Source organism: Verrucomicrobiia bacterium, from assembly GCA_019634625.1.
GTDB lineage: Bacteria > Verrucomicrobiota > Verrucomicrobiia > Limisphaerales > CAIMTB01 > CAIMTB01.
Genome location: JAHCBA010000022.1, coordinates 1 through 107,175, shown reverse-complemented (window position 1 = coordinate 107,175; position 107,175 = coordinate 1). Strand labels below are relative to the sequence as shown.

At 66.0% G+C, this 107,175-nt stretch carries 90 protein-coding genes and 1 CRISPR repeat array; of the genes, 35 read left to right on the top strand and 55 right to left on the bottom strand.

All coding sequences use genetic code 11. From position 1 onward, the window contains the following. Positions 1–117 precede the first annotated feature (117 nt). Together KF833_14295 and KF833_14290 are read right to left on the bottom strand one after the other, a co-directional pair. Complete coding sequence (locus KF833_14295) at positions 118–1,737, bottom strand: class I SAM-dependent methyltransferase (GenBank protein ID MBX3746474.1); 1,620 nt, start codon at positions 1,735–1,737, stop codon at positions 118–120. 246 nt (positions 1,738–1,983) lie between these two features. Beyond that, entirely contained in the window at positions 1,984–2,331 is a 348-nt protein-coding gene (locus tag KF833_14290; GenBank protein ID MBX3746473.1) for a hypothetical protein, read from the bottom strand. Positions 2,332–2,442: 111 nt separating this feature from the next. Between KF833_14290 and KF833_14285 the strand changes: the two genes are divergently transcribed. Both KF833_14285 and KF833_14280 read left to right on the top strand, forming a co-directional pair. Next, positions 2,443–3,504, top strand: coding sequence for a hypothetical protein (locus KF833_14285; GenBank protein ID MBX3746472.1), 1,062 nt, complete (start codon positions 2,443–2,445; stop codon positions 3,502–3,504). Positions 3,505–3,539: 35 nt separating this feature from the next. Then, positions 3,540–5,042: a hypothetical protein gene (locus KF833_14280; protein ID MBX3746471.1), complete on the top strand. Its 1,503-nt coding sequence runs from the start codon at positions 3,540–3,542 to the stop codon at positions 5,040–5,042. A 91-nt stretch (positions 5,043–5,133) separates the two neighbouring features. On the opposite strand, the gene KF833_14275 is transcribed toward KF833_14280, so the two are convergent. Next, positions 5,134–8,034 (bottom strand): DUF4394 domain-containing protein, encoded by a 2,901-nt coding sequence (locus KF833_14275; GenBank protein ID MBX3746470.1) that lies wholly within the window; start codon positions 8,032–8,034, stop codon positions 5,134–5,136. A 459-nt stretch (positions 8,035–8,493) separates the two neighbouring features. Here KF833_14275 and KF833_14270 point away from each other — a divergent pair, with 459 nt between their 5' ends. After that, the gene (locus KF833_14270; protein MBX3746469.1) at positions 8,494–9,930 is read left to right on the top strand and encodes a hypothetical protein; all 1,437 of its coding nucleotides are present in this window, start codon (positions 8,494–8,496) and stop codon (positions 9,928–9,930) included. On the opposite strand, the gene KF833_14265 is transcribed toward KF833_14270, so the two are convergent. The 10 genes from KF833_14265 to yajC form a co-directional block, all read right to left on the bottom strand. Beyond that, the gene (locus tag KF833_14265; GenBank protein MBX3746468.1) at positions 9,881–10,498 is read right to left on the bottom strand and encodes a cupin domain-containing protein; all 618 of its coding nucleotides are present in this window, start codon (positions 10,496–10,498) and stop codon (positions 9,881–9,883) included. The two genes, KF833_14270 and KF833_14265, sit on opposite strands and share 50 nt — an antisense overlap. Further along, positions 10,495–11,124, bottom strand: coding sequence for a sigma-70 family RNA polymerase sigma factor (locus KF833_14260; GenBank protein ID MBX3746467.1), 630 nt, complete (start codon positions 11,122–11,124; stop codon positions 10,495–10,497). The genes KF833_14265 and KF833_14260 overlap by 4 nt, the downstream gene beginning before the upstream one ends. A 63-nt stretch (positions 11,125–11,187) precedes the next feature. Next, positions 11,188–12,537, bottom strand: a complete 1,350-nt coding sequence (locus KF833_14255) for a hypothetical protein (GenBank protein MBX3746466.1) — start codon at positions 12,535–12,537, stop codon at positions 11,188–11,190. Beyond that, positions 12,534–13,691: a hypothetical protein gene (locus tag KF833_14250; protein ID MBX3746465.1), complete on the bottom strand. Its 1,158-nt coding sequence runs from the start codon at positions 13,689–13,691 to the stop codon at positions 12,534–12,536. The genes KF833_14255 and KF833_14250 overlap by 4 nt, the downstream gene beginning before the upstream one ends. A 125-nt stretch (positions 13,692–13,816) precedes the next feature. Further along, on the bottom strand, positions 13,817–15,931 hold the full coding sequence (locus tag KF833_14245) for a M56 family metallopeptidase (GenBank protein MBX3746464.1): 2,115 nt from the start codon (positions 15,929–15,931) through the stop codon (positions 13,817–13,819). Then, positions 15,928–16,323 (bottom strand): BlaI/MecI/CopY family transcriptional regulator, encoded by a 396-nt coding sequence (locus tag KF833_14240; protein ID MBX3746463.1) that lies wholly within the window; start codon positions 16,321–16,323, stop codon positions 15,928–15,930. The genes KF833_14245 and KF833_14240 overlap by 4 nt, the downstream gene beginning before the upstream one ends. Positions 16,324–16,418: 95 nt before the next feature. Then, complete coding sequence (dnaE, locus tag KF833_14235) at positions 16,419–20,045, bottom strand: DNA polymerase III subunit alpha (protein ID MBX3746462.1); 3,627 nt, start codon at positions 20,043–20,045, stop codon at positions 16,419–16,421. Between the two features lie 244 nt (positions 20,046–20,289). Beyond that, positions 20,290–22,023 (bottom strand): single-stranded-DNA-specific exonuclease RecJ, encoded by a 1,734-nt coding sequence (recJ, locus tag KF833_14230; protein MBX3746461.1) that lies wholly within the window; start codon positions 22,021–22,023, stop codon positions 20,290–20,292. 548 nt (positions 22,024–22,571) lie between these two features. After that, positions 22,572–25,103 (bottom strand): protein translocase subunit SecD, encoded by a 2,532-nt coding sequence (gene secD, locus KF833_14225; GenBank protein ID MBX3746460.1) that lies wholly within the window; start codon positions 25,101–25,103, stop codon positions 22,572–22,574. 13 nt (positions 25,104–25,116) lie between these two features. Then, positions 25,117–25,455: a preprotein translocase subunit YajC gene (gene yajC / locus KF833_14220; GenBank protein ID MBX3746459.1), complete on the bottom strand. Its 339-nt coding sequence runs from the start codon at positions 25,453–25,455 to the stop codon at positions 25,117–25,119. Positions 25,456–25,604: 149 nt separating this feature from the next. Between yajC and KF833_14215 the strand changes: the two genes are divergently transcribed. The 4 genes from KF833_14215 to KF833_14200 all read left to right on the top strand — a co-directional run bounded on the left by KF833_14215 (position 25,605) and on the right by KF833_14200 (position 28,608). After that, positions 25,605–26,564, top strand: a complete 960-nt coding sequence (locus tag KF833_14215) for an NAD(P)-dependent oxidoreductase (protein ID MBX3746458.1) — start codon at positions 25,605–25,607, stop codon at positions 26,562–26,564. A gap of 123 nt (positions 26,565–26,687) precedes the next feature. After that, complete coding sequence (locus tag KF833_14210; protein MBX3746457.1) at positions 26,688–27,452, top strand: hypothetical protein; 765 nt, start codon at positions 26,688–26,690, stop codon at positions 27,450–27,452. Continuing rightward, complete coding sequence (locus KF833_14205; GenBank protein MBX3746456.1) at positions 27,433–27,615, top strand: hypothetical protein; 183 nt, start codon at positions 27,433–27,435, stop codon at positions 27,613–27,615. The genes KF833_14210 and KF833_14205 overlap by 20 nt, the downstream gene beginning before the upstream one ends. A 54-nt stretch (positions 27,616–27,669) precedes the next feature. Beyond that, positions 27,670–28,608 (top strand): ROK family protein, encoded by a 939-nt coding sequence (locus KF833_14200; protein ID MBX3746455.1) that lies wholly within the window; start codon positions 27,670–27,672, stop codon positions 28,606–28,608. Positions 28,609–28,635: 27 nt separating this feature from the next. On the opposite strand, the gene KF833_14195 is transcribed toward KF833_14200, so the two are convergent. The 3 genes from KF833_14195 to KF833_14185 are packed head-to-tail and all read right to left on the bottom strand — an operon-like array spanning position 28,636 to position 30,221. Next, entirely contained in the window at positions 28,636–28,827 is a 192-nt protein-coding gene (locus tag KF833_14195) for a hypothetical protein (protein MBX3746454.1), read from the bottom strand. Next, the gene (locus KF833_14190) at positions 28,827–29,345 is read right to left on the bottom strand and encodes a hypothetical protein (protein MBX3746453.1); all 519 of its coding nucleotides are present in this window, start codon (positions 29,343–29,345) and stop codon (positions 28,827–28,829) included. The genes KF833_14195 and KF833_14190 overlap by 1 nt, the downstream gene beginning before the upstream one ends. 30 nt (positions 29,346–29,375) lie before the next feature. Further along, complete coding sequence (locus KF833_14185) at positions 29,376–30,221, bottom strand: SPFH domain-containing protein (GenBank protein ID MBX3746452.1); 846 nt, start codon at positions 30,219–30,221, stop codon at positions 29,376–29,378. Positions 30,222–30,515: 294 nt separating this feature from the next. Here KF833_14185 and KF833_14180 point away from each other — a divergent pair, with 294 nt between their 5' ends. Further along, the gene (locus KF833_14180) at positions 30,516–30,839 is read left to right on the top strand and encodes a hypothetical protein (protein ID MBX3746451.1); all 324 of its coding nucleotides are present in this window, start codon (positions 30,516–30,518) and stop codon (positions 30,837–30,839) included. A gap of 338 nt (positions 30,840–31,177) precedes the next feature. On the opposite strand, the gene KF833_14175 is transcribed toward KF833_14180, so the two are convergent. From KF833_14175 to rpsL, 33 genes are all read right to left on the bottom strand, one after another. Continuing rightward, complete coding sequence (locus tag KF833_14175; GenBank protein MBX3746450.1) at positions 31,178–32,587, bottom strand: MFS transporter; 1,410 nt, start codon at positions 32,585–32,587, stop codon at positions 31,178–31,180. Between the two features lie 139 nt (positions 32,588–32,726). After that, positions 32,727–33,269, bottom strand: coding sequence for a 50S ribosomal protein L17 (locus KF833_14170; GenBank protein ID MBX3746449.1), 543 nt, complete (start codon positions 33,267–33,269; stop codon positions 32,727–32,729). A gap of 3 nt (positions 33,270–33,272) precedes the next feature. Continuing rightward, the gene (locus KF833_14165) at positions 33,273–34,286 is read right to left on the bottom strand and encodes a DNA-directed RNA polymerase subunit alpha (protein ID MBX3746448.1); all 1,014 of its coding nucleotides are present in this window, start codon (positions 34,284–34,286) and stop codon (positions 33,273–33,275) included. Positions 34,287–34,401: 115 nt separating this feature from the next. Continuing rightward, positions 34,402–35,010 (bottom strand): 30S ribosomal protein S4, encoded by a 609-nt coding sequence (gene rpsD, locus KF833_14160; GenBank protein MBX3746447.1) that lies wholly within the window; start codon positions 35,008–35,010, stop codon positions 34,402–34,404. A 27-nt stretch (positions 35,011–35,037) separates the two neighbouring features. After that, positions 35,038–35,640, bottom strand: coding sequence for a 30S ribosomal protein S11 (gene rpsK, locus KF833_14155; protein MBX3746446.1), 603 nt, complete (start codon positions 35,638–35,640; stop codon positions 35,038–35,040). Between the two features lie 18 nt (positions 35,641–35,658). Further along, entirely contained in the window at positions 35,659–36,054 is a 396-nt protein-coding gene (gene rpsM, locus KF833_14150) for a 30S ribosomal protein S13 (protein MBX3746445.1), read from the bottom strand. 7 nt (positions 36,055–36,061) lie between these two features. Then, a complete protein-coding gene (gene rpmJ / locus KF833_14145) occupies positions 36,062–36,175 on the bottom strand; it encodes a 50S ribosomal protein L36 (GenBank protein ID MBX3746444.1) in 114 nt (37 codons plus the stop codon). A 6-nt stretch (positions 36,176–36,181) separates the two neighbouring features. Further along, positions 36,182–36,400, bottom strand: coding sequence for a translation initiation factor IF-1 (gene infA / locus KF833_14140; GenBank protein ID MBX3746443.1), 219 nt, complete (start codon positions 36,398–36,400; stop codon positions 36,182–36,184). Next, positions 36,379–37,140 carry a type I methionyl aminopeptidase gene (gene map / locus KF833_14135; GenBank protein MBX3746442.1) on the bottom strand — a complete coding sequence of 254 codons (762 nt, stop codon included), beginning with the start codon at positions 37,138–37,140 and terminating at the stop codon, positions 36,379–36,381. Before map ends, infA begins: the two co-directional genes overlap by 22 nt. Positions 37,141–37,204: 64 nt before the next feature. Next, a complete protein-coding gene (gene secY, locus KF833_14130) occupies positions 37,205–38,584 on the bottom strand; it encodes a preprotein translocase subunit SecY (GenBank protein ID MBX3746441.1) in 1,380 nt (459 codons plus the stop codon). Positions 38,585–38,604: 20 nt separating this feature from the next. Further along, positions 38,605–39,075, bottom strand: coding sequence for a 50S ribosomal protein L15 (rplO, locus tag KF833_14125; protein MBX3746440.1), 471 nt, complete (start codon positions 39,073–39,075; stop codon positions 38,605–38,607). 10 nt (positions 39,076–39,085) lie between these two features. Then, positions 39,086–39,772, bottom strand: a complete 687-nt coding sequence (rpsE, locus tag KF833_14120; GenBank protein MBX3746439.1) for a 30S ribosomal protein S5 — start codon at positions 39,770–39,772, stop codon at positions 39,086–39,088. 16 nt (positions 39,773–39,788) lie between these two features. Beyond that, a complete protein-coding gene (gene rplR, locus KF833_14115) occupies positions 39,789–40,154 on the bottom strand; it encodes a 50S ribosomal protein L18 (GenBank protein ID MBX3746438.1) in 366 nt (121 codons plus the stop codon). A 47-nt stretch (positions 40,155–40,201) separates the two neighbouring features. Next, complete coding sequence (gene rplF, locus KF833_14110; protein ID MBX3746437.1) at positions 40,202–40,738, bottom strand: 50S ribosomal protein L6; 537 nt, start codon at positions 40,736–40,738, stop codon at positions 40,202–40,204. A gap of 21 nt (positions 40,739–40,759) precedes the next feature. Next, on the bottom strand, positions 40,760–41,146 hold the full coding sequence (gene rpsH, locus KF833_14105) for a 30S ribosomal protein S8 (protein MBX3746436.1): 387 nt from the start codon (positions 41,144–41,146) through the stop codon (positions 40,760–40,762). A 7-nt stretch (positions 41,147–41,153) separates the two neighbouring features. After that, positions 41,154–41,423: a 30S ribosomal protein S14 gene (gene rpsN, locus KF833_14100; GenBank protein MBX3746435.1), complete on the bottom strand. Its 270-nt coding sequence runs from the start codon at positions 41,421–41,423 to the stop codon at positions 41,154–41,156. Positions 41,424–41,453: 30 nt separating this feature from the next. Continuing rightward, complete coding sequence (gene rplE / locus KF833_14095; protein ID MBX3746434.1) at positions 41,454–41,996, bottom strand: 50S ribosomal protein L5; 543 nt, start codon at positions 41,994–41,996, stop codon at positions 41,454–41,456. A 9-nt stretch (positions 41,997–42,005) separates the two neighbouring features. After that, complete coding sequence (locus tag KF833_14090) at positions 42,006–42,284, bottom strand: 50S ribosomal protein L24 (GenBank protein ID MBX3746433.1); 279 nt, start codon at positions 42,282–42,284, stop codon at positions 42,006–42,008. Positions 42,285–42,287: 3 nt separating this feature from the next. Beyond that, positions 42,288–42,653, bottom strand: coding sequence for a 50S ribosomal protein L14 (gene rplN, locus KF833_14085; protein MBX3746432.1), 366 nt, complete (start codon positions 42,651–42,653; stop codon positions 42,288–42,290). A gap of 12 nt (positions 42,654–42,665) precedes the next feature. Further along, positions 42,666–42,974, bottom strand: coding sequence for a 30S ribosomal protein S17 (rpsQ, locus tag KF833_14080; GenBank protein MBX3746431.1), 309 nt, complete (start codon positions 42,972–42,974; stop codon positions 42,666–42,668). Beyond that, positions 42,971–43,180 carry a 50S ribosomal protein L29 gene (gene rpmC / locus KF833_14075; protein ID MBX3746430.1) on the bottom strand — a complete coding sequence of 70 codons (210 nt, stop codon included), beginning with the start codon at positions 43,178–43,180 and terminating at the stop codon, positions 42,971–42,973. The genes rpsQ and rpmC overlap by 4 nt, the downstream gene beginning before the upstream one ends. A gap of 12 nt (positions 43,181–43,192) precedes the next feature. Beyond that, a complete protein-coding gene (gene rplP, locus KF833_14070; GenBank protein ID MBX3746429.1) occupies positions 43,193–43,612 on the bottom strand; it encodes a 50S ribosomal protein L16 in 420 nt (139 codons plus the stop codon). Between the two features lie 45 nt (positions 43,613–43,657). Further along, entirely contained in the window at positions 43,658–44,338 is a 681-nt protein-coding gene (rpsC, locus tag KF833_14065) for a 30S ribosomal protein S3 (GenBank protein MBX3746428.1), read from the bottom strand. 8 nt (positions 44,339–44,346) lie between these two features. Next, positions 44,347–44,679, bottom strand: a complete 333-nt coding sequence (rplV, locus tag KF833_14060; GenBank protein MBX3746427.1) for a 50S ribosomal protein L22 — start codon at positions 44,677–44,679, stop codon at positions 44,347–44,349. A gap of 2 nt (positions 44,680–44,681) precedes the next feature. After that, positions 44,682–44,963, bottom strand: a complete 282-nt coding sequence (rpsS, locus tag KF833_14055) for a 30S ribosomal protein S19 (protein ID MBX3746426.1) — start codon at positions 44,961–44,963, stop codon at positions 44,682–44,684. A gap of 23 nt (positions 44,964–44,986) precedes the next feature. Beyond that, a complete protein-coding gene (gene rplB, locus KF833_14050; GenBank protein MBX3746425.1) occupies positions 44,987–45,841 on the bottom strand; it encodes a 50S ribosomal protein L2 in 855 nt (284 codons plus the stop codon). Positions 45,842–45,846: 5 nt separating this feature from the next. Beyond that, positions 45,847–46,128 carry a 50S ribosomal protein L23 gene (gene rplW / locus KF833_14045; GenBank protein ID MBX3746424.1) on the bottom strand — a complete coding sequence of 94 codons (282 nt, stop codon included), beginning with the start codon at positions 46,126–46,128 and terminating at the stop codon, positions 45,847–45,849. Then, positions 46,125–46,760 carry a 50S ribosomal protein L4 gene (gene rplD, locus KF833_14040; protein MBX3746423.1) on the bottom strand — a complete coding sequence of 212 codons (636 nt, stop codon included), beginning with the start codon at positions 46,758–46,760 and terminating at the stop codon, positions 46,125–46,127. The genes rplW and rplD overlap by 4 nt, the downstream gene beginning before the upstream one ends. A 39-nt stretch (positions 46,761–46,799) precedes the next feature. Next, positions 46,800–47,444 carry a 50S ribosomal protein L3 gene (rplC, locus tag KF833_14035; GenBank protein MBX3746422.1) on the bottom strand — a complete coding sequence of 215 codons (645 nt, stop codon included), beginning with the start codon at positions 47,442–47,444 and terminating at the stop codon, positions 46,800–46,802. A 5-nt stretch (positions 47,445–47,449) separates the two neighbouring features. After that, positions 47,450–47,758: a 30S ribosomal protein S10 gene (gene rpsJ, locus KF833_14030; protein MBX3746421.1), complete on the bottom strand. Its 309-nt coding sequence runs from the start codon at positions 47,756–47,758 to the stop codon at positions 47,450–47,452. Between the two features lie 17 nt (positions 47,759–47,775). Further along, positions 47,776–49,956, bottom strand: a complete 2,181-nt coding sequence (gene fusA / locus KF833_14025; GenBank protein ID MBX3746420.1) for an elongation factor G — start codon at positions 49,954–49,956, stop codon at positions 47,776–47,778. Between the two features lie 52 nt (positions 49,957–50,008). Next, positions 50,009–50,482, bottom strand: a complete 474-nt coding sequence (gene rpsG, locus KF833_14020; GenBank protein MBX3746419.1) for a 30S ribosomal protein S7 — start codon at positions 50,480–50,482, stop codon at positions 50,009–50,011. A 47-nt stretch (positions 50,483–50,529) separates the two neighbouring features. After that, positions 50,530–50,934, bottom strand: coding sequence for a 30S ribosomal protein S12 (rpsL, locus tag KF833_14015; protein MBX3746418.1), 405 nt, complete (start codon positions 50,932–50,934; stop codon positions 50,530–50,532). Positions 50,935–51,168: 234 nt separating this feature from the next. Here rpsL and KF833_14010 point away from each other — a divergent pair, with 234 nt between their 5' ends. From KF833_14010 to KF833_14000, 3 genes are all read left to right on the top strand, one after another. Further along, positions 51,169–52,089 carry a complex I NDUFA9 subunit family protein gene (locus tag KF833_14010; protein ID MBX3746417.1) on the top strand — a complete coding sequence of 307 codons (921 nt, stop codon included), beginning with the start codon at positions 51,169–51,171 and terminating at the stop codon, positions 52,087–52,089. Between the two features lie 82 nt (positions 52,090–52,171). After that, complete coding sequence (locus tag KF833_14005; GenBank protein MBX3746416.1) at positions 52,172–53,515, top strand: MFS transporter; 1,344 nt, start codon at positions 52,172–52,174, stop codon at positions 53,513–53,515. A 65-nt stretch (positions 53,516–53,580) separates the two neighbouring features. Continuing rightward, positions 53,581–54,468, top strand: a complete 888-nt coding sequence (locus KF833_14000) for an endonuclease/exonuclease/phosphatase family protein (GenBank protein ID MBX3746415.1) — start codon at positions 53,581–53,583, stop codon at positions 54,466–54,468. On the opposite strand, the gene KF833_13995 is transcribed toward KF833_14000, so the two are convergent. Continuing rightward, entirely contained in the window at positions 54,428–55,636 is a 1,209-nt protein-coding gene (locus KF833_13995; GenBank protein MBX3746414.1) for a VCBS repeat-containing protein, read from the bottom strand. The genes KF833_14000 and KF833_13995 overlap by 41 nt on opposite strands. A gap of 358 nt (positions 55,637–55,994) precedes the next feature. Here KF833_13995 and nadC point away from each other — a divergent pair, with 358 nt between their 5' ends. The 10 genes from nadC to KF833_13945 all read left to right on the top strand — a co-directional run bounded on the left by nadC (position 55,995) and on the right by KF833_13945 (position 74,236). Further along, entirely contained in the window at positions 55,995–56,849 is an 855-nt protein-coding gene (gene nadC / locus KF833_13990; GenBank protein MBX3746413.1) for a carboxylating nicotinate-nucleotide diphosphorylase, read from the top strand. Beyond that, a complete protein-coding gene (locus KF833_13985) occupies positions 56,846–57,820 on the top strand; it encodes a biotin--[acetyl-CoA-carboxylase] ligase (protein ID MBX3746412.1) in 975 nt (324 codons plus the stop codon). Before nadC ends, KF833_13985 begins: the two co-directional genes overlap by 4 nt. A 7-nt stretch (positions 57,821–57,827) precedes the next feature. Then, a complete protein-coding gene (locus tag KF833_13980) occupies positions 57,828–58,631 on the top strand; it encodes a type III pantothenate kinase (protein MBX3746411.1) in 804 nt (267 codons plus the stop codon). Between the two features lie 324 nt (positions 58,632–58,955). Then, the gene (locus tag KF833_13975) at positions 58,956–61,037 is read left to right on the top strand and encodes a protein kinase (protein MBX3746410.1); all 2,082 of its coding nucleotides are present in this window, start codon (positions 58,956–58,958) and stop codon (positions 61,035–61,037) included. A gap of 72 nt (positions 61,038–61,109) precedes the next feature. Further along, positions 61,110–61,835 (top strand): sigma-70 family RNA polymerase sigma factor, encoded by a 726-nt coding sequence (locus tag KF833_13970; protein MBX3746409.1) that lies wholly within the window; start codon positions 61,110–61,112, stop codon positions 61,833–61,835. 735 nt (positions 61,836–62,570) lie between these two features. After that, positions 62,571–67,781 carry a DUF1549 domain-containing protein gene (locus KF833_13965; GenBank protein ID MBX3746408.1) on the top strand — a complete coding sequence of 1,737 codons (5,211 nt, stop codon included), beginning with the start codon at positions 62,571–62,573 and terminating at the stop codon, positions 67,779–67,781. Positions 67,782–67,812: 31 nt separating this feature from the next. Continuing rightward, positions 67,813–69,282, top strand: coding sequence for a DUF1501 domain-containing protein (locus KF833_13960; protein MBX3746407.1), 1,470 nt, complete (start codon positions 67,813–67,815; stop codon positions 69,280–69,282). A 162-nt stretch (positions 69,283–69,444) separates the two neighbouring features. Beyond that, a complete protein-coding gene (locus KF833_13955) occupies positions 69,445–69,882 on the top strand; it encodes a sigma-70 family RNA polymerase sigma factor (protein MBX3746406.1) in 438 nt (145 codons plus the stop codon). A 49-nt stretch (positions 69,883–69,931) separates the two neighbouring features. Further along, complete coding sequence (locus KF833_13950) at positions 69,932–70,201, top strand: hypothetical protein (GenBank protein ID MBX3746405.1); 270 nt, start codon at positions 69,932–69,934, stop codon at positions 70,199–70,201. Between the two features lie 3 nt (positions 70,202–70,204). Next, positions 70,205–74,236, top strand: a complete 4,032-nt coding sequence (locus tag KF833_13945; GenBank protein MBX3746404.1) for a DUF2723 domain-containing protein — start codon at positions 70,205–70,207, stop codon at positions 74,234–74,236. Between the two features lie 245 nt (positions 74,237–74,481). Here the strand turns inward: KF833_13945 and KF833_13940 are convergent, their stop codons facing one another. The 5 genes from KF833_13940 to KF833_13920 form a co-directional block, all read right to left on the bottom strand. Further along, positions 74,482–75,024: an NAD(P)H-dependent oxidoreductase gene (locus tag KF833_13940; GenBank protein MBX3746403.1), complete on the bottom strand. Its 543-nt coding sequence runs from the start codon at positions 75,022–75,024 to the stop codon at positions 74,482–74,484. A 1,300-nt stretch (positions 75,025–76,324) separates the two neighbouring features. Beyond that, positions 76,325–77,449 (bottom strand): PQQ-binding-like beta-propeller repeat protein, encoded by a 1,125-nt coding sequence (locus tag KF833_13935; GenBank protein ID MBX3746402.1) that lies wholly within the window; start codon positions 77,447–77,449, stop codon positions 76,325–76,327. Then, complete coding sequence (locus tag KF833_13930; protein ID MBX3746401.1) at positions 77,439–78,143, bottom strand: type II secretion system protein; 705 nt, start codon at positions 78,141–78,143, stop codon at positions 77,439–77,441. The genes KF833_13935 and KF833_13930 overlap by 11 nt, the downstream gene beginning before the upstream one ends. A gap of 12 nt (positions 78,144–78,155) precedes the next feature. After that, the gene (locus tag KF833_13925; protein ID MBX3746400.1) at positions 78,156–81,770 is read right to left on the bottom strand and encodes a hypothetical protein; all 3,615 of its coding nucleotides are present in this window, start codon (positions 81,768–81,770) and stop codon (positions 78,156–78,158) included. Between the two features lie 122 nt (positions 81,771–81,892). Next, entirely contained in the window at positions 81,893–85,483 is a 3,591-nt protein-coding gene (locus KF833_13920; GenBank protein ID MBX3746399.1) for a mechanosensitive ion channel, read from the bottom strand. A gap of 354 nt (positions 85,484–85,837) precedes the next feature. Here KF833_13920 and KF833_13915 point away from each other — a divergent pair, with 354 nt between their 5' ends. The 14 genes from KF833_13915 to cas2 all read left to right on the top strand — a co-directional run bounded on the left by KF833_13915 (position 85,838) and on the right by cas2 (position 101,406). Further along, a complete protein-coding gene (locus KF833_13915; GenBank protein ID MBX3746398.1) occupies positions 85,838–87,076 on the top strand; it encodes a TIGR02584 family CRISPR-associated protein in 1,239 nt (412 codons plus the stop codon). A gap of 11 nt (positions 87,077–87,087) precedes the next feature. Continuing rightward, entirely contained in the window at positions 87,088–89,889 is a 2,802-nt protein-coding gene (gene cas10, locus KF833_13910) for a type III-B CRISPR-associated protein Cas10/Cmr2 (protein ID MBX3746397.1), read from the top strand. A gap of 22 nt (positions 89,890–89,911) precedes the next feature. After that, complete coding sequence (locus KF833_13905) at positions 89,912–91,390, top strand: hypothetical protein (protein MBX3746396.1); 1,479 nt, start codon at positions 89,912–89,914, stop codon at positions 91,388–91,390. 51 nt (positions 91,391–91,441) lie between these two features. Next, on the top strand, positions 91,442–92,311 hold the full coding sequence (gene cmr4, locus KF833_13900; protein ID MBX3746395.1) for a type III-B CRISPR module RAMP protein Cmr4: 870 nt from the start codon (positions 91,442–91,444) through the stop codon (positions 92,309–92,311). A gap of 14 nt (positions 92,312–92,325) precedes the next feature. Further along, positions 92,326–92,730: a hypothetical protein gene (locus KF833_13895; GenBank protein ID MBX3746394.1), complete on the top strand. Its 405-nt coding sequence runs from the start codon at positions 92,326–92,328 to the stop codon at positions 92,728–92,730. Next, positions 92,720–94,051: a type III-B CRISPR module RAMP protein Cmr6 gene (cmr6, locus tag KF833_13890; protein ID MBX3746393.1), complete on the top strand. Its 1,332-nt coding sequence runs from the start codon at positions 92,720–92,722 to the stop codon at positions 94,049–94,051. The genes KF833_13895 and cmr6 overlap by 11 nt, the downstream gene beginning before the upstream one ends. Positions 94,052–94,054: 3 nt before the next feature. Next, positions 94,055–94,852 (top strand): type III-B CRISPR module RAMP protein Cmr1, encoded by a 798-nt coding sequence (cmr1, locus tag KF833_13885; protein MBX3746392.1) that lies wholly within the window; start codon positions 94,055–94,057, stop codon positions 94,850–94,852. Positions 94,853–94,961: 109 nt separating this feature from the next. Further along, a complete protein-coding gene (locus KF833_13880; protein MBX3746391.1) occupies positions 94,962–96,203 on the top strand; it encodes a DUF1887 family protein in 1,242 nt (413 codons plus the stop codon). Positions 96,204–96,275: 72 nt separating this feature from the next. Continuing rightward, positions 96,276–96,614, top strand: a complete 339-nt coding sequence (locus KF833_13875; GenBank protein ID MBX3746390.1) for a Smr/MutS family protein — start codon at positions 96,276–96,278, stop codon at positions 96,612–96,614. Further along, positions 96,611–97,414 (top strand): four helix bundle suffix domain-containing protein, encoded by an 804-nt coding sequence (locus KF833_13870; GenBank protein ID MBX3746389.1) that lies wholly within the window; start codon positions 96,611–96,613, stop codon positions 97,412–97,414. Before KF833_13875 ends, KF833_13870 begins: the two co-directional genes overlap by 4 nt. 403 nt (positions 97,415–97,817) lie before the next feature. Next, on the top strand, positions 97,818–99,035 hold the full coding sequence (locus KF833_13865) for a DUF1887 family protein (GenBank protein ID MBX3746388.1): 1,218 nt from the start codon (positions 97,818–97,820) through the stop codon (positions 99,033–99,035). An 86-nt stretch (positions 99,036–99,121) separates the two neighbouring features. Beyond that, positions 99,122–99,952, top strand: a complete 831-nt coding sequence (locus KF833_13860) for an HNH endonuclease (GenBank protein ID MBX3746387.1) — start codon at positions 99,122–99,124, stop codon at positions 99,950–99,952. Between the two features lie 14 nt (positions 99,953–99,966). Beyond that, positions 99,967–101,058, top strand: coding sequence for a CRISPR-associated endonuclease Cas1 (cas1, locus tag KF833_13855; GenBank protein MBX3746386.1), 1,092 nt, complete (start codon positions 99,967–99,969; stop codon positions 101,056–101,058). Between the two features lie 72 nt (positions 101,059–101,130). Further along, positions 101,131–101,406, top strand: coding sequence for a CRISPR-associated endonuclease Cas2 (cas2, locus tag KF833_13850; protein MBX3746385.1), 276 nt, complete (start codon positions 101,131–101,133; stop codon positions 101,404–101,406). A 236-nt stretch (positions 101,407–101,642) separates the two neighbouring features. Then, positions 101,643–107,156: direct repeats of the CRISPR family, unit length 37 nt; unit sequence GTCCCTCACGGACAAACCGCCGAAAGGCATTGGTGAC. Positions 107,157–107,175 lie beyond the last annotated feature (19 nt).

Below are 107,175 nucleotides of genomic sequence, written 5' to 3'. Positions count from 1 at the left end.
GGCAATGGGGTCAAATCATTACAATTTGACAATGACTCCAGTGCAGCGTCCCGGCCCCGGCAGAATCCGATGGCATCGCCCCTAAGGCAGCCCCAGGCATCCACTCTTGTACCGCCCTCAACGACTTGATCCCACCCGTATCCAAAGCGTCTTCAGGTGCCCGGGTTCCTCCCTCGTGATGGGCATGTCCGGGGGCTGCGGCACATACAATTCCCGGTCCGCAGGCCGCCCCGCCCCCGCCAACCCGTCCCGCACCATCCCCACAAACCGTTCCGGATCGAGCCGCGCTGCGTTGGTCGAGGCGAACAACACCCCGCCCTCCCCAAGCACCGCCGAGGCCGCCGTCACCAACCCCGCGTAGTCCGACTCCGCCCGGAACACGCCACGCTCCCGCGACTGCGAAAACGTCGGCGGATCGAGCAGGACGACATCGAACCTCCGCCCCTTCCGCGCCAGGCGCCTGAACCAGTCCATGGCGTCCCCGCACAGAAACTCGTGCTCGGAAGGGTCCATGCCGTTGGCCGCAAAGTTCCGCCGCCCCCAGTCGAGGGCCCGTCGCGACAGATCCAGACTCGCCGTCCGCGCCCCTCCCGCCGCGGCTGCCACCGAGAACCCGCAGGTGTAGGCAAAGACGTTCAGCACCGACCGGCCCTCCCATCCACCCGCGCAAACCGGGAAATCCGGCCCCACCCAGTTCACCCGCAACCGCCGCCGGTTATCCCGCTGGTCGAGAAACAAACCCGCCGAGTAACCGGCCGACAGATCCATCAGGAAGGTCAGGCCGTTTTCCCGGATCGGAAACGCCCCGGCGACCGGCTCGCCCCACCACAGGACGGGCGCGACTTCGGAGGGTGTCGTCCCTCGCACGTGCCGCTGCAGCCAACGCCGGTACACGCCACGGGCGCCCGCCTTCCGTGCCCGTTCCAGGAGCCATCCGGGTGGCGCGGCCTCCTGCCCTTCCGCCACGCTGGCCAGCCAGAAGTCTCCCAACCGATCCACAAACCAGCCCGGCCGCCCGTCGGCCGCCCCATGCACCACCCGCCACGCATCGGTCATTCCCGGCTCGATCAACGCCCGTCGCAAGGCCACGGCCGGCGCTTCCCCAAAGTCCGTCTCGTCCTGGAACATCAACCCCTCGCCCGTCTCCGGATGCTTCAGCCCCAGCCGGCTTGCATGCAGGCAAAGTCGGAAATGATCGGTTCCGCCGTGCGGCACGTCCCCGAGGATCGGGACCCCGTGTTCCGCCGCGTGCAACCGGATCTGGTGCGTCCGCCCGGTCAGGGGTTCCGCCCGCAACCACCACCGCCCCCCGGCCTCCCTCGTCACCTGAAACCGCGTCCGCGCCTCCAATCCCTCTCCCGCCCGCGGGCTGCTCTCGAATCCATCCGACCCCTTCCGAATCCAGGAATGGGACTCGAACGCTTCGCGCGCCGGGCGTCGATCCGTGACCAGCGTGTACTCCTTGGAGATCGCCCGACCCGCAAACTGCCGCGTCAAATCCCCCGCCGCCCGACGTGTCTTGGGAAACACCAGCAATCCCGAGGTCTCCTTGTCGAGTCGCTGGACGATCGCCAACCCCTCCCAACGCGCCGCCCGACGCCGCAGCCAATCGTACAACCCCTCCCCCGCATACGGCCCCGGCGCGTGGGTGTTCATCCCCGGCGGCTTGGACACCACCAGCAGATGTTCGTCCTCGAAGATGACCAGGGGCGGTGAAACGTCGTCGTGTCTCGGCATCGAAGGGGAACCCATCAGGCGGCAGGTCCAACCCCTGCCCCAAAACTCACTCCCTGCCAGTACCGTCGCGGCTCCTCGTACCGGCGCATGGGAATGCTCACCTCCGGGTCACCCTCGACAAGCCAGGTCAGCCGTCCCACTCCGCCCCAGAAACCCGGGATTCGCGAAGTCAGGCGACGGCAGCTTGGGATCAGGCTGCCATCGCCTGGGCGGATCGCCGCGGCCGCGTTCCGCGCTGACTGCTCCTCAGCGCTTCAACGGTCCCGGGCCCACTTTGGGCAGCTTTGGCATGGGAATCTTCGGAAGTTTCGGAAGCTTCGGCGCCACCTTGGGAAGCTTCGGAACAATCTTGGGCAGCTTGGGTCCGACCTTGGGCAGCTTCGGAAGCTTCGGCGCCACCTTGGGCACCTTCGGCAACTTCGGCAGTTTCGGCGCCACCTTCGGCAGCTTGGGAAGCTTCGGAACCACCTTGGGCAGTTTCGGCGCGAGCTTCGGCGGGAGCTTCGGAAGCGTCTTGGGCAGATTCTTCGGAAGCAGTTTCGGGGTGAGCTTCGGCAGATTCGGCCGAGCAGGAGTGCGTTTTGTCGCAGGCATGTTATTTGAGTTCTTGAATGTTGGGGATTCCTCCCCTCCGGGCTGCGGATGCTTCTCTATGGAGCGGAAGTGTTGGAGTCAAAGGCATTCTGTCACAGACTCGCGTCCAGCATGTCACGGCGCACCGTTTCCCCCGCGGAACTCGATGGCGCCAGACACCGCGCCGTCCTCCGCGGCCTCGACTATCTCGGTCGCATCGCCTGTCACCCGCGACGCCTTCCCACCTTCGGCAGCGGACTTCTCTACTGCTGTGCCTTCATGGCCTCGACCGCGGCGCATCCCGAGGTCCGACGGCGCGCCCGCACCCTCGCGCGCCGTGGCTGGCTCGCCTGGCGTCACCTCTGGACACCCTTCGCTCCGCCCGACTCGGCCGACGAAGTCGCCGAACTGGTCCATGGTCACTGCGCCGCCCAACGACTCGGTCTTCGCTTTCCCCGGCGCCGCGCCTGGCTGCGCGAACACGCCACCCGTTTTCAACCCGCCGACTTCCTCGGCTGGGACCCGCTCGAGGGCCCACCCCCGCGAACCCTCCGGCTCCCCTGCGACTGCGGCTGGATCGATCCCGGCTCGTCCTCGCGCTGTCGCAATCCGAGTTGCCTCCAACCCCGCGCCCGCCAGGGACCCCACCGCACCTGGTGCCTCGCCCTTACCGCCACCTACTGTGGCGAACGCCTCGACGTTCCCCTCGGCCGGCGCTACGCCGATGTCCTCGCCTGGCTTCCGCACCTCCCCGACTATCCATCCCCTTCGCGCGGCGTCGTCCCCTTCTACGAGGCCGCCTATACCGTCACCCACATCGTGTACACCCTGAACGACTACGGCCGGTACCAGCTCGATCCCCGCTGGCTGCCCCGCGAATATCGCTTCCTCGCCGACCACCTCGAGGACGCCATCGCCCTGGAAGACGACGATCTGCTCGGGGAGTTTCTCGACACCCTGCGCGCCTTCGGCATCCCCAACGAGCACCCGGCCATCCACTTCGCCATGCGCCACCTCCTCGATCGCCAGAACTCCGACGGAAGCTGGGGTCCCACCGAAAACGGGCACGACTATCACCGGTTCCACACCACCTGGGCGGTCCTCGACGGCCTCCGCGACTTCGCCTGGCAGGGCAGCGGAATCGCATTCCCCAGACTGCTCCCCCGCCTCCGCCAATGGGCACGCGCCGCGTGAACCCGGCCCTCCCTCCTCCCGCCGCCCCAACGCCCATGCCCCCCGAACCGCCCGCCCTTCGCCCGTTCCACCGCTACCCCGCCAAGGCCCGCCTCCAGCGCCGCATCGCCTCCGACGCCGCAGCCTGCCATCACTGCCTCGGCGGCACCTGCTGCACCAGCGAGGATCCCATCGGGCTCACCCCCTTCGATGTCCTGCGCCTCAGCGCCTTCCTCGACCTCTCCCCGGGCGGGTTCCTGCTTCACTTCACCCAGGACCGCTTCGCCGACGACGACGATCCGGCGTACCGCCAACCGTGGCGCCACGACCCCGACAGCAGCGTGGTCACCTGGCTGCGGCGTCGCGCCAATTCCCGGCACAGTCCCTGCCTGTTTCTCCGGTACGTCCACGATGACGACGCCACCCCGCGCCGGGTCTGCTCCGTGCATCCCGCCCGTCCGCTCGCCTGCCGCGAATACTACCACGACACCTGCAAGACCCGCTGGACCGGCGAACTGGCCGCCCTGCAGGCCCAGGGCTTCGAGTGGATCCGCGACGGACGTGTCGAATCCGCCCGCGCCCGACGGGAACTGGACCGCGCCGAACAGAACCTCGCCCGCTCACCCGGCTCGGCTCCCGCCCTCCTCGCCCGCGCCTTCTGGCTGGAACTCTGGCGCGCCCTCCACCCCGACGCCTGCAATGTCGAGGGCGCCGCAAACTTTCCCCTCCACGACTGGCAGGATCCCCTCCCCGGGAAACTCAACCGCCTTCTCTCCCGACGTCACCTTCGCCGCGAGGAACGCTACGGCCCCGTCCCCTGCGGCGATCAGCTCCAGCCCTATCACGCCGGCACCGGCTTTGCCGGCTCGCCCGAACGTGCCCGCCTTCTGCGCCTCGCCGCCAACCCCCCGCGCACCCGGTTCTTCACCCAGGGCGACTATCCCCTGTTCGTCGCCCACCGCGACTGGCTTCCCGAAGCCGCCCCCCCGCCCGCCTTTCCCCGCCTGTCTCCCCTCCGCCTGCGCCAGGCCGTCGCCGATCAAGCCCCGCTGCCCCTCTTCCCCCGTCATCGAAACCCCGCCCTTCGCGCCGTGACCCGTCGGGACGCCGGTCTCGCCCTCCTGCGCGGCCTCGATTACCTCGCCCGCTTTGCCGGATACCTCCGCACCCTCGGAACGCTCCTCGAACTCGCCCCGCCCGGACACCTTGAAGCCTGGCTCCGTGTCGCCACCCAGCACTGGCGCCGCCACTCCCCCCTTGCCGCGCGTCATCCCGCCCTCGAACCCATCATCGCCTGGACCCGCTCCCAACCCGCCTGCCGCCCCTCCGCCCGCGCCGCCCGCCACGCCCTCCGCTCCCACCGATCCGTTTCTCCCGCCGCCGTCCACCGATGGATCATCACCCAGGAACCCGACGGTGGCTGGGGCACCCGACCTTCCGGTCCCGGCATCCCAGCCACCCAGGGCGAATACTTCGAGGGCGTCCTCTGGCAAAGCCTCGTCGCCATCGATCAACTCGCCGCCGCTCTCCGCATTCCACACCCTCGATCCACCCCATGAACCCCCACCCTGGCGCCAGTCCCGGGCAAAGGCCCTGACTGTCCACCGGAATGCATGGTGCCGGCACCCGGCGCCCGCCCCCCAGACCGTCTCACTCCGACACGATCTGCCCGCGAATCTCGCCTCCCGGATGTGCGACCGTGTGCACGTTGAGGTACAGGTCGCCTCGTTCCAGGGCCGCCCGATGCTCCGGCAGCAGCATCACCGCCCCCGTGAAGATTCCCGTGCTGCGGAAGGCACCGCGGTGGAACGGCTGCAGATCGAAAAGGACACCCGCCACCGCACTGGCGGACGCCGGCCCATGGATGTGCGCCGCCACCGCGTCGCCGGACAACCCGACATACCCGATCCGGAAGGCGAGACGATCTCCCGTGAGCGTGAAGCTGGCGAACCCGCGAGCCGGGGTATCCACCGGGTCCGGTCGTTCCGCCGCCCCGTTCAACACCGCCATGTACGGACGGCCCAACGGAACCGAACGAAGTTGTCCCCGCAGTTCACCCGCCGGATGGGCCGCGGTGTGGAGGTTCACATAGATCCGCCCGTCCCCCAGAATTCCAAGCTGGTCGGGAGTCAGGTCGATGGCCCCGCCCAACACTCCGGAAGACCCGAATGCGCCCCCGTTGAACGGTTCCAGATCGACCAGCACTCCGGCCGTCCCCGAGGCCTCCGCGGCCCCGTGGAAATGAGCTGCCACCGCCGGGCCCGTGAGCCCGTGATAGAGAATGTCGAAGGTCAGCCGGTTCCCGGACAGCGCGAGATGCCCGAACCCGAGCGCCGGGGTCAAGACCGGCTCGGGCCGCTCCGCTTCGCCGCTCAGGATCACCTCGAACCTTGAAGGCAGGACCGTTCCACGGATCTCGCCGCCGGGATGATTCGCTGTGTGGACGTTGATGTAGGTGCGGCCTCCCAGCAGCGCCGCCTGGATCTCGGCGTTGATCGTCACGTTGCCATCAAACCGGCCCTCCGCCCCAAAGTCTCCCTGGTGTAGCGGCGCAAGATCGATCAGCACCCCGGCAGTTCCCCCGGAATCCGACGGTCCGTGCAGATGTGCCGCCACCGCGGGTCCGCTGAGGCCCTGGTAGCTGACATCAATCGACAAGGTCCGGCCCATCAACCGCAGCGTGCCCGTGCCTGTCGCCAGGTTCAGAACCGGTTCCGGTCGCTCGGCGGCGCCACTCATCATGACCGTCATGGGCACCTCGGATTCCCCCGCGAGATCGGCGATGCGGAAATATCCCGACGGCCCCTCAAAACCCAGACCAACGGCTCGCGTCGCCGTCGTGGCCACCGTGCAGAACGGATCTTCAACCCGGTCCGCCCGCAGCACCGCAAATGGCCCGACGCCGCCATCCCATCGAACCTCCGAATTCACGCCGGCCATCGCAACCGGAGGCGTCATCCGGACAGGCATCGGAATCGCCAGGTCCAGCACGTTGCCGGGCAGGGTTCGGATCCAATGCGGAACCCCCGTGTCCACATCGATCCGGTACAGGCCGCGCTCCCCGCCCACGTCCAGAATCGCCAGCGCCAGATCCTCTTTCGTACCAATGTCCAACGCCGCCACGTCGCCAATCTCCAGCCCGAGGGATTTCGGTTCAATCAACGTGCCGTCGTTGGGCGGATTGACCCGGAACAGGCTGGCGGTGGAGGCGTCGAGGGCAAACTGGCGAGTGCCCCCGGCACCCCCGCCGCCAGGAAGACCGGAACCGTTGTTCGAGTAGGCGGTCGCCACCACCCGCGGTGCCCCGATACCCGTACCGTTCATCGCACCATCCACATTCACCACCGCCCCCTCCGCGCCGAACACCAGCCGGTAATTCTGTCCCGACCCGGTGATGATCCGCAGGGCGTTGATGCCATTCAGCGCGGCCGGGTTGAAATCCATGTCCACGGAACCCTCCACCGTGAGGGCCGCCCCGCTCAACGGAATGGCTGTCGCCACACCCGATCCGACCTCCACCTCATACAGCCGCCCCAGCCCCCCCTCGTCCACTGTCAACAAGTGCAACCCCGCGGTGAAGGGCCTGAAATCGATGGCCCTCGGTGTCTCACCCTGTCCCAGCCCCGACAGCATCGCGCCCGCCGTTGTTCCCTCGTTCCCCGTGGTGAACGACACCAGGGAACCGTCTGCATCAAGCCCATAGACCAACGTGTACGGCACCTCCGCCGGCATCGCCGCCGAAAGGTCCACGAGGTTTGCCGGAAGCCCTCGCAGCCGCGACGCCCGCCCCGTCTCCAGGTCAATCTCGTACAGTCCGCGTTCGCCCATGACCTCAAGCACGGCGAGCGCCCGGTCGGAACCCGTGACAATGTCGAGCCCGCCCACCGTCTCGAACTCGATGCCCAACGGCTTCGGCTCGGTCATGGTCCCGTCATTGGGCGGGTTCACGCGGTACAGCAGGTTGTTGGCTGCATCCAGGGCGTACTGGCGCGTACCTCCAACCCCGCCCCCGCCCGGACGCCCCGAGCGGTTGTTCGAATAGGCGGTCGCTATGACCTGGAGTATCCCGCCTTCCGGCAGGTTGAACCTCCCGTCCACGTTCACCGTCGCCCCGTCGGCACCGAACACCAATCGGTAGTTCAGCCCCTCCGACGTGACCACGCGAAGGGCGTTCGCGCCGTTCAAGGCCGCCGGGTTGAAATCCATGTCCACCGACCCCGGGATCGACAGCGGCGCCCCGGTCAAAGGGACCGGCACCCGCCCGCCCGATGCCGGATCCACCGCATAGAGGCGTCCCATCGCCTCTTCATCCCGGCTCAACCCGTACAGCAGGCCATCCAGCGGCCGGAAGTCGAGGGCCACAAGGGCCTCGCCTTCGGGCCATGGTTCAGGCGCCGGAACTGGGATCGGTTCGCCTCCTGACGTTCCGAACCGGACGATCTCCCCGCGGTCCGTCAGGCCATACAGGATCGGTTGCGCAGGAAGACTGCCGGGAAGGGCCAGGGAAATCCCAAGGGCCAGGATGATGCGTAGATGGTAGTACGGCTTCATAGGGTTTGATTGCCAGCCGGAGATACGTGGCCCACCGGAAAACGGATGCGCGGATTCTTCAAAAGCCGTGACCGGGCGGAAGGACGGTTGAGGTTTGCAGCCCGTAACCATAGTAAGTCAGACACATCATTGTTTACTATTGTTGACCCAGCCTCCCTGCCCGGTACCCCCCAAGTAATCCCCTTCGGCCCGCCAGGGACGACCGAATCACCGATCGTCAACAATAATATGTCAGGTTCTTTGTAGCATTTGGGTCAACTGTACTTTGACCGTCTCATTGTTTTCAACGATTCGGTAAGCGATCTCCGGCGTCGGGCCAACGCCCAAGTCGAATGCCCTCTTCACGCCTCCGCGTCTCCGCGTGTGATTCCATTGCATGTTACGGCCAAGGATTCGGGCGGCGGTTGATCCCGCCGGTTGGGGATTGCCGCCCGTGTTCGGCCCCCAACACCATCAGGCATGGTCACACCCGAGGCCAGCGACCCCGAGGAGAACGCCCGCCTCCGCGCGTACCCGCTGCTGCAAGCCCTCCTGAACCGCCGCTCCCGACGCTTCGGCGCCGGCATGATCATGCCCGCCGGACCCCTCGCCTACCAAAGCCGGTTCCCACCCGTGCCGCTCACCGGGAACGAGGAGTCCTTCCTCGCCTTCGCCGCCGCCGGCATCACCGGGTATGCCATGGCCGACCTCTGCTACGCCCCCGGTGAAGGCGGCAATATCATGTCCGGACTGGTCGGTCGCACCATCGCCTCCGGCGACGGCATCCAGTCGGTGTCCATCGCCGTGACCAACGACCAGGGCACCTGGCTGGTGCGGCGCCCCCGCGAACTTCCATCCGGGGAGATCCCGGACCTGATCGCCATGGCCCGCGAGGGCCGCTGGCTCGACGCGTACCAGCGCCTCCGCGTGGAACTGAAATCCTCCCGCAGCGCCCCTCCCATCGACCCCCTCTATAACCTCAATGTGAATCGATGGGCGGCCCACGCCCCGGGCGGCACCGTGTTCATCCCCATCAACGACCTCACCCTCCTATATCTCAACGGACTGCTCGATGTCCTCAATGAGTCCACCGGCGCCTTCCTCGTCGATGAACGGGCCGGATTCCGCCCCGCCGGTCTGGCCCGCTTCGCCCGCAGCCGGGGGGGCCACCTCGAAGACAATCCCGCCCGTGGACGCATCGCCACCATCCGGCATGTGGAAGCCATGGTCGCCGAATTCGCAGCCGTCGAGCAGGGCATGATGATGCAGAACCTGGCCCTCGCCTGCGAGGCGCTCGGCCTTGGCGGTCACCCGAACTTCGCCAATCACGAGAGCGCCTGGTTCGAAGCCCTCGGGTTCCGCATGGGGACCCTCCCGGCCTCCCGCTACCTGGCCATGGGCCGCCTGGTCGGAACCCTCGTGCGATGGTTGGGCAGGGACACTCCGGTGTCCTGGCCGCTCGGACTCGATCACCTTGGCCAGCCTCTCCTGCAACCCTTCTGCCCGCCCTCCTACCCCTCCATGCGCCAGGCCGTCGAAGCGGTGGTCGCTCTCAAATCCGGTCCCGGCGGCAGCTTCGATCCGCACTCCCCCCGCAACGCGTGGCAAAACCCCGCCCAGGTCGGCCGCTCAATACCTCCCATCTCCGAAGCCGCCATCGAGGCCACCGTCGCCTACGCCGACTACATCCTGCAACGCTACGGCCGCTTCCCCGCCTTCCTGGCCCCCTACCGCACCGTGACGGCCTTCCAAGCCGTCCACCTCGACGCAGAGTTCTACGACTGCTTCTACCACCCCGAGGCGCTCGGCGAAACCCAGCGCGCCGACTTCGCCCGCTGGCAGGCCGCCACCCCTCCCCTCCGCCCTCTCACGCCGGCACACCCTGCTGCTGCGCCATCAGATCCTCGATCGAAATGACCGCCAGGATTGTACAGCCCGCCTCCGACCGGTTGACCCGGTGCCACGTCCCGGCATCCGCCTGGTGAAAGTCCCCCGGACCCAGCCGCCGCTCCCCGATGGACAGATCCCCGGACAGGACGAAAACCTGCTCGGCGTGAAGGTGCCGATGCGGCGGGTATTGGGCCCCGGGATCCAGCTTCCCAAGCACCACCGCATATCCCCGCTCCTTAACCAGGGAGAGCAGCTTCACCCGGGCGCCCGGCACCGGCAGCGCCTGCCAGCCGTCCTCCTCGGATCCCATCACAAAATGCAGCCCGTCAGAATCCGGCACCGGTGGAACCGCCGCGGCAACAGGGGCCCGCGACCGCACCGCTCCCAAAACCCGCTCTCGAAGCCCGGCCGGCGGATCGGCGACGGGCGCGCAGGCCAACGCCACCCGTGCCGCGACCTCCCGAAATCGCCGCAACTCTTCCTTCGCCTCGAACTCGCCGGAGGCCAGCCGCGCCTCGAAAACCCGCCGCTCCTCCCCGTCGAGGGCACCGGCCGCATGCAACGCGGCCAACGTTTCAAGTTCCTCGGTGCTCATGCCATCTCCGGGGCCATCGATTCCGTGTCCAGCGTGCCGCGCTCCAGCCGTGCACGCAATTGCAACATCCCCCGCCGGATCCGTGCCTTCACCGTCCCCAGCGGGAGCTGAAGCTGCGAGGCAATCTCGGTCTGCGTGTATCCGGATAGGAATGCCAGTTCGATCGGCGCCCGCTGCTCCGCAGGGAGATCATCAAGAGCCCGGCGCAACAGCGCCGCCTCCTCCCGCTCGCCCAGGGCCCGGCTCCCCGTCTCTACGGTCACCGCCGCAGGGGCATCGCCCCGCGCCTCGTAGGCCTCGGCCAGCCGACGACGGCGATCGTTCGCCCGCAACCGGTCGATCGCCTTGTTCCTCGTCAATACCACCGCCCACGTCAGCGGCTTGCCGCAGCCGGCGTCGTACTGGCCCGCCGTGTCCCAAATCCGCAGGAACACCTCCTGCAACACCTCTTCCGCCGTGATCGGATCGCGCACCACATGAAGCGCCACGGAATACAGCGGCCGCGCAAACCGGTCGTACAACCGCGCAAACGCAGCCTCATCCCGTTCCCCCACCCGCCGCAGCAACCCCACGTCCTCGGCCACTCCGGAATCGGAGGCGTTCGGTCGATCCGCAGACGGCACCATGGGGCGCCTCTCATCCCCAATCCCCACACATCGTGTCAAAGCATTTCCCGAGCCGATGCCCGCTCACCTCAATCCCATCATCCCCGCCACGTCCAGCCGTGCCCAGTAGTCCTCCTGACCCGGACCGCCCCGGCCGCGATTCCCCGCCCTCGCCGGGATCGTGAACGGCGCGGAGTACACGCGGCCCTCGAACTCGATCCGCGCCTCTCCGGTCAACCCTTCCCCGACCTCGCCCGAGTAGAAGTTCACGGCCGCCTCGACCCGCCGAACGTCCACCGGCACCTCGAACTCGATGAACTCGTATTCGCGGTCCGGCGATGACCGGTGATCCTTGTAATGGTATCCCGCCCCGCTCCGGGGTTCCGAGAAGGACAGTGTCGTGCCTTCCGCATCCGGCCGGGCGTACAGGTCCAGATCGACGTCTCCGTGCCATCGGATCCCGATCTTCATCGGGCCCAAGACCGACACCGGCGCCCCGGCGCTCCCGGCCGGTCCGAGATCCCGCATCAGCCAGTCCACCGCCATCACCTCCCGCCGTCCGCGCCGCATGGCAACCACCGTCCGGCTGTCGTCGAGCGCCTCCTCCAGGGACACGTCGTCCCCCGCCGCATCCTCACGCCGGAACGCGGCGAAGACCGCCGGCAGATCTCCCGCGCACAATCCCCATCGCCCGCCCCGCCCGGCGACATACAACCGCCAGAACCGGCGCACCCGGTCCTCATGCACCCCATCCCGCCAGGGCGTCCCGAAGTACGCCATGTGGACCGTCACCTCCCGCAGCGGGTCGCCCGATTCCGCCCGCCCGAACACACTCCGCTCCCGCGTGGCGACCAGATGCCCGTCCGTCGGGTACAACCCGTCCGCCATCGCGAACGCCGGCTCGCGCTCATCGAGGTACAACGGGTTTCCCAGGACCAGCACTCGACCCGCCCGCTCCCGATCGCCCCGGTCGGCGGCGACGAATTCGAGGAACTGCGGCAACCGCACGGCACCCGTCCCGGCAACCCCGGCCACCCTTGGCATCGGAGCTTCCTCCGCAAGGAAGGCCTTCAGCGTCCGAAGCTCCCCCTGAAAACGAACCGCCCGTGCCTTGGCGCTCATGGAGGCCCGCGTGTTCGGCACTTCCATCACCGCAATCGTCCTGACCCGGTACGCATCGATGAGGCGCAGGACGCCCCCCGGCGGCACGCCCTCCAGCGCGAACCCCACCACCTGTCGATACACGGCATCCTTGTCCGCCCGATCCAGGAACGGCGAGATGCCAATCACCTGCCACGCCGCTCCCCGCGCTTCCCCGGTCCCCCCGCCCGGCGACGAGGCAGCGGATGCCACGGTGCCGGGAGTCCCAGCGCCCGACGCCGCGACCGCAACCCAGGCCACCGCCATGATCCAACCCACGATGACACCCTTCATCCAACCCCCTCGCGCCGGAAGGTTCGCCCGCCATTCTCCCCATCCACCGGCACCAGCGACGGCGCCTCAACCCCGTCGTTCACCTCCGCCAGCCGGTTCCGCAAATCCTCCGCAATCCGTTCCAGGGCGAGCCGCTGCCGATGACCCCGGTCCTCCCGCAACGCCACCTCGCGTTGAAAGAGCGCCCGGGCGTAGGCCACAAAGGCGGTCATCTGGTTCTCCAACCGCACCTCGCTCCCCCGCGCCTCGGCCACCGCCAACCGCTCCCGCCCCACCCGTTCATCCAGACGCGCGCGTTCCGCGTCGAGCGGACCAAACAACGGATTGGCCGCCATCCGCACCGGCCGGTGCCGCGCGTACAACTGCGTCATGTACATCCCCAGCACCGCCGACAAACACACCTCCGCAACCGCCTGCGCCGCCACCAGGATCATGTCCAGGGTCTTCGCCCCGCCCCCGCCCAGTGCGACGATCCCGTCCCCCGCCCCATCCTCATCATAGACCCGCAGCGATCCGATGATCTCGTCGGTGCTCTTCGACAGCGACGGGTACACGCTCGCGTAGGCACCGACCCAGACGAACACCGCCAGAACGCCCGCCGCCAGGCAGGCCCACAGGTAGGCGGCCCGCCGCCGGCCCTCGCCCAGGAAATCCCAGCCCACCTTGACCGCCAGCGCACCCACCGGCAGCAGAGCCGCCCACAGATAGGCCCGGAACGGATTCTCAACGAAGGTGGCAATCCCCGACTCGATGAGGTTGAACGACACGTTCATCACCCCAAAGGTCAGAAGGAACACGATCCCCACCGCCGCCGCCGCAAACATCCCCGCATCCCAGGCATTCCAGGGGGCATTGGGCCGCACATCGGGCCCCGCGTCGCCCTCCACCGGCAGGTTCTCCCGCTGATCCTGAATCGCCTCCAGACTGGCCCGCCACCGCGCTTCGAGATCCGTCAGGCGGTCCTCCGCCAGCCGTCGCTCCTGCCGCACCCTCTCGATCTCGCCGCCGTGACGGTGCAGAAACAGCGCCCGATGAAACGTCTCGACCTCCTCGACCCCGGCGCCGCCGCTGTTCTCGGCCGCCATCCGGATGAACTCGAGGTGAATCGCCGAATCGATCCGGGACGGTTCAGCGGCAATGGAAAGTGGATTCATGGCAAGGCTGCCAATCCCGCGCGCCGCATCCGGCCGTTCCCAACACGGCGCGCGGGATTGGGTTGATGATGGATCAGTCCTCCGGGACAACCTCCGGGACGGTCAGCACACACGGGCCCGTCTGGCTACCAGGCGACCCATTCGGATGGCATCGGCGTTGGTGCCGGCGTCGGTGTCGGCCAGGGGTTGGGCCGGGGCTTGACCTCGGAGCGGTCCCCTTCCCCGTCCGCGTCCTCATCCGCCCTGCCCTTCGACGCCTCCCGATCCAACGCCTCCAACTGGCGGTCGAGCTGTTCCATCTGCCGGCCCAGCGCTTCCCGCTGCTGCCGCAACGCCCGCCGCTGCTGCTCCAGTTGACGGCGTTGCGCATCCACCCCCCGGCGGTCGCGCTGCAACTCGGCCTGCACCCGGGCAAGCTCCCGCTGCGCCACCCGCTCCGCCTCCTTCACCTCCCGGGCCACCCGCGCCTCGACCTCCCGAACCTCGCGCTGCACCTGTTGCAGGATCTCCTCATGGACCTCGGGCTTCCAGGTGAAGGCCACGCCCGCACGGGCCGGAATCTTGAGTTCCCGATGGAACTGGATCTCCGGACGAACGCCCGGTCGGACCTTGAACTCCGGAGCTTCGTCGAGCTGCAGGTCCACGGCGATGTCCACCCCGTCCCCCTTCCCCACCAGCAACCGGCTCCTGGAACGGTCCGGCCCGCCTTCCGTTGGTCGCCCCACCAGCGTCTCCACCAACCGCTCCAGTTGCTCCAACCGCCGCTCCAGGGTCACAGAAGCGTCCGGGGATGCGGCGACCCGCACCGGCGGCTCCACGGGCGCAGGCGGCGCAGGAGTTGGAGCAGGCGGTGCCGTCGGCGCAGGCGGCACAGGGGCGACCGGTGGGACTTCCGCAACCGGAGCCGTCAGCGTTCGCGCACTCCTTGTCCCCCGCTCGGGACCCGCATCCGCGGACTGGGCGCTCGTGCGACCAACGGGCACCGGGTCCTTCTCCTTCGCTTCACCCGAGGCCAGCGCGGAAGCCGACGCCGATGCCGGCGCCTGGGCCAATGCCAGTCGCGGGCCAAGCGTAAGCCCCGCCACCGCCACCGCCATCGCGGCGGCTCCCACAACTCCCGCCCGGCCACGAGACAGCCGGGGGGACCGATCACGTTTCACATCGAGTATCATGTGGATCCTTTCCTTGAGTTGACTGGGTTTTCTCCATGCCGCCGGCGCCACCGCCCAGCGGCGGCTCACCGACCGGCGAGCACAATCGGTCAGCAGCAACGCGTACTCCCGGGGGGCCCGGGTCGCGCTCAGCACGTGGTCATCGCAGGCAATCTCGCGATCCACCGAAAGGCGTCGCGACAGCCACAGCAGGCCCGGATGAAAGAAATAGACGGCCGCCAGCGCCTGCTGGACGAGATTGGTCCAGTCGTCCCACCGCTCCAGATGCGCCCGCTCGTGCCGCAGCAACCGCCCGACGTCGGGCGTCGCCTCGTGCGCCATCCCCGCCGGCAACAACACCGCCGGTCGCCATAGTCCCGCGGCCATCGGCACCTCCACCTCTTCAGAACAACGCACCACCACGCCGCGCCGGGAACTCGCCTCCTCCCCCATCGCATCGAACATCCGCTGGACGGCCTCGGAGACCGGCACCGCACGACGCTTCAGCCGGACCAGCGCCAACCATTGCAGCGCCAGGCGCCCAAGCCCAACCCCCGCGCCAGCCACCCAGACGCCGACCACCCCTTCGCCCCAACCGGTCGGCAGCCGCACACTCCAGGTCCTCGGTTCCCGTTCACGTCCCGGCGCCCCGACGGCCTCCGTGACGCCTTCAGACGCCAGCCCTGTCTCCCGCCGCGCCGCTCCGAAGCCTCCCTCGCGCCGAACCCGCGCATCGCGCTCCCACGCCGGGGTCCCGTCGCTCTCGCTCATGACCCTCCGTGGAGCGGTGCCGGCAACACTCCCCATGAGGACGTCGGGGACGACCCCACCCGGGTTCACCGCGGCCGCAGGCATCCGGCGCGTTCCCATCGCCGCACCTGAATACTCCGCCAGGACAAGGTGCGCCGCCGGCAGCAGCGCCACCACCAGCAGTGCGGCAAACCCCACGGTGTGGCGCGTGGTCGCGTTGATGCCGCGCCGCCAGCGCCACGCCAGCGCAAGCACGCCGGTCACAATGAGTCCCTGGTAATACCCCGTCCCCAAGGCCTCCAGCACCCGGTGACACAGCGCTGCCCAATCAGGATTCATGACGGATCCTCCGGCGAAAGCTCGTCGCGAATGCGCCGCTGGATCTCGTCGAGTTCCTCCGGTCGCAACTGCTCGTCCCGCAGGAAGCTCAGCACCAGCTCGCCCGGCGATCCGGCGAAGAACTTCGTCAGCACCTGCCGCACCGCCTTCCGTGCCGCGGTCTGCCGGTCGATCTTCGGCGTGAACACATGGGCCCTCCCCTCCTTCCGGCAGGACAGATACCCCTTGTCCCGGAGGATCCCCATCATGGTCAGCACCGTCGTGTAGGCCGAGCCGTCCTTCCCCTCCAGCTCCTCGGCCACCTCCGCGACCGTCGCCGATCCCCGCCGCCACAGCACCTCCATGATCCGGTGCTCCCCGTCCGTCAGTGTCCGCGATTTCTTCCGTGCCATCTTTTGCCTCCCGTGTCGTTCTGGATCTATTAAGGAATTAGTAGATCGAAGAACACCACACGGGCCGGCCCGCGTCAACTAAGGATTTAGTAGAATCATCCGCCCCTCGATCCGCCGCCGTTCTCCCATCGTCGCCGCGCCCGATCCGGCAGCGTCGGGTCGGCCTTCGGACGGTATCCCCCCGCGCCCACCAGGTGCTCGAGCGCCTGCGCCAGCTCGTGCGACGGCGCCACCCGGTAGCGGTCGTTCGCCTCCACAAACGCCACTGCCCCGTCCGGACGTTGGAAACACAGGTACACCGGGCAGCCGCCCGGATGGGCCACGATCAGATCGCGCACGGCAAGAAGCTGGGCCGGGGTGGTGTCGGCGGTCCGCAGGCGCAGATGCACCTGGCGCGTGAGCCGTCTCGGAACCTCCTCCAGCGGATAGATCTCCTGGGGAAAGATTTTCGGACGGTCCTCGCCGGCATTCACCTCGCCCACCACGAACAGGCATCGCCCGGCCACCAGGAGATCGCGGAACTGGTCGTACGCCTCGTTGAGACAGAGCAACTGGACCGTTCCCTTCAGGTCCTCGAGGGTCGCCAGGGCGTACGGTTTGCCCGTCTTCTTCGAGAACCCTTGCTGAACCGCCGCCACGATTCCGCCAAGGCGCGTGATCGCCCGGTTGGTCAGTTCCCCCAACCGGGCCGTGTCGGTCATGCCATACACCTCGATGAGGGACCGGTACGGATCGAGCGGATGGCCGGTCACGTAGAAGCCCAGCAACTCCTTCTCCGCCGCCAACCGCTCGGCGGCCGGCCATTCGGGCAGGGCCTGGACCGGCGTGGGCGCCACCGCGGCAGGGGCTTCGAGCAGTCCAAACAGCGACGCCTGCCCCCGCTGCCGGTCCTGCGCCGTCTCCTGCCCGCGCGCCACCGCCCGGTCGATCTGCGCAAACCACCCCGCCCGCGTCCCCCCAAGCGAATCGCACGCCCCGCACCGCACCAGCGCCTCGAGCGTCTTCCGGGTCACCGCCCGCAGATCCACACGCTCGCACAGATCGAACAGCGACGTGAACGGGGCGCCCGCCTGCCGCGCCTGCAGGATGTGCTGCACCGCCACCTCCCCCACCCCCTTGATCGCCGCCATGCCAAACCGGATCGCCAGCCCGTCGCCGCCCGTCTCCGGGGCGAAGTGAACCTCCGAGGCGTTCACGTCGGGAGGCCGGATGGCAATGCCCATCGAACCCGCCTCGGCCACGTACTCGGCAAGCTTCTCCGTGTCCGCCATGTCGTTCGTCATCATGGCGCAGAGGAACTCGACCGGATGGTTGGCCTTGAGATACGCGGTCTGGTAGGCGACCAGGGCGTACGCGGCGGCGTGCGACTTGTTGAAGCCGTACCCGGCGAACTTCTCGAGCACATCGAACACCCGGTTGGCCTGGGACGCCGGGATCCCATGGGTCCGCGATGCGCCCTCCACAAACGTGGCCCGCTGCTTGGCCATCTCCTCCGGCTTCTTCTTGCCCATCGCCCGCCGCAGCAGATCCGCCCCCCCCAGCGTGTAGCCCGCCAGAATCTGCGCCGCCTGCATCACCTGCTCCTGGTAGATCAGAATCCCGTACGTCTCCCGGCTGATCTCCTCCAGCAGCGGATGCACATACTCCACCGCCGCCCGCCCATGCCGCCGCTCGATGAACTCGGGGATCAGATCCATCGGTCCCGGACGGTACAGCGCCACCAGCGCCGTGATGTGCTCGACCGACGCGATCTGAAACCGGCGGCACAATTCCCGCATCCCCCCGGATTCCAGCTGGAACACCCCCAGAGTCTGCGCCCGGTTGAGCAGCTCGTACGTCCGCGCATCGTCCAGCGGGATCCGCTCGATGTCGATCTCGAGACCTTGAGTCTTCCGCACCATCTCGCACGTGTTGCGCAGGACGGTCAGGGTCTTGAGCCCCAGGAAATCCATCTTCAACAACCCAAGGTCCCCCACGGGCCCCATGGCGTACTGCGTGACGATCGCCCCGTCCTCGTCGGTCTTGAGCGGCAGCAACTGGACCAGCGGCTGGTCCGCGATCACCACCCCGGCGGCATGCACCGAGACATTGCGGGTGAGGTCCTCGAGCACCAGCGCGTAATCCACCAGCTCGCGCGTCTGTGGCTCGTTCTCGTAGGCCGCCTTGAAGTCCGGCGCCTTCGCCAGCGACGCCTCAATCCCGATCCCCAATTCGTTGGGGATCATCTTGGTCAGCCGGTCGGTCTCCCCAAACCCCATCCCCAACGCCCGCCCCACATCCCGGATCACCGACTTCGCCCCCATCGTCCCAAAGGTGATGATCTGCGCGACGTTGTCCTTGCCGTACTTCCCCCGCACGTACTCGATCACCTCCCCCCGCTGGTCATCCGCAAAGTCGATGTCGATGTCCGGCGGATTGATCCGCTCCGGATTCAGAAACCGCTCGAACAGCAGCCCGTACCGGATCGGATCGACGTTGGCGATCTCAAGCAGATAGGTGACCAGCGAACCGGCTGCCGAACCGCGCGCCACGCACGATATCCCCTTGCTCCTCCCGTGCCGCACGAAGTCGGCGACGATGAGGAAGTAGCTGACGAACCCCGTCTTCTCGATCACCGACAGCTCGAGTTCCAGCCGCTGGAGCAGGGCGGCGACGGCACCCTGGACCGCCTCCGGCGCCGTCCCACCCTCCGAGGCGCCGTCGGGAAGACCGGGCAGACGCGCAGGGTCCTCGACGTGCTCGATGACGAATGCAGCGCCCTCGGCCCGCGCATGGATCCCGTACCGCCGATGGAGCCCCTCCGCCAGCAGCTGCCGCAGCATCCCTTCCCTCGTGAAGCCCTCGGGCGGCTCGACATTGGGGTAGTGCAGCCGGTTGAACTCGATCTCGAGTCCGCATTGCTCGGCCACATGGCAGGTGTTCAACACCGCTTCCGGCACCTCGGCGAACAACGCCTTCATCTCCTCCGCCGACCGCAGATAAAACTGCTCCGGCTGATACCGCATCCGCTTCGGGTCGTCGCGATGGGTCTGCGTCCCGATGCAGATGAGCAGGTCATGCGCCTGCCAGTGCTCGCGCGCCACGTAGTGGACATCGTTGGTCGCCACCAGCCGCAACCCGTACTCCCGCGCCCACGGAATCAGGTGCCGGTTCACCCTGGCCTGCTCGGGTATGCCGTGGTTCTGCAGTTCGAGATGGAAGTTCTCCGGCCCGAATACCTGCTTGAACCAGTCGATCCGGGCGCGGGCCTGATCGATCTGATCCTGGAGAATGAGCGACGGAATCTCGCTGGCCAGGCAGCCGGACATCACGATCAGTCCCTCGTGGTGCTGCTCGAGAAGTTCCAGATCGATCCGCGGCTTGTAGTAGTACCCCTCGAGATGCGCCGCCGTCACCAGCTTCACCAGGTTCCGATACCCCGTCTCGTCCTTCGCCAGGAGGCCCAGGTGGTGATACACGTCCCGGCCGCCGTTCCCGGACTTCTTCTCCAGCCGGCTCCCCGGCGCCACATAGACTTCGCAACCCAGGATCGGCTTGATCCCCGCCTTGCGCGCCGCCTGGTAAAAGTCGATCGCCCCGTACAACACCCCGTGGTCCGTCAGGGCCAGCGCCGTGAACTTCAACTCGACCGCCCGCTGCATCAGCCGGTCCAACCGGCACGCCCCGTCGAGCAGCGAGTATTCCGAATGCACATGGAGATGAACGAAGTCCGCATGGGACATGCCGACCATCCTCCCCGACCCGCATTACCCCGTGCAAGCGACCGCGCCCCAAGGTTGTTCACAGCCGCGCATCCCGAAGTCGTGGGTGAGGAGTCCGCGAGTCCTCAACCCATCGCTCCACACCGTTGCGGCCTCGTGGAACTCGGCCCTCCGATTTCACACCCTCGCTTCACTTCGGAGGGACGATCTCCGCGAGTCCCCATCCCATCGCTCCCCCCCTCTGCGGCCTCGTGGCACCCGGCGCTCAGGCGCGCTGCCCGTTCTTCGCCGCCGGACGCCAGTCCAACACCTTGAGCTGGACGCTCCGCCGATGGTTGAACTCGTGGATGTGCGCCACGCACGCCAGGTCGAACGGTTCGGTCGGAACCGGGCGATCCCCCGCTCCGTACCAGATGGCCTCGCGGGTCAGTCGGCCGTCCGTGACCCAGAACTTGGCGTGCTGACGCTCCTTCCCGACCCGTTGCGGCGGACGATCGTGCCGTGCGCCCTGGACGATGAGTTGCACCGCCGGATTCCCCTGGCCGTTCGGACGCAGTTGATCGAGATCCAACACCTGCTCTTCCGTGACCTGCCCCAGGGGCACCGCCGCATCGAGCCGAAGAGGCGGACGCAACTGCTCCGGACGAAGCCGGTCCCGGGCCAGTTGATTGAGGCGGTCCCGGAGCATCGCGAGGTTCTCCGGCGCAAGGCTGAGGCCCGCGGCCATGGCATGGCCGCCATGGCGTAGAAGCAGATCGTCGCAATCGCGCAGCGCCGCCGCCAGATCGAACCCCTCGATGCTCCGTCCCGATCCCCGCCAGCACTCCCCATCCCCACCCATGATAATCGTCGGTCGGTAAAATCGCTGCAGCACCCGCGACGCCACGATCCCCACCACCCCGATGTGCCACGGCATCGCGCCCTCGACGATCACGTAGTCCGATTGCGGATCGAACCGCGCATCGAGTTCGCCGAGCACCTTGTCGGCCATCGCCTTCTCGATCTGCTGCCGCTGCCGGTTCCGGGCGTCCAGACTGCGCGCCAACCGCGTCGCCGTGCCGTAGTCGTCGGTCAACAGCAGATCCAACGCCTCGCACGCATCCTCCAACCGGCCCGCCGCGTTGAGGCGCGGCGACAGCAGAAAACCCACCTCGTAACTGCCAATGGTCGAGGTGATCTGCGCCACCTCGCACAGCGCTTGCAGCCCGGGACGCTGGGTCTGGTTCAGACGCTCCAGTCCCGCCCTCACCAAAATACGGTTCTCGGCCCGCAACGGAACCAGGTCGGCAATCGTCCCCAGCGCCACCAGGTCGAGCAGGGTCTTCAGATCGAAGGTCACCGCCTCGGGCATACCCCGCTCCCGACCCCGCTTGACCAACGCGTGAGCCAGCTTGAACGAGAGCCCCACCGACGAAAGCTCAACCCCGTGCGCGCCGTCGCCGCCCAATCGCGGATTGACTAGCGCCACCGCCACCGGCGGCGGATCGGCGATCTGGTGATGATCGAAAACCAGCACGTCGATCCCCCGCTCGGCCAGGCTGCGGATGGTCTCCGTGGCCGTCGATCCGCAGTCCACCGCCACCATCAGGGTGGCACGGTTCTGGTGAAGACAGTTCTCCACGCCGTCCGCGCTCAACCCGTACCCCTCGTCCATCCGCTTGGGAACGAACCGCGCCACCCGCCAGCCCAGCGTCTCCAGCACCTCCGCCAAGAGTGCCGTCGCCGTCACCCCGTCCACGTCGTAGTCGCCGTAAATCACCAGCGACTCCCCTGCCTCGCGCGCCGCCCAAAGCCGGTCCACCGCCGCCGCCATGTTGGGAAGCAGAAATGGATCCTGAAGATCGCGCAGGCGCGGTCCAAGAAATGCCTGGGCACGCTCCGTCGAGCCAAAGTCGCGGTTGATCAGGCACTGACCCAGCAACGGCGTGATGCCCAGCTCCCGTGCGAGGTGCGCGGCCTCCTCGGGACGGGGTGGTGCGAGGAGCCAGCGATGCTTCATGTTGCCTGCCCGGGAGGCGGGCCGGCTAACCTCCCTTCACGCCAACTCATCCCCACCGAAGCCCCAATGCCGCGCCCAGGGCTGGCACCCGCCACCCCCGACGCCCGCACGATATCCCGCTTCGTTTCAGCCATGCCAGGAAGCCTCTCCTCTCGAATACCTGCCAGAACCATCAACAACCCCACCTTGAGGGGGAAGCTGACCTCATCGCCCCGGCCAACACGAAGTAAAACCAACGGGAACTGGAAATGGCAAACACCTTCGCGGCGAACATGATGCCTTCCACCCCCGCTTCACTCCGAAGCGACGAGCTCCGCGAGTCCCCTTCCCATCGCTCCACTTCCCCTGCGGCCCCGCAGGGCTCAACCCTCCCATCTCACCCCCCTCACTTCACTCCGAAGGGACGAGCTCCGCGAGTCCTCATCCCATCCCTCCACTCCCCTGCGGCCTCGCAGAGCTCAGCCCTCCGATCTCACCCCTTCGCTTCACTCCGGAGGGACGATCTCCGCGAGTCCTCATCCCATCACTCCGCTCCCTTCCCACCCATTTCACGCCCGGGCCGGCTGCTGCACCTGCGGCCCCGTGCTGCTTTGCACCGGCCCGATCACCGGTCGCTGCCCCTTGTGCCACCACAGCACGATCGTCCCCGCAATAAAGATGGTCGAATACGTCCCCGTGATGATGCCCACCAGGAAGGTGAACGCGAAGTCGTTGATCACACCGCCCCCGAACAGATACAGCGCCGCCGTCGCCAGCAACGTCGTCCCGGAAGTAATCAAGGTCCGCCGCAACGTCTGGTTCAGCGCCAGGTTCATCAGGTCCCGGAAACTGCCGCGGATCCCCAACCGCAGATCCTCCCGGATCCGGTCGAATATCACGATGGTGTCGTTGATGGAAAACCCGATGATGGTCAGGACCGCCGCCACCATCGGTGCACTCAATTGCCGGTCCGTCAGGAAGAACCATCCCATCGTCATCAGGACGTCGTGGATCACCGCCACCACCGCCGCCACCGAGAAGCTGAACTCGTACCGGAAGGCCACGTACAGCAGGATCCCAAACAGCGCGAGCAGCACCGACTTCAACGCCGAAAGCAGAATCTCCCGACCCACCGCCGGCCCCTTCCGGTCCACATCCTCCAAAGTCAGCCCCGCCTCCGGAAACGCCCCGGGCAGCGTCTGCATCACCAGATCGCCCTGCTCAAACGGCACCACAATCTGGATGGTGTCCAACCCGCCCGCCGGACTCGACTTGGGAAGAATCTGGGCCTCGGTCACCCCCGCCTGCGTCAGCGCCGCCCGCACAGCGGCCGTCGGCACCGCCTGCCGATAGCTGTAGGTGATCGCGTCGCCCCCGATGAAATCGACGCCCATCACGGCCTTGCCCCGATAGAATCCATACCCCACTCCAACCAGGATCAGGGCCCAGGAAAGCACAAAGGCCGGCTTGGCGAACCGCAGAAAGTCAATCCGCGTCTCCCCGATGACCGTCATCATCTTCAGCTTGGTCAACCACCCCTTCTGCAGGCAGAAATCGAAGATCAAACGCGTCACCACCAGCGCCGTGAACATGCTCACGCAAATCCCGATGGTGAGCGTCACACCAAAGCCCTTCACCGGCCCCGTCCCCATCCAGATCATGATCAACGCCGCAATCAGCGTGGTCAGGTTGGTGTCGAAAATGGTCCAGAACGCCTTGTCATAACCTGCCGACAGACTGCCCTTGAGCGACTTCCCCGCCATTCGCTCCTCCCGGATCCGCTCGAAGATCAGCACGTTGGCATCCACCGCCATGCCCGCCGTCAGCACCACCGCCGCAATCCCCGGCAACGTCATCGTCGCCTCGATGCCACACATCACCCCGAACAGAATGAAGATGTTCAACATCAGGGCGATGTTCGCCACCGCCCCGGCGAACAGGTAGTAAACCAGCATGAAACCCACCACCAGGATCGCCGCGATCAAGGTCGCCCGAATCCCGCTCTCGATCGAATCCGCCCCAAGCGTCGCCGCCACCAGGTTGTACTGGATGATGTCCACCGGCGCCTCCAGCGGGTTCATCAGCACATTCGCCAGCTCGTACGCCTCCTTGATGTCGAAATTGCCCGTAATCACCCCGCGTCCCCCGGGTATCTCCCCCAGAATCCGCGGCGCCGAATACAGCTCCCCGTCCAGCACGATCGCCAGATAGAAATACTGCGTGCCCCCCGGGCCGCCCGGCCGCGGACTGTACTCCCGCGTGATGTCCGCAAAAATCCGCGCCCCCTCGGTGTTCAACTCAAACTCGATCTTCGGCTCCCCCGTCAACGGATCCGGCACCGGGTCCGCACGCGTCACATAATGCCCCGTCAGCCCCCGCTCCGCATTCCTCCGCACCAGCAGCGGGGTCACCGACACCTGGCCCGTCCGCCGGTCCGTCCGCGTTTCGTGCAGCACTTCGTACCCGGGCGGCACCAACCCCTCCTGAAGCAGCCGGTCGCTCTCGGGATGGACAATGCAGAACTTCAAAAAGGCCGCCCGCTCGATCGTGGCCTTCACATCGTCAATCTGCGCCTGGGTCAGACCCGGCATCTGGATCTCGATGCGGTCCACCCCGGCCTTCTGAATCGTCGGCTCCGCCACCCCGAAGCGGTCCACCCGCTTCCGCAAAATCTCCACCGCCTGGTCCAGTGCCCGATCCCGCGAACCAGGCTCCTTCAGCTCGTTGGTCCGCATCTGCACCATGAAGGACATCCCGCCCTGCAGATCGAGCCCCAGACGGATCTTGCCCAGCGAATTGCGCTGCAGCCGGTTCAAAATCACCCGGTTCGTCTCGCCCCCGGCCGGAATCTCCACCCTCGGGAAATAACGCTCCAGACTGTTGGTCCCCGCCGCCGTCAGCAGATTCTCGAAGGACGCCCCGCCCTGCGCCTCCAGCGTTCGCGCCTGCTCCAGGATCGACCGGAACACCGGATCCTGCGTGTTCTCCGCCTCCCGCTCGAATTGCTCGAGCAGGCTTCGCCCTTTCGGCGGGTACATCTCGTACGCCGACCACAACAACACCACGACGACAGCCGTCAGCCAAAAAAACGGATTCTTCATGCGGCAGAGAAAATCAGGCCTTGCGCTCGGTGATCTCCTGCACCGCGCTCTTCAGGATCTCCAGCTTGGTCTCGTCCGACCGGACGGTCACATGATGGTCCCGGATGCTCACCACCACCCCGACAATCCCGCCACTGGTGATCACCTTGTCCCCCGGCTTGAGCGCCTTCAGCAGCAACCCGTGCTGCTTCGCCTTCCGCTGCTGCGGCAGGATCAACACCAGGTACATCACCACGAAAAGCAGGATGATCGGCACCAGGCTCACCCACCCCGGAGCCGTGCTCTCCGTCCCCGCGGGCGGCGCCGGAGGCGCAAACCCTATCAAGACCGATGCCAGTAAGTCCGTCGTCATATGACCCAAAATAGAACGGCAAAAGTGCGGGATGGCCCTGACCGTGGCAAGCTCAACGTGGACCTCAACAAACGCCGGCCCCCGACTCAGTTCCGGCTGGCATCCCATCCCGGGGTCCGTACCCTCCCCCCGCAACCAGCATCACACCTATGGCAGAACGCATTGGATTCGTCGGGGTCGGCCGGATGGGCGCCAACATGGCCCGGCGCCTCAAGGACTGCGGTTACCCGGTCACCGCCGTGTACGACGTCAACCGCAAGGCCGCCGAGGAACTGGCCCGGGAACTGGACGCCGAACCCTGCACCAAACTGTCCGAGGTCACCGCCGCAGCCGACATCGTCTTCACCGTGGTCACCAACGACAAGGCCATGGAGGCCATCTTCAAGGGACGCCGCGATAACCTCCTCCAGGGCGCGCGAGGCCGGACCTTCATCAACTGCGCCACCCTCTCCCCGAAGATCCATCGCGACCTCGAAAAACTCGCCGCCAAGGCCGGCGCCGCCACCGTCGAGGCCTGCATGGCCTCCAGCATCCCCCAGGCCCGCGACGGCTCCCTCTACCTCATGTGCGGCGGCCAACCCGCCGTCTATGCCAAAGTCGAACCCGTCCTCCGCCACCTCAGCAACAACGGTCAGTCCCTCCGGTTCATCGGGGCCTCCGGCACCGCCGCCGAGGTGAAGGCCCTGGTCAACATGGTCATGAACATCAATACCGCCGGCCTCGCCGAAGGACTCGCCTTGGGCGACGCCCTGGGCCTCGACCTCGCCACCCTCCGCGAGGTCTTTTCCCAGACAGGCGCCAATTCCCGCGTCCTCCAAACCGATGGCGAAGACATGCAGAACCGCGACCATGCCTGCTTCTTCTCCGCCGAACACGCCGCCAAGGACTCCGGAATCGCCCTCGCCCTCGGCAAATCGAAGAAACTCAACCTCCCTCTCGCCGCCGCCACCACCGCGCAGTTCCAACGCATGGTCAAGGAGGGGCTCGGCCATCTCGACAAGTCCGGCATCGCCGAACTCACCTTCAAGGGCCGCCACAAAGCCAGGGCAAAGGCCAGACCCAAGGCCCCATCCAAGGCCAAACCCGCCCCCAAACCGCGCCGCAAGTAGCCGATGACTGGATTCCAAATGTCTCCCAAATGTCGGCTCTCGCCGCCTCGGCAATTGACACCCAACGCCCCGCGCCCCTAGCCTTCCCCGTCTCAATCACAGGTAATCCCAGGACGACGTCGCATGCTACGCATTTTCCTTATCCTGTCGCTGGCCGTCGCGCTGGCAGGTGTCGTGGTCTCCTTCGTGCTCAAGGACAAGGCCCAGGTCCTGTCCGAACAGCGCGATACCTTTCGCGATGAGCGCGACCGCGCCGTCGCCGCGGAGACCCGCGCCCGCGACTCGGAACGTCAGGCCCGCGAAGCCGAAAAGTCCGCCAAGGACGAACTCGAACTCGTTCAGCAGGAACTGACGGTCACCACCACCCGCCTCAACGAAACCGACGGCCTCCTGGCCCGCCGTTCCCAGGAACTCCAGGAGACCATCGTCTCCCGCGATACCGCCCAACGCCGTCTCTCCCGCTGGGAAGCCCTCGGGATCGAACCCGAACAAATCGCCAACCTCCAGTCCCGTACCGAACGTCTGGCGGCCGAGCGCGACGCCTTCGCCGCGGAAAAGCAGGTCATGGGTCGCGAAATCGCCCGCCTCAGCGAGGAACTCGACCTCTACCGCGGCAAAATCACCGAGGTCCAGATGCCGGATGTCCGTGGCCTCGTCACGGCCGTCGATGGCAACTACCAGTTCGTCGTGCTCGATCGCGGGGCCGAGGACGGCCTCAAACGCAATGGCAAGATGATCATCACCCGCGGCGAAACCCTCGTCGCCAAGGCTCAATTGGTCCGCGTCGAAGCCCGCTCCGCCGTCGCCAACCTGATGCCCGATTGGGTTCAGGATCAGGTCCAGGCCGGTGACCAGGTCATGACCAGCTATGAAGCCCTTCCCCGGTAATCGTCCCCATCGTCCATTCGCCGCCCTCCTCGCCCTCCTCGCCGCCGCCTGGTTCCTCGCCGGCTGTGCCACCAACGAGGAACGTCTCTCCGAGCGTCCCTGGAATACCCCGCGCAGTTGGGAAACCGGCCTCCCCACCGGCATGACCGAGGAGCGACGCTAGCTCCAGCCCGGCCCTCCACCGGCTCCCCGTCGGAGTCCACCTCGGACGCCCCCGATGGACCCCGCCCCCAACCTCCTCGGCCTCGAGATCGGCGGCACCAAACTCCAGTTGGTCGCCGGTCGCCCGGACGGCACCGTCTGCCATCGCTGGCGTCATACGGTCGATCCCGGTGCCGGTGCGGATGGCATCCGCCAACGTATCCTCGACTGGCTCCCAGGGATCCGCGCCACCGTCGATCCCCGCGCCCTCGGAGTCGGCTTCGGCGGCCCCGTCGATTCCCGGACCGGCTGGATCGCCCGCTCCCACCAGGTCGCCGGCTGGTCCGACGTCCCCCTCGCCGCCTGGCTCCACGAACACACCGGAATCCCCGTCGTCGTCGAAAACGACGCCAATGTCGCCGCGCTCGCCGAAGCCCGCCTCGGCAATGGGCGCGGCGCCGATCCCGTGTTCTACGTGACCCTTGGCAGCGGCGTGGGCGGCGGTCTCGTGCTGGGCGGTCGCATCCACCACGGCGCCCCCCCCGGCGAATCTGAAATCGGCCACGTCCGCCTCGACAAGGCCGGCACCCGCGTCGAGGACCGCTGTTCCGGCTGGGCCGTCGATCGCCGCATCCGTGAAGCCATCGCCCTCCATCCCGGAAGCCCCCTCGCTCAACTCGCCGCCAACAGCCCCGGCGGCGAATCCCGCTTCCTTGCCGCCGCCCTCCAGCACGAGGATCCCCTCGCCCACGCCATCCTCAGTGAACTGGCGGACAACCTCGCCTTTGCCCTTTCCCACGTCGTCCACCTCGTCCATCCGGAACGAATCATCCTCGGCGGCGGCCTCGCCCTGGTCGGCGAACCCCTCCGCCATGCCGTCACCGTGGCCCTCACTCCCCACCTGATGGAGGTATTCCGGCCCGGGCCGCCTCTCTTCCTCGCCGCCCTGAGCGAGGACGCCGTCCCGGCCGGTGCCCTCCTCCTCGCCGCCGAACTCGTCAGGCCCTCACCCTGACCCTGACCCCGCTGCCCAGCCGGGCTGTCACTCGGCGCTTTCCCCGGGCGCCCCCGCACCCTTCGCCGCGTCCCCCTTCCGCCGGCGGACGGCCTCCCGCAGCAGGAACTCGATCTGGCCGTTGACGGAACGCAGATCCTCCTGCGCCCACGCCTCGATCTCCGACCACAAGCGCGGATCCATCCGCAGCAGAAACGCCTTGCGCGGTTCGGAACCCATCAGGGTCGCCCCTCCCCGCGCCCCCGGCGCCGATTCAGATCGTTCACGAACCGCCGCGGGTTCTCCGGCGACACGACCACGATCCCCTTGGGCCCACGTAAAACCACCGCATCCCCGGGATGGGTCACAAAGGCCCGGAACGACCCCAGTCGCCGGCTTCGAAACCAACCGTGCATCGCGAAAAGCCCGTCGTTGCCCATCGTCTTCCACGCCCCCCGGCACGCCTCCGGATCCACCTCGGCCGATTCGATCGCCTCGAACGGTATCCGGTTGGTCCACAGCACCCGCCGAATCCGCACCCCATCCCTCCCAATCTCGAACCCCCGGATCGAAAACAGCGCCGTCCCCCCCACAATCCCCAGCATCAAAGCCGTCACCAGCCACACCACCCACCGCTCTTCCGGCCGGTTCACCAGCAGGGCGATCCCCACCGTCACCCCCCCGCACAGCAGGAGAACCAGCACCGTGATCACCCGGATCCGGCGTCCCCACACCGCCGCGTATTGCCTCTCACTCATGGGTTCCTCCCGGCCCGGTGGGCTCAAGGCTCAATGATACAGGGTCCCCGTGTTGATCACCGGACTCACCTCGGCCTCCGCGCACAGCACCACCAGCAGATTGCTGACCATCGACGCCTTCCGTTCCGGATCGAACTCGATCACCTGCTTCTCCTTCAACTGGTGCAGCGCCATCTCCACCATCGTCACCGCCCCCTGCACGATCTTCGCCCGCGCCGCGATCACCGCCTCCGCCTGCTGCCGCCGCAGCATCGCCTGCGCAATCTCGGGCGCATACGCAAGATGCGTGATCCGCGCCTCCTCCACCCAGACCCCCGCCCGCACCAACCGCTCCTGCAATTCCCGCGTCAACGCCTCCGCCACCTCCACGCCCCCGCTCCGCAACGTCAATTCGTCCTCCTCCCCCTGATCATACGCATACGCCGATGCCAGGTGCCGCACCGCCGACTCGCTCTGCACCTCGATGTAGTGCTCGTAGTCGTCCACATCGAACACCGCCTGCGCCGTGTCCGACACCCTCCAGACCACCACCGCCGCGATCTCGATCGGGTTCCCCCGCTTGTCATTCACCTTCAACCGCTCCCCGTTCAGGTTCCGCATCCGGAGGGAGATCTTCTTCTTCGTGAAGAACGGGTTCGTCCAGTGAAACCCGCTGCGCCGCACCGTCCCCCGGTACGCCCCAAACAGGATCAGCACCCGCGCCTCGTTCGGCTGCAGCGTGAAAAACCCCGCCCATCCCACAAACACCGCGACCAGCAGCAGCAGCCCCGACACCAGCCAGAGGGCCGCTGCCCCCCCGCTCACCGACATCGTCTGCGCCGCCCGCACCAGCAGGAAGGCCACCACCCCCTTCAGAAGCAACACTCCCCCCAGCATCGGCCAGCCCGACATCGCCCACCCCAACTGCTCCCGGTTCGAAGACGCCCCCGCCGCGCCCGCACTCGCACTCGCATCCACACCCTGACTCTCGCTCACGCTGACATTGGGTTTCATTGATTGCCTTTGGATACTTAAGTGATATCATAATGGAACCACCCGAGTCAAGGAATCGTTTCCCGTCTTTTTCCCATCCCCAAGGTCCCGCGACTCCAGAGCGAGTCGTTCCCGTTCCAGGCCATACGCCACCGCCAACCACAGCCTCCGGATGGCCCGCGGCATGAGCACGCAGGCATGAACGTGCAAGCCCGTCCATCCGCAAGCCTCACCCAGGGTCTCCACGAAGCCCTGGCGATCCGCGTCATCCACGAAGATCGGCTCACGCCGGTCGCCGCGATTCCTGACGTGATAGATCGCGCCGGGATGTTACAGCGGCAGGTATTCCACGCGGTTGGCGAACGTTTCGATGTCGCCGACTTTGGCCAGTATCTCCAGATCCTCGATGGCCCGCCCAATCGTGATGCGAAGCTGGTGGGCAAAGATGACACCACCGAAGGGTTCGCCAATACGCTGCCGTCGCGTCGCCTCGGTCAGCAGATCGTCATCCTGGCTGAATAACACCCGGCGCAACGCCGTGGCCCGGTTCAACAGGGCTGCGTCCTCCAACTCCGTGGTGCCGTCAATATGTGCCGTCAACACGTCCACGCCCCGGAGAATCTGTCCATGCGTGATCGCTGCGGGCACATCTACGTCCATGTAGAGACCGGCGCTCACGCCAGCTTGCCCATCTCACGCAGGCGCTTCCGGATGGGTGAATCGCCGGCTTGTGCACGCCGACGCTCCAGCTCGTGTGCGCTTCTCTGAATGTGAGCGTCCATCTCATGCAAGAGTAACAGGGTCAGTTCTTGATAATGGCTACCCTTGATGGGTCTTCCGCCGCCGATACAGCAGGTTCGTCAGGATTTCGCCCCGGGCGGGCCTGCCGGCTCGTCCTCAGGCAGCGGCACCCCCTTGGTCTCGGGAAGAAACGGCACCACCGCCAATCCCACCAGAAACACCAGGCTCATCCAGGCGCAGGCATTCCGAAAGGCGTCCAGCTTCTGGTCCAGTGTCTCGGCGTCCGATGCCAGCCAGGCGGTCAGCTTCCCCATGAACAGCGGTCCGGCCGCGGCCACGAACCGTCCGACATTGTAACAAAAGCTCGTCCCCGTGCTGCGCAGGCTGACGGGGAAGAGTTCCGGCAGCACGATCGCGAATCCCGCGAACAGCGAGAGCTGGAAGAAACCCATCATCGGCACCATCCAGAAGATGTCGCTGCGCTCATTCAGAAACTGGAACACCAGGATGGTGCTCCCCATCGCACAAAGGTACCCGACCGCAAATACCGGCCGTCGCCCGAACCGGCTGGCCGCCCAGGTGAACGCGAGCATCCCAAAGAATGATCCCGTGTTCTGAATGACCATGTTGATCCCTGTCCACATGGTCCGATACCCAGGGATCTGCTCCGGCGGGATGCCCTCCGAGGCCAGCGCCCGCCCCATTACGTCATTGATCAGCTCCGGACTGAAGAACCCGATGCCCCACAAGCCCACCACCGCGGACACGCAGAGCAGCATCCCCAGGATCGCGTTCTTCCGCCATCGGGGATGCCCCAGCAGCGCCCGGTACGACCCGAACTGAACCCCCATCGCCTTGCCGGCCGCCCTCGCCTGGACCCACTTCTCCGGTTCCTTCAGCTTCAACATGATGAACACCGTCAGGAACGCCGGCAGGGCTCCAATCACGAACAGCGCCCGCCAGGAACTTCCCGGCTCGATCCGCGATGTCTCCAGCCACCCCACCACCACCGCAATCAATCCCGCCGTGATGTTCCCCACCGCAGACAGCGATTGCAGCAGACCCAGCGCGTTCGGACGGGCCCGGTCCGGCAACGAATCCGCCACCAGCGCCACCGACAACCCGAATACGCCACCCACCCCCAACCCCGTCACAAACCGGTAGATCGCGAAATCGACGAACCCCACCGAAAACGCGGACAACCCCGTGCACAACGAATAGAGCAGCACCGTGATGGCCAGCGTCCTCGCCCGCCCGATCCGGTCGCCCACCGCCCCGAAAATCAGCCCCCCCATCGCCCAGCCCGCCACGAAGATCGAGGTCGAAATCCCTCCCAGTTCCTTCAGGCGCGACGGATCCGTCCCCTCGGGCATCAGGGCGGCCAGTGCCGCCGGACGTGCGAGCACAAAGATCTGCTGATCCAGGCAGTCGAACATCCACGCCAGGCTGGCGATGGTGAAAACAAACCAATGGTAGCGTGTCAGCGATCGCCACCACGGGCCCGGCACTGTCGGTGAGGTCGGGGTCATGGAACGACAAGGTCAGTACGGACATCCCGCCACGAAACCAAGCCCCAATTCCCCGCTCCGTCGAAAAAGCCGAAGGGGCGCCCGGCTCCCGCGCCAGACGCCCCTCCGTGAAATCCAATGACTGTCCGCAGACTGTCCGTCAGGCCTTCCCCGCCTGGGCAGCATCCCCTTTGCCCTCGGCCGATGGAGTTCCCTGCGTCGCCGCGAGATCGACCCACTCCAGAATCGCCGTCTGGGCCGCATCGCCCCGGCGCCGGTGCGCCAGCTTCACGATCCGGGTGTATCCCCCCTGACGATCCTTGAAGGCCGGCGCGATCTTGTCGAAAAGGATGTGCACGACGTCCTCGTTCTCCCGCCACTTCAGCCGGCGATCCCGGCTGCGGAACAGGGTTCGCGCATGCTGGTGCAACCGCGCCGCCACCAGGCGCCGGCAGTGAACGTTTTCTGCCAGGCTGCGCGCCTTGGCCTTCTCGTCGGCCACCGCCTCCGCCGCCGCCGTGGCCGCATTGCCGAGCTTGCCGAGGGTGAGCATGCGTTCGGCCACGCGCTGCGCCGCCTTCGCCTTCGCCAGTGTCGTGGTGATCCGACGGTGCTTGATCAGGCTGCTGACCATGTTGGCCAGCATCATGTTCCGGTGTTCCGATGTCCGCCCCAGCTTGGCGGTCTTCTTGAGGTGACGCATGGCCTATTCGAGGATGGGTTCCTCCTTGGGCGCTTCCAGCAAGGAGGGATCAATGTTCATTCCGAGGGACAAGCCCAGCGCCGTCAGCTTGTCCTTGATCTCGTTCAGCGACTTCTTGCCGAAGTTCCGGTACTTCAACATCTCGCTTTCCGTCTTCATGGCCAGTTGGCCCACCGTCGTGATGTTCGCGTTGTTCAGGCAGTTCGCCGCCCGGACCGACAACTCGATCTCGTTCACCGACATCTGGAGAAGCCGCTTGAAGCGCTCCCGCTCCTCGTCCTCCTTGCCCCGTTCCTCCTCGAACTGCACCGCGTTCTCATCGTAATTGTAGAACGACTCGAGGTGCTTCTTGAGGATCGAGCTGGACTGCAACAGCGCGTCCTGCGGCGTGACCCGCCCGTCTGTCCAGATCTCCAGTACAAGCTTGTCGTAGTCCGTGCGCTGCCCCACCCGCGCCGCCTCGACGTTATACCGCACCCGCACCACGGGGGAGAAAATGGAATCGATGGCGATCACCCCGATCGGCTGGTCGGGTCGCTTGTTCTCGTCGGCCGGACAGAATCCGCGCCCGACCTTCACCTCCAGCTCCATCTCCAGCTTCTTCTTCTTGTCCAGTGTGCAGATGAGCTGCTTCGGGTTCACGACATCCAGCTTGTCCGTCTTCTCGATGTCGCCCGCCGTCACCGCACCATCCTTGTTCACCGACAGCCGCAGCAACTGCGTGTCCCGGGAATGGTGCCGGAACTTGACCTTCTTCAGGTTGAGAACGATCTCGGTCACGTCCTCCACCACCCCATCCACCGTGGTGAACTCGTGCATCGCCCCGTCCACCTTGAAAGAGGTGACAGCCGCGCCATCGAGGGAGGACAACAGCACCCGCCGCAGGCTGTTTCCGATCGTGTACCCGTATCCGGTCTCGAACGGCTCGGCCGTAAACTTTCCGTAGGTTTCCGTTGCGGTGGACTCGTCCTTCACCAACCGCTTCGGCATTTCAAACCGACCTAGTCTGACTGGCATGATTTCCTCCTGGCAAATGTAACCTGCCTCCCGCCGCCACTCCCAAGACACCGGTAGGCCATATATTCGCCACCAGACCGGTCCGAACCCGGACCCGCCTGGTTCTCTGTTGGGGTTAGCGGGAGTAAAACTCGACCACGGCCTGCTCGTTGGCGATCGGCTGGATCTCTTCCCGGGACGGCATCCGGACCACCGTGCCGCGCAGACCGTCCTTGTTCAAGGACAGCCACTCCGGAACCGGCCGGCTGGTGGACAACTCGAGGCCCCGCATGGCCAGTTGTCGCGACGCCGCAACGCCCCGGACCTCGATGGTGTCGTTGGGCTTCATCATGTACGAAGCCACATCCACCTTGCGCCCGTTCACCTTGACGTGCCCGTGGGAAATCATCTGCCGCGCCGCAGCCCGCGTCGCCCCGAACCCGAGCGAATACACCACGCTGTCCAGCCGGCTCTCCAGCAGTTGGAGCATCTGCTCGCCCGTGACCCCACGGCGCCGCAGCGCCGTCTGGTACACCCGGCGGAACTGCCGCTCCTGAAGTCCGTAGTAATAACGCAACTTCTGCTTCTCAATCAGTCCCAAGGCGTAATCCGTCACCTTGCGACGCATCTTCGGCCCGTGCTGGCCGGGCGGATAGTTGCGCTTCTCCAGGGACTTGGCGTACCCGAAGATCGGGACGCCCAAACGGCGGCTGATGCGGACCCGCGGACCTGTATAACGTGCCATGCGATTGCTCTCCTGCGGTTCTTGAAATTAAACCCGCCGCTTCTTGCGCGGACGGCAGCCATTATGCGGGATCGGGGTGTCGTCGCGGATCGCACTGATCTCCAGACCGATCGCCTGCAACGCCCGGATCGCCGACTCGCGACCCGAACCCGGTCCCTTAACCCGGACTTCGATCTCCTTCAGCCCGTGGGCCATCGCCTGCCGGGCCGCGTCCTGGGCCACCTGCTGGGCAGCGAACGCGGTGCTCTTGCGGGAACCCTTGAAGCCCACCCTTCCGGCACATGACCACCCAATCACGTTGCCCTGCATGTCGGTGATGGACACCTGGGTGTTGTTGAAGGTCGCCAGCACGTGCGCCACCCCCACCACCACATTCTTGGAGCCCTTGGCCTTGATGATCTTCTTGGGGGCGACATCCGTCCCCATGATCTCCGCTGCCGTCGGTGCCACGGCCGCCACAGGCCCAACGGGTGCCGCGCCCGCATCTCCCGCGGCTGGCGCCTCGGCCGCCTTCTTGGTCTTGGTCGCCTTCGGTGCCGCGCCTTCCGGGGCGGCGGCCTTCTCAGGCACGTTGCTCCCCTCGGCCACGGGAGCCGGGGGTGTGGGTGTGGGGGAAGTTTCCTCAGCCATGACAGGACAGATTCGAGATTAGTGGATGCCGGATTTCGCCTTGGGATTGCGCTGCACGCCGACCGTCTTCCGCGGCCCCTTGCGCGTCCGCGCATTGGTCTGGGTCCGCTGCCCTCGCACCGGCAGTCCGCGCAGATGCCGGATTCCCCGATAACACTTGATCGCCTGCAAGCGCTTCAGGTTCAGGCCAATCTCCCGGCGCAGATCGCCTTCGATGACGTACTTGCCATCCTGGATGGCATGCACGATCTGCGACAGCTGCTGCTCGGTCAGTTCCTTCGCCCTCAACCCGATCGGGATGTTGGCCCGCTCCAACACCTCGAGGGCGTTTTTCGGACCGAGTCCGTACACGTAGCGGAGCGCGATTTCGATGCGCTTGTCCCCTGGGATTTCGACACCAATGATGCGTGGCATGGGAAGATCAGCCTTGGCGCTGTTTGTGGCGCGGGTTGGTACAAATGACGCGGATCACGCCCTTGCGGCGGATCACCTTGCAATTCTCACACAGTTTTTTGACCGAGGCCCGGACTTTCATGGCGACTCACTTCTGTCGGTATGTGATACACCCCCTCGACAAATCGTAGGGGGACATTTCCACCACCACCCGGTCTCCGGGCAGAATGCGGATGAAATTCAGCCGCATCCGGCCCGATAGATGGGCCAGGATGCGATGGCCGTTGGGCACGGCCACCTGAAACGTCGTATTTGGCAGCACTTCCACAACGGTCCCTTCCACTTTTATGGCGTCGTCTCGCGACACGTCAGCACTTCAGCCTCTCCGTCCGTCACCAGCACGGTGTGCTCGAAATGGGCGGAGAGTGTGCCATCCACCGTCACCACAGTCCAGCCGTCATTCAGCACGCGAACCTCCCGCCCCCCCGCGTTCACCATCGGTTCGATCGCAATCGTCATCCCCGGCCTCAACCGCGGCGACCGTCGTCCCGGCTCCACAAAATTCGGCACTTGGGGTTCCTCATGCACGCTCCTGCCCACACCGTGGCCAACAAACTCCCGGACCACGCTGAAACCCGCATCCTCCACCACCGACTGCACCGCCTTCGATATGTCGGCGACCAGGTTCTTCCCGCGTGCCTGCCGAATCCCTTCCATCAACGCCTGCCGCGTCACATCCAGCAGCCTCTGGGCCGCCGGATCGCAGCCTCCCACCGGAAACGTGGCCGCGGTGTCCCCCACAAACCCCCGGTGGAACACCCCGACGTCCACGCTCACGATGTCTCCGAACTCAAGCCTTCGGGCGCCGGCCACCCCGTGCACCACTTCGTTGTTCACCGAAATGCAGGTGTGCCGGGGGAACTTCCGATACCCCAGAAAGGCACTCCTCGCCCCCCGCGCCTTGATCCGTTCCGCCGCCAGGGTGTCCAGCTCTTCCGTGCTCATTCCCGGCCTCAAGGCCTCGCCCAACTCCTCAAGCACCTCTTGCGCAATCCGGCAGGCCTCGCGTATTCCCGCCACTTCGGTCGCCGTTTTGATCATCGCCATGCCAGTGCTTCGTCGGTGGAACGTCGGATCTTCATCCCCGGCCTCCCACCTGTCCCATGCACGCTCACAACCGCCCCCGAACCCGTCCCTTCTTGAGGAACCCGTCGTAGTGGCGCATCAGCAGGAACGACTCCAACTGCCGAAGTGTATCCAGAAGGACACCCACCGTGATCAGGATGCTGGTGCCGCCGAAGAAACTCGCCACTTCGAACGGCACACCCATCATCCGGTTGAGGATCACCGGGAAAATGGCGATGGCTGCGAGAAACAGCGCTCCCGCCAGCGTGATGCGACTCATTGTCCAGTGCAGGAAGTCGCTGGTGGCCTGTCCTGGCCGCACCCCCGGGATGTAGCCCCCGTACTTCTTCAGGTCATCGGCGATCTGGATCTCGTTGAAGATCGTGGCGACCCAGAAGTAGGCGAAAAAGATGATCATGGCCGCCTCGATCATCAGGTACAGAGGCCGACCGTAGCCGATCGATATGGCCAGCGTGTTCAGGAAGCTCAACTGGTCGAAGCGGGAACCGAGCGTCCTTAACAATTGTTCGGGGAACATCAGGATGGCCTGGGCGAAGATGATCGGCATCACCCCCGCGGCGTTGACCCGCAGCGGCATGAACGAGCTTCCTCCCGGCACCACCTTGCGTCCCACCGATCGCTGGGCGTACTGGACGGGGATCTTTCGCTGCGCCTGGGTCACGGCAATGACCGCCGCCACCACCGCCACCACCAGCAGCAGCAGGGCGATGGCATGGAAGATGTTCTTGGGCTCGGCCCCGGCCGGCGGAAAGAACATGTAATACACACCCCGGATCGCCTGCGGGATGCTCGACAGGATGCCGATCGTGATGACCAGCGACACCCCATTGCCAATGCCGCGCTCGGTGATCTGTTCCCCCAGCCAAACCAGCAGCATGGTTCCCGCCGTCAGCAGAAAGACCGTCTGAATCCGGTACCACCAAATCGGCTCCATGATCACCAGGGGCTGGGTGAAATTGGAGAACAGGGATGTCGGATTCTCCCAGCCCAGCGCCATCGCAAACCCCTGCCCCAGGCACAGCACCAAGGTCAGATAGCGGCTGTACTGAACGATCTTGGTACGCCCCCCTTCTTCGCGGGATAGCTTGCTGAGACTCGGCACCACCGCCCCGAGCAGCTGCATGATGATGGTGGCACTGATGTAGGGCATGATGCCCAACGCACCCAGCGCGCACCGCTCCAAGGCCCCTCCGGTGAACAGGCTGTACATGCCCACCAGCGACTGCGTTCCGCTGGACTGCTGCGTGTCCCGCAGGAACTCCGTCAACGCTCCGGCATCGAGGCCCGGAAGCGGAATCACGGCGATGACCCGGCACACGGCCAGGATCGCCAGCGTGAAGATCAGCCGCGACTTCAACTCCGGAACCCGGAGGCAGTTCGCGAGTGTGGAGAGGATCTTGGACAGCATGCCGGCCTTCAAAGAATTCAGGCCCGCGCCGTCGCAGCCCGCCGCTCGATCACATGACATTCCCCGCCCGCGGCCTCAATCTTGGCCTTGGCCGAGGCACTGAATGCATGGGCATGCACCACCAGCCGGCGGTCCAATTCCCCATTCCCCAGCACCTTGATCCCGTCCGCCTTCCCGTCTGCCAGGCCGGCCCCGCGAATCGCCTTCTCGTCCACGACCGACCCAGCGTCAAACCGGCTCAGGGCCGAAACATTCACCGGCAGATATTCCGTCCGGTGCCTCGCATTATTAAAGCCCCGCTTCGGAAGGCGCCGGATCAAGGGCATCTGCCCGCCTTCGAAGCCGATCCTCAGGGAACCGCCGGAACGGGCCGTCTGACCCTTCCCACCGCGCCCGGAGGTCTTGCCGCTCCCGCTCGATTCGCCGTGTCCGATCCGCTTCGCCCGGGTTCGGGCCCCGGGTCGGTTTTTCAGTGTGTGCAGTCGCATGGGGGATAAATCAGGGGGTCACTGCCACCGCAGGGCGTGGAGCGAGGACGATCCCGCGCGCCCGGAAAATTTCATCGCGCGACCGGAGACGCTGCAGGGCAGCCAGGGTCGCCTTGGCCACGTTGGCCGCATTCTTCGAGCCCAGGGACTTGCTCAAGACGTTGCGCACGCCGGCCGCATCCAGCACCGCCCGCACCGTCTTGCCGGCGATCACTCCGGTACCCTCGCTCGCCGGTCGCAGCAGCACTTCCGCGCCATCGAACCGGGACAGGACCTCATGCGGAATGGTCATCGAAGCCAACGCCACCGGAGACATGTTCCTGCGGGCCACCGCGCCGCCCTTCTTGATCGCCTCAGCCACCTCGCCCGCCTTCCCCAGGCCGAGGCCGACACGCCCGTTGCGGTCGCCCACCACCACCAGGGCGCTGAAGCTGAACCGACGGCCACCCTTGACCACCTTGGCCGAGCGATTGATGTAAATCACCTTTTCAAGGAGGTCGTTCCCATCCCGATCGTCATTCCCGCCCTCGCCCGGTCGCGGCCGGCGTCCCCGGGGCTGGCGGCTCCCGCGACCCGCCGACGGACGATTGTCACCCGGGCGATTGTCCGGACGCGATCCTCCCATCCCGCCCATCCCTCCTGTCCGTCCCTCCGGCGCCTGCGCGGGTGAACTCACTGCCTGTTCAGAATCAGCCATAGCCTTTTGCGTAACGTCAGAATTCCAGTCCCGCCTCCCGGGCCGCGTCGGCGAGCGCCTTGACCTTGCCGTGATACTTCGCCGCGCCACGGTCGAACACGACCTTTTTCAAGCCCTTCCCCATCGCCTGCTGGGCCGCGAGGGTACCCAGACGCCGGGCCGAATCCACATTCGCCTTCCACAGCGCCTCCCCGCCCAAATCCTTTGCCTGGGTTGAAATCGCCGCCAAGGTCGAACCGACGCCGTCGTCGATGAACTGCACGTAGATGTGCTGTCCGGTGAACTTGACACTCATCCGCGGCCGCTCGGGGGTGCCATGCACCTTGTTCCGCACCCGCATCCGCCGGAACCGGGCCAATCGTTGCTTCTGTTGAATGTTCATTCGGGAACGAAGGAGTTGAATCGGGCCGCATCGACCGGCCCGCAGAATTACTGAACTGTCTTGCCCTCCTTGCGACGAACCGCTTCGCCGGCGTATCGCACGCCCTTGCCCTTGTACGGCTCCGGAGGGTAGTAGGACCGGATCTCGGCCGCCACACGTCCCACCACCTGGCGGTCCGGTCCCTCAACCCGGATCCTGGTGTTGTCCTCGACCGTCACCTTGATCTGGTCCGGGATCGGGTAATTGATCGGGTGCGAGTAACCCAGGCTGAGATTCAACAGTTTTCCCTGAACCGCCGCCTTGAATCCCACGCCCTGGATTTCGAGCTGCTTGGTGAACCCCTCGGCCACTCCCGTGACCATGTTCTGCAGGATCGCCCGGCTCAGGCCATGAAAGGCCTTCGACTTCGGCGTGTCGTCAGGGCGCAGCACATGGATGCTGCCGTCCCGCAATTCAATCGCCGTTCGGCCCGGAAGATTGAACTCGAGCCGGCCCTTGGGACCTTCCATCTTCACTTGGCGCTCCGCGACCTGGACCTTGACCTGGCCCGGCACGGCGATCGGTGTCTTTCCCACTCGCGACATAACAGCGGCTTCCTTCTTCGCTTACCAAATCGAACACAGCAGTTCGCCACCGAGCTTCCGGCGCCGGGCCTCCCGATCGGTGACCACGCCCCCGGACGTGGACACCACAAGGATTCCGAGACCGCCCCGGACCTTAGGGATGTCATCGCAGCCCGCGTACACGCGGCGGCCTGGCGAACTGACCCGGCGCACGCCCTCGATGACGCTGCGACGGCCGTCGTAGCGCAACTTCAGACGCAACAGCTTCTTCTGGGTTCCCTCGACCGCCACCTCGGACAGGTAGCCCTCCTGCATCAGCACCCTGGAGATGGACTCCTTCAGGCGGGAATGAGGCACCACAAGGTTGGGGTGTTTTGCCTGAACCGCGTTATTGATGCGGCACAGCAGATCGGAAATCGGATCGCTCAACATAAGCCTACCAGCTTGCCTTGGTGACACCGGGAATCAGGCCCGACAGCGCCATCTCCCGGAAGGTGATACGGGAGACCTGAAACTTCCTGAGATAGGCCCGTCGCCGCCCGCTGACCCGGCAACGATTCGTGAGGCGCACCGGACTGGCCGACCGGGGAAGCTTCGCCAGGCCGGCGTAATCCCCCTTCGCCTTCAGTTCGGCCCTCTTCGCGGCGTACTTCGCCACCAGCGCCCTCTTGCGCAGATCCCGTTGTGTCCAAGATGTCTTCGCCATACTCAGTAAATCGGTTCGATCCTGCTCCCGTCAGCGGTCCGCGAACGGCATTCCCATCAGCTTCAACAGTTCCCGTGCGTCGTCGTCCGTCTCCGCCGACGTCACGATCGTGATGTCCATACCCTGATGACGCTTGATCTTGTCCAGGTCAATCTCGGGAAAAATGGTCTGATCGGCAACACCCAGGGTGTAGTTTCCGCGCCCGTCGAAATGCCGCGGATTGAGGCCTCGAAAATCGCGGATACGCGGCAGGGCCGTGGCCACCAGGCGGTCGAAGAACTCGTACATCCGGTCCCGCCGCAGCGTCACACGACACCCGATGGGCTGGCCTTTGCGCAACTTGAAGTTGGCCACGCTCTTCTTGGCCTTGTTCACCACCGGCTTCTGCCCGCTGATGGTGGTCAGGTCCTTGGTGGCGTCATCCATGGCGACTTTCTCAAGCGAGGCCGAGACACCCATGTTCACCACGATCTTCTCCATGCGCGGCACCTGGTGGATGTTCTTGAACCGCCCGTTCCCGATCAGGGCCGGACGGACCTCGTTGACGTACTTCTGATAAAGCCGTGAATTCATCGAAGACCCTTATGCGTTGCCGGAGTCGGAGGAGCGCCGGGCCGCCCGCTCATCGTATCGGCTGGCCAGCATCACGTTGGACACATGGACCGATCCTTCCCTGGGAATGATGCCGCCGTTGGGATGCTGTTGGGACTTGCGCACGTGCCGCTTCACCATCTGCACGCCCTCCACCACCACGCGCTGCTTCTTGCCGAGCAACGCCAGCACCTTGCCGCGCTTGCCGCGCTCGGATCCGGCGATGACCACCACCTCATCGCCCCTCTTCACATGGAACTTCAGAGTCATGACTCAAACCACCTCGGGGGCCAGGGAAATGATCTTCATGAACTTCTTCTCCCGCAGCTCGCGCGCCACCGGCCCAAAGATGCGCGTGCCCCGCGGGTTGTTTTCCTTGTCGATGATCACCACCGCGTTGGAATCGAAGCGCAGGTAGGAGCCGTCGTTCCGGCGAATGGCCTTGCGCGAACGCACCACCACGGCATTGACCACCTCGCTCTTCTTCACGGTTCCGTCCGGTGTGGCCTCCTTGATGTGGACCTTCACCACATCGCCAACCCGGGCATACCGCTGGTTTCGCCCGAGCACCCCGATGCATGCCGCCCTTCTCGCACCGGAGTTGTCGGCCACGTCGAATATGGATCGTACCTGAAACATCGTTTAGTCCTCCTAGGCCTGAGGCGCCACGACGGCGTCCTTCACCGCTCCCCCGCGGGCCGCTTGAACCACCTCCACCAGGGTCCATCGCTTCAGCCGGGACAGCGGCCGGCTCTCCCGAATCCGCACGGTGTCCCCCGCCGAGGCGATCTCCTTCTCGTCGTGGGCGTAGTGCTTCGTGTAGCGCGTCACGATCTTCTTGAAGCGCGGGTGCGCGACCCGCCGCTCGACCCGGACCACGATGGTCTTGGCCATCTTGTCGGAGATAACCTCTCCGACACGCTCCTTGTGCAAACGCCTGGGTTGGATGGATTCCGTCATGGGGCAGGGGTCTCGGCTTGCTTGCGGCGCTGGGTCAGAGCGGTTTCCACCCGCGCGATCTCCTTGCGCAAGGTGCGCAGGCGGGCGGGCTTCTCCAGTTGGGCGCTCGCCTTCTGCAAGCGCAGATTGAACAGCTCACGGCGCAGGTCGTTCGACCGGGCGCTGAGCTCGGGCACCGTCAGGTCCTTCAGCTCCGAAAATTTCATCGTCGTCTCCAATCAGGTCAGATGGTGCCGCGACACGAACCGGGTGCGAATGCACAGCTTGTTGGCCGCCAGACGCATGGCCTCCCGTGCCACCGCCTCCGGAACGCCTTCCACTTCAAACAGGATGGTCGCCGGCTTGATCACCGCCACCCAGCCTTCCACGCCGCCCTTTCCGGTACCCATTCGCACCTCAAGCGGCTTCTTGGTGAAGGACTTGTCGGGAAACACTCTTATCCACAACTTCCCGCGGCGCTTCATCTGGCGGGTGATCGCAATGCGCGCCGCCTCGATCTGCTTGGCATCCAGCCAGCAGCGTTCCATGGACTGCAGCCCGTACTCGCCGAAGGCCACCGAATTGCATCGCGTGGCCATGCCCGCGCGGTTTCCGCGGTGCATTTTCCGGTATTTCACCCGTGCGGGCATCAACGCCATAAGCCTGTCGTCTCCTGAAAATCGTTTTGCCGAACCATTCTCGCACTATTCCGCGCCGCTTGCCGCCAGGGGCGCCGCCACAGGAGGCCGTGCCTTCTCCGGTTTGCGCTCGCCGCGGCACACCCAGCATTTCACACCCAGCTTGCCGTACACCGTGTTGGCTTCGGCAAACCCGTAATCGATGTTGGCTCGAAGGGTGTGAAGCGGCACCCGACCTTGATGGTACGTCTCCACCCTGGCCAGCTCGGATCCCCCAAGGCGTCCTGCGCACCGCAATTTGATCCCTTCGGCCCCCATATCCATGGCAAACTGGATCGCCTTCTTCATCGCACGACGGAAGGAGATCCGGCGCTCGAGCTGCAACGCGACGTTCTCGGCGACCAGTTGTGCGTCGATTTCAGGCTGCTTCACCTCCTGGATCTCGACATACACATCCTTCCCGGTCATCCGGTTGAGGTCTTCCTTGATCTTGTCGATCTCGGCGCCCTTGCGACCGATCACCACCCCCGGCCGTGCCGTGAAGATGGTGATCCGGCACCGGTTGGCGGCCCGCTCGATCGCGATCCTCGGCACCGACGCCGTTTCGAGACGCCGCTTCAACAGCTTCCGAATCTCGGCATCCTCCACCAGCAAACGCCCAAATTCCTTCTTCCCGGCAAACCACTTGGATTGCCATTCCTTCGTCACCGCGACCCGCAGGCCGATTGGATTGGTCTTCTGCCCCATAGTCGGTCCTATTCGTCACTCAGCACGATTGTCACGTTGCAGCTCCGCTTCCGAATGGGGCCGGCCGAGCCGCGCGCCTTGGGAGTGAACCGCTTCAAGGTGCGCCCTGTCCCCGTCATCGCCGCCTTCACTTTCAAAGCCTCCACCTTGAGTTCCTTGTTGTGTTCGGCATTGGCCATCGCCGATTTCAGCGTCTTGGCCACCCAGTAGGCAGACTTGCGCGGGGTTGCCAGCAACACGGCGTGCGCCTGCGCCGCATTCATCCCGTGGATCTGCCGGGTCGCCTCGCGCATTTTCTGTGCGGACATCCGGATGTTTCGAGTGATCGCTTTGACTTCCATGGCTACTTGGCCTCGGCCTTGGCGGTGTGTGCGCCGTGTTTCTTGAAGGTCCGGGTGAGGGAGAACTCCCCGAGCCGGTGCCCCACCATGTTCTCCGTGATGAACACCGCGTTGAACACGCGGCCGTTGTGAACCTGAACGGTGTGCCCGACGAAATCGGGCGTGATCATCGACCGCCTCGACCACGTCTTGATCGGCTTTTTGGAGCCGGTGGCGTTCATTTTCCGCACCTTCTCGAGGAGCGGGAGGTCCACAAACGGACCCTTCTTGATGGAGCGTCCCATGGTCTATCCAGAACGGTTTTTCGTTACTTCAACTTCGGCTGGCGCCCGTCACGGCGCACGACAATGAATCGGTCCGACGGCTTGGTCTTCTTGCGGGTCTTGAAACCCTTGGCCAGCACACCCCAGGGCGAGGTCAGTTGCTGCCAGCCACCACCGCCCTTGGACTTTCCCTGGCCTCCGCCGTTGGGATGGTCCACCGGATTGCGAGCCACCCCGCGGGTGATGGGACGGCGCCCCAACCACCGCGCCCGGCCTGCTTTCCCGAGAATGATGTTTTCATGCTCAAGATTGCCGACCTGGCCGATGGTCGCCATGCAGGTCTCGTTGATCCGCCGGATCTCGCCGGAGGGCAGTCGCAACTGGGCGAATCCGCCGTCCTTGGACATGACCGTGGCCGCCCCGCCTGCTGCTCGGACAATCTGGCCACCGCGCCCCGGAGTCAGCTCCACCGCGTGCACGGACATTCCGGCCGGCACATTCTTGAGGGGCAGACAGTTGCCCACCTCCACCGGCGCATCGGCCCCGTTACGGACCTTTTGCCCGACCTGCAGGCCGTTGGGCGCGAGGATATACCGCTTCTCCCCGTCTGCGTACTTGAGCAGCGCGATCCGCGCCGAACGGCAGGGGTCATATTCAATTCCCACCACCTCGGCGTCCATTCCCAACTTGCGCCGTTTGAAATCAATCAGGCGGATCTTCTGCTTGTGCCCGCCTCCAATCCCGCGCGCTGTCACCCGCCCATGCACATTGCGGCCTCCGGTCTTCTTCCGGATCACCACAAGGGACTTCTCAGGCTTGCTCTTGGTGATCTCCGCAAAGGAGGAGACCGTGTAGAACCGCCGCGAGGGCGTCAGAGGTCTGTATGTTTTGACCGGCATAGCCTTTACGTCAGTTGAATCTTGTCACCCTCCTTGAGGGTCACGATGGCCTTCTTCCAATGCGGGTCGCGTCCCGCCGAGGCAGTCCGCTGGCGCCGCAGTTTGCCGCGCACATTCAGCGTGTTGACCCGCACCACCTTCACGCCGAAGAGCACCTCCACGGCCTGCCGAATCTGGATCTTGCTGGCCGCCCGGCTGGCCACCACCGTGTACTGGTTCGCCCTGGCCGATTGAGCCGTCGCCTTTTCCGTCAGGCGCACCGTCTTCACCACATCGTAAACGCTCATGCCGCCTCCTTCCGTGCCAGCCGGCCCTCCAACGCCTGAAAGGCCTGCTCCGTGAACAGCAGCTTGTCGGGCCAAAGCACATCGTAGGTGCTTACCTCACGCCCCGTCGTCACCCGAACCTTGGGAACGTTCCCACTGCCCAACAGCAGGTTGCGGTCGGAATCGGCGACAATCAGCAGCGATCCCCCCAACAGGCCCAGAGGCGAAACCGCCTTCAGGAAATCCTTCGTACGGTGACTGGCAACCGTCAGATCCTTCACCACCACAATGTCTCCAGCTTTAAGCCGTTCGCTGACCGCCTTGCGAAGGGCCAGTCGCTTGACCCTGGCGTTGATTTTGACCGAGAAATCACGCGGACGGGGACCGAAAACGACGCCGCCACCCGGCCACAGCGGCGATTGCGTGGATCCGGCCCGCGCCCGTCCGGTGCCCTTCTGCCGCCACGGCTTCTTGTTGGTCCCGGCCACCTCGCCGACGGTCTTTGTGGAACGGGTGCCCTGGCGGCGCGCCGCCATGTGGGCGACCACGGCATCCTTGACCGCCTGGGTCCCGCGGGCGTTCTGAATCACCTCGAACGCCACCGGGCGCTCGGCGACCGGATTTCCCTGTAAGTCTGAGATCTGAATGTTCACGCGATGAACCTTCCGCCGTTGAGCTTATGACAGCGTCCGCTATTGAGCTGACGCCTTGGGCCGTTTCTTGGCCTCCCGGATGATGACATATTCACCGGAGGCGCCGGGAATCGCGCCGCGGATCAACAAGATCTGATCGGCCTCGAGCACCTTCACCACCCGCAGATTCTGCACGGTGCGCCGAACCTGACCCATGTGGCCGGGCATCCGCATCCCACGCATGACCGTTCCCGGAAAGAGGCGCTGTCCGATCGCGCCCGGACGACGGTGCCAGCCCTTCGCACCGTGCGTCATATCGCCGCCGCGGAATCCGTGACGCTTGACGACCCCCTCGAATCCCCGTCCCTTGGTGATCCCGATGGCATCGACATGGTCCCCTTCCGCGAAGAGGCTGACGCCCACTGTGTCCCCGGGCTGAACGTCCACGCTGAAATCCCGGAATTCCCGCAAGCGGCGAAGCGAAGGCACCTTGGCCTTGGTGAGATGCCCGGTCATCGCCTTGGTGAGACGATGGTCCTTCTGCGGCCCAAATCCCAGTTGCACGGCGTTGTACCCGTCGTTCGCCACCGTCTTGCGCTGCACGACGTAATTGGGTCCGGCCTGGACCACCGTCACCGGCACGATGTTGCCTTTCGCGTCATAGACGCGCGTCTGGCCAAGTTTTTTTCCGATGAGACCGATCATGGGCGCTAGATCTTGATGGTGATGTCCACCCCGGCCGGGAGGTTGAGCTTCTTGAGTTCATCCACCGTTTTGGCGGTCGGCCCGATGATATCGAGGAGACGCTTGTGCGTCCGCATCTCGAAGGTTTCCTGAGACTTCTTGTCCACGTGGGGCGAGCGCCCCACCGTGTAACGCTCGATTTTGGTCGGCAACGGAATGGGGCCTGCCACCCGGGCGCCCGACCGCTTCACCGTATCGACGATGTCCGCGACGGACTGATCGACGATGCGATGATCGAAGGCCTTGAGACGGATTCGAATACGTTGTCCAGACATGGTATAAACCCTCGGGTTCAGCTCCGCGCCGCCGGCTTTCCTTTGGCCGATTCCAGAATCGTGGCGGCAATGCTCGCCGGAACCGGTTCGAAGTGGGACGGCTCCATCGAGTAGGCGGCCCGCCCCTTGGACAGCGAACGCACCGCCGTGGCGTAGCCGAACATCTCCGCCAGGGGCACATCGGCCCGCAGAATGGTGGCGTCGCTCTTGTTCTCGATCGCGGCAATCTTGCCGCGCCGTCGGTTGAGATCGCCCAGAATGTCGCCCTGATATTCGTCGGGCGTGGTGACTTCAACCTTCATGATCGGCTCCAGGATGATTCCATTCGCCTTCCGAACCGCCTCCTTCATGGCGAAAATTCCCGCCATCTTGAAAGCCAGTTCGGACGAATCGACCTCATGAAAGCTCCCGAAAGTGATCGCGACTTTCACGTCGACCATGGGGTAGCCGGCCACGACGCCACCCTTGATGGCCTCCTCGACGCCGTCGATGACCGCAGGGATGTATTCCTTGGGAATGACCCCGCCGACGATCTTGTTCTCGATTTCCACGCCCTTCCCCCGGGGATTGGGGGAGATTTGGATCACCGCGTGTCCGTACTGACCACGGCCACCCGACTGCCGGATGAACTTTCCCTCGCCCTCGGCCGAACCCGTGATCGTTTCCCGATAGGCGATCTGGGGGGCGCCCGCGCTGGCCTCGACCTTGAACTCCCTGAGGAGCCGGTCGCGTATGATCTCAAGATGCAACTCACCCATCCCGGCGATGATGAGCTGCCCCGTCTCTTCGTTCGTAAAGCACCGGAAGGTCGGATCCTCCTCCGCCAGGCGCTGCAATCCCGCCGACATCTTGTCGCGGTCGGACTTGCTCTTCGGCTCCACGGCCATGGAAATCACCGGCTCGGGGAAGGTCGGCGGTTCGAGAAGCACTTCCTCGTTCTCGTCGCACAGCGTGTCGCCCGTGGTGATGTTCTTCAATCCGACCAGCGCCGCGATGTCTCCGGAGTACACGGCATCGACATCCAGCCGTTTGTCGGCCTGGATCATCATCACCCGTGACACCCTCTCCCTTTTCCGCGTCCGCGGATTGTAGATGGTGTCTCCCTTGCTCAGTCGCCCCCGGTACACCCGGAAGAAGACCAGCTTGCCCACGAAGGGATCCGTCCAGAGCTTGAAGGCCAGCGAACAAAACTTTCCGTTGTCGTCTGGCGACACCGTGACCTTCTCCTCCTCCTCGCCCGGCAACTCACCCTGCATGGGTGTGATGTCCAGCGGGGAGGGCAGGTAGTCGATGACCGCATCCACCAGAGGTTGAACGCCCTTGCGCTTGAAGGCGGAACCGCAGAGGACGGGCACCATCTCGAGCTTGCAGGTCAACCGCCGGATCGCACGCTTCAGCACCTCGGCCGGCACCGGCTTTTCTTCGAGGATGTACTCGGCCACCTCCTCGTCCTTGTCACCGACTCCGTTGACCAGTTCCTCGTAGGCCTGACGGGTCCGCTCGCGATCCGCATCGGGCACCTCCGAAACCGAATATCGGAGCCCCGCCTCGTCGGTCTCATCGTACACGATCGCCTTGCCGCTGATCACGTCGATGACTCCCTTGAGCGCGTCCTCCTTGCCGATCGGCAACACCACCGGAAAGGCGTAGGCCCCCAGCTTCTTGCGCATGTCGGACAGCGCATTCTCAAAGTTCGCCCCGATGCGGTCCATCTTGTTGACGAAGGCGATCCTCGGTACCTGGTACTTGGTCGCCTGCCGCCACACGGTCTCCGACTGAGGCTGCACGCCGGCCACGCCGCAGAATACCGCCACCGCCCCATCGAGGACCCGCATCGACCGCTCGACTTCGGCTGTGAAGTCAACGTGGCCCGGGGTGTCGATGATGTTCACCCGGTGCGCCACCTCGGGGTACAGCTTGATGCATCCGTCGGTCTTCTGGCTCCAGTAACAGGTGGTGGCGGCGGAGGTGATGGTGATGCCCCGCTCCCGCTCCTGCTCCATCCAATCCGTCACGGTGTTGCCGTCATCGACATCGCCCATCTTGTGGATGAGACCTGTGTAGAAGAGGATGCGCTCCGTGGTGGTCGTCTTGCCGGCGTCAATGTGCGCCGCGATGCCGATATTCCGCGTCCGCTCCAGCGAGTATTGCCGGTCGGGGGAATTGAGCACCTTCGAATCTTTCACTTCCGCGGTCATCGGGTGGAGCTGGGTACGTCGGGAATCAAAGAACGGATCGACAGGCGAACGACTACCAGCGGAAGTGGGCAAAGGCCTTGTTGGCCTGCGCCATCTTGTGGACCTCGTCCCGTTTGCGAATGGCGCTTCCCTGGCCCTGATAGGCATCCAGGATCTCACTCGCCAGGGCGTCCTGCATGGAGATTCCCTTGCGGGCATCGGCGAACCGCACCAGCCAGCGGACCGCCAGCGACTGCTGCCGCTCGGTCGCCACCTCCAGCGGCACCTGATAGGTCGCCCCGCCCACTCGCCGCGCCTTCACCTCCAGCCGCGGCTTGGCGTTGTCCACCGCCCGTTGCAGGATTTCGAGCGGATTCGAACTGGGATTCTTTTCGATGATCCGATCGAACGCCCCGTACACCAGGCGCTGCGCCACGCTTTTCTTGCCCATCACCATGACGGTGTTCACCAGGCGCGTAACCAGGGGGCTGTTGTACTTCGGATCTGCCAACAGCGGTCTTTTCTCGGCTCGACGACGACGGGACATAGGAAAGAACAGGAGGGTTTCTGCGGCGCAGCGTGATTACGTGACGGTTACTTGGCCCCCTTGGCCGCGGCTCCCTTGGCCGCCTTGGGTCGTTTCACCCCATACTTCGAACGGCTGACCCGGCGCTTTTCCACGCCCTGGCAGTCCAGCGTCCCGCGCACAATGTGGTACCTCACCCCGGGGAGATCCTTCACCCGGCCACCCCGCACCAGGACGATCGAATGCTCCTGAAGGTTGTGCCCCTCATCCGGAATGTACGCGATGACCTCATGCCCGTTGGTCAACCGAACCTTGGCGACCTTGCGCATCGCCGAATTCGGCTTCTTGGGGGTGCGCGTCATCACCTGCAGACACACGCCTCGTCGGAACGGCGCACCCTGAAGGGCGGGAGCCTTCGACTTGTAATTCAGCTTTTGGCGTCCTTGGCGGACGAGTTGGTTAATGGTCGGCATCGCGACTCCCGAGTTGTCTGGGGAACCCCGTCCGCCGAGGGGCGAAAGGGGCGGATAGACTGCCTCTCGGGATTTTCTATCGCAACATGTTTTTGGAAAATTTTCGTGCCGTCGTGACCTGTTCGTTCCCCACCGCCGTCCGCGCCCCGGTTCCGCCCCCTCACCGGCCGGCCCGTCCCCGCTCCAATCCCCGAAATTCTGGCTCAGCCAGGGGCCGAGGCTACAGTCGGCGGCATGGAAGTCGCCCTCAGCGGTGGAACCGGCTTCGTCGGTCGCGCCATGGCGACGGAACTGGCTGCCCACGGTCACCAGGCCCGCCTCCTCGTCCGCGACGGTCGCCCGCTCCCTCACGCCCTCTCGTCCCTCTCCCCCGCCCCCGTCCTGCATGAAGTGGACTGGGATCGGACGGAGTCCCTCGCCGAAGCCCTGACAGGAGCGGAGGCGGTGATCCATCTCGTGGGAATCATTGCCGAATGCGGAAGGCAGACCTTTGAGCGAATCCACACCGAACTCACCGGGCGCCTGCTGGAGGCCGCCCTCGCCGCAAAGGTACCGCGCCTGATCCACATGAGCGCCCTCGGAACCCGGCCCGGCGCCCCGGCCCGATACCACCAAACCAAGTGGGCCGCGGAACAGCGCGTTCGCGACAACCCTCTGCCCTGGACCATCTTTCGACCGTCCCTCATCTATGGGCCCGGCGATGCCGTCACCCGCCTCTTCGCGAAACTCTCCCGGTGGTCCCCCTGTCTGCCCGTCATGGGTCCGGGCACGGCGATGCTCCAACCGATTCGCGTGGAAAATGTGGCCAGGGCCTTCGTCCGCTCGCTGTCCACACCTGAATCCGAGGGGCGAACCTATGAACTCTGCGGGCACGACCGGCTCGACTTCAAGGCCTTCCTGCGCGCGATCCTGGAGGCGTGCGGACGTCGCCGCCTGCTGCTTCCCATTCCCCTGCCCATCGCCCGCCTGCAGGCAGCCCTTTTCGAGCGCGTCTTTCCCGCCGTTCTCCACCAACCGCCGCCCCTGAGCCGCGACCAGCTCCTGATGCTGCAAGAGGACAATGTCGGCGACCCGGCTCCTGCGGACCGGACTTTCCAATTGGTTCACCTCCCCTTCAGGGAGGACCTTCGCACCTACCTCCGCCCCGCGCCCTGAGAAGCGGCTGGCAGCCCCGACCCGCCGGCTGATAACCTCCTGCGGGTAGGCCGCGTCGGGGACGCAGCCACCCCCTTATCGCATGCGCAAGCCCTCCATCCTGGTCATTTTTCTGATCGTCTTCGTGGACCTCATCGGGTTCGGGATGGTGCTTCCCCTGCTGCCGAAGTACGTGCAGGACTTCGGGGCGCCCGGCTGGATGCTGGGCAGCATCGTGGCGTCGTATTCGCTCATGCAGTTCCTTCTCGCCCCGGCCTGGGGCCGTCTGTCCGACCGCATCGGCCGGCGCCCCGTCCTCCTCGTCAGCACCGCCGGGTTCGTGGTCTCCTACGCGCTCTTTGCCATTGGCTCAGGCCTCTCCCACGGTCCCACGGCGCTCTGGGTGATCCTCGCCTCCCGAATCCTGTCCGGTGTCTGCGGGGCCAACATCACGGTGGCCCAGGCCTACATCGCCGACATGTCGGCCCCGGAGGATCGATCCCGGCGCATGGGGCTGATCGGGATGGCCTTTGGTCTCGGCTTCATCGGCGGTCCGGTGGTCGGCGTGGCCGCCCTGTTGTGGCTGGGATTGCCGGGTCCCGGCTGGGTGGCGTCCGGCATCTGCCTGTTCAACCTGGTTCTGGCGTGGTTCATCCTGGGCGAAAGCCGGAGGCCGGAGGCCGCATCGGAGCCCCGCGTCGGCGGCCGTGTTGCCCAATGGCGGGAAGTCCTGGCACGCCCCCGCATCGGCTTGCTGGTGGGGGTCTATTTCCTCTCGACCTTTGCCTTCACCTGCTTTGAAACCACGCTCGGCCTGTTGGTCGCCCGCAATTTCGGGTTTGCCCCGCGCGGCACGGACGCCGTGATCGCCATCTCGTTCCTCTTCGCCTTCTGCGGCCTCATCGGAGCCGTCGTGCAGGGAGGCCTCATCGGGCGCCTGGTCCGCCTCCTGGGAGAACCGCGCCTGATCGCCTTGAGCCTCGTTCTGATGGCCGTCAGCCTCCTCCCGCTCCCCTTCCTCGGCGGACACCCCGATGTCTCCCTCACCGCCCTCTGGCAGGACCCCGGGACTTCGCGCTGGCAATTCGTGGTCGCCCTGTTCTCCGTCGGCGGCCCCTCGTGGTTCCTGCTCCTGGCGGTTCTGGCGCTCCTCAGCGTCGGATCCGGGCTCACGCGCCCACCCCTCTTCGGCTTGCTCTCTTCGCTGACTTCGCCCGGAGAACAGGGCTTCACCCTCGGTGTCGCCCAAAGCGCCGGGTCCCTCGCCCGCATCGCCGGCCCCGTGTTCGCCAGCACGCTCTACGACTGGCACCCGGCCGTTCCCTATACCGCCTGCGCCGTGCTCGCCCTCATCGGCTGCCTCTGGACGTGGATCGGCCTGAAGGCCGGCCGCCCCTACGTCCGCGCCCCGCTCGAACGCGCTGCCAATCCCGCCACCGGAACCTGAATCCGCCGCCGCGCCCGACCACCTTCGGGGTTCTCACGGCGCCCCTCCCGACGCAAACTGGGGCCATGTCCGACTGCGTCCCGCCCGCCCTCCCACGGCTCCAGCCACGCCTCCGGTGGCTTCTGTTCGCCGCCGCCGCCCTGCTCGCCACCGGTTGCGTCCGGACAGCCTCCCGCCCCTCCGCCGCCCACCCGCCCCTCCGGATCCTGACCTGGAACATCCATCACGGCGAAGGCCTCGATGGCCGCGTGGACCTCGATCGCATCGCCCGACTCATCGCCGATACCGAACCCGACCTCGTGGCGCTGCAGGAGGTGGACCGCGGTGTCGTCCGCACCCAGGGCCGGAACCTGCCGGCCGAACTGGCGGCCCTGACCGGACTGACCGCGGTCTTCCAGCACAACATCCATTTCCAGGGAGGCGAATACGGCAATGCCACCCTCACCCGCTGGCCCGTTCTCTCCTCCACCAACCATCATTTCCTCATGCTCCGGCCTGGTGAACAACGTGGGCTCCTCGAAGTGGTCGTGGACATCCGTGGCCATCCCCTGGCGTTTTGGAACACCCACATCGACCATCGCCCCGATGACCTCGAACGCTGGTCCAATGTCGGGGAAATCCGCGATCGCCTCGCCGCCTCCCCCGTTCCCGTGATCCTCGCCGGCGATTTCAATGACCTCCCGGGCAGTCGCGTCCATCAGGCCCTGGACACTTTTCTCCTCGATGTCTGGGACCAGGTGGGTTTCGGCCCGGGCGCCACCTTTCCCCACACCCGAATCCCCAAGCGCATTGACTACATCTGGCTCGACCGCCGTTTCCCCCTGTATCCCGTCTCCGCCCGCGTCCTCGATTCCGACGCGTCCGACCACCTGCCCCTCCTGGCTGAGGTGACCGGCTTCCCCCCGCCGTCCCTCATGGAGCCGGGGAAGGCGGCCTCCGGGCGGACTCGTTGAAGTAGATCTTCAGGTTTCGGGAAGACCGGCCGGCCGCCACGATGTCCAGATCGCCGTCGCCGTCCAGATCCCCCAACCGCAGATCCTCACACGCCATCTCGTTGTCATCGATGACGTAGGGCACCCAGCGCTCGCAGGTGTCGTCCACCGCGGCGTACAACCGGATCCCCACCGGCGACCCGGGCCGGTTCATCGCCCGCCATCCGGCCACAATCTGGTCCCGGCCGTGCCCCAGCAGATCCCCGCACGCCAGCGCATGCCCGTCCACCAGCATCCCGTCGATCACATTTCGCCGCCACAAGGGTGAGGCCTCATCAACCTTCGGAGCCGTGTACACCACCAGCTGGTTTCCATGCATGGGCTCGATGGTGGCCACAAAGGTCAGCCGCCCACCCACCCGGCCCGCCCTCACCTCCCCCGCCCCGATGAACTCCGCCATCCCCGGCCCGTTCGTGGCGATCGGATCCACCCGCCAGGTCCCCCCGCTCGGAGTCAGGCGGAACACCCCCTCCCGGGCCGCCACCAGCAACTCATCGGCCGTCCCCCGCGACGGCCGTACCACATCGAAATTGTGCGTCACATGCCACGAGTTCTGGATCAGCGACGTCGTCCACGGCGCCTTCGGATCGACCGGAGGGTGGTACGCCAGGAACCGCACTCCATCCCCCTCCCAATTCCCCTGCCAGATCTTGTTTCCACGCCCGTGCAGCGGGAGCGAAAGCAGGCTGTGCCCGCCCCGCTCGTTCCGAGCCCATCGCAATCGGTGCACCGTCGGCTCATGCGCCAGCCGGATCGGTTCCCACCGCTGCGTCCGGTCCGTCGGCGCCACCAGGTAAAACAACGCCCCGCTCGTAATCGTGTCCCCGGGATTCCAGCCCGCCCCCACCGCAATCTCTGCCTTGCCATCCCCGTCGATGTCCAACGCCGCCACCGCCACGTTGTCCAGCTCGGTCAACCCCTCCGCGATGATGAACTTCGTCCAGTCCGGATTCCGGTACCACGCCACCGCATGTTTGTCCGCCAGGACAATGTCCGGCCGGCCGTCCCCATCCACATCCGCAATCGCCACCCCGTACCCGATGGCAATGTCCGAATCGATGGTCACCGCCCGGAAATTGGGCATCCCCATGGCCCCCGCCGATGCCGCGAACGCCAGCGCCATCGCCATCCATCGCTTCAGCCGGTGTGCCATGGCGCAAGCCTAACTCGACACCCGGGACTCGGCCAAGCACCGGACCGCCGTCACGCAATCTTTTTTTCAGTCCGGGGCTCGGATCCGTGCTTCCCCAAGGTGTCGGTACCGAGCCAACGAACCGGAGGGACGAGCTCCGCGAGTCCTCAATCCAACGCTCCACTTCCCTTCCGGCCTCGTGGAACTCGGCCCTCCGAAGCGCCGCTTGGCGGAGTCCGCACCTCTCCCCACAACTCCGGGATGCACCAGGCGCAGGCCACCCTCCCAACCTTCAACGCGGGTTCGATCCCCTTTTTGGTTCTCCCCGCCGCCCTTTTCCCCCTCCAATATCCCCGTGCTGCCGATCCCTCCGGGTGAGTTGCTGTCCCTCGTCCGCGCCGCCCTCGCCGAAGACCTCGGCGCCGGCGACCTCACCTCCCTCGCCGTCATCCCCCCGGACCTCCGCTCACGCGCCAGCCTCAACGCCCGCGAATCCCTCGTCGTCGCCGGGCTCCCCCTCGCCGACCTCGCATTCCGCGAACTCTCCCCGCACATCCGGTTCGAACCCGCCCTCACCGACGGTCAATCCGCCACCCCCGGCCAGTCCCTTGCCTCCCTCGAAGGCCCCACCCGCGCCCTGCTCGCCGCCGAACGCGTCGCCCTCAACCTCCTCCAACGCCTCTCCGGCATCGCCACCCTCACCGCCGCCTTCGTCGCCGCCCTCCAGGGAACCTCCGCCCGCATCCTCGACACCCGAAAAACCACCCCGGGCTGGCGCCACCTCGACAAGTACGCCGTCACCTGCGGCGGCGGCACCAATCACCGCCATCGCCTCGACGACCTCATCCTCATCAAGGACAACCACCTCGCCGCCCTCGCCACGACCACTCCCCACCCCCTCGCCACGGCCGTCCGCCTCGCCCGCCAGCGCCACCCCTACCTCAAGATCGAAGTCGAAGCCGACCACCCCGACCAGGTCCGTCAGGCCCTCGACGCCGGCGCCGACATCGTCCTCCTCGACAACATGTCCCTCCCCCAACTCCGCGAGGCGGTGGCCCTCTGCCGGGGACGCGCCCTCACCGAGGCCAGCGGCGGTGTCACCCTCCAATCAGCCCGCGCCATCGCCGAAACCGGGGTCGATTTCCTCTCCGCCGGAGCCCTCACCCACTCGGCCCGCTGGGTGGACATCGGACTCGACTTCCACCGGTGACCCTCGACGCCGCCATCCTCACCGCCCTTCGTTCCTCCCCCTGGACCTCCGGGGCCGAACTGTCGCATCGCCTCGGTGTCAGCCGTGCCGCCGTCTGGGCGCGGATTGATGACCTCCGCCGCCTCGGCTATCACATCGAGGCCAGCCCCCATAGCGGCTACCGCCTCCTCGCCTGCCCCGACCGCCTCCACGCCGATGACCTCGCCTCCCGGCTCGGCGTTGTCCGCGCCATCGGCCGCGACATCCGCGTCTTCCAGGAAACCTCCTCCACCAGCGACATCGTCGAGCGCCTCGCCCGGGACGGCGTCCGGGAAGGCGCCGTCGTCTTCGCCGAAACCCAGACCCGTGGACGCGGCCGACTCGGTCGCTCCTGGACCTCCCCCGCCGGCAAGGGCCTCTGGTTCTCCGTCCTCCTCCGCCCCAGCCTCCGCCCCCAGGCCGTCACCCGCCTCACCGTCACGGCCGCCACCGCACTCGCACGCGCCATCCGCGCCGAACTCCCCCTCCGACCCGAAATCAAGTGGCCCAATGACCTCATGATCCATGGCCTCAAGATCGCCGGCGTCCTCACCGAACTCAGCGGGGAACTCGACTCCGTCCGCCACGTCTGCCTCGGCATCGGCATCAACGTGAATCTCGAACCTGAAGACCTTCCCCCCGAAACCCGCCGCACGGCCACCTCCCTCCGCCTCGCCCTCGGCCGGTCCGCCGACCGCCCCGCCCTCGCCGCGGCCGTGCTCCGCGAACTGGACACCCTCTACGCCGACCTCCGCGAAGCCCGCTTCCCCGCCATCATCGACGAATGGTCCTCCCAATGTTCCACCCTCGGCCGCCAGGTCTCCGTCGTCGCCGGTGCCCGCCGCATCTATGGGCGCGCCGAAGCCCTCGATGACGAAGGCGCCCTGCTCGTTCGCACCGAACACGGACGCCTCGAACGCGTCGTCGGCGGCGATGTCACCCTCGAAAAATGACCGCGTCATGAAGCCCGGACGCCCCTCCCCACGTACCCTTCCCCCCGAATCGACGGCCCTCCTCCTCGACATCGGCAACACCCACTGCCACGTCGGACTCGCCACCCCGGACACGCTCGTCGAACACACCGACCTGCCCACCCCTTCCCTCATCCGCCGTCCCGATTCCCCCGCCCTCCGCCGCTTCCTCGCAACCCGCCCCATCCAGGCCGTCGTCCTCTGCAGCGTCGTGCCGAAGGCCACCCGAGCCCTCCTGCCCTGGCTCCGCAGCCGTCTTCGCCTGAAGCCCCTCGTCCTGACCGCCCGGACCGTGCGCGGAATCGGCATCGATTACCCCAGCCCGGAAACCATTGGACCCGACCGCCTCGCCAACGCCCTGGCCGTGCATGACGCCTTTGGCGCCCCGTCCGTGGTGGTGGACTTCGGCACCGCCGTCACCTTCGACATCGTGGACGCCTCCGCCCGTTACGTCGGGGGCATCATTGCCCCGGGCCTGGCTGCCATGACGGACTACCTCCACGAAAAGACCGCCCTTCTGCCCCGCATCCGCATTCGCGATGTCGCCTCGCCCATTGGCCGCAGCACCGAGGAAGCCATGCTCATCGGCGCCGTCCACGGTTACCGCGGACTCGTTCGCGAACTCATCCGCGAACTGCGCCACAGCCTGGGTGTCCGCCGTCTTCCCGTGGTCGCCACCGGCGGCTACGCAGATCTCATAGCCCGCGACGTCACCGACATCACCACCGTTCGCCCCCACCTCACCCTCGAAGGCCTCCGCCTCCATTGGCTCCAAAGCCAACTCGCCTCCTGACCCCTGCCCGCCCGCCACCCGGCCCCCGGCCCGGCAGCATTGATCAATCATTAAGGGCCTGACTGAATTTTAAACGGTCAACGATGATGCGCCTGACCATATATTTTGTTTTATTGACTTCGATTGGTCAACGATTATGAGCCCGTGCCGCTTGCAGACCTTTGTTGACTCCGCGCTCCAATCAATCTGTCAGGTTCATTACTGTTGACCTCGCTGATCCAGCCCCCGACACCTCCTCGATGACTCCATTCGGCGACGTCCGGTCTGTTGACCCGCCCTGCACCGCTGTAACGTGCGCCTCCGGATGCGTCAGGAACCCGGTGTATGAACCATCCGCCTTCGGTCAGACCCTGCCCCAACTGCGGCGCCGCACTGCCCGACGAGGTTCCCCAGGGACTGTGCCCAAAGTGCCTGCTCCTCGGGGTCGCGGACCCGACCGATCCTGGGACCATCCCCGGGTCCGATCCCATGGTCGCCCCTTCGATCGAGGCGTTGGCCGAGGCTTTCCCCCAACTGGAGGTCCTCGAATGGATCGGGCAGGGCGGCATGGGCTGCGTGTTCAAAGCCCGCCAGAAGGAACTCGACCGAGGGGTCGCCCTCAAGATCCTCCCCGAATCCCTCGCCGGCGACCCCGCCTTCGCCACGCGATTCGCCCGGGAGGCCCGCGTGCTGGCGGCCCTGAACCATCCGAACATCGTCACCGTTCATGACTTCGGTCGGGCCGGCCCGTTCTTCTACCTGCTGATGGAATTTGTGGACGGCGTGAACCTCCGCCAGGCGTTGCGGGCCGGACGGTTCACCCCCGAACAGGCTCTCACCATCGTCCCATTCCTCTGCGACGCGCTCCAGTTCGCCCATGACCGCGGAGTCGTCCATCGCGACATCAAGCCCGAGAACATCCTCCTCGACCGTGCGGGCGCCGTGAAGATCGCCGACTTCGGCATCGCCCGCCTGCTCGCGACAACAGACAGCGTGCCCAGCCAGGAAACAGAGCCCGTCGCTCCACGAAGCCCCACCGGGCCCACGGAGCCTACCGAACGGGCCGCCGGCACGCCCGGCTACATGGCCCCGGAACAGCAGCACCACGCCAGGACCACAGACCATCGCGCGGACATCTATTCCCTGGGGGTGGTCCTGTACGAAATGCTGACCGGCGAACGACCCCGGGACCCGTTCGATCCACCGTCCCGCAAGGTCCAAATTGACGTGCGCCTCGACGAAGTGGTGCTGCGGGCGCTGGAACGGGAACCCGGACGTCGGTACCAGCAGGTCAGCGAAATCGGCACGGCCATCGCCACCCTCGTCGCAACGTCCCCTCCGGCATCGCCCGAAGGTCCCGCCGCCACAGCCCGTTCCTCAGCAACCCCAACCCGTCCGGCCACCACCCCTCAAGACACCGCCCGCGCCGCCCTGAAGTGGCCCGGACGCGGATTGCTCGCGACGGCAGCCGCCACCGCCGTGGTCGCCGTCGTCCTGATGGTGTACCCCCTGTTCTTGGGTGGGCGTTGGTGGCTCGGGTTGCCGCTGCTCGTCGGCATCGCAACGATCACCTGGGGCGTCGCGCACATGCGGTCGTTGCGTTCCCATCGAGCCGCCTTGCTCGGGGTGGCGGCCGGATTCGGGGTCGGACTCGTCAATGCCGCCTGCCTGCCCTTTGCAGTCTGGGCCCTGGCCGTTCTGCGCCGCGAAGAGGTCCTCAACGCATTCCAGACGCGCCACCCGTCCAGGAAGCCCTCCGTCCTCTCCACCCCCCTCCGGCTGGCGATCGTCGCCGGGGGGATCGCCGCGCTCCCCACGCTCCTCGGTGCGGTGATGATCTTTTCGCTGGTGCCGTATCCCTTTGTCGCCACCACCCGCCTCCGACTCGATCCCGCGCAGGAACAAGGCCCGCGGTTCCTGTATGGGACCCGCCATGGCGGCCCCGAACACCACGCCTTCAAGTCGATTCCCGTCCTCCGCGAGGTCATCGACGAGTTGGGTTTGATCGAACGCTGGTCGCCCAAGTACCTGTCCGCGGGCCAAACCCTTCACCTCAACGAAGCCTTGCCTCTCCTCATGCATCGCATCGAAGTGCGATCCGTCCCCAGAACCGCGCTCCTCGAAATCCGGGTCACTGACGAGAACCCGGAAGACGCCGCGGAAATCGGCAACACCCTGGTGAACCGGACAAGCCCGTGGCTGCTCCTGCCAGCCGAATCGAATCCGGCAGGTAATCCATTCCGCATCACCGTCCTCGAATCGGCAACCGCCGCCAGCGCCATCCGGCACCCGAAACGCCACCGGGATTTCCTGATCGCCTCGACCATCGCCCTGCTCCTCGGCGGGACCGTCGGTTCGATCGCCTACCGCCTCGCGGCGCGACAGCGGACCGTCGAGACCGTCGGGACCGTCGCCGGTCCCTCCTGAGGACCTCACTCGATACGCCCATCCCATCGACCGCCGCCATCATTCCGGCCCCTACCCAACGCCCAACTCCGGATGTCCGCCACCCCCGACTCCTTCCATCCGACCCGCTGGACCCGCGTGCTGGCTGCCCGTGGCGATTCTCCCGGGGCACGCGAGGCTCTGGGCGAACTCTGCGCGGCCTACTACGAACCGGTGGTCGCCTTCCTCCGCCGGGAAGGCCGGGACGAAGACGCCGCCCGCGATCTGGCGCACGCCTTCTTCGAACGGGTCCTGGAGGGAGCCGCGTTCGATGGCGCCGATCCTCGACGGGGCCGGTTTCGTTCCTACCTCCTGGGTGCCCTCAAGCACTTCCTCGCCAATCAGCGCGTCCACGAACTCCGGTCGAAGCGGGGTTCAGGGACGGCCCCCGAGTCCCTCGACGAGTGCAGCGACGGCGCCTCCGGCAACGCCGGATTCCTCGCTGATCCGTCCTCCGCCACCCACGAGACGCTGTTCGACCGCGAGTGGGCGCTGCGGCTCCTCGATCGCGCCTTCGATACCCTGCTGCGGGAAAGCCCCGACCCCGAAGCCCGCAAGGAGTTCGAAACCCTCAAGCCCTGGCTGACCGGAGCGCCAGCCGACGGAAGCCAGGCGGACGCCGCACGCGTGCTCGGGCTGAACGACGGCGCGGTGCGCGTCCGGATCCATCGCTTGCGCCGCCGGTTCCGCACCCTCGTGAAGGCCGAAATCGCCCAGACCGTTGCCAACCCGGCCGATGCGGCCGACGAACTCCACCACCTCATCGCCGTCCTGTCGTAGGGCGAGGGGCGAGGGGCGAGGGGCGAGGGGCGAAGGGCGAAGGGCGAAGGGCGAAGGGCGAGCACGAGCACGAGCACGAGCACGAGCACGAGCACGAGCACGAGCACGAGTACGAAACGGAGGTATGCCGACGGGCGGCAGGAGAGCCGGATGTGGGGGGGGTACGATGTCGGAAATCGTTCACCCCATCGTGCGCCAAGGATCCCGTCAGGCTGGCACCCAGGCTCCGTTCCCAAGCCTCCTCTCCGCGGCCTCCGCGCCTCCGCGTGCCCATTCCTGCCGCGTGGATACGGCTCCATCCCTGCGACCCGCCACTCCCACTCCACACCGTACCCACCCTCCCAAAATCGTCGGAACTTCCGTGCATATGCACGCTATTTCCGTTCATTCGCCCCCCTCCTCCGCCCGAGCCTCCATCCCCTCCCTGCAACCCGCCACTCCCACTCCACACCGTACCCACCCTCTCAAAATCGTCAGAACTTCCGTGCATATGCACGCCATTTCCGTTCATTCGCCCCACTTCTCCGCCCGGGCCTCCATCCCCTCCCTGCAACCCGCCACCCCCACTCCATACCGCACCCACACTCCCAAAATCGTCGGGACTTCCGTGCATATGCACGCCGTTTCCGTTCATTCGCCCCATTTCCTCGCCGCGCCCAGGCTCCCGCGATCCGTCATCACCCTTGCGCACCCCTGATGCCGCCCATTAGGCTGTTCCATCCCCAAGGCCGGACCATGAAACCCGGCAACCTCACCATGATGCCCCGGTCCACCTCCTGGCGCTCCTTCGCCCTGCTCCTCGCCTGCGTTCTCCCTGGCTTCACTCCGCCGTGGAACCTTCAGGCCTCCGATCTGCCCGGAGCGACCGCGCCCGTCAGCTTTCACCGACAGATCCGACCCATCCTTCAAGCCCACTGCGTCGGCTGCCATCAACCCGCCAAACCCCAGGGCGGCTACGTGATGACCGCCCACCGCCTCCTCCTCACCCCGGGCGACAGCGACGAAACTCCCGTCGTCCCCGGCCAACCCGCCGACAGTTTTCTCCTGCGCCAGATCACCCCGGTCAACGGCGTCGCCGAAATGCCCCGCGGCAAACCGCCCCTTCACCCGCTCGAACTCGCCACCGTCCAACGCTGGATCGCCGAGGGCGCCCACGACGACTCCCCGCCGGAGGCACCCACCTACGACATGGAGCATCCGCCCCGCTACTCCAGCCCCCCCGTGGTGACCGCCCTCGACTTCTCCCCGGACGGACAGTTCCTCGCGGTCGCCGGGTTCCATGAAGTCCTTCTCCACCGCGCCGACGGTTCCGAAATCGTCGCCCGCTTCGTCGGCTTGTCCGAGCGGATCCAGTCGATCCGATTCTCCCCCGACGGGCGCTGGCTGGCCGTGGCCGGCGGGCAACCCGCCCGCATGGGCGAAATCCAGATCTGGGATGTCGCCCGCCGCCAGTTGCGCACTTCCGTCGCCGTCGGTCACGATACCGTCTATGGCGTGGACTGGTCGCCCGACAGCCAGTGGGTGTCGTTCGGTTGCCCCGACAAGACGGTCCGCGCCATCGAGGCCACCTCCGGACGCCAGATCCTCCAGCAGATGGCCCACGAGGACTGGGTGCTCGGAACCGCCTTCTCCACCGATGGGTCCCACGTCGTCTCGGTCGGGCGTGACCAGAGCGCCAAACTCACCGAGGTCGCCTCCCAACGCTTCATCGACAACATCACCTCCATCACCCCGGGCGCCCTGCGCGGCGGCCTGCAGGCGGTCGCCCGCCATCCCACCCGCGACGAGGTCCTTGTCGGTGGCGCCGACGGTCAACCTCAGATCTACCAGGTCTTCCGCCAGGCGGCCCGCAAGATTGGCGACAACGCCGCCCTGCTGCGCGTGTTCCCACCCGTCGAAGGCCGCATCTTCGGCGTCGCCTACCATCCTTCCGGGGACTTCATCGCCGCCGCCACCAGCCTCGATTCTCATGGCGCCGTCCACCTCTATTCCGCCCGCTTCGATCCCACCCTCCCCCCCGCCCTCCTCAAGGCCTACGAAAAGACCAGCGGCGAATACACCGCCGAGGAACGCGAAGCCATCCGCACCTTCACCACCGCCGATGTCGCCCTCGCCCATCGAGTTCCCGTCTCCTCCGCCCCGGTGTACGCCGTCCGGTTCAGCCCAGACGGCCAACGCCTCGCCGCCGGCACCGGCACGGGGGTGATCCTCCTGATCGACGTCGCCTCCGGCATCCTCACCACGGCCTTTGCCGCCGCCCCGCTCGACGATCCAACCCCCGCCGATTCCGCCCATCCTCTTCTCGCCGCCACGTCCGCCGCGGAGACCGGCGATGCATCTCCCCCGCAACCCGCTGCCGAATCCCTTCCCGCGGACGCCCGGGTCGTCGCCCTGATGGTCCAGCCGAACGCGATCCAACTCCCGAGCCGCAACGACCGCGTTCAACTCCTCGTCACCGCCCGCCTCGATTCCGGCGACGAGGTCGATGTCACCCGCCTCGTTTCCTTCGAACCCAACCCCCCCCCGGGCCACCGCCTCGAAATCTCCCCCACCGGCCGCGTCGCCGCCCATCCCGACACCACCCGCCCGGACGCCGCCTCCGCCTCCCAACCCTCGGGCTCCCTCGCCATCCGCCTGGGCAATCTCGCAATCACCCTCCCCGTCGCCATGGACTGGGCGCATCCCGGCTTCGAGGCCGACTTCATCCGCGACGTCAACCCCGTCCTCGCCCTCCTCGGCTGCAGCGCCGGCACCTGCCACGGCGCCCAGGACGGCAAGAACGGCTTCAAACTCTCCCTCCGCGGTTACGATCCCATCTTCGATGTCCGCGCCATCGCCGACGACCTCGCCGCCCGCCGGGTGAATCACGCGTCGCCCGAGGAAAGTCTCCTGCTCCTCAAGGCCACCGCCTCCGTCCCCCATGAAGGCGGCCAACGCACTCCCGCCGGTTCCCGCGACTACGCCATCCTCCGCCAGTGGATCGCCGACGGCGCCCGGCTCGACCTCGGCACCCCGCGCGTGACCTCGATCACCCTGCACCCCGAGAACCCCGTCATCCCCCTCGAAGGCGCCCGCCAGCAGTTCCGTGTGGTCGCCACCTACGCCGATGGCCGGACCCGCGACGTCACCGCCGAATCCTTCATCGAAACCGGCAACGCCGACGTGGCCGGCACCGGCGGCGGCGGCCTGATCACCGCCCACCGTCGCGGGGAAGCCCCCATCCTCGCCCGCTACGAAGGCAGCTACGCCGCCACCACCGTCACCGTCATGGGCGACCGGTCCGGCTTCGAATGGACCGAACCCCCGGCCCACAACCGCATCGACGAACTCGTCGCCGCCAAATGGCGCCGCCTCAAAATCCAACCCAGCGATCTCTGCACCGACGCGGAATTCATCCGGCGCGTGTCCCTCGATCTCACCGGGCTTCCCCCCACCGCCGACCAGGTCCGGCAGTTCCTCGACAATCCCCGCGACCGCCGCAGCAAGCGCGAGGCCCTGATCGAACGCCTCCTCCACAGCCCCGAGTTCACCGACCACTGGGCCAACAAGTGGTCCGATCTCCTCATGGTGAACCGCAAGTTCCTCGGCGAGGAGGGTGCCCGCCTCTTCCACGACTGGATCCGCGACGCCATCGCTTCCAACACCCCCTACGACCGTTTCGTCCACGAACTCCTCACCGCCACCGGCTCCAACCGGGAACAACCCGCCGCCTCCTTCTGGAAAATCCAGCGCGACCCGGCCGAGGCCATGGAATCCACCACCCACCTCTTCCTCGCCACCCGCTTCAACTGCAACAAGTGCCACGACCACCCCTTCGAACGCTGGACCCAGGACCAGTACTTCGAACTCGCCCAGTTCTTCGCCCGCATCGACCGCTCCAAGGATCCCGCCAGCGGCGACCGTCGCGTCGGCGGCTCGGCGGTGGAAGGCTCCACACCCCTCTTCGAGATCATCAAGGACCGCCCCGAAGGCGGCGTCCCCCACGAACGCACCCGCCAAGCCGTCGCCCCATCCTTCCCCTTCACCGTCCCCTCCGTCGCCACCGATCCCGACGCCTCCCTCCGGCGCCAGCTCGCCGACTGGCTGACCGCCCCCGACAACCGCTACTTCGCCCTCAGCTACGTCAACCGCCTCTGGGGTTACCTCATGGGCGTCGGCCTCATCGAACCCCTCGACGACATCCGCGCCGGCAACCCGCCCTCCAATCCCGAACTCCTCGAACACCTCACCCGCGAGTTCATCGAAACCGGCTTCGATACCCGCCACATCCTCCGGCAGATCTGCCGCTCCCGCACCTACCAGCTCTCCATCGACTCCAATCCCTGGAATGCCGACGACACCCTCAACTACTCCCGTGCCCTCCCCCGCCGGCTCCCCGCCGAAGTCCTCCTCGATGCGGTGTACCAGGTGACCGGCGCCACCCCCAACTTCCCCGGCGCCAAGCCCGGCGTCCGCGCCGCCCAACTGGTCGATGCCGCCGTCGATGTCCCCAGCGGCTTCCTCGCCAACCTCGGCCGCCCCGCCCGCGAAAGCGCCTGCGAATGCGAACGCAGCAATGACCTCCAGCTCAGCGCCGTCATGGCCCTCCTCAGCGGCCCCGCCGTCTCCGATGCCGTCCACGACCCCGACAACGCCCTCGCCCGCCTCGTCCGCGAGGAAGCCGACGATCGGCGCCTCGCCGAACACCTCTTCCTCCGCGTCCTCAACCGTCCCGCCACCCCCGACGAACTCGCCGCCGTCGCCCGCCACACCGCCGCCCTCGAACACGAACACGCCCTCCTCCAATCGTCCCTCGCCGACGCCGAATCCGCCTGGGCCTCCCGCCACCCCCTCCTCGAACGCCAGCGCCTCGAAAGCATGGCCCGCGCCGAAAACGCCCTCGCCGCCCATCTCGTCGAACGCGCCTCCAAGGTCGCCGCCGCCCAGCGCGAACGCCACGAACGCATCGCCGCCGCCGAGGCCACCGTCCAGACCACCCTCCCCGCCCTTCAATCCCGCCTCCCCGACTGGGAATCCACACTGCCCGCCGAACGTCGTGCCACCCGCTGGACACCCCTCGATCCCAAGTCCTTCCAGGTCGGTGGTTCCGCCCGCCTCCAGAAACTCCCCGACGGCTCGATCCGCTCCACCGCCAGTGTCGGCGAACTCCCCAACTACGTGGTCACGGCCGACACCGCCCTCGCCGGCATCACCGGGTTCCGCCTCGAAGTCCTCCCCGATGCCCATCTCCCCAACTTCGGCCCGGGCCACAAGGACGGCGATTTCATCCTCGCCGAACTCCTCGTCGATACCGCCTCCCGCTCGAACGCCAATCAGTTCACCCGCGCCCGCATCGCCGACGCCGCCGCCAGCACCGCCGCCCCCGGCCTCGATGTCCGCCAGACCTTCAACGGCATCCGCGAACAGGGACGCCGCGACGGCTGGAGCATCGGCACCGAAACCGGCCGTCCCCACTGGGCCTCCTTCGCCTTCGATCAACCCGTCGGCGACACCAACGGCACCGTCTTCCGCATCACCCTGGTCCACGCCTACGAAGCCCCCCACGAAGTCGGCCGCTTCCGCCTCTGGGTCACCACCGATCCCCAGCCCACCCTCGAAGGTCTCCCCGCCGAGGTCGCCGCCATCCTCGACGTCCCGGCCCATCGCCGCACCCCGGCCCAGACCGACCGACTCCTCGCCTACCTCCGCACCCAGGATCCCGCGCTCCTCGAACGTGATTTCCGTCTCGAACTGGCCCGCCTCCCCCTGCCCCAAGACCTGCGCCTCCAGGAACTCGAACAGGACCTCGCCCGCGCCAGCCGTCCGGTCCCCGTCGATCCGGCCCTCCTCCAGTTGCGCCAGGATGTCGCCCTCAGCGCCCGGCAACTCCGCGACCGCCGCCTGACCGCCGTCCAGGACGTCGCCTGGGCCCTCATCAACACTCCCGCCTTCCTCTTCAACCACTGATCCCCAACCCCCAACCCCCCCCAGCCCTCCCATGATCCACCTCCCCGGCGGCACCTGCTCCGATCTCTGCGACGCCGAAGCCCGCATGACCCGGCGCGACCTCCTGCGCCTCGGCGGCTCCACCCTCCTCGGCCTGTCCCTCGGCCAGTTGCTCAACCTCTCCGCCCGCGCCTCCCAATCCCCCCACGCCGGCGGTCCCGGCTGGGGCCGCGCCAGGAGCATCATCATGCTCTACCTCCAGGGCGGACCCAGCCACATCGACCTCTGGGACCCCAAGGAAAACGTCCCCGACAAGATCCGCAGCCCCTTCCAGCCCATCCCCACCCGCATCCCCGGAGTCCATTTCACCGAACTCCTCCCCCACCTCGCCCGCGTCAACGACCGCTTCACCATGATCCGGTCGATGAGCTACACCCCCAACGGACTCTTCAATCACACCGCCGCCATCTACCAGATCATGACCGGCTACACGACCGACAAGGTCTCCCCCTCCGGTCAGCTCGAACCCCCCAACGCCCGCGATTTCCCCAACTTCGGCTCCAACATCGTCCGCCTGAAGCCCGCCACCGAGCCGATGCTTCCCTTCGTCATGCTCCCCCGGCCCCTCCAGGAATCCAACGTCGTCGGCAAGGGCGGCACCGCCGGATTCCTCGGCCGCGCCTTCGATCCCTATTACCTCTTCCCCGAGGGCGACGACATGGACATGTCCAAGATGGACCGCATCAAGACCGATGATCTGAAACTTCCCCAGGAGGTCTTCGCCCACCGCCTCGACCGCCGCGCCCGCCTCCGCGACGCCCTCACCGCCTCCATGCCCCGCCTCGAAAAGGCGGTCGAACACTACGACCTCGACGAATACTACCAGCGCGCCCTCAGCCTCATCATCTCCGGCAAGGCCCGCGAAGCCTTTGATCTCCAGCGCGAACCCGACGCCCTCCGCGACCGCTACGGCCGCAATACCTTCGGACAAAGCTGTCTCCTCGCCCGCCGCCTCGTCGAGGCCGGCACCCGCGTCGTCGAGGTGGTCTGGCCCAAGGTCGCCAATTCCGACAACCACTCCTGGGATGTCCATGTCGGCCTCTACGAACGCATGAAGAACCAGGCCGCCCCCATGCTCGACCAGGGCCTCAGCACCCTCTTCGAAGACCTCGACCAGCGCGGCCTCCTCGACGAAACCCTCGTCGTCGCCATCGGCGAATTCGGACGCAGCCCCGAAAAAGGCGTCAGCACCTCCGGCAACAGCAACAGCCCCGACGGCCGCGATCACTGGCCCTACTGCTACACCTCCGTCATCGGCGGCGCCGGCATCAAGTCCGGGTACGTCCATGGCCAGTCCGACAACACCGCCTCCAGCCCCGTCTCCGACCCGGTCCATCCCACCGAACTCCTCGCCACCGTCTATCACGCCTTCGGCATCGATCCCGAAACGATCGTGTACAACCACCTCAACCAGCCCCGCGAACTGGTCAAGGCCGCCGCCGTCCCCCGCCTCTTCGCCTGATCGTCATACAAATTTCCGGGGCCCTGGTGTCTATTGGCCGAAGTGCACCCGGAAGGATCCCAGGGCCCCCATTGGGCCGAGCCGCTTTACGACGCCGCGGCCGCCGAACTCATCCTCTATGGCCGCGCCCTCGGCCTCGGCCATGCCGAGTCCGAGGACGTCCTGCACGACACCTTTCGCGCCCTCCTCCGGCTCCCCCATTCCCCCCGTGAACCCAGGTTCTACCTGGTCCGCACCTTCCGGAACCGCGCCCTCAACCATCGCCGCTCCCTCTGGCGCCGCCTCGGTCGCGAACGCGAATCCCTCCGCTGGTTCGACACCCCCGACGCCATCGCCCCCGACGAGGCCGCCGCCCTCGCCGCCCTCGGACGCCTCCCCGCCGAACAGCGCGAGGCGATCGTCCTGAAGATCTGGCACGCCCTCACCTTCGAGGCCATCGGCGACCTCCAGGGTGTATCCCCCAACACCGCCGCCGGACGTTACCGCTATGGACTCCAGAAACTCCGACAAGTCCTCCCAGGTCCCTCCCATGAACCCCGTTGCCCCACTCGAAGCGACCCTGCGTGGATTCCGCCCACGCCCGCCCTCCCCGAGCCTTAAAGCCGCCCTCTTCGCCCCGCCCCGGCGCCCCCATCCCCACCCCCGCCCAATGCCATCCGCCTGGTTCGGATCCTGGCTGGCCCCCCTCACCGCCTCGGCCCTGGTGCTGCTCTCCCTCGCCTCCCCCTGGATCACCCGCGATCCCCTCGCCGAATCCTCGGTCTCCCTGGCCGCCCTCGCCGCCTTCGGAGCCTCCGGCACCGACCCCATCGCCCGCAACGCCCCGCCCGCACCCAGTTTTCGTTCGACAAACGATGGCGGCCTCGCCGCACACTTCGGATCTCTGCTGATTCGGCAGACCAACGTTTTCGCACGCTGATCTATGGCCACACCCAAGTCCGACGCCAAGGCACGCACCCCAGCGCCGGCCTCCAAATCCCGCAAACCCGGAGCCCCCTCCGCCGAACCGCCCCCGCCCGCGGTGCCCGTGCCCCTCTTCCGGCGCTCCGACTGGTTCGCCTTCCTGATCACCACCGCGATCATGCTGGTGGCCTACCTCTGGACCATGGCCCCGGACGTGACCCTCGAGGACAGCGGGGAACTGGCGGTGGCCTCCTACTATGCCGGGGTCCCCCATCCCCCGGGCTATCCCGTCTGGACCCTCTACACCTGGCTGTTCACCGTCCTCATCCCCTTCTCCAACATCGCCTGGCGGGTCACCGTGTCCTCGGCCGTGGCCGCCGCCCTGTCCACCGGGATCATCGCCCTCATGGTGTCCCGCGTCGGCAGTTTCCTCGTCGATTCCATCGACACCCGCCGCCAGATCGAGGCCCGCCTCCACCAGGCGATCACCGTGGTCACCGCCATCGTCAGCGGCCTCCTCATGGGCTTCAACGGCTTCATGTGGAGCCAGGCGGTCATCGTCGAGGTCTATACCCTCAGCGTCCTCTCCCTGGTCCTCACCCTGGTCTTCCTCCTCCACTACGTCTATGCCCCGGCCCAGCGTCGCTACCTCTACTGGGCCGCGTTCATGTTCGGCATCGCCTTCACCAATCACCAGACCCTCATCGTCGCCGCCATGGGCATCGAGGTCCTCATCGCCATGGCCAACCGCAAGCTCGGCCGCGATGCCTTCCTCGCCAACAGCCTCATCTACCTCGCCGGCCTCGGCCTCATGGCCGCCGGAGGCCTCGAAAGCCTCCGCGAAAGCCCCGCCCTCCTCCTCATCTTCAACCTCGTCGGCATCGGCTCCATCCTCGCCTGCGGTTACCTCGCCGTTCAAACCGGCGCCCTCGGCACCGAAATCGTCCCCGCCGCCATCTCCCTTGGCATGTGGGCCCTCGGCGCCGCGTTCTACTTCTACATGCCCCTCGCGGGCATGACCAATCCCCCCCTGAACTGGGGCTACCCGCGCACCTGGGACGGCTTCGTCCATGCCTTCACCCGGGGCCAGTACGAGAAGACCAATCCCTCCCTCGAAGCCGGCCGCCTCTTCGACCAGGTCCTCATGCTCTTCGAGGGCGCCGTCGAGGAGTTCAACCTCGTCTATCTCCTCATCGCCCTCGTCCCCTTCCTCTTCTGGGCCCGCCTCCGCAAGAACGAGAAGGGCTGGATGATCGGCCTCACCGCCATCTACATCTGCCTCGCCTTCCTCCTCCTCTGGCTCCTCAACCCCAACCCCGACCGCACCAGCCGCGGCCTGATCAAGGTCTTCTTCACCGCCTCCCATGTCGTCATCGCCATGGGCGTCGGGTACGGCCTCGCCCTCCTCGCCGCCAGTCTCGCCGTCGAATACCACGCCTCCCGCCGCTGGACCACCCTCGCCTCCGCCGGGGCCGTCGGCATCGCCGTCTTCGTCGGCGCCGCCACCTTCGGCTGGATCGAACTCTTCGCCCCCAATCAGCCCGCCTACTTCTTCGGCATCGGTCCCACCGACTCCTTCGTGGACCGCCTCGCCAGCCTCTTCGCCCTCGGCCTCGCCGTCGCCGCCCTCACCCTCCTGGTCCGCAACCCCCTCCAGGCCCCCCTCCGCCCCCTCCTCGTCCTCTTCGCCCTCCTCCCGGTGAAACCCATGCTGTCCCACTGGGCCGACAACGAGCAGCGCGGTCACCTCTTCGGCTACTGGTTCGGCCACGACATGTTCACCCCGCCCTTCAACGGGCCCGACGGCCAGCCGCTCTTCCCGGAGATGACCCGAAATACCATCCTCTTCGGCGGTACCGACCCCGGCCGGTTCAATCCGACCTACATGATCTTCTGCGAAAGCTTCACCCCCCCCCGCAAGAAGCGCGATCCCGACTTCGACCGCCGCGATGTCTATCTCATCACCCAGAACGCCCTCGCCGACGGCACCTACCTCAGTTACATCCGCGCCCACTACAACAAGAGCGCCCAGGTCCCCCTCGACACCCCCTTCCTCCAGGAAATGCTCCGCAGCCGGCGCGAACGCGAACGGGCCCTCTACACCAACGGCCTCGCCCGTGCCGTCGCCCCCCTCGACCGCCTCCTCTTCCGCTTCGGGGACGCCGTCGAAACCCGCCGCCGCGCCGGCTCCTCCTGGCTCAAGCCGGATCACTTCACCGATGTCCCCCAGCTCGCCGCCCGCCTCCGGGAAGGCCCCGACCGCGACCCCTTCGCCGCCCATCTATCCGGCCTGCTCTCCCAGAAGACCCGCGACCGCCTCGCCTCCGGCGCCTCCGAACGCCGCCTCGCCTCCGCCCTCGCCTCCGATCTCAACCGCCTCATCAAGCATGAGTTCCAGGCCCGGCGCCGCCTCGATCCCGAACTCGATGCCCTCCCTCCCGCCGACCGCCCCGGCCGTCGCCAGGCCTTCGCCTCGCAACCGGATTCCCTCTACCGCGCCGATCTCGTCGCCCAACTGCCCCTCTCCACCGACGTCCGGCGCCTCGTCGCCCAGGACCTCTCCACCGCCGCCCGCATCCGCATGGGCCGCCGCATCCTCGAGGAAGCCTTCCCCGGCCTGATCGCCCCCTCCCTCGGCGGCGTGTATCCCGAACTCGAAATCCACACCCCCACCCCGGAGGAATCCGCCCGCTGCTACAACGACTACATGACCGACGCCTTCCAGCGGAAAAACCTCAACCAGCTCCGCCCCGGCGAGGACGTCCGCGAGGTCAATGGCCGCGTCACCGTCGCCGGCCAGGTCGCCGTCATGTCGATCAACGCCCTCCTCTGCCGCGTCATCTTCGACCAGAACCCCGATCACGATTTCTTCATCGAGGAGAGCTTCCCCCTCGAATGGATGTATCCCCACCTCACCCCTCACGGGATCATCATGAAGATCAACCGCGAACCCCTCGCCCGCCTCGACGAGGATACCCTCCAGCGCGACCACGCCTTCTGGCGCCAGTATTCCGAACGGCTCATCGGTGACTGGATCGACTACGACACCCCCGTCCAGGAGATCTGCGACTTCGTCGAGCGCGTCTATGTCCGCCGCAACTTCACCGGCTTCAAGGGCGACCGGAAGTTCATCCGCGACGACAACGCCCAGAAGGCCTACTCCAAACTCCGCAGCAGCATCGGTGGCGTCTATGCCTGGCGCGTCAACAACGCCAGGTCCCTCGACGAACAGCAGCGCATGATCAAGGAGGCCGACTTCGCCTTCCGCCAGGCCTTCGCGTTCTGCCCCTACAGCCCCGAGGCCGTCTTCCGCTACGCCCAGATCCTTTCCATGGTCGGCCGCATCGACGACGCCCTCCTCATCGCCAACACCGCCCTCCGTCTCGACCCCTTCAGCGCCGCCATTGTCCAGCTCATCAATGACCTCGAACGGATGCAGGGCAGCGCCACCCAGTACGCCCTCGCCCGCCAGCAGTTCCAGCAGCAGGAGGAGATGTTCCGCACCAACCCCGCCAACGTCGCCAACGCCCTCGCCCTCGCCCAGACCTACCTCGACAACCAGCTCGTCAACCAGGCCACCCAGGTCTTCGCCAGCGTCGTCGCCCAGCTCGAACCCGGATGGCGCGACGCCCCCACCAACCCCACCACCGGCTCCTACCTCGCCGCCGCCTACCTCCAGCTCCGCCAGCCCATCCGCGCCAAGATCGTCCTCGACCAGTTGATCGATCTCCCCGGCGTCGATCCCAACACCCTCATCGCCGCCGCCCAGACCTACGCCCAGCTCAACGACGGCGAACGCCTCGAACGGACCCTCGCCAAACTCGTCCAGGCCGCCCCCAACAGCGCCGAAGCCTGGTACGACTACGCCGGCGTCCTCGCCACCCTCCAGAAACCCAACGACGCCCTCCCCGCCCTCGCCAAAGCCCTCGAAATCAGCGACACCCGGCGCCTCACCGATCCCAACGCCAATAACCTTCGCACCGTCGCCTCCGGCGATCCCCGCTTCGCCCCCCTCCGTTCCCTCCCCGAATGGCGCCGGCTCGTACCTTGATTCCTCAGGATGCTCAAGGCGATGGCAGGCCAGCCATACCGCCACCGTGCATCCCGGAATTGTCGGTGAGGAGGCAGCAGATCGGAGGGACGAGCTCCGCGAGTCCTCATCCCAACGCACCCCATCGTTGCGGCCTCGTTGAACCCGGCCCTCCGAGGCGATGCTTCGCGAAGTTCGCGCCTCCACCCACAACTCCGGGATGCACCGATACCGCCAATCCCGGAATGCACCCCTTCAGCGACCCGTCAGCCCCGGCCATTCCGCTTCACAAATTCCACAAACCCCTCCGCCTGCGCCTTCAACCGCGCATTCAAATCCGCACTCTTCAACCGCCCCTCCCCGTCGAGTTCCTCATGGACCCGCGGGATGAACACCCGCTCGGGATAGAGGTACGCATTCCGGTACCCGAAGATCGCCTGCAACTGCTCCACCGGCCGCAACGCCCCCCACAGCCCCGCCGCCACCCCGGTGAAACACACCGGCCTCCGCTCGAAACTCTCCGGGAACTTCAGCATGTCGATGAAGTACTTCAGCACCCCAGGAAAACCCCCGTTGTATTCCGGCGTCACCACGTGCAGCCCGTCCGCCCGCAGCACCGCCTCCCCGAACGGCCCGAACGACGCCGGTTTCTCCGCGTACGCCGTCGGCAGAAACACCTCCAGCGGCAGTCGCGCCAGATCGATCACCTCCAGCGGCACCCCAAGCTCCCGATAATGCCCCTCGAGAATGGCCGCAACCTTCCGCGTGTTGCTCCCGGGACGGTTCGTTCCCACCAGTAACGTCATCATGCGGCCCGCATCATGGGCCCCCGTCCCCGTCAGGCAATCCCGTACCCCGCCTCCCCCGATGCCCCCGGGCACCCCCATCGTCCCCGCACCGCCAAAACCGTTGGGTGTACACGCTTCAGCGTGAGCCTCCCAATCCACCCCGACACCCCATCGCCAGCACACCCATCGTCCCCGCACCGCCAGGACCGTTGGGTGTACACGCTTCAGCGTGAGCCCCCCAAACCACCCCGACACCCCATCGCCCGCGCCCCCATCGTCCCCGCACCGCCAGGACCGTTGGGTGTACACGCTTCAGCGTGAGCCTCCCATTCCACCCGACACCCCATCGCCCGCGCCCCCATCGTCCCCGCACCGCCAAAACCGTTGGGTGTACACGCTTCAGCGTGAGCCTCCCAATCCACCCCCCGCACGACTCGTACTCAGCCCGAAGGGCGGTACTCGTCCTCGTCCTCGATCCCGCAGATGCACCCCTTCGAGGGTCGCCTTGCGGCGGGTGCGATGCGTTCGATCGTGTTCGGACGTCCCATTCCGCATGCGAACTGGGCTGGGCGAGTACGATTACGATTACGATTACGAGTACGAGAGGAACCCGGGCGCATCTCCATGGTGTCGGAGATGCGATCGGTCGAGGGATACGACGAGGGGCCCGTCGCCGTCGGAATCGAACCGGAACGACCTCCGGGGATGCGCGAAGCTTCCTGCCTCCTGTCGATACCGATTCCGATCACGATTTCGATTTCGATGGAACGTGACGGGTGAACAGGGCGCACGGCGCCGCGACGGGCCCTGACACCCCCGCCATCCCTCGCACCAACGCGGCTCCCTCCCTACCCCGTATTGTTCCCCCCTCTGATCGAAGAAACCCGGAGGGTTTCCAGACATTAGCCGGGGGTCGAACCCCGCTCCGCGGGTTCGACCCCCGGAACGATTGCCTCCCCCCGTTCACGACCCCGCGAGGGGTCGCAGAGACCAGTCCGCAGGAGGTTCGGTCAGACACGGCCTCCCAAGCGCTTGGTTGGCGGTCTTCCAATCGGCATCGGCGTCGGGGTCGGTATCGGTATCGGTATCGTCTCCTCCGACTCGATTCCCGCCCGGCACCTCACGAACCGCACTCCCCCGCTGTCCCCCCTTCGTTTGCATGCCCGAGAACCCATATCCTCCCTTTCGATTCCGATTCCGACCCCGACCCCGACTCATGGGCCAACGACTGGGTGAGCAGAAATCCGAGCACGAGAAGCCGCAAAGCCGGGGTGCAATGCGATGTGGACTCGCAAACCTTCCTCCTCCCCGTCCCACCGCCCTACCGGAAACCCGTCCGGGCCGGATTGCCCCGAAACAGCGGCCATGGCGCCCCCGCCAGCCCGCCCTCGATCCGGAAGGCATGGAGCCGGCCATCCCCCGCCCCGACATACAACACCCCGTCGGTCAGCACCGGCGACGAATCGAATTCCCACGCCGCCTTCCCCTGCCACAGCAACTCCCCCCGCGGACTGACCGCGTGCAACCGCGCGTCCCGGGAACCGATGTAGATCGTTCCATCACTCCCCAACGCGGGCGATGACCGCACCTGTCCGTCGGTTCGATACCGCCACAGGAATCCTCCGCCCGCGGCGATCGCGTAGAGATGCCCATCCGTCGAGCCGATGTACACTGTGCCATCCGCGCCGATTGCCGGAGACCCCGCGATCTCCGCCTCCGTCTGGAAAACCCAGTTCGGCGTGCCCGTCGAATCCAGCGCATACACCCGGCCGTCCATGCCCCCGAAAACAATCAAGCCATCCGCGCCCAGTCCGCAGGACCCCGCAATCCCGCTCTCCACCTCAAACTCCCACCGGATCCCTCCCTCCACATCGACGGCAATCAGCCTGCCTTCCGGCCCCCGGGTTCCCACATACAAGACCCCGTTCGCGTCCAGCACAGGCGACGCCACGATCGGCCGGCTTCCGAAATACGCCCACCGGACTTCCCCCGCAGCGGAGACGGCGTGAAAGACACCGTCCTCGGAGCCGAAATACACGTTCCCCAACGTGTCCAGCGTCGGTGAGGAGGCGATCGGCGCACCGGCGTCATATCGCCACAGCCTCTCTCCCGAGTCACTCAACCGGTACAGATACCCGTCGCCCGATCCGACATGGAGGCTCCCGTCCCCTCCCACCGCGGGCGTCGCGGTCACCCGCGAGTCCGTCTCGTGGACCCAATTCAACCGGCCGCCCGGGCTGACGCTGTAAATCCGCCCGTCCTCGGAACCGAAGAGGATGCTCCCTTCCGCACCCAATGCCGGCGAGGACGCAATCCGATCGTTCGTCTTGAATGTCCACAAACGGTCCCCGGGGCCCCGGCCGCATCCACCGACGAGGCCTGCCAGCAGCAGGCCCGTGACGACCAGGCTTCCCCAACCCCGCACGCGCGGCCGATCAGTACCCATTGAGCAGGCTGCCATCCTCCGGGCAGTTCGTGCCGCTGGTCATGAAACTGTCGCGAAGGGCCTTGGCCGTCTGCCGGCGTGTGATCCACCGGGCGTGCCCATCCGCGAATCCCCAGTTCCACCCCTTCCGATCGTGGTTGTCCGTCCGGTCCGGACAATTGTTCGCCCCGCTGTCGTCGCCATCCAGCACCAGCACGATGCTCGAAACCCAGGGTGCCACCGTCTGCGGGGTCTTGCGGACGTTGTGTCCCGCCGGGGCCGGACCGGTCTCGTAAAACCCGAAGTACTCGTAGCTGTGACCGCCCCGGTCATCGAGGCGCCCCACCGCATTGACATCCAGATCGCGGATGCGTCCCAGCCGGTCTCGAAGCTCCGTCCGGATCACATTCCGGGTCGCCGGGCAGAGGAAGGATCCCACGTTCGACACGTACCGCGGGTAAAGCGACTGCGGCGCCCCGTCGTCGCCGATATCCCGCGTGTAATAATACCAGGTCGGAAAATCCTCCTCGTAGAGGAACATCCCGACCAGTTGCTGCTTCAGGTTGTTGAGGCAGCCCGTGCGGCGTGCCCGCTCCTTGCCGCTGGCCAGCGCCGGCAGCAGCATCGAGGCCAGGATCGCGATGATGGCGATCACCACCAGAAGCTCGATGAGCGTGAACCCCGGCCCTCTCCCCCGTTCGCGTGAGGCAGTCATCCCGGTAGCCGGTTAGGGTACCTGAACCAGTCGCCAGTAACCGGCCGATCCGGCGGGCAGCGGCCCCGTCCAGACCGCCCCGGTCTGGCCTTCCGCCACCAGGACCCAGTTCGGCGACGACAGACTCTCCGTCATCTGAACCGAGTAGGGCGTGCCGCTGGCGTTTTCGATGGTCAGCGCAATGCCGGCCTCCGTCAGCGCCACCCCGGCAATGCGCAACCCGCCCGGCCCCCCCGCCGGCTCCAGACCGTACACCGTCATCCGGGAGTAGTGCGCGTGGTTCGATCCCCAGCTCGCCAGCCCGAATCGGCCGCCCTCCCGCGCCGCACTGTCCGTCCACCGCCAGGTCACGGTCTCGTCCGGACGATCCACCGGGCGCACCACCAGGTGATAGGTGCCCCCCACCGAAGCGAACCACACCTCAAACGGCTCGCCCGGCACATACACGAACGAATCGTCGCCCACCACGACATCCCGCCACTGCCCGCTCTCGCGTCGCGTGACGTTCAGCCCCTGCGGCACCCGCCCCGCCGCCGTCGCCTCGCTGACAAACAACACCCGCGCATAGTTCTCCGGGTCCACCAGGTCATACACAAACCCGATCCCGTCGTCATCGAACGGATGAAGGCTCATCTCGATCAGGTAATTCCCCGTCCCGGGAGCGGGCCCCGCCAGAACCGGACCCGCGCCATCCCCACGCAGTGTGTCAACGCCGCCGCTGGTGCTCCCGAAGGCGCTCGACCGCTCGACGATCGAACCGTGCGCCGACATCTCCCAGTTCCCCGCCACCCCGTCCGTGACCACCGGTTCCCAACCCGTCGGCAGTTCGCCCGGCAGCGCCGCCTCGTTCCAGTCCTCGCTCAGCACCGTCTCGCCGCCGACCCGCACGGCGAAGGATTCGATCAAGGCACCGTTCGCCACGGGATTGAGATCCGTCGGACTCGATCCTCCCTGCTGCCCCCACACCCCCACCCCGGCACGCCCCGACGTCAACTCGGCGTCGCTGAACGCAAACACCCAGTCCTCGGTCCATTCGGGCGGATCCAGCAGCGTGTCCCAACCGCTGGCCCGCACCTCGAAGTCCGGACCGCTCGCCGTGATGCCGATCCGGACCCGCTTGTAATACGACACATCGAACGGATCCGTCGCGAAGCTCTCGTCCCGCAGCAATTCCGTGAAGGTGTCCCCGGACCGCTTCTGCACGCTCAGACCGAAGGGCGCCCGCCACGCCGCGTTGTTGGCCTCGGCGCTCACCGTGACCCGGTAGTAGTGCCGATGATCGCCGTACCGGATGAACACGGTGTTGCCATCGTTGTCCCCAACGCTGAACACCGCCTCGACCGTGTAGTCCCTCCAGTCCGGATTCCACAGCTCCTCCCGCACCACCATGGTCGGCCCGTCAAACGACGCGTTCGGCACCAGGTTGTCCGCCCCCCACCACGCCGCATCGTCAGCCCCGCGGAACTGGTTCGAGTTCTCCCAAGCCCCCCGGAATCCCATCCCGAAATCGGCAACCACCCACACCCCGGGCAACGACGGATCCCGCTGCGCATTCATCAACGGCGTCGGACGGATCGGGCTGTCCGCCAGCCGCGGTTCCGCCACCAGCGGATTCGTCCCCAGCCAGTACTCCTCCCGGTTCGTCCGCCCGTCCCCATCCGGATCGCCGTCCGGATCCACGTCGAGGCTGCCGAAGTGACTCAGCTTCCACGCATCCGGCAGTCCGTCCCCGGCCGTGTCCACCTCGAATCGCGCCGTCAATGCCAGCGGACGGCGGCCGGTGATCGTCAGGTTCGCGTTGCGCGATGCCACATCCCCGCTCCAGCCCGTGAAGACAAATCCCGGACCCGCTTCCGCCTGGATCGAGTTCGTCCGCGCCCCGACCAGCCACGCTTCGCCACCCGTCACTTCCACACCGTTCACCACCACCCGGCCCGTGCCTTCCTGCGCAATCGCAGCCCGGTACTCGGTCTGCCACAACCACTCCAGCCGCGAAAACCGGTCCATCGTGAACGTCACCGTCCCGCCCGTCCCCGACGCCGGCACCGAACCCAGTCCGCGCCACCCCGCTGGAGTTCGCCGCACGCCAGGCTGCGCCTCCGTCGGACTCGTCACCGAGGCGGTCACCTCCGTCCCGATCGCGTAGGCGTGCAATCCTGGCGCCGGCGTCGCCGTCCCAACGGCGGACTCCACCATCAACGCCTCCCCGCTCACTTCATGAACCCGAACCCGATCCACCTCCGTGCCCGCCATCCTCGCCCCGCCGCCCACGAAGTTCTGCGCCCAGCTCAGAATCCCAATCCGCCCCGAATCGACCGTCCCTCCGTCGATCGAGTACGGCCCGAACAAATGCGCCCGGGCCTGATGGCCGTCCGGATCCTCGATCAACAACACCTGCAGCCGGTTCCCGGAAATCGAGATGTGCAGATCCAGCGGAACGCTGATCGGAGGAATGAACGCCGTCTCCTCCGCAATCTCCGTGAACTCGCCGTTCACCGCCTTCTGAATCGAGAGACCCGTCTTCACCCCGATCGTCGAGGCCTGCCGCCGCATCGCCAGCCGGTAGAAGTTCCGCTCGTCCTGAAACCGGAACACCGCCCCGAACCCGTCGTCGTCGTGCGACTGCACCCGCATGCTGTACACGTAGTCCGTCCACGTCGGCTCGCCGCCGACCAGCACGATGCCCGGGAAATCCACCCGGTTGAAATCCGTGTTGCCCGCAAAGGCGTCGCTGTTCTCGATCAATCCGGTCGGCCCTCCCGCATGCACCCCGAGTCCCCACAGCGGGACCCCGCCGTTGCCCGAGCCCAGCACATCGTTCCCATCCTCCGACGGCGTGATCAGGGGCGTCCATCCCTCCAGCCGGTCCGGCCCTCCCGCCAGCGCCGTCGGGGAAAGCTCCGGATCGCGGATCCGAAACCCGGTGGGAACCCCGCCCCGCTGCCCCCAACTGAACAATCCCACGCGCCCCCCCACCGGCGTCGGCAGTTCCCCCGCGTCCACCAGCGGATACTCCGCCGCAAACCCCTCCGGATCCTCGACCACCGTCAGCGTCAACCGCTGGTTCGCCACGGCAATCACCACATCAAACGGAATCCCCGCCGTGTTGACGAATGTCGGCACATGGTCCGGCATCCCACCCCCGAACAGGTCCGTGATCGCCCCGCCCTCCATCCGATCCACGCTCCACCCCGTGAACGGCCATCCCGTCCGGTTCTGGCGGGCAAAGGTCACACGATAAAACGTGGTCTCCCCCTGATACCCGAAGATCAGCCCGAACCCGTCGTCATCCCCCGCGATCAGCCTCGCCCGGTACGTGAATGCCTCCGGCGCCACCGTGTCGTTGATCAGCATCACCGCCGTCCGTGTCGTCGAGGCCGTCGCCGAATCCGTGTAGATATTGCTCTGCTCCACAAACCCCCCGTCCACGATGTCGTACTGCCACAGTCCCGGACCATCGATGTAGTTCCCGGGCGGCTGCACATAGGTCCATCCCGGAATGCCCCGGCGAAAGTCCTCCTCGAACAGCAGGGTCGCCGGTGCCGCCTGCCCCTGAGCCACCGACAGCAGGGCGAGAACGACGATCCGGGACCACAGATGAAGTTGGGTTGTGGGCTGCGCCTTCATGAACGGGATCGGTTCTACCGGCCCTTCCCGGTTCGCGGCAAAGCCAATCGACGGATGATTGACCGGAGGGCGCTGATGTTGCCTTGCCGTGACATCCCCGCCACCGGGAGCGACCCGACGGCTCAGCTCCCCTCCACCGGCGGATGCACCCGCGAACCGCCCCCGGTGATCGGAACCGCCAGCGCCTGACCCGCCACCGACCGGATGTGGAGGTCGCGCTGCGGGAAGGCGATCTCAATGCCCGCCTCCCGAAACGCCAGGTCGATCTTCGTGTGCAGCTCGTGACGCGCCCGCGTCAGCTCGCTGATGTGCGGCAGGAACACCCGCAGGATGAGGTTCAACGCGCTGTCCCCGAATTCGTTGAACACCACCGAGGGCGCCGGATCCTGCATCACCGCCGGATCCTCCCGCGCCACCCGCAGCAGGATCGCCTCGGCCTTCCTCGTGTCCGAGCCGTACGCAATCCCCACCGGAATCACCAGCCGCAGCACCGGATCCGAAAGCGTCCAGTTCACCACTTCCCCGGTGATGAACGCCTTGTTCGGGATGATCAGTTCCTTGCGGTCCCAATCCACGATCGTCGTCGCCCGCATCCGGATCTTCGCCACCTGCCCGCTGGTCTTGCCCACCGTCACCGTGTCCCCCACCCGGATGGGTTGTTCGAACAGGATGATGATGCCGGAGATGAAGTTGGCGACGATCTCCTGCAGACCGAACCCGATACCCAGCGTGATGGCCGCCACCAGCCACTGAACCTGCGACCACCCGATGCCGATCGCCCCGAAGGTGAGTATCGTCCCGATCACCAGAATCCCGTACCGGGTCAGGGTCACGATCGCGTACCGCCCGCTCGGCTCGAGCGGCAGCTTCTGCAGCACCATGATTTCCAGCAGACCCGGGATGTTCCGGCTCACCACCCCGATCAGCATCGCGATGATCAGGCACAGGATCAGGTTCTTGACCGTGATCACCCCCGCCTCCGCCGTCGGATCCGGTCCCGCCAGTTGCGAGATGTCCGACTGATCGAAGGGCCGCGCCGGCTCCTGGAACGGCGGCGGAATCCGGCTCGCCCAGTCCTTGCCAATGATCGCCTCGATGGGCTGCGTGGTCACCACGCTCTCCCGCACCTCGAACTTCGGCCACACCACCAGCCGGTCCAGCATCCCCAGCGCCGGCAGCATCTGCGACCAGACAATCCAGATCCCCAGAATGAAGCCGAAGATGATCAGTGTCCGGACCACCTTGCGCGTCTGCACATTGATCGCGCCGAGATCCACCTTCACGTCCTCCACCGCGATCGTCCCCGCCTCGCCGGGAGTCCCCGGCATCGCATCCCGGGCTTCCTCCTTCGCCGCCTCGCGCCGCTTCCGGGCCTCCTCGATGGCCAGCTTGCGCTTGGCGATGAACAGCCACCGCAGCGCCATCTCGTTGACCACCACCAGGCTGATCGCCATCCCCACCGTCAGCAGAAACCGCCCCTCCAACTGCCGCGCCGTATAGAAGAATCCCAGCCCCGCCAGAATCGCCAGGGTCAGCGGGACCGCCACCGCCATCGGGTACCAGACGTACTGCAACCGCTCCAGCCAGCGCCCGCGGCTGTCGGCCACCATCTGCCGCAGGATCCCCTCCTCCGGCCGCAGCACCCGCGCCACGAACACCGCCACCACCAGCATCCCCGCCATGAACGCGCCCCGCGCCAGCACACTCTCCCCGGTTCGCACACTCAACCCGTCCGAGGCCGCCACCACAAAGGTCAGCGGCACCAGCAACGGCTGAATCCACAACAGGTTCCTCCGGAGAATCGTCCGCGTGTCCTCCCGCCACCGAAAATGGCTCCGGGCCAGTCCGCTCTGCCGGATCACCTGAAACACCATCCCGAACAACAGCAGCACCGCCCCCGCATGCAGCAACCCCGAGGCCACATGCTGCGCAAAACTCCCCGCCTCGATCGCGTTCGCCGCCCTCCACGCCAGCCACCACAACACCGCCGGCCAGAACAACGCGTTCAACAGCGAATACCCCGCCACCTCGACCGTGTAACCGTACCGGTCCGTGGTCCATTTCGAGACCCGCTCCGCCAGCAGCGTCATCCGGTCCCGGATCCGCCGCCGCCGAGTCATCCACACCACCAGCACAATCAGCGTCACAATCCCCGGCAACGGATCCTCCCGCAGATTGTGCCACACCACCCCCAGCAGCGTCCGCCACTCGCCCGGATCCAGCAGGTCCCACAGGAGATCCAGCCCCCGCCCGATGTCCCGCAAATGCACCGGATCCATGCTGCGCACCCACAGCACCCGCTCGTCGATCACCCGCCGGTACTCCCGGTTCAACGCCAGCAGCGGATCCAGCGCCGAGGCCACCCGGATCAACTCCCGCTCCGCTTCCTCGAACGTTCCAATCAACTCCCCGTACAGACTCCGCTGCTCCGTCAACCGCGCCTCCAGCTCCACCCTCAACTCCCCACGCAGACTGTCCTCCGTGTCCGCGGGCAGCTTCGCCAGCCGCGCGTCCCGCCCCGCCTCCACCGGCGGCAGCCGTCGCATCTCATACTCCCGATTGAAGCGCTCCCGCTGCAGCCGGCTGATCTCCCGCCGGATCGGTCGTTCCCCCCCGGTCAGCACCCCGACCTCCGGCAACTCGTCCCGCCGCGCCCGCAACCTCAAATCCGCCAGTCCCGCCTCCGTCGCCAATCCCAGACGACGCCGGTCCTCCTCGTAAAGCGGCGCCAGCTCCAGCAACCCCGCCTCCACCTTCCGTCCCCATTCCTCGTACTGCTGGATCTTGGCCAGCAGCTCCCGACGCCGCTCCGCCAGTTCCACGTTCGATTCCGCGATCTCCCTCAGAAGCGGGTGCGCCAGGGCCGCCGCCCGCCGCGCCTCGAACGCCTGCCGCTCCGCCTCCTGCGTCAAACGCCGGTCCACCTCCACCCGCCACCCCCGCAGCGCCGCCTCCCGCACCGCAATCCGCCGGCTGGCACGCTCCAGCCGCAACGGCATCAGGTCCGCCCGCGCATCGTAGTTCGCCAGCTCCCGCCGCAACGCCTCAACCTGCCGCTCCAGCTCCCATTGCTTCGAACGCCGCTCCACCGCCTGCGCCCGCGTCAATTCCACCGCCTGCCCCGACGGCGGCGTCGCCGCCAACGCCTGCCTCAAATCCTCCAACCCCGTGCCCGCCGCCGCCAGTTGCACCGGAACCTCCGCCCGCCGCCGCGCCCGCTGATCCCGTTCCGTCTCCACCGCCGCCAGCCGCTCCCGCGCCGCCACCAGGTGCGCCTCCGCCTCGTCCCGCCGCTGCCGCAACCCGTCCAGCGTCGCCCCCGCCGGCACCTCGATCGTCTCCTCCGCCATCTGCGCCAGATCCTGCCGCACCGCCTCCCGCTCCCCGTCCGCCGCCAGTCGCAACTGCTCGAACCGCTGCCCCTCCTCCTCCCACTTCTGACCCGCCGCCAGCCAGCTCAGCGCATTCGTGTAATACCCCAGCACCTGCTGCTGAATCCCCGCCTCCAGATCCGTCCGCAACCGGATCGCCTCCTTCTCCGCCCGCACCCCGTCCACCGTCGGCGGCGGCACATTCGTCCCGGCCACCCCCCCACCCGTCGGCCCCGGCGCCCCGCCCGAGCCCCCCCCGACCTGCGCCGACACCCCCCCACCCAGCAGCGCGCATAGCCCGCCCAGCGCCAGCCATCGAACCCCCCGCACCACCCTGCTCATCCGCATAGCCTCGTCCTCATTGCCCCGCCAGATTGACCGCATCCGCCCCTCCGTGGCAACCGACGCCGCTTCATCTCGAACTCGAAATCGCTCTTGGCATCGCCCCGGCCGCCCATCCCCCATTCGGGGTATCCCGCCAATAAAGGATGGCCTGCGCACGCCCCCACCCGCAGAGAATACGGGCTCCACCGTGTCCCCAACCCGTCCCCCATTGGCCCGCACCCAGGTGCCCGGCGGATCCCAACCCATCCGCCCACACCCTGCCTCCCGCCTCCGCGACGTCGCCGGACGTTCCATCCGTGGCTCCCACCCCGGCACCCCCGCCATGCTGATCCCGTCAACGACTCGAACTCCATGACACCTCCCGACGCCACCCACTCCGCCGACTCCCCGACCGCCACCGCCACCGGAACCGCCCCCTCCGCCCCGGGCACCTCCATCATCGCCCCCGACACCGTCCTCCTGGCGGTCACCGGCATGTCCCCCGCCGTCCTCACCGAAACCGTCTGGGCCCTCGCCCACCAACCCGAACCCGTGATTCCCGCCCGGATCGTCGTGGTCACCACCGCCCTCGGCCGCACCCGCATCGAACGCGACCTCTTCGGGCCCTCCCCCCGCTTCAAGGGCCAGACCCCCTGGCTGACCCTGCGAGACGCCCTCGCCGACGCCGGCCATCCCGTCGAAGGCCGCCTCCGCTTCGGCACCACCTCCGACGACATCCGCGTCATCACCGCCGTCGATCCCGCCACCGGTTGCTCCCGCGAACTCGCCGACATCCGCACCCCCTCCGACAACGAAGCCGCCGCCGACTTCCTCCTCGGACAGGTCCGCCAGTTCGTCGAAAACGCCGACATCCATCTCATCGCCTCCGTCGCCGGCGGACGCAAAACCATGGGCGCCCTCCTCTACGCCTGCCTCACCCTTGCCGGACGCGAAACCGACCGCCTCACCCACGTCCTCGTCAACGAACCCTTCGAAACCACCCCCGACTTCTTCTTCCCCGCCCAACCCGGCGGCCCCCTCTCATCGCGCGACAACCGGCCCCTCGACCCCGCCACCGCCGTCATCGAACTCGCCGACGTCCCCTTCGTCCCCCTCCGCAACCTCTTCACCCGCGAACTCGGCCGCAACGCCGGCACCTTCTCCCGCCTCATCGACAACTGCCGGGAGGAGGTCAGAAAGGCCGCCGGACAGAATGTTGGCCTTACCATCTACCGTGAACGCCGCCTCATAGACATTCAGGGCACGCGCGTGGAACTCGCCCCCCAGGAGCATCTGCTCCTCTTGTGTCTGGCCACCCGCCGCAATCAGGGCGAACCCACCCTGGACTCCTTCGCGGATGCCGTCCGGGCGGTGGACGATTTCCGTCGCGACCTCGCCCAAACCGCACCCTTGAACGACTTCTCCGACTGGCGCCATAGCACCGCTGTCAACGAGGCTTTCGACACCGATCAGAAGATCCGTCGAGCGGTCTCCTCCATACGCCGGAAGCTCCAATCGGCCGGTGGAAACGCCTATCTCCTTGCCCCCGCCCTTCCCCAAAAGGGACGCTTTTCCCTGGAAATCGAACCCGCCCTCATCTGCATCCTCTGACATCCCCACCCATGAACTACTGGCAAGAGAAGCTCGCCGCCTACCTCCACGATCCACCCAGCAAGTGCCTGGACATCGCCACGCACCGGGAACGGTCCAAGGCCGCCTTCAGGCAGGCCGGGTTCACCGACACAGAGATTGGGGAATACCTCGCCCATGCCGATCACACCGCTGCCGCGGCCGATCGCTTTCCGTTCCCCAAGTCCCAGGCAGCCGGCCTTCAGTGCGCCTTCGATGGCATCCGAAATACGTTCCTGCATCCGCTGTCCGGCGCGAGACTTCCCTTCCATGCCGAGTTCAAGGCCGTCGAGGAGGCGCTGGACGGCGAGAACAGTGTCCAACCAGTGCTCACAGCCGAGTCGCTCTCCTCATTGAAAGACGACGATGAACGATGGCGTGCCCGCTTCTTTGCCCACTGGCGTCTCTGGCCCCAGCGCGCCATGGAACACGACTACAGACTCGGGTTTCTTCCGGCGGATACCCGCATCCCCGACCACACCATCTGGACCCACATGCAGGTGGTGTCGGCTCTCTCCGGCTGCATTGGCGCTGATAAGCGCTGGCAACCCGCCTTCCTCAAGTTCCAACTCGGCCCCGTTCAAGAGTTCATCGCCGCCGCCCGCAGTACCCGCGATCTCTGGAGCGGCAGTTACCTCCTCTCATGGCTCATGGCCGCCGGATTGAAGGCCCTCTCAGCCGAAGTCGGGCCGGATGCGGTGGTTTTTCCGAACCTCAGGAATCAGCCGCTCTTCGACCTTCATTGGCGAGGCGACCTGTGGAGCAAGGTCCACATCGGGAGTGCCTCTGTATGGGAGTCCCTGCGTTGTGACGCCTCCGAGCGCGCCAAGCGCTCCAAACAAGGCTCCCACATCGACAATCCGGACCTCGACCTCCTCACCCCCAATCTTCCCAATGTCTTCCTCGCTGTCGTTCCGGCCGACCGCGCCAACGAGCTGGGCCATCTCGTGGACCGCACCATCCGGGACGAATGGCATGCCATCTGCCAGTCCGTATGGAGCAAGGTCGAGCCGTCAGCCCTCCTGAACTTCCTTCCCCCGGGTCTGGCCCGCATCGACGCCAGGAAAAGGTTCGATGACCATACCCAGCGCTTCCTGAGCATCGCCTGGCAAGCCCTTCCCTGGCCCGAGTCGCTGTCCGGCGCCCGCGCCCTCGCGGCACAGCTTCCCGCGGCAACGCACGCGAACGGGGAGAAGACCCTCCTCGAACGCTTCGATGCCGTGGTCAGCGCGGCCAGGCAAGACATGCCCATGGACCACCGCGACGGTCGCTTCTACATCGGTGGCGACGCCGGCCCGAAGGATGAACTCGCCAATACCGGCCTCGCCTGGGCCCTCCTCACGGCCGTCAACGGCTGGTGCCTCGATGCCGTCCGCCAAACCCGGGATTTCACCGCCTGGAAATCCGGGGGATGGAACGAATCCGGCGTCGCCCAAACCAAGGATGGCCTGACCGGGAAGGAGGAAATGCTGTTCGGAGGCACAGGGTTTTCCAAAAGTGTAGAGGAACTGCCAGGAGACTGGCCCAATCTCTTCAAGCACGACGATCCCGTCGGCGCCATCACGTTGGTCAAGCGCGTCTGGCACACGTCATGGCTCGCGGACAAGTGGAAACTGCAGACAAGGCGCGACCGGTTCCCCATGCCCGACACGCGCATGCTGGCGGACCATGAGTCGTTCACCGACGCAGCCGAAGACCAAGGTGAATCCGACTCGAACAAGGAAGGCTCCGGCAGGTACTTCGCCGTGCTCGCACTCGACGGCGACCAGATTGGCAAGTGGGTTTCGGGCGAGAAGACACCCGCTTATCGATCTGTCTTAGCCACCTACGGCGATCAAGACACCGCAGCCATCGAGTACTTCACTCGCAACAGCAACCCCGACGGCCAGGGCATGCTCCAGGATCGCTTCGCCAGACTGCTAGACACCCGCCGCCTGGTTTCCCCCAGTTATCATCTCCAATTCAGCGAATGCCTCAGCAATTTCGCCCTGTACTGCGCCCGCCCAATTGTGGAGGCCTTCGACGGGCGCCTCATCTACGCCGGAGGCGACGACGTGGTGGCCATGTTGCCCGCCGACACCGCCCTGCCGTGTGCCCAAGCCCTGCGGATGGCCTTTCAGGGAAACCAAGTCCTGGATGCGGACGGGAGACCGCTGTTCTCCAGCCCAGTCCCGGGCTTCCTGACCTCGATGACCCTTCACGATGGGCGCACTCACCCGATTCCCTTCCTCGTCCCCGGTCCAGAAGCCGACTGCTCGGTCGGTGTCGCCATCGCCCACTTCAAATCCCCCCTCCAGGACGTCGTGCGCGAGGCCCAACGCGCCGAGAAGCGTGCAAAAGAAAAGCGGGAACTCGACCGCAGTGCCGTTGCGGTCACGCTCATGAAACGTTCCGGCGAGACGATCCAATGGGGCTGCAAGTGGGAGAGCACAGGGCTCGACGCACTGGCCGCGGTCATCAACGGAATGAATGACGAAGTAGTCAGCGCGAAGTTCCCCCATCGTATCGTCGCCCTGGTCGAGGGCTATCGGACTGACCGCAATAAGTCGCTGGGTCGCACGCGGCCGACGGACAGCTTCGAACCTCTCGTCGGCCAGATCCTTCGACACGACATCGACACCGCCATCGATCGCCAGCGCGGAACGAAGTATTCTCCAGAAGAAGCCGAGGAGATCCGGAACAGGATCCTCGGCTATCTCAATTCGCCCTTGCTGCCCGACGCAGCCGCCAGGATCGATGCCCTCATCGGTCTCTGCCAGACGGCCGCCTTCGCTCACCGAACCTCCCAGGACTGATCCCCCAAGGACTTCTCTCCCCATGAACAACCTCCACCAGATCCTCCTGCAGCCCACGGACGTCCTGTTCTTCCGCGACGGACGCCCCATGTCAGGCTCCCTCGCCGGCCATTCCGCCGCCTGGCCGCTCCCCGACATCCCCAACCATGCCCTCCACGCCGCACTGCACCGCGCGGAACTCGTAGGAACGCATCGCCATCGCCAGGGGCGCTCCGGTGAGTACCTGGACCAGCGTGACCGCCAGTTCGGCTCCCTCCTTACAGCCGGCCCCTTTCCCGTGAGAATCGCCGAACCGGCCGCAGCCTCCAAACCTCCCCGCAACGCCATCCATACCTGGTACTTTCCCCGTCCGAAGGACTCTCAACTCGCCAACAGCGTCGCCGTCACCCACCTCCCGGTGTCCTCCCTCCCGGGAATGGATCGCGACGCAGCCTGGCAAAGCTCCAGTCTCCCCCGGCCCCTGCGGTACGGCGTGGCCAATACTCAACCGCCAACCAAGAGCACCGGAGCCGAAGCGTGGATCTCCACAGCCGCCTTCGAGGCCTACCTCCGCGAACAGTCCGGCCCGGAACCGCATTTCTTCCTCCGTGACACCGACCTCGCCGATACCGAGCACCGCATCGGCATCGGGATCGATCCCGCTTCCGGCACCACCGGCCGGGGTGCTGCCGAAGGTCAGATCTACTCCGCTCACTATCTCCGTCTCCGCGAAGAGTGCCGCATGGGCCTCTTCGCCCAGGCCATCGACAAGTCCAACGGCTCCCAGGACCAGCCCCGCGACCTCATCCAGGAACTGCTCAACGGATCCCCTCGCCAGATCGTCGTGGGTGGTCAGCAGCGCATCTGCACGGCGTCCCGCACCGATGTGACCGACCCGCTCCCATTGCCGAAGGGCATGCGGTCCGAATTCAACACGGCGCATTCGGCGGACTCGAAGTGCTGGCTCGTGAAATGGATCCTGCTCACGCCCGCCATCTGGCCCGAGATTGTCGGCGCCACCTCCAGGAGCGGCGAAACCATCCATCCCCATCCCGGCGGCTGGTTGCCCAACTGGATATTCGTCGATTGGGACACCGAAGCCCGCCAATCGCGCCCGAACGAGCGCAACGGCCAGGTCCTCCTCAAGCTCCGCTCCGGTCGCCGCCATCGCGACTACACCGGAACCAGAATCCGACGCGTCGCCGAGAGGGAGGCGCCTCTTTCCGCCCGCCTGGTCGCCGCCATCGTGCCCAAACCGCTTCCGGTCACGGGCTGGGCCCTTCCCAATGCGGCCAATTGCTTCGAAGGCGGCGCCAAATCCACCCACCTCGCCGTTCCCGCCGGTGCCGTGTTCTACTTCGAGGCCGACACCGAAGCCGACGCCGACAACCTCGCCGCCGCACTCAACTGGCACGGATCCGACACCTCCTTCACCACCCTGTGCAACCGCCGCAGCACGCTGATGGGTGAAAAGGGCTTCGGCCTCGGCGTCTGCGGCACCTGGAAGTTCCTCGGGACGTAACCGGACGTCCAAATTCACACCATTTCCCCAACCACCCATTACAAACTCACCATGACCGACAAACGCATCCTCTACATCTTCACCCGAACCCCGCTCCACGTCGGCGCCGGCGCCAGCGTCGGCGCCATCGACCAACCCATCATCCGCGAACGGCATACGGGGTTTCCCGTCATCCCAGGCACCAGCATCAAGGGTGTCCTTCGTGATGTATGCAGGCAGGACCCCAGGTTCGCAGATAGGGAAAAAGCCATCTTTGGTGAACAGGACGAAGCCGGGCGCATCACCTTCGGTGAGGCCAAGATCATCGCCTTCCCGGTACGTTCCGCAAAGGGCTCCTTCGCGTTCATTACCTGTCCATTGGCCCTCGAACGCCTTCGTCGCGAATTATCACACGTCCCGACTCAAGAACCAGACAAGCGGCCTGTGGTGCCCACACTCCCTCCCATCGAACCTGCCGAAATGCAGTGCCTCGCGGGAGATTCCGTGACCATCAAGCGGGACTCCAGGACAGGTGTCATTCTCGAGGAATACCGCTTCAATCGACCCCCGGACCCGTCTGGCAAATTCCCAAACGAATGGCAGGATCTGCTCCTGTCCCTGATGGATGATCCCGTCTGGGCCCTGGCCAAGGGACGCCTCGTTCTCCTGAATGAGGGGGACTTCGCCCACTTCGTTCGGAATGCCTGCGAAGTCAGCCAGCACGTCAAGATTGATCCTAGGACCGGCACCGCCCAGGGCGGTTTTCTATTCAATAACGAAGCCGTCCCGGCAGAAACACTCTTCTTTCTCCCAATCACACCCCTTGCTCGCGCCAAAGGCGAAATGTCTGATCTGACCCGGCTTCTCGAATCCAAGCCGGTCCTTCAGTTCGGAGGCGATGGCACAACGGGTCTTGGCTTCTGCTCCGTAAGGCTCGCTTGATAAGGTCCTGCTTTATGAAGAATCTCGAACAGGTTCGGGCGACCAACGCCCTCATCTATGCCAACGCCGCCCAGAAAACACGCGGCACCAACGGCGGGGAGGTTGTCAAGAAGCTCCCGGCACTTGTCATGTCCAATGGGCTTCTTGCCGCTGGAGCCTTCGCCTACTCCAAAGGTGAGGGCGAGGGTTGGTATGTCTGCTTCGACCACATTGCCATCCATTTATCCCATGCGGACATTGCTGTCCTGCCGTCCGATAAGAAAACGCTGGAGCACCTGCTTGAATACCTCTCCAGGGAGGGCGACAGCTTGAAACTCAAGGATGCCACGTCCGAGGCCCTTGCCTGGCTATGCTACGCCCGGCGCTTCGTGAAGAAACCCGCCAACGAGGAGATTCACCATGATTCCAATGAGTCCTGATGTCGCTGAACTGGTCGGCGATTGGGCGGATCAGGTCGACAACCGCTCCCTGCTCTACGAGAAGTTCGCCCTGCCCAAGAAATGGGTTGGCAAGCCGGATGAGAAGCTGAATGAAGCCGGCCGCTGGAGCCTCCTGCGTATCGTCAGGCGTGGGGGTGATCTGTTGCAGAAGGACGCCTCCCGCCTCGACCGTGAGTCACGGGGGGAATCCGTCACGCCTTCTGTCCGTGACCGTAAGCAGCGGGATGCTGATGTCGCTTCGAATATGGGCAGGATCGCCAGGGCTGACTCCGAGCTCATTCGCGCCGTCAATCAGAATGCCGCTCGCTTCCTTGCAGACCTCCGCACAACATACGGTGACAACGTCATTACGTTCGAGGCCACCCTCGCTTCCCGACTCATATTGAATCTGGCCGGGGGTGTGGTTGAAAACGCCGGCATCTCCCTCGACCGTTGCTTCGGCCTTCCGCTTATTCCAGGGTCCGCTGTGAAGGGGATCACCCGCTCTCAGGCTCTTTGGGAGATACGAAACGCGAATCCGGAGGACCGAACCCGCTTGCTGAAGGTTGCGTTGCTGCTGTTCGGCTTCTCCGCCAATGACATCAAACCCAAGGGCGACTTCGCTTGGGCGGGCGGCCCCGGAGATGCTGCCGCGGTCGCCATGGAGTTCGGGAACGGCGACTTGAAGGGCTGCGCCTCCTTCCTTCCAGCCTATCCCACCAATTGTCCGGAAATCGTCCTTGATATGGTCAATCCGCACTATCCGGAGTATTACGGAGGCAGGCGCTCCAGGGCTGATGACAACGAGTCTCCAGTCCCAAACTACTTCCCCGCGGTCAAGGAAGGTGGAACCTTTGGCTTCGCCGTGCTGATCAATCGATCCGTCCCGGCCGGCATCGGACTCAACACGGGCGACATTCTCGACCAGGCCAGAAGGTGGATCGACTCCGCCCTGTCTCAGAAGGGCCTGGGAGCAAAAACCGCCGCCGGCTATGGCTGGTTCGAACCGTGCGCCAGACAGACCAAGGCCCTTGTGTCCGCTCCGCCGACCTCGACCAAGTCGGACCTGTCTCCAGCGGATGCCTTCATCCTGAAGTGGCGTTCCAGGTTGAACACCAAGGACAACTTCCCGGTTGCGTTGCCCGAATTGGCTGCGATTTCCGACGATGCCGAGTTGAGACGTGCCTTTGAAGCCGTGGTTCCCGAGAACGAGCGGCGCAGGAATCGCAGGAATCATCCCTACTGGCAGGCTTTCACCAGCGGCAAATTTGGCGACGCCGGCAGGAATATCCTGGCACGGCTTGGCTTTACACTGACCTGAAGCATGAACTGGCATCGCCGAATCGAGGTTCTAACCCCGCTGTTCAATCGCGGCGCGTACCAGGACTCACCTGAGATCCGCGTTCCGTCCGTCCGGGGCATGGTTCGTTGGTGGTTCCGCTGGTTGGGCGGCAAACCGCACGAGGAGAAGCAACTCTTTGGCGGAATGAAGGGATTCGGAGGACCTGCTTGCCCCGACGTAATGGCCTCCCGACTGGTCTTTCGGATTCGCAGTGATCAGTTGGCTTATCCCTCAGCCAAATTGCCAACCCTCCCCCACAAGAGCGGCGGGCGGGCAAGCCCTCAAGCGGCTTTCCGACCCGGGATCCAGTTTGATCTCCACGTACAGGACCGCTTCGAGCCGCTTCCGGCCGAACTTCTCGCAAGAGCGGAGTCGGCCCTCGAAGTGTGGCTGCTTCTCGGGGCGCTGGGCCTCCGGGCCAATCGTTCCGGCGGTAACGTCTGGCCCGCGGACGACACGGCTCCAAAGACTCCGGCGGCGCTTCGTTCCCGCCTCGATCAACTCGGATGCCGTTGGCCTGTGATGCTCGTTGGCGAGAGGGTTGGGTCGAACATCGAGGAACTGCGAGCGGCGGCCACCGACACGGTCAACGGACCTGATTGGGTGTTCGGTTGCGCCAGGGGACGGAATCGGGTCGCGTCTGCCCTGAAGTTCAAGGTTGTCCGCTTTGAGATGGGGTTGCGCCTGCTGGCCTTCGCGCCAGACCACCGTGTTCTTGAGGAGGCAAGGAAGTGTCTCCATGGCCACAGATCCAACCCCGAGACCTGGAACCTGATCTAAACCTCGGCATCCGCGTGGGCAATGGGTCTCGACCCATTGCAACTCCTCCACCGGGAACCCCATATCGTCCCAACCCCGCCCCGTTCAATCATCACGCCACATCGCGCCCATGCCCACCCCCCTCACCCTCATCCAGCTCGTCTCCGAGCAGACCATGCAGAACCTCCTGCCGGTCCTTCGTCTCCGGCCCGTCCGCCTCGTCCACCTCGCCACCCCGAAGACCCGGGACCGCTCCGCCCGCATTGCCGAGGCCGCCCGCCGGTCCAACTGCCCGGTGGACCTCGAGACCCTTCCCCTCGCCGCCATGCCCTCCATCAAGGAGACCCACGACGCGGTGCGGTCCGTGATCGCCGAGGAAACCGCCGCCGGGCGCCGCCCCTTCGTCAACTTCACCGGCGGCACCAAGCTCATGTCCATCGGAGCCTACGCCGCCGCCCTCAAGGACCAAATCCCCTCCCTCTACGTCGATACCCAGGACGCCACCTTCATGGATGGCCGCACCGGACCCGGTCTCGACGAAGTCTTCGACGGGGACCTCAGCTTCACCCCCATCCTTCGCACCCTGACCGTTCACGCCATCGCCTGCGCCAATGGGTGTGACCGGGTGACGGGTGGCCGCGACTGGCGTCCCCACCTGCCCCTCGCCGAACACCTCCTCGCGAACCCAGCCGACGAGCAGGCCACCCACCTGGCTCTCCATGGACCCAATGGACTTTTTCCCCATGGACGCGAACCCCGCACGCCCGGCGACTGGCTGCAATGCCTCGATCTTGATTTCACCCTCCCCAGTACGGTCCAACGCCTCGCCCTCGACTCCGGCATCCTGGAACCTGGGCACGTCAACGGCACCGCGCGCCTCCCTTCGGCCTCCCGCACCGAACTCGAAGCCCTGGCCGCCGCCGGCCATCGCCGCCTGCCCAACTTCCGCTCCCGCCTGTTCGAAGCGATCGCCCCCCTCCAGCAATCGATCTCGAGGCTCACCGGCGGCTGGTGGGAGATTATCCTCGCCTCCCGCGCCCACGCCTCCGGACGTTTCCGCGACCTCCGCTGGTCCGTCCAGGTCGGCGAAAAGGGCGGGGCCGATCTCGAGGAGGACATCGTCGCCCTCGACGGTGTCCAGGTCACCTGCATCGCCTGCAAACGCGGCGGGCACAAGAGCCGCCTCCTGCCCCTCCTTGAAGAAATCACCGCCCGGGCCCGGACCCTGGGCGGCACCTTCAACCGGCGCTTCCTCGCCGTATGCCATCCGCCCAAGGATCCCCACCTGAAGAACCTCCAGACCCGCGCCGAAGCCCTCGGCGTCCGCCTTCTCTTCCCTCTCGATCTCCAGCAGCCCGACCCATTCGCCTGAGTCCGCGCCTCCCCGCCCGGTACCCGGGAAAACTTCCTCGACGCCCGCCCGCGAACGCGGGACGAGAAGGGCATGCGCAGCATCAACCTCAAGGCCGGCCTTCCCACCGTCGATCAGGCCCGCCGTCGGCTCCTCGCCGAGATCGATGCCGCCCGCCAATCCCGCACCCGCCTCCTCAAGGTCATCCACGGATGGGGCTCCTCCGGCGAAGGCGGCAAACTCGCCCCCGCCATCCGCCGCTCCCTCCGCCTCCGCGTCAAGGAAGGACGCGCCCTCCTCGTCCTCCCCGGCGAACGCTTCTCCTCCGACACCCTCGAAGGCCGCGAACTCCTCCAGCGCCACCCCTCGATCCGCACCGACCCCGACTGGAACCGCGCCAACCCCGGCATTGCCATCGTGGAATTGACATGAACCCCGCCCCCTCGGAATCCACCCCCCCATCCCGCCAGCGCCTCCGTCCCGCCGGCGGCTACCGGGGCACCGCCAGTTTCCAGACCACCACCCTCATCTACGACGCCACCTGGTGGTTCTGCGAAAAGTTCCTCGATTCGCGCTCCCGCACCGTGGACCAGATGGTTCAGGCCGCCCGCAGCGGCCGCCAGAACATCGCCGAAGGCAGCCGCGCCGCCGCCACCTCCACCCAGACCGAACTGCGCCTTCTCAACGTCGCCCGCGCCAGCCTCGAAGAACTCCTGCTCGACTTCGAGGATTACCTCCGCCACCGCCACCTGCCCCTCTGGCCTCCCAACTCCCCCGAAGCCCAGGCCGTCCGAGCCATCGCCAGGCGGGGCAATCCGTCCGATCCGTCCGATCCGTCCCATCCGCCCCCCCAGACCGACTCCCAACGCTGGACCCTCTACGCCCCCTGGCTCGACCATGCCGACCCGGTCGTCCGCGCCAACGCGATCATCTGCCTGATCCACCAGGCCAACTACCTGCTCGACCGGCAACTCTCCGCCCTCGAACGCGCCTTCATCGAGGACGGCGGCTACCGCGAACAACTCGCCACCGCCCGCCTCGCCGAACGCCAGCGCCGCCGTCATCCCGGCAGCCATCCGTCCGATCCGCCCCATCCGTCCCCTCCCTCCCCCACCTGCCCGCGCTGCCATCAACCCATGGTCCTCCGCACCGCCCGCTCCGGCCCCCATGCCGGAAACCCGTTCTGGGGCTGCCCCAGCTACCCCGACTGCAAACACACCCTCCCCGCATGAGCTCCGGCGAAACCCGCAGGGTTTCCAGACATTAGCCGGGGGTCGGACCGGTTCAGCCCGGTCCGACCCCCGGTGCCGCGTCATCCCCGGTGCGACCCCGACAGGGGTCGCAGATCATCCCACCGCCAAGGCCCCCCGCACACATTCCCGACCGCTGGACTTTCCCCGTTCACCACGGTGCATCCCGAAGTTGTGGGTGAGGAGGCAGCGAATCGGAGGGACGAGCTCCGCGAGTCCTCAACCCAACGCTCCACACCGTTGCGGCCTCGTGGAACTCGGCCCTCCGAAGCGATGCCTGGCGAAGTTCGCAGCTCTCCCCACAACTCCGGAATGCACGGCGTTCACCGCCCCTGGCAGGTGGCTCCTTGACCGATCGCGACTCAAGCCCGGAACCTCCCCTCCCATGACCCTTCTGCACCTGGTCAGCCAGCAAACCATGCAGAACCTCCTTCCCTTGCTTGCCATGCGACCGTCCCTCGTCATCCAGGTTCGCAGCAGCGACGAGCGGTTTCGCCAGGCCGCGGAGGACCTCAAGGCCGCCGTCATCGCGATGCGCAAACAACCAGGGTTCCATGACCTCAACCCCGAATTCCGCGACTGGGACATCGGCGAGGCAACACCCGGCGTTGACAGCTCCCGTCGCGCTGTCGGTGAAGCCCTGGCACCCTGGCCGCAGGCCGTGGTGAATCTCACCGGAGGCACCAAGCCCATGGCAATCGGGGCGTTCCTTGCAGCACAGTCCGAAGGGCGGCCCGTGCTGTACTGCGACACTCATCAGAGGCGTTTCACCTCGATGAATGACCGCCAGCCTCTGCCCAGCCTCCCTGCCTTCGACGACGTCGCGACGACCTTGAACGTCGAGACCGTCATGGCGGCGCATGGCATACCCATCAGCCATTGGAAATTCCAGACCGCCTCCGCAGCACTCACCGAATTCGGTCGGATCGCCTTTGAACTCCATATCCACCACCGCTCCGCATTCCGCGATAAACTGCCCGCATCCGGAAAAACGTACGGTGAGTCGCTTCGAGCACACTTCCGCTCCGAAAATGGGAGCGTGCCATCGAAGCGGAGCGCCCTTCAATCCCTGCTGGAGTCCCCGCTCCCCACCCCCCCTTCGGAACCCGTCCTCGCCTTCCTCAAGGCCGCCGAGTCGGCAGGCCTGCTCCAACGCAATCACCAGGGGGAGTTTCTGCCCGGGTGCCAGCCCACGCGCGGGGATGTTCAGCGCGTCGCCAACCTGCTCGGTGGTTCCTGGCTCGAACTCTACACCCTGGACCTCCTTCAACGTGCCCACCCCCGATTCCTCGATCCCCACTGGAGCGTCGAGCCAAGCGGTTCGGCCGAGGCCAGTTTCGGCGAAACCGATCTGGTCTGTGTGGACACCGCCCATGCCGCCCTTCGCATCATCTCCTGCAAGACAAGCCCCAAGCAGGCCCTCGAACACCTGACCGCCCTTTCGCAGCGCCGCCGCGATCTCGGCGGTTCCCACGCCAAAGCAACCCTTGCCGTGCTGGAGGCCGGTAACAACCAGCCCGAACAATTCGAAAAATGGGGTCGCCTCCTCAATGTGGAGGTGCTCGTCGGCACCGAGATCGCACGCCGGCTCAGCCAACCCTGAAAGTCGCCCTGACTCGCTCCCCCCCCGAACGTCCCGGAACGTCCCATCCGTCGCCCCACCGCCCGCTCCCGTGGTTTCATGACGCCGTGAACAACACCGTCATCTCCCCAGACACCCTCCTCCCCGTCCTGCGCGACACCTTCCGGCGCGTCCTCGCCGATCTGCCCCCCGACATCGCCGCCCGCCTCAAACCCGCCCGCAAACCCCGACGCCACGGATCCCGCAACTCCGTCATCCTCTCCGCCCTCCGCGACCGCCACCAGAAAAGCTCCGTCATCGAACCCTACTACCTCCAGTACGAACACGTCTTCGACCCCGACCACGCCTACAGCGGCGGCACCGACTGGTACCTCCAGTTCTATCTCAACCCCAACCGCGTCTATCAAAACCCCGACGCCATCGTCGCCCGCCTCGATACCGCCCTCCCCAAGGTCTGCCCCGACGGCTTCACCTGGTACCGCACCCCCAACTCCCTTGCCCTCATCCATCGCTTCAACTTCCCCCACCCCCTCGACACCCTCCCCGACTACCTCGCTCCCCGCTACGTCCGCCTCATCTCCGCCGTCCATCCCATCCTCAGCCCCATCCTCGACGCCTTCGACGCCGACTGGACCCCCGAGGAACGCGCCGCCGTCATTGCCGGACGCACCCCCGCCCGCCCCCGCAACGCCGCCCCCCACCCCCACGCCCGCGAACTCTCCCGCGGCATCTCCCTCCGCCTCCGCAACCAGGTCCTCGCCCTCTATCACCATCGCTGCGCCTGCTGCGGTGCCGATGGCGACACCCCGCTCGAAATCGATCATGCCATCCCCGTCAGCCTCGGAGGACTCACCCGCCTCGACAACCTCCAACCCCTCTGCGCCCCCTGCCACGACACCAAGGGCACCCAGATCATCCACTACCTCCCCAAACCCTGATCCCCCCCGCCCCCATGCCCACCGCCTGCATCAACCAGCCCCGCTGCCGCATCTCCCTCACCCGCGAACGCCTCGAAGTCCGCGGCTGCCCCGACGACGACGCCCCGGAATCCCTCCTCCGCGAAATCCCCATCCGCGATCTCGACCGCCTCATCCTCGAGGAATCCGTCCAGATCTCCTCCCAGGCCCTCGCCGCCCTCCTCCGCGCCTCCATCCCCGTCAACCTCATGGCCTGGAACGGCCAGTTCCTTGGCGCCTTCCTCCCCGCTCAGAACAGCCACGGCCTCGCCCGCCTCCGCCAGTACGAACGCACCCGCGACCCCGCCTTCGCCCTCCAGCTCGCCACCCGCCTCGTCACCGCCAAAATCTACAACCAACGCCGGGTCCTCCAGCGCCTCCAGGCCGGACGCGACCGCCATACCGCCGATTCCCCCAACCCCAACCCCAATCCCTCCACCCCTGCCCCTTCCTCCTTACCCCGGTCCCCGGCTCCCCTCCCCCCCACCGAAGCCGACCTCGTCTGGCTCGACCAGGTCTTCCACAACGCCTCCCGCGCCACCTCCCTCGACGAACTCCGCGGCCACGAAGGCGCCTCCACCGCCCGCTACTTCCAGGCCTGGGCCCGCTTCCTCCCCGACGCCTTCCCCTTCGAACGCCGGTCCACCCGCCCTCCCCTCAACCCCGTCAACGCCTGCATCAGCTTCGCCGCCACCGTCCTCTACCACGAATCCGTCGCCTTCCTTCACGCCACCGGACTCGACCCCGCCCTCGGTCTCCTCCATGCCACCGAGGACGGACGCTGGAGCCTCGCCCTCGACCTCATCGAACCCTTCCGACCCGCCCTCGTCGAAGCCCTCACCCTCGACCTCTTCAGCCACCAGATCCTCAAACCCGACCACTTCGAATCCCGCGACGGCGGCGTCTTCCTCAACCCCGAAGGACGCAAACGCTTCTTCCTCCAGTACGAACGCCGCATGGAACGTCAGTTCATGAGCGAAGCCGTCGGCCATCGCACCACCCTCCGTCAGCAGGTCGAACACCAGGGTGTCCTCTTCAAGGCCGCCCTCCAGGACCCCGCCCGCTTCGAACCCTTCCTCATCAACTGACCCGTGAACGACTGGTGGTTCCAAGCCTTCCCCGCCGTCCCCTACCAATCCTCCGCCCCAGGCCAGGGACACATGCTCACCGTCGTCGCCTACGACATCTCCAGCCCCAAACGCCTCGCCCGTGCCGCCCGCGTCTGCGAGGACTACGGCGTCCGCGTCCAGTACTCCATCTTTGAATGTCACCTCGACGAGGACGAATTCGCCGACTTCTGGATCTCCCTCCTCGACGAGATCGATGAGGAGGAGGACCGTGTCGTCGCCTACAAGATCGACGCCCGCTGTGCCCGCGAAACCCTCACCGCCGGAACCATGGTCTGCTCCGAAAAAGTCGTCTGCTACCTCGTCTGAACCCGCCCCGGCCCCCTCCCCCCGTGAACCCTCACCCATGCCTCCAGGTCGCGACCCCGGAACCGCCATTTTCCCGGACCTCGCAACCTCACGCGCAACCCTTTCCCAACCAACCTGTTACCCAACATCGCCATCCTCCTGCGCTCCCCTCCGCCCCCCTTCACCGACCCTCCACCACCCCCTCGCCACCTCACCGCCCATTGCACCCCACGCCCTCAATCGGTTACAACACCGCAGTCCCTCACGGACAAACCGCCGAAAGGCATTGGTGACCGCGACCTCCCGCCGGTACCTCCAGACCCCGCAGAGGGTCCCTCACGGACAAACCGCCGAAAGGCATTGGTGACGGAGGCGTTGCGGGGTGGCCGTCGCGCAGGTAGGCGACGTGTCCCTCACGGACAAACCGCCGAAAGGCATTGGTGACACTCCGGCCCCGCCGGGCGTTTGCCGCACTCGCCACATCGTCCCTCACGGACAAACCGCCGAAAGGCATTGGTGACGTCCCCATCGGGACGGAGGGAAGGGTGTCCACCGCGTCGTCCCTCACGGACAAACCGCCGAAAGGCATTGGTGACACTCCCCGAAGGGAGTGACTTAGGAAAATGAAATGGGGTCCCTCACGGACAAACCGCCGAAAGGCATTGGTGACCGTCACCGCTAGGATGACGGTAAAGACCAGACCGATAGTGTCCCTCACGGACAAACCGCCGAAAGGCATTGGTGACGACCGATAACCAGTAGGAGCATACTAGCTCCTACTGGGTCCCTCACGGACAAACCGCCGAAAGGCATTGGTGACTACCGTCGGCAGTAAGTCTGCCGACGAAGCATACGCAAGTCCCTCACGGACAAACCGCCGAAAGGCATTGGTGACGCGACACATAGGCGCCAACCGCCTTGCCAGCCTCAATGGGTCCCTCACGGACAAACCGCCGAAAGGCATTGGTGACTTCCGGTCGGGTCACCCCTGTTGTCCCCCCGACCGGCAGTCCCTCACGGACAAACCGCCGAAAGGCATTGGTGACGGGAAAACGCTGGCACCACTTTACCGTCGGCAGTAAGTGTCCCTCACGGACAAACCGCCGAAAGGCATTGGTGACAGGAACCCTCGAACTCCACGGCACACGAAGGTCCGTGGTCCCTCACGGACAAACCGCCGAAAGGCATTGGTGACACTAGGGTCCGCGAGGGATGACTTAGGAGAATGAAATGTCCCTCACGGACAAACCGCCGAAAGGCATTGGTGACCGCAACCCTTGGAACCAAGGGTTACGCACCACCGCGCTCGTCCCTCACGGACAAACCGCCGAAAGGCATTGGTGACTACTTTGCCTCCACCTTCACCGGGGGAGGCGGAGTAAGTGGTCCCTCACGGACAAACCGCCGAAAGGCATTGGTGACCGCTTTCGCGCTTAGTGAAGGAATAAACCGGCGTGATGTCCCTCACGGACAAACCGCCGAAAGGCATTGGTGACGTTAGGAAGTCGTCTGGCAACCCGTACTCCGGTTCCGCGTCCCTCACGGACAAACCGCCGAAAGGCATTGGTGACGGAAGCCGTATGCCGCCGGGTCAGCCCCGGCGGGGTCCCTCACGGACAAACCGCCGAAAGGCATTGGTGACCCGTGGGCATCGAGGGAAGGGTGTCCACCGCTTCACCCTGTCCCTCACGGACAAACCGCCGAAAGGCATTGGTGACCTGGGGAATCGACTTGACCACGTCACCCTCAAATCGGGTCCCTCACGGACAAACCGCCGAAAGGCATTGGTGACCTCCGGCGTTGCCGGATGTTGAGTGAGATTGAACCATTGTCCCTCACGGACAAACCGCCGAAAGGCATTGGTGACTCTATAACCCCCTGAGCCAGTTGCTCCGGCGTTGCCGGATGTCCCTCACGGACAAACCGCCGAAAGGCATTGGTGACGGATGCGTCCGGGATTGCGGGATGACATTATGCCACCCGTCCCTCACGGACAAACCGCCGAAAGGCATTGGTGACTGATTGCGTCCCGGATGCGTCCGGGATTGCGGGATGACGTCCCTCACGGACAAACCGCCGAAAGGCATTGGTGACGGGAAACACCGCCCCAGTAGTAATGATGACGTTAGGAAGTCCCTCACGGACAAACCGCCGAAAGGCATTGGTGACAGGTGGGACGTGGCCAAACACCATGCCGGCTACGCAGCCGGGTCCCTCACGGACAAACCGCCGAAAGGCATTGGTGACACGGGACCAGTCCACCGGGGCGGTGATGTCCGACCGCCGGTCCCTCACGGACAAACCGCCGAAAGGCATTGGTGACGGGCAGGCCGCAGTTGACCAACGCGGCCACCTGGCGTGTCCCTCACGGACAAACCGCCGAAAGGCATTGGTGACGCGTGGTCATTGGAGGACCATCAGGAGGATGGACAGGGGTCCCTCACGGACAAACCGCCGAAAGGCATTGGTGACAAGCTAAAGGGGAAACACCGTCGTCCCCCCAGTAATGTCCCTCACGGACAAACCGCCGAAAGGCATTGGTGACAGGGGTTGGTTCTATAACCCCTTGTGACAGTTGTTCCGGTCCCTCACGGACAAACCGCCGAAAGGCATTGGTGACCAACGTCCTGCCCGGAGGGCAGGACGAACGTGACAACGTCCCTCACGGACAAACCGCCGAAAGGCATTGGTGACTGTGTCAAAGGTCAGCAACCGCCGAATCTCCTCCCTGGTCCCTCACGGACAAACCGCCGAAAGGCATTGGTGACCCTCCAACGGGAGGACGCTAACTGAACCGTCGCGTCGTGCGGTCCCTCACGGACAAACCGCCGAAAGGCATTGGTGACCCGGTCGGGTCACCCCTGTTGTCCCCCCGACCGGCAACGTCCCTCACGGACAAACCGCCGAAAGGCATTGGTGACGGGCTTCCCCCGGCGTAGCCCAACACCAAGGCGACCAGTCCCTCACGGACAAACCGCCGAAAGGCATTGGTGACTCCCCTTTAGCTCCTGTAGCTACAGAAGCTAAAGGGGTGTCCCTCACGGACAAACCGCCGAAAGGCATTGGTGACTGTCCGGATGGGCCTGCGGCTCGAAACGGCCCAACGGACGTCCCTCACGGACAAACCGCCGAAAGGCATTGGTGACACGCTTTCGCGCTTCGTGAACGCGTAAACCGGCGTGATGTCCCTCACGGACAAACCGCCGAAAGGCATTGGTGACGCCATAACTACTCCACCGTTCCCCAACCCGGGACAAACTGTCCCTCACGGACAAACCGCCGAAAGGCATTGGTGACAAGTTTTCCGCACCGTCCCGTCCGCTTGCCGTTCCTGTCCCTCACGGACAAACCGCCGAAAGGCATTGGTGACACTCCGGTTCCCGCCGGGCGTTTGCCGCACTCGCCACACGTCCCTCACGGACAAACCGCCGAAAGGCATTGGTGACGGGTTACGAACCACCGCGCCCCTGTCGGGGCGCCGGGAGTCCCTCACGGACAAACCGCCGAAAGGCATTGGTGACTGTTGTCCCCCGACCGGCACCTTACCCATAGCAGTCCTCGTCCCTCACGGACAAACCGCCGAAAGGCATTGGTGACGTCGCGTCGTGCGACATAAGCCCCGATAGCCTTCCCCGGTGTCCCTCACGGACAAACCGCCGAAAGGCATTGGTGACAAGGCCGAGGGGGACTGCGCTTTCTTCTTCTTCTTCGCGTCCCTCACGGACAAACCGCCGAAAGGCATTGGTGACAGGTGGATTCGGCGGTGAGCCACGATTGCGTGGCGGAAGTCCCTCACGGACAAACCGCCGAAAGGCATTGGTGACCCGACGAAGCAGACGCAACCCTTGGTTCCAAGGGTTGGTCCCTCACGGACAAACCGCCGAAAGGCATTGGTGACGCCAGCAACGAGGGGGTGACCTTCCTTGTGGTGTCCGAGGTCCCTCACGGACAAACCGCCGAAAGGCATTGGTGACGTCATCCTCCTCACCCACTGCCGCATGCGCTGGACCTGGGTCCCTCACGGACAAACCGCCGAAAGGCATTGGTGACGGCCGACCTCCACCGATGGCACACCTTCAGAGACCGTTTGAGTCCCTCACGGACAAACCGCCGAAAGGCATTGGTGACGGCGGAGGCTGACGTTCACCATTTCTGGTGGTGGTTGTGTCCCTCACGGACAAACCGCCGAAAGGCATTGGTGACGGTCTCCCGGGATTGGAGGGGCTGGCGGCTACCACACGTCCCTCACGGACAAACCGCCGAAAGGCATTGGTGACCGTGGGCCCGCGTCCCCACACACAGTCTCTCGCGGTGGAGTCCCTCACGGACAAACCGCCGAAAGGCATTGGTGACAACGGACCGTTGTCGGTTGAACCGACATATTGTGGCCAGTCCCTCACGGACAAACCGCCGAAAGGCATTGGTGACAGGGCCCGGCGCATATGCGCCGTGGGCCCGCGTCCCCACGTCCCTCACGGACAAACCGCCGAAAGGCATTGGTGACTAGCAGGGGACTTCTTCGGTTTCTTCATTTGATTGCGTGTCCCTCACGGACAAACCGCCGAAAGGCATTGGTGACACTAGGGTCAGTAGGATGACTTAGGAGAATGAAATGGGAGGTCCCTCACGGACAAACCGCCGAAAGGCATTGGTGACCCACTGCCGCGTTGTTCCCCTTAGCAGGGGACTTCTGTCCCTCACGGACAAACCGCCGAAAGGCATTGGTGACGATCGGTAAGCTCACAAGCTCGCCGAGCGAGTTCCGCCGGTCCCTCACGGACAAACCGCCGAAAGGCATTGGTGACTCGAAACGGCCCAACGGACCGTTGGCGGCCGAACCTACGTCCCTCACGGACAAACCGCCGAAAGGCATTGGTGACACCCCTTTAGCTTCTGTAGCTACACAGAAGCTAAAGGGGGTCCCTCACGGACAAACCGCCGAAAGGCATTGGTGACCTGTTGTTAGCGATGGAGCATTCATAATTACTCCACTGTGTCCCTCACGGACAAACCGCCGAAAGGCATTGGTGACGATCTGCTGGCAGCGGTGGATCTACCGACCCGGTACCGTCCCTCACGGACAAACCGCCGAAAGGCATTGGTGACCGGGCGACGGCCCAGAAGTACGTCTGGACGCTGCTGCCGGTCCCTCACGGACAAACCGCCGAAAGGCATTGGTGACGGCCGGCGATCTGCACCTCCACCAGCACGTCCACGTCGTCCCTCACGGACAAACCGCCGAAAGGCATTGGTGACCAGGCTCCTCATGCGGGTCCCACTGGAGCGTGACGTCCCTCACGGACAAACCGCCGAAAGGCATTGGTGACGTTGGCCAGCCCAACAAACTCGTCTCGGGTCATACCGTCCCTCACGGACAAACCGCCGAAAGGCATTGGTGACATCCGCCTGCTTATCTCCCTTTTGCTGACTCCGGAGAGTCCCTCACGGACAAACCGCCGAAAGGCATTGGTGACGGTCGGCCGGAGCCTACGCGGTCGGCCTAAACCCTGCGGTCCCTCACGGACAAACCGCCGAAAGGCATTGGTGACCCCTGAGGACTGGGTGGCCTTCGAACTCGGCCTCAACGTCCCTCACGGACAAACCGCCGAAAGGCATTGGTGACCAGTTCGGCCCGGTTGAGGCCGAGTTCGAAGGCCACCCGTCCCTCACGGACAAACCGCCGAAAGGCATTGGTGACCTCCCAGTCGATGGTGTGTCCAGCCATCTCCGCATCGTCCCTCACGGACAAACCGCCGAAAGGCATTGGTGACACGATCATCACCATGGTCG

Bases quoted from the DNA above. Each gene is read 5' to 3' on its own strand.
- rpsG (MBX3746419.1), bottom strand. From the start codon at position 50,482: ATGTCCCGTCGTCGTCGAGCCGAGAAAAGACCGCTGTTGGCAGATCCG.
- map (MBX3746442.1), bottom strand. From the start codon at position 37,140: ATGGCGATGATCAAAACGGCGACCGAAGTGGCGGGAATACGCGAGGCC.
- KF833_14270 (MBX3746469.1), top strand. From the start codon at position 8,494: ATGGTCACACCCGAGGCCAGCGACCCCGAGGAGAACGCCCGCCTCCGC.
- KF833_14010 (MBX3746417.1), top strand. From the start codon at position 51,169: ATGGAAGTCGCCCTCAGCGGTGGAACCGGCTTCGTCGGTCGCGCCATG.
- rplF (MBX3746437.1), bottom strand. From the start codon at position 40,738: ATGTCGCGAGTGGGAAAGACACCGATCGCCGTGCCGGGCCAGGTCAAG.
- rplC (MBX3746422.1), bottom strand. From the start codon at position 47,444: ATGATCGGTCTCATCGGAAAAAAACTTGGCCAGACGCGCGTCTATGAC.
- KF833_14250 (MBX3746465.1), bottom strand. From the start codon at position 13,691: ATGAATCCACTTTCCATTGCCGCTGAACCGTCCCGGATCGATTCGGCG.
- KF833_14180 (MBX3746451.1), top strand. From the start codon at position 30,516: ATGAACGTGCAAGCCCGTCCATCCGCAAGCCTCACCCAGGGTCTCCAC.
- rplV (MBX3746427.1), bottom strand. From the start codon at position 44,679: ATGGAAGTCAAAGCGATCACTCGAAACATCCGGATGTCCGCACAGAAA.
- KF833_14265 (MBX3746468.1), bottom strand. From the start codon at position 10,498: ATGAGCACCGAGGAACTTGAAACGTTGGCCGCGTTGCATGCGGCCGGT.
- cas10 (MBX3746397.1), top strand. From the start codon at position 87,088: ATGAACTACTGGCAAGAGAAGCTCGCCGCCTACCTCCACGATCCACCC.
- KF833_13995 (MBX3746414.1), bottom strand. From the start codon at position 55,636: ATGGCGATGGCGCTGGCGTTCGCGGCATCGGCGGGGGCCATGGGGATG.
- KF833_14295 (MBX3746474.1), bottom strand. From the start codon at position 1,737: ATGCCGAGACACGACGACGTTTCACCGCCCCTGGTCATCTTCGAGGAC.
- KF833_13895 (MBX3746394.1), top strand. From the start codon at position 92,326: ATGAAGAATCTCGAACAGGTTCGGGCGACCAACGCCCTCATCTATGCC.
- KF833_13930 (MBX3746401.1), bottom strand. From the start codon at position 78,143: ATGACTGCCTCACGCGAACGGGGGAGAGGGCCGGGGTTCACGCTCATC.
- rpsD (MBX3746447.1), bottom strand. From the start codon at position 35,010: ATGGCACGTTATACAGGTCCGCGGGTCCGCATCAGCCGCCGTTTGGGC.
- KF833_14245 (MBX3746464.1), bottom strand. From the start codon at position 15,931: ATGAATCCTGATTGGGCAGCGCTGTGTCACCGGGTGCTGGAGGCCTTG.
- KF833_13945 (MBX3746404.1), top strand. From the start codon at position 70,205: ATGGCCACACCCAAGTCCGACGCCAAGGCACGCACCCCAGCGCCGGCC.
- KF833_13905 (MBX3746396.1), top strand. From the start codon at position 89,912: ATGAACAACCTCCACCAGATCCTCCTGCAGCCCACGGACGTCCTGTTC.
- rpmJ (MBX3746444.1), bottom strand. From the start codon at position 36,175: ATGAAAGTCCGGGCCTCGGTCAAAAAACTGTGTGAGAATTGCAAGGTG.
- KF833_14210 (MBX3746457.1), top strand. From the start codon at position 26,688: ATGCTACGCATTTTCCTTATCCTGTCGCTGGCCGTCGCGCTGGCAGGT.
- KF833_13915 (MBX3746398.1), top strand. From the start codon at position 85,838: ATGACACCTCCCGACGCCACCCACTCCGCCGACTCCCCGACCGCCACC.
- rplW (MBX3746424.1), bottom strand. From the start codon at position 46,128: ATGAGCGTTTACGATGTGGTGAAGACGGTGCGCCTGACGGAAAAGGCG.
- KF833_14165 (MBX3746448.1), bottom strand. From the start codon at position 34,286: ATGCCAGTCAGACTAGGTCGGTTTGAAATGCCGAAGCGGTTGGTGAAG.
- rpmC (MBX3746430.1), bottom strand. From the start codon at position 43,180: ATGAAATTTTCGGAGCTGAAGGACCTGACGGTGCCCGAGCTCAGCGCC.
- KF833_13965 (MBX3746408.1), top strand. From the start codon at position 62,571: ATGAAACCCGGCAACCTCACCATGATGCCCCGGTCCACCTCCTGGCGC.
- rpsQ (MBX3746431.1), bottom strand. From the start codon at position 42,974: ATGACGGAATCCATCCAACCCAGGCGTTTGCACAAGGAGCGTGTCGGA.
- KF833_14200 (MBX3746455.1), top strand. From the start codon at position 27,670: ATGGACCCCGCCCCCAACCTCCTCGGCCTCGAGATCGGCGGCACCAAA.
- rpsN (MBX3746435.1), bottom strand. From the start codon at position 41,423: ATGGCGAAGACATCTTGGACACAACGGGATCTGCGCAAGAGGGCGCTG.
- KF833_13970 (MBX3746409.1), top strand. From the start codon at position 61,110: ATGTCCGCCACCCCCGACTCCTTCCATCCGACCCGCTGGACCCGCGTG.
- rpsM (MBX3746445.1), bottom strand. From the start codon at position 36,054: ATGCCACGCATCATTGGTGTCGAAATCCCAGGGGACAAGCGCATCGAA.
- KF833_14090 (MBX3746433.1), bottom strand. From the start codon at position 42,284: ATGACTCTGAAGTTCCATGTGAAGAGGGGCGATGAGGTGGTGGTCATC.
- fusA (MBX3746420.1), bottom strand. From the start codon at position 49,956: ATGACCGCGGAAGTGAAAGATTCGAAGGTGCTCAATTCCCCCGACCGG.
- rpsL (MBX3746418.1), bottom strand. From the start codon at position 50,934: ATGCCGACCATTAACCAACTCGTCCGCCAAGGACGCCAAAAGCTGAAT.
- KF833_14255 (MBX3746466.1), bottom strand. From the start codon at position 12,537: ATGAAGGGTGTCATCGTGGGTTGGATCATGGCGGTGGCCTGGGTTGCG.
- rpsC (MBX3746428.1), bottom strand. From the start codon at position 44,338: ATGGGGCAGAAGACCAATCCAATCGGCCTGCGGGTCGCGGTGACGAAG.
- KF833_14260 (MBX3746467.1), bottom strand. From the start codon at position 11,124: ATGGTGCCGTCTGCGGATCGACCGAACGCCTCCGATTCCGGAGTGGCC.
- KF833_14215 (MBX3746458.1), top strand. From the start codon at position 25,605: ATGGCAGAACGCATTGGATTCGTCGGGGTCGGCCGGATGGGCGCCAAC.
- cas2 (MBX3746385.1), top strand. From the start codon at position 101,131: ATGCTCACCGTCGTCGCCTACGACATCTCCAGCCCCAAACGCCTCGCC.
- KF833_13975 (MBX3746410.1), top strand. From the start codon at position 58,956: ATGAACCATCCGCCTTCGGTCAGACCCTGCCCCAACTGCGGCGCCGCA.
- KF833_13980 (MBX3746411.1), top strand. From the start codon at position 57,828: ATGAAGCCCGGACGCCCCTCCCCACGTACCCTTCCCCCCGAATCGACG.
- KF833_14195 (MBX3746454.1), bottom strand. From the start codon at position 28,827: ATGGGTTCCGAACCGCGCAAGGCGTTTCTGCTGCGGATGGATCCGCGC.
- yajC (MBX3746459.1), bottom strand. From the start codon at position 25,455: ATGACGACGGACTTACTGGCATCGGTCTTGATAGGGTTTGCGCCTCCG.
- KF833_14175 (MBX3746450.1), bottom strand. From the start codon at position 32,587: ATGACCCCGACCTCACCGACAGTGCCGGGCCCGTGGTGGCGATCGCTG.
- KF833_14185 (MBX3746452.1), bottom strand. From the start codon at position 30,221: ATGCTGGGGGGAGTGTTGCTTCTGAAGGGGGTGGTGGCCTTCCTGCTG.
- cmr1 (MBX3746392.1), top strand. From the start codon at position 94,055: ATGAACTGGCATCGCCGAATCGAGGTTCTAACCCCGCTGTTCAATCGC.
- KF833_13950 (MBX3746405.1), top strand. From the start codon at position 69,932: ATGCCATCCGCCTGGTTCGGATCCTGGCTGGCCCCCCTCACCGCCTCG.
- cmr4 (MBX3746395.1), top strand. From the start codon at position 91,442: ATGACCGACAAACGCATCCTCTACATCTTCACCCGAACCCCGCTCCAC.
- KF833_13925 (MBX3746400.1), bottom strand. From the start codon at position 81,770: ATGAAGGCGCAGCCCACAACCCAACTTCATCTGTGGTCCCGGATCGTC.
- KF833_13865 (MBX3746388.1), top strand. From the start codon at position 97,818: ATGACCCTTCTGCACCTGGTCAGCCAGCAAACCATGCAGAACCTCCTT.
- KF833_14290 (MBX3746473.1), bottom strand. From the start codon at position 2,331: ATGCCTGCGACAAAACGCACTCCTGCTCGGCCGAATCTGCCGAAGCTC.
- rplR (MBX3746438.1), bottom strand. From the start codon at position 40,154: ATGAACATTCAACAGAAGCAACGATTGGCCCGGTTCCGGCGGATGCGG.
- KF833_14005 (MBX3746416.1), top strand. From the start codon at position 52,172: ATGCGCAAGCCCTCCATCCTGGTCATTTTTCTGATCGTCTTCGTGGAC.
- rpsE (MBX3746439.1), bottom strand. From the start codon at position 39,772: ATGGCTGATTCTGAACAGGCAGTGAGTTCACCCGCGCAGGCGCCGGAG.
- KF833_13935 (MBX3746402.1), bottom strand. From the start codon at position 77,449: ATGGGTACTGATCGGCCGCGCGTGCGGGGTTGGGGAAGCCTGGTCGTC.
- recJ (MBX3746461.1), bottom strand. From the start codon at position 22,023: ATGAAGCATCGCTGGCTCCTCGCACCACCCCGTCCCGAGGAGGCCGCG.
- KF833_14190 (MBX3746453.1), bottom strand. From the start codon at position 29,345: ATGAGTGAGAGGCAATACGCGGCGGTGTGGGGACGCCGGATCCGGGTG.
- secD (MBX3746460.1), bottom strand. From the start codon at position 25,103: ATGAAGAATCCGTTTTTTTGGCTGACGGCTGTCGTCGTGGTGTTGTTG.
- KF833_14280 (MBX3746471.1), top strand. From the start codon at position 3,540: ATGCCCCCCGAACCGCCCGCCCTTCGCCCGTTCCACCGCTACCCCGCC.
- rplO (MBX3746440.1), bottom strand. From the start codon at position 39,075: ATGCGACTGCACACACTGAAAAACCGACCCGGGGCCCGAACCCGGGCG.
- KF833_14275 (MBX3746470.1), bottom strand. From the start codon at position 8,034: ATGAAGCCGTACTACCATCTACGCATCATCCTGGCCCTTGGGATTTCC.
- KF833_13960 (MBX3746407.1), top strand. From the start codon at position 67,813: ATGATCCACCTCCCCGGCGGCACCTGCTCCGATCTCTGCGACGCCGAA.
- cas1 (MBX3746386.1), top strand. From the start codon at position 99,967: ATGCCCACCGCCTGCATCAACCAGCCCCGCTGCCGCATCTCCCTCACC.
- rplE (MBX3746434.1), bottom strand. From the start codon at position 41,996: ATGAATTCACGGCTTTATCAGAAGTACGTCAACGAGGTCCGTCCGGCC.
- rplB (MBX3746425.1), bottom strand. From the start codon at position 45,841: ATGCCGGTCAAAACATACAGACCTCTGACGCCCTCGCGGCGGTTCTAC.
- KF833_13880 (MBX3746391.1), top strand. From the start codon at position 94,962: ATGCCCACCCCCCTCACCCTCATCCAGCTCGTCTCCGAGCAGACCATG.
- rpsS (MBX3746426.1), bottom strand. From the start codon at position 44,963: ATGGGACGCTCCATCAAGAAGGGTCCGTTTGTGGACCTCCCGCTCCTC.
- KF833_13875 (MBX3746390.1), top strand. From the start codon at position 96,276: ATGCGCAGCATCAACCTCAAGGCCGGCCTTCCCACCGTCGATCAGGCC.
- rplP (MBX3746429.1), bottom strand. From the start codon at position 43,612: ATGGCGTTGATGCCCGCACGGGTGAAATACCGGAAAATGCACCGCGGA.
- rplN (MBX3746432.1), bottom strand. From the start codon at position 42,653: ATGTTTCAGGTACGATCCATATTCGACGTGGCCGACAACTCCGGTGCG.
- KF833_14285 (MBX3746472.1), top strand. From the start codon at position 2,443: ATGTCACGGCGCACCGTTTCCCCCGCGGAACTCGATGGCGCCAGACAC.
- rpsJ (MBX3746421.1), bottom strand. From the start codon at position 47,758: ATGTCTGGACAACGTATTCGAATCCGTCTCAAGGCCTTCGATCATCGC.
- KF833_14240 (MBX3746463.1), bottom strand. From the start codon at position 16,323: ATGGCACGGAAGAAATCGCGGACACTGACGGACGGGGAGCACCGGATC.
- KF833_14170 (MBX3746449.1), bottom strand. From the start codon at position 33,269: ATGCGTCACCTCAAGAAGACCGCCAAGCTGGGGCGGACATCGGAACAC.
- KF833_13920 (MBX3746399.1), bottom strand. From the start codon at position 85,483: ATGAGCAGGGTGGTGCGGGGGGTTCGATGGCTGGCGCTGGGCGGGCTA.
- KF833_14000 (MBX3746415.1), top strand. From the start codon at position 53,581: ATGTCCGACTGCGTCCCGCCCGCCCTCCCACGGCTCCAGCCACGCCTC.
- KF833_14205 (MBX3746456.1), top strand. From the start codon at position 27,433: ATGAAGCCCTTCCCCGGTAATCGTCCCCATCGTCCATTCGCCGCCCTC.
- KF833_13940 (MBX3746403.1), bottom strand. From the start codon at position 75,024: ATGATGACGTTACTGGTGGGAACGAACCGTCCCGGGAGCAACACGCGG.
- KF833_13870 (MBX3746389.1), top strand. From the start codon at position 96,611: ATGAACCCCGCCCCCTCGGAATCCACCCCCCCATCCCGCCAGCGCCTC.
- dnaE (MBX3746462.1), bottom strand. From the start codon at position 20,045: ATGTCCCATGCGGACTTCGTTCATCTCCATGTGCATTCGGAATACTCG.
- rpsK (MBX3746446.1), bottom strand. From the start codon at position 35,640: ATGGCTGAGGAAACTTCCCCCACACCCACACCCCCGGCTCCCGTGGCC.
- cmr6 (MBX3746393.1), top strand. From the start codon at position 92,720: ATGAGTCCTGATGTCGCTGAACTGGTCGGCGATTGGGCGGATCAGGTC.